Consider the following 115,343-nt stretch of genomic DNA (forward strand, 5'->3'; position numbering starts at 1 on the left):
CAAGCATGCCTCTCAATATGATAAACAGCCTGTTAGTGTGCTTGCTGAAGAGACTACTAGTCGCGGAACATGGGTTAAAATCCGTTTGAGCAATGGTGATACCTGGTGGATGGATAAGGCTGGTATTAAAACTTATGATTCAATTAGTGGCGAGAAGTCCCTGGGTAATGTCACAGTGCGCGTTACGCAAGATAAAAGAAATGATGGCTTATATGCTAGTGGCCTTATCACACTAGTGCACAAACAATCTTGCCAGCTGCTAAGACTTTAAAGAAGTACAACGGGCAAACTGCAACAGCCATTAGGGAAGAAAAGACACCATTAGCTACATGGGTTCAGATTAAGTTAGAAGATGGTTCAACTTGGTGGTTTGATGAGCGCGGTATTACCTTTTTTTGATTCAATTTTGTCTAAAAACGATAACACGTCAACTGTTATTGTTCGTCAAGATAATCGCAATGATGGGCTGTATGCTAGTGGGCCTTACATGACAAATAATTCTACCTTTGTGCCTGCCTGGAAGACTGCCAAGAAATACAACGGACAGCGTGCAACGGTTTTAGGTGAGGAAACCACGAAGCGTGCTACGTGGGTCCACATTAAGTTTGCCGACGGCTCCACTTGGTGGATGGATAAACGTGGCGTTGCACCATTTAGCTTCGACAAAGTATTATCCACCAGTAATGTAAGCTACAATGCACAGATTATTCAGAACTCGCGCAATGACGGTTTGTACCACGACGGACCGTACATGACTGGTGAAACCACCTACGCAACGGCGTCCAAGACCGCTAAGCCATACAATGGCCAGGCCGCCACTGTCCTTAAGGAAGAGACTACGGTTAAGGCCACATGGGTTCAGGTTAAATTGCAAAATGGTTCCACTTGGTGGATGGACAAACGCGGTATTTTGGCGTTTGATCCTATCTCTAACCGCGTGAACGTAAATTACAAGGTGCTGATTAATCAGTCGAGTCGGACTGATGGCCTGTACGCCACGGGACCATACTATACCAGTTTGGCAACTAAGCTGGCGGCGGTTAAGACTGCTAAACAGTTCAACGGTCAAGAAGCTACTGTCACTGTTGAAGCCACTACGCCTCGCGCAACTTGGTACTTGTCAAGTTTGCCAATGGGTCTAGTTGGTGGATGGATAAACGTGGTGTTACACCGCAACAGTAATAGTTACTTTAGTAAGGCAAGGTGGCCATATGCTTACCTTGCTTTTACTGTACATATAGATGTGGCAAACACTGAAATCAGTAAAGGAACTTTGGTATGGATAAAAGCAATAAACAATTAATCAGGTTTTATAAACATTCGCACTATTCGCAATCTGTTGTGGTGCTTGTTTCTGCGGTTGTTTTGGGTGTGATTGCTGGTGGCAACATTAGTACAACTCATGCCAGCACAGTCTCAACCACTGAACAAAGTCAGACGGGTAGTGCTGCCAGCCAGAATACGACCTCCGCAACTGGAGCAAGCTCAACCAGTGCGGCTAGTAATGCTCAGACTACAGCAACAAGTAGTGCGACCAGTAGTGACGCACAACGAAGGAGTGTTGATGCTAATACCCAGGAAGCAAGTAGTGCTGGTAATGCCGCAAGCACCCAAAAATTAAACGCAGTCAGTTCTGCTGCTACCACTGCAACTGTTGCACCAGCAAGCAGTACGGCTTCTTCTGCAGGCGTTGGTAGTAACATTTCCCAGCCTCTTCGGCTGCCATCCATGTTGTTACGGTGAATGGGGATGCAAGTAGTGTCTCCGCTGCTCAAAGCGCGGCGATGCAAGAATATATTGCAACAAAGACCCCACAAAAGATTGTGGCGGTATCAAGTACGATTCCACAACCAACGTTTAGTTCGTCTGCCAAACAACAAAACTACATTGTGAGTGTGGAAGAAGGGGCATTAGCAGGATGGTATGAACACAAAGTGCTGCCTTCCATTACTGTTGCCCAGTCAATTCTGGAAAGTGGTTGGGGTGGATCAACGCTTTCTGAGCGCGCCCATAACATGTTCGGTATTAAGGCCGACTCTAGTTGGCATGGGGCAACGTACGCCATTGCCACGAATGAAGTGATTAACGGGCGCACGGTTACCGTGAACGCCAAATTTCGAGCATATTCCTCAATCACTGCTAGCTTTGAAGACCACGGTGCGTTTATCAGCGGTAACTCTCGGTATGCTAACATTATTGGTAACAAGGATTACCGCTCCGTGGCCAATGATTTGCATAGCGACGGCTATGCTACGGATCCGACCTATGCTGGTAAGCTGATACAGTTAATTGATGAATATCACTTGACCATTTTGGACAACATTGCTTTCGGTGGTGACACAATTAGTGGTCACGCGGTGGCTTCAAACATTCACTACGATGCGGTCAAGTCTAACGTGGCGGTTAACTATGGCGGCCAAATTGTGGAGGGTAGTCGCAATGATGGCCTGTACAAATCCGGTCCCTACTATACCAGTTCCTCAACCCAAGCTACCGCTACGGTTTCAGCGCGTACGTTGAACGGGAAATATGTACGTGTCTTGCGTCGGGCCCAAACAGCACGCGCTTGGTGGGTGGAAATTCAGCTTAACTCGGGTGAGACCTGGTGGGTTGATCGAAGAGCCGTTCAGCAGGTTTCAGATACCAAAATGTTTGATGCCGTGACAAATAAACAGTCGGTCAATTACGGTGCTTATATTCACGAAGGTGGTAGGTATGATGGTTTGTACGCTAGTGGTCCGTACACGACTAGTACTTCAACTTTCTTGTACGCAACTAAGCACGCTGATAGTATTAATAACCAGGCTGTGACAGTCATTGCGGAAGCAACCACTAGTAAGGCCAACTGGGTACAGATACGTTTGGCGTCGGGCGCGACATGGTGGGTTGATAAACGGGCTATCGCTACGTATGACCAAATTACCAATGGACATGTTCTCAATGCAAATGTGTTTGTTGACCAAAATCATCGTAATGATGGGCTTTATGCTACCGGCCCCTACCACACGAGTGCCCAAACTATCATTCCGGCGACTAAAACGGCCAAACAGTATAATGATCAGGGAGCGACTGCCATTGCGGAGGCAACAACCGTTTTAGGTACTTGGGTGAAGGTACGCTTTAATGATGGTGCTACTTGGTGGATGGATTCCCGCGGAGTTGGTTTTCTTGATTCTATCATTTCTCAAAAATCAGATAGTGGTTTTGTCAAAATTGTCCAGGATGTGCGAAATGACGGATTATACGCCACGGGTCCTTATATGACGAGTACGGCTACCTATACGACGGCTTGGAAAACTGCCCGTTTGTATAACGGTCAAGGTGCACGGTTGCTGGGTGAAGCGGTCACTAAGCGAGCTACCTGGATTCACGTACGGATGAATGATGGCTCAACTTGGTGGATGGATCAGCGGGGTGCGGTGTCTTATCCATACGACCCAATATTGTCACTAAAATCAGTTAGTTATACCGCACAAATTGTACAAGACAGTCGCAACGATGGTTTATACCAAACAGGTCCGTATATGACCAGTGAGTCCACCTACCTGACCGCAGCTAAGACTGCTAAGCAATATAATGGCCAGCAAGTTCAAGTGATTGCCGAGGCAGTCACTAAGCGTGCTACCTGGGTGCAAATCAAGCTCAATAATGGGACAACTTGGTGGATGGATAAATGCGGTGTTCTGGCATTTGATACTGTTACTAATGAACAACCGCAAAGTTATCAGGTGACTGTTCAGCAACACGACCGTAACGATGGTTTATACCAAACGGCACCGTACTTTACCAGCGTTGCAACTAAAATTCCGGCCGTGAAGACAGCCAAACAGTATGACGAGCAAACTGCGACCGTCTTGAAGACGGCTGATACCATTCGTACAAAGTGGGTTTACGTGCAGTTTGTCGATGGTTCGCGCTGGTGGATAGATGCACGTGGTGTTGTCTAACATGGCGAAAATAGTGCTTGCTCCGCATTCAGTTATTCGTGTATACTAACAGTAAAGATAAGGGAGTAACCAGCCGACCACTTGTCGGCGGTAGTGCCACCAAGGATAAATCCTGGTGCTACCTTAAACCGGTGAGACTTATGGACTTGAGCCAATTTTGGCTTGAAGTGCATAAGCCTTTTTTTATTCCTAGGTCAAAATTTGAGGAGGCAGCAACATGGCAAACAAACCCAGTTATCAACGCGATACCGCAGATGTGTTAATGGACCAGCATACTACCCCCGATGGTTTATCCGCCCAGGAGGCGCAACGCCGGTTAGAGCAAATTGGCCCCAATGCACTAGCGGCAAAAAAAGAAGCAAACATTGGCTGGACGCTTTTTGAATCAGTTTAAGGATTTTATGATCATCGTGCTATTAGTGGCGGCACTGGTGGCCGGGGTCGTCGTGCATGAGTGGGCAGACGCCGGTATCATCCTGGCGGTGGTTTTGCTGAATGCCGTCTTTGGGGTATTTCAGGAAAGTAAAGCCGAGCAGGCCATTGAGTCGTTGCAGGCGATGACGAGTCCCAACGCCAACGTGCGGCGTGATGGCAAAGTGGTCGTTGTGCGCAGTGCAGAGGTGGTACCTGGCGATATTGTCCTGCTGGAAGCGGGGGATGTCGTCCCCGCCGATTTGCGCCTGATTGAGTCCGCTAACCTTCAAATTGAGGAATCCGCACTGACGGGTGAAAGTGTACCCGTCAACAAGCAAACTGCACTGATCACGGATAAAGTCGGTGTGGGTGACCAAACCAATATGGCGTTCATGAGTACCAACGTGACTTATGGGCGCGGTGTCGGTGTGGTTACTGGGACCGGTATGGCCACTGAAGTGGGGCACATTGCGTCCATGCTGGACAACCAGAAGGAAATGCAGACGCCGCTACAAGCTAATTTAGCCAAGCTGGGCCGCGCGTTGACGGTCCTGATTTTGGTGATTGCTGCCATTGTCTTCGTGGTCGGTCTGGCGAAAGGCTCTGAATCTCCGGCCAACATGTTTCTCACGGCGATTTCGCTCGCGGTGGCCGCAATTCCGGAAGGGCTGCCAGCCATTGTGACAATCATTCTGGCGTTAGGTACGCAAAAAAAATGGCCAAGCAGAACGCCTTGGTGCGCCGGCTACCTGCAGTTGAGACTTTGGGTAGCACGGAAATCATTGCCTCCGACAAGACGGGCACGTTGACCCAAAATAAAATGACCGTCGAACAGACCTATTATGATGGTGAATTACACCCGGCTAAAGCCGGAGTAGACTCCGACAGTCAGTTACTGCGAGTAATGAGCTTTGCTAATGATACTAACCGGCAGGATGACGGTACGTTGTTGGGTGACCCTACAGAAACCGCGTTGGTGGCTTTTGCTCAGCAGCACGACTTTGATTACCAAGATGAGTTAAGCAAGACGCCACGTGTTGCCGAAGTGCCGTTTGATTCCGAACGGAAATTGATGTCGACAATCCATGATTTAGGTAACGGCCAGTACTTGGTGGCCACCAAGGGCGCACCGGACGAACTGTTGCGGGTGTCGTCTGCGATTGACCGTGACGGGCGGGTACGCGACCTAACAGCGAGTGACCGCGACGACATTCTGGGTATCAACCACCAATTAGCGACGCAGGCCTTGCGGGTGCTGGGGATGGCGTACCGAATTATGGACCGAATTCCTGACGACGTGAACGCTACATTGATTGAGCATCAACTCATCTTTGCCGGGCTAGTAGCGATGATCGACCCCGAGCGGCCAGAGGTGCGCCAGTCCGTGGCGGAAGCCAAGCGCGCGGGTATCCGGCCACTGATGATTACGGGTGACCATCGCGACACCGCGCAAGCTATTTCGGAGCGACTGGGTATCATTACCCCGGGCGATGATCACGCCGTTATTACTGGCCGAGAGCTCGACCAGATTAGTGATGAAGACTTTGCTCACACCGTGCAGGACTACTCGGTTTACGCCCGGGTAGCCCCAGAGCATAAGGTTCGTATCGTGAATGCATGGCAAGGACAAGGCAAAGTGGTGGCGATGACCGGTGATGGTGTGAACGACGCACCGGCCCTCAAAGCGGCGGATATTGGGATCGCGATGGGGGTAACCGGGACGGAAGTTGCTAAGGGCGCATCTGATATGATTTTGGCAGACGACAACTTTAGCACCATCGTGGATGCAGTCCGGGCTGGTCGCAAAGTATTTGCCAACATTACTAAATCTATCCAGTACCTTCTGTCCGCCAATTTAGGGGAAGTCCTGACGTTGTTCATGATGACCATGATTGGTTGGGATATTCTGGCGCCGGTGCATATTTTGTGGATCAATCTGGTAACCGACACGTTACCAGCCATTGCGTTGGGCGTAGAACACACCGAACCTGGCATTATGCAGCAGCAACCACGAGGCCGCAATTCTAGTTTCTTGTCCGGTGGGGTGGGTTCAGCCATCATTTGGCAGGGACTTCTTGAAGGTGCATTGACCCTAGGAGTGTACTGGTTAGCCATCACCTTCCCGGTGCATACTGGTTACGCAGCAATGCATGCGGATGCGTTGACCATGGCATACGTGACGTTGGGGTTAATCCAATTGTTTCACGCCTTTAACGTGAAATCGCTCCACGGTTCCTTGTTTACTATGCACGTGTGGAACAACCGGGCGTTTAACTGGGCAATTGGCGTGGCTGCTTTGGCCTTGGCGGTAACGGTTGTGGTGCCTGGTTTTAACAGCTTGTTCCACGTGACGACGTTGAACGCTCTACAGTGGGGCATGGTCGCTGGTGCTGGTATTTTGATGATTTTGGTTGTGGAAATCGTGAAGTTCTTCCAACGGCGGGTGTTAAAGGTTAAAATATAATCTGTGAGACAACAAACGGCGCTCATGTGGGCGCCGTTTTGCTATGTTAATTTAACGCGGAGGAACTATCCATGAATAAGAACCAACAGAAGATGTACCAGTACGGCCGTTTAATTAACGACGTCATGGCGGACGTAGAAAAATTGCAGGACCGGATGAGCCCGCAGTTTCAGACGTTACGCACGGCAATCGATGATGATCGGCTAGCTGCAGTGGATGGTCAAGAGTTTACGGACATTCAAAGCAGCTTTGCCGACGGTACCGCTGAGTATCGTGAACTGGCAGCCAAGCTGGATGCCGCAGCCGCGCCGGCACGGTTGCTGGGTAACCACAAGCTACTGGTCGGTGCCTTCAACCGCTTTGTGCAGGGATGCCAGGATATGACCGACAGTCTGCAGGATGGGGGGACCATCGACGTAGCGAAGTTTAATGCCGCTGAACAGGCGCAAGACGCGGAAACCGACAAGATTACGAAGTACATTCAGAAGATTTCGCTATTGGTGTAATTTGCCATTGACACCACCCGCCGCCACACGGTACACTCATCATATATTAATCAATCGGGAAAGAAGGAAACCAACATGTTTAACCCCAGTACTAAACTCAATGGTTGGTGGCAAAGCTAACATGGGGTGGGTTGCGTAGACGCAATCTGCCAAGACGCAGGTTGTGTCTATGTTGGTTTGTTTCACCGTGACCGCATAGGCATCCATGAAGGATCAGTCCTATGCGGGAGCACACAATAGACTTCCGCAATTAACTTTGTGGGAGTCTTTTTCTTTGCCTGCGTTTGTAGTTGTCACGAGGGAGAAGGAGAAACGCTATGAAACGAATGATTGCATTTATTACCGCCTTGGTGCTCTTCGTTGCCGGTTGCTACATTGCTGACGTGATGCCGCAGCATACCGCCAGTACCAGCAAGCCGCGTCAACATCAAGTAGTGAAGAAGGTCGGGATCTTACAGTTGATGTCACATCCGGCGCTGAACGCAATTCACAAAGGAATTGTGGCCGGACTCAAAGATGAAGGTTATACCGCGGGGAAGAACCTCAAAATCGATTTTCAGAACGCGCAAAATGACCAGAGCAACCTGAAGTCGATGGCGACGCGGTTCGTAAACGAAAAGGAGGACGCCACGGTGGGCATTGCGACCCCATCGGCGCAGGCGCTGGCGAACGCGACCAGCAAGATTCCGGTGGTCATGGGAGCCATTACCGACCCGTGTCAGCCAAGCTGGTTGACAGTGTGAAGAAGCCCGGCGGCAACGTGACTGGTGTGTCCGACCAGGCGCCCATAGACGCACAACTCCAATTGATTCGCAAGATTTTACCACACGCTAAAACGTTAGGCGTAATCTACACCAGTTCAGACGATTCGTCGCAAGCACAAGTGAAGTTGGTCGAACAAAAGGCACCTAAGTACGGCTTTACCATCAAGACATTTTCTATCAACTCGACCAATGATCTCCAGCAGGTAGCCCAACAGATGGTGACGCAGGTTGACGCGATTTTTGTTCCAACTGATAACACCATTGCTAGTGCCATGCCAACGTTGGCGAGTGTGGCGAATGGCGCCAAAAAGGCAATTTTCCCAACTGTTGACACGATGGTTGAAGACGGTGGCTTGGCCACGGTGGGGTTGAACCAGTACGACTTGGGCGTAAAGACCGGCAAGATGGTGGCACGCATCCTCAAGGGTCAAGATCCTGCCACCACCCCCGTTGAGTTTATGACCAAGGGTGATTTGGTAATCAACCAAAAAGTTGCCAATCAGCTAGGTATCAAGATTCCCGCGCAGTTAATGCGGGAGGCAAAAGCTTCCGGAAAGGTTGTGAAATAAATGGGTGTATGGATTTCAGCAATTAGTCAAGGTTTACTGTTCGGTATCATGGGCATTGGTTTGTTCCTGACTTTCCGGATCCTCGATTTTCCCGATATGACCGTTGAAGGGACGTTCCCGTTTGGCGCGGCGGTAGCCGTCACGGCCATTGCACATGGGGTCAGCCCCATCATTGCGACGATTCTCGCTGCGTTGGCGGGCATGGTGGCCGGATTGATCACGGGTTTATTGGCCACCAAGGGCCACATGCCGCTACTACTAGCCGGCATTCTGGTGATGACGGCGCTGTACTCGGTGAACCTGCGGATTATGGGGCAGTCAAACTTGTCGTTACTGGGGATGAAAAACCTCTTTACCGGTAAGTGGATGAATAGCATGCCGCCCTATATCGGTAGCGTCATCTTTGGTTTCATTGTGGTCACCATCGTGGTGGCACTACTGATGGTGTTTCTCAACACGCGTTTGGGCCAAGGCTTCATTGCTGCCGGTGATAACCGCAACATGGCGCGCTCTCTAGGGATTAATCCTGACCACATGCAGGTGCTGGGCTTGGTAGTGGGTAACGGCCTGATCGGTTTATCTGGCGGGCTGGTTGCCCAAAGTGATGGTTATGCCGACGTCTCGATGGGGGTGGGGGTCATCGTCATTGGCCTCGCCGCCATTATCATTGGCGAAGTGCTCTTTGGTGAATTGACCCTGAGCCAGCGGTTGATTGCCGTAGTCTTAGGCAGCATCGTGTACCGGTTTGTCATTGTAATCGTGCTGGACTTGGGCTTCTCTGCGGACGACCTCAAGTTGGTCTCGGCCGTGGTCCTGGCGTTGTCCATCATTTTGCCGCAATTGAACGACCGGTTCCGTTTGAAGCGCACGCTACGGAAAGGGGTAAGTAGCGATGACTAACACACAGCTAGAACTCAAAGACGTTGCGGTCAACGTGGTGGCTGGTCATGAGGTCAAAACGTTACTGTCCAACATTAACCTCAAGCTTGACCAGGGCGACTTTGCCACGGTCATTGGTACCAACGGCGCGGGCAAGTCGACCATGTTTAACGCCATTGCTGGGGATCTCGAAATCACCCACGGTACGATTCATATTGCTGGCCAGCGGGTAGACCGCGAGTCACCGGAAAAACGCGCGCGTCTGATTGCGCGCGTCTTCCAGGATCCCAAGATGGGGACCGCACCACGGATGACGGTGGCCGAAAACCTCGCGCTGGCCTCGCACCGCGGCGAGCGGCTTGGTCTGAAATCGCGCGCACTGCGGGCACAGATGGCGCGGTTTAAGGCAATTACGGCGTTAGCGCCCAACGGCTTGGACGAGGCGCTGAATAAGCCAACCGAAGAATTATCTGGGGGCCAACGGCAGGCCTTGTCACTGCTAATGGCCACTATGCGCAATCCAGAATTGTTGATGCTGGACGAACACACCGCCGCCCTGGATCCGCATACGAGCCAAGCCGTCATGGAATTGACTCAGCGGATCGTCGCCGAGAATCACTTAACGTGCTTGATGGTGACCCACCAGATGGACGACGCCCTCAACTACGGTAACCGACTCATTGTGGTTGATGCGGGTCACATCGTGGCGGATTACAGTGGTGACGAGAAGCAGCAGCTTTCCCGGGCAGACTTACTGCAGTACTTTGCGTAGAGCTAAAATCGGCGGCGTACAGGCCCAGTTGGGAGTGTACGCCGCCTTTTTGTAGTACAATAGGTGCCAATCTAACTCGGGGAGGTGTCGGTATGAACGCGAAGGAGTTACAGGACTTAGTTGAACGTGTCAGCGCCCAAGACTTTGGTCGCCCATTCACTGACCAGGCAGTGTTCAATGGTCGGTTGCGCACCACGGGTGGGCGCTTCTTCCCGGGGGATATGCACCTGGAGTTCAATACCCGCATGTTTGCGGTAGTAGATCACGCCACCCAGGTGGGCATTATTCGTCATGAGCTGACCCACTACCACTTATACCGAGCCCATCGCGGCTACAAGCACCGTGACCGGGATTTTCGACGGTTATTACAGCAGGTGGATGGTTTACGCTACGCTCCCGCACTGACCAGCGGCCGCCCACAATCGACATTATTGTATCGTTGTACCCGCTGCGGCGCGGAGTATCCGCGGCGGCGACACATTAACACCAAGCGGTACGTTTGCAGTCGGTGCCATGGTCGCCTGGTCTTGGTCAACAAACCTGGTTAGTGGTTGAGTGGCAGTTGGAGCGTAGTATATTGTGGCGTGTACCCCAAATGCTGGTACAGGGCGCGGGCGGCCTCGTTAGTGGCCGCAACGTTAAGCTGGACAAAGTCGAGGTGCGCTGCGGTTGCCCAAGTTTGCACGGCCGCTAATAACGCGCTGGCAACGCCGTGACGGCGAGCGGTCGGGGCCACGTAGATGTCAACTAGGTACGCAAAGCGGTGGGGGATGATGCCGGGGCCTGCACCAGTCGTGGCGGTGGTGACGGTGGCAAAGGCGTCTACGGGCTGCACGTCATGGACAAAAGCGGTGGCACTATCGCCTACGATGTATTTGGCGACGGCTTGTAAGTCAGGCTCACCGAGTGGTTTGAACATGGTGGGATTCAGCTGGGCAAGCTCACTGATTAGTTGTTGGTGCAGACGCGCGATGGTCGGCGCGTCGGTTAGTTGAGCGGTACGAATGGCCATAAATCGGTTCTCCTTTGCTGTTAATGTGGTCCGTAATCATGCAAAACCGCCAGCGTAATTCTAAATTGGCGTTGACATCAACTACGGTTCACGGCATAATAGTTCTTGTGCTTATGAGCACAGCATAGCAGATATGCGGGCGTGGCGGAATTGGTAGACGCGCAAGATTAAGGATCTTGTGGCCCTTGGGCCATGGAAGTTCGAGTCTTCTCGCCCGCACTCATGAAGAGTATCGCGTTGTCGGTGCTCTTTTTTTTGTATCATCAAGTGGACCAGTTTGCCCCACAGCGAAGTAGCGTTTCCGGGTCGGCTACTATCACGGCACTGGGTACGTCACGACCTTGGGGACACTAGTAACGTTAGCACCATTGTCAGTAGCATATTACGCTGTCGGCAAAGTTTTCAGTGCTAGTTTAGTGTAAAATAGGCGTATCAATTTCTAAGGAGGACGTAACCATGCGTCGACGTCGTAGTTCGGCTTACCGTATCAGTATTATGTCCCTATTAGTAGCACTAATTATTCTGCAGTCAGCATTACCCATGGTGGGCTACATTTCCCTGGGGGGTATTTCCATCACCACACTGCACCTAACCGTTATCGTTGGGGCCGTTGTGCTGGGTACCAGTTACGGGACCGCACTTGGGGCCGTGTGGGGCCTGTCTAGTTGGATCATGGCCTTTGTGCGGCCGTCCGATGTGCTCACGATTTTGCTGTTCCGGAATCCCATCATTGCCTTCTTGCCGCGGATTTTGGCCGGTTTGGTGGCGGGGGTACTGTTTAACCAGTTACTGCCCCGTGTACGCACGGGTGTTGGTGGCAGTATTAAGATGGCCATAGCCGGTATTGGCGCGGCATTAACCAACACGCTATTGGTGGTGGCGTTGACGTGGGTATTTTACGCCAGCAAGGCCGCCGCGCTTATTGGACATGGGGCTAATACCAGTAACTTTGGCTGGGTGATGTTGGCCCTACTGGGAGTGAACGCAATTGCTGAGGTGATCATGGCTGGAGTGATCACGCCCATCCTGGGTCAGGCGTTAATACGGTTTCGCCGGCGTTAACGGCGTGCAGTATCCGTCTGAACATGGTGGTATGAATTTACTGGGAAAGGAGTACGATCATTCATGCGCATTGGGTTACGCACCGTGAAAACAGCTGTTGGTGCCGTGGTAGCGATGATGATTGTGGAAATGCTGGGCATTGCCAACTGGTGGGTAGCCGGTTTATTGACGGTGTTAGCCGTTCGCGGGACGACACGGGCAAGCGTACGGTTGGCGTTGCACCGTGGTATCGCCGCGGTGATTGCCGGCGCGCTGGGTGCCGTTTTCTTTTTACTAGTGGGCTTTAACGCGTGGGCATACGGACTAACCTTACTGTGTTTCTTTCCCGTCATGGTGGGTTTACGCATGACTGAGGGTATCGTTGAGGGCGCCATTATCGTCACCGTCATGTTGACCAACGGGGTGGTGAACCGCAATCAGCTATTGGGCCTGTTCGTTATTGTGGTGATCAGTTCGGCGGTGGGCATCTTTCTCAATTTATTCATGCCCAACGTCGATGACAAAATTCAGACGCACCAAACGGCGGTCACCAGCATGATGACGACGACGTTGCAAAGCATGGCTGAGGAGCTGACCGGTAATAACCAGGCTGATAACCAAGCAGCGGCTGACCGGGTGTGGTTGCAGTTGGCGCAGGTTAAAGAAGCCATTGATCACGGACGCCGCTGGACGTTTCAACATTACGACAACCAGATCTTGGCAGAGAACGACTACTACCGGGCCTACTTTGAGATGCGCAATCATCAATACGAACAGCTTCGCACCATGCAGAAATGTTTGGATGAGGGTGGCGGCCAGCTGGAGGAACGGGACGCGTTACGTGGAGTCGTGGCAGCTGCAGCCAAGTTGCTTGGTGAAGAGTCACCGTCAGCCACATTAATGACTGCGGTTAAAAAGATTAAGCGTAATTTGTTACAGAATTCGTTGACCAAAGATAAAAATGCGTTGCTGATTCGCAACGAGACGCTGTTGTTTACCCGGAGCTTGGGTGAATTACTGAATACAAAGCGGCAGTTCGCATTGGTCGTCAACGCCCAGAAATAAACCAAGAAAAGGATTTCAAAAGCTTGCAAGTGGGTCGAGGCCGTGTTACTATAACAATGTACTTTTTGAATGGTCAAGGGTTCGATTGTTCGTTAGAATATCTCCTTTTGCACCAAACAAGAAATGCACACATTATTTTAAAACGCACTAGTTAGGTGCAAGGAGGATTTTTCTAATGGAAAATGGTACTGTAAAGTGGTTCAACGCTGAAAAAGGTTACGGTTTTATTACTCGTCAGGACGGCAGTGACGTATTCGTTCACTTTTCCGCTATCCAGGGCGACGGCTACAAAACCCTTGAAGAAGGCCAAGCCGTAACTTTCGAAGTTGAAAACAGCGATCGTGGTCCTCAGGCGGTTAACGTCAACAAGGACTAGTTCATTGTTAAAAAAGTCGTCCGGTTCGCCGGGCGGCTTTTTTTTGTGCCCCAAATTCGCCGAATTAGTCAAACTAGTTTTTCACTAGGATACTAATTAGTAGTTGTGTTTGCCAAATAATCGATACAGCTGATTTTTCACGTATATATTATGAACTATTGTGTAATAGCATTTCAGGCGTGCATACTGTGGCTTCACTTGAACAGTTACCCGCCCAGAATATATACTTGTCCTTTGTATCGGTGAATCGTATGCAAATGGTAAATGTTGCGTGGAGGGAATATTCTTGAAGAGGACTTTTAAGAGTACATATTTTTGGTATAGCGTGATGTTTCTCATCGTCACGCTGGTTACCATGGGATTTCTGTTTGTGGGTGGTGTTAGCCTTGTTGAAAACAATGATGGAATAGGTCAACATTTTCCAGCGCTAATTTATTGGCACAATGAAGTTATAAATTTATTATTGCATCATTCTTACATTCCGAAATTTGATTGGCATTTTGGCCTGGGTCAGGACACAATCGGTGTTTTGTCTTATTACGTAATTGGTGATATTTTCTTTTATCCATCGTTGATTTTTCCAGCCTCATTACTGGGCTATTATTACACCGTAGCCGCGATATTTCGTGTTTATCTAATAGGTATATCGTTTATTTTTGCAGCCAAACGTATTTCAAAGCTTTCTCAAATAGGATTATTAATTGGGGCTTTAGTGTACACATTTTCTGGATATACCTCCAGGGTTTTGTATACTCATCCCTTTTTCAGTACGGCGCTAATTATATTGCCACTACTAGTTTTAAACGTTTATAAAGTCAGTACGTCTGCTAATAAACGTAATAGAATTGGTTTAACGTTAGTTGTGGCGTGGGCGTTAGTGAATAACTTTTATTTTGGTGAGCTTCTCGGTATAGGAACTTTTGTTTTTTTGGATTTCCCTATTGGCTACACACCGCGAATTAGTTCGCGTAAAATCAATATTATCCGTAATATTGTCAGTGATTACTGGAGCATGATCAGCGCAGTAATACTGCTGCCATCGCTAATACAAGTGATGGGTTCCGCTAGAACTGGCCATCAATTAGCCAACGGGCTAAGTGTGTATCCTTTAAGCTATTATGTTAGCTTGCCGGGAACACTCATTAGCAACTTTAATATGGAATTCTGGGTCGTTGGTGGAGTTATTGGTTTTGGTGTTATGGGATGTGTATGGTCGCTAAGACGGTGGAAGCAGTTTAAAACCACCAATGTAATATTTTTACTTGCAGTTTTAGCTGTGATGTTTCCGGTAGTAGCGGCATTTATTAATGGCGGTAGCTCACCCAGCAATCGTTGGGTGTTCATGCTCCTTTTTCCCATTGCCTTATCTGCTGCGAGGATGGTTACAAATTGTGTTTCCCTTTCCAATAAAGATATTCTGATCATGTTTGTGGTTGGTATTTTATCGGCTTTTAGTCTGTTTGCAATCTCAGGATTTAATGTTGGTTTTAGTGCTGCGTTTGTTGTGTTTACTTTTTTTTGCTGAATTGGTATTTTTGAGTGTACCTTTAAAAAAAAATGGGAAGTTATGGTAATACGCTGATTGTGCCACTGTTTATGATTTTCATGACCCTTATTAATGCAGCAGTCATTATGCGAGGAACACATACTAATCAATGGGATAGTGAAAAATCAGAACTTATTAGTTATAGCGCTCTGCGGAAAATTGTGAGTGAGCAGAATAATTATTATACGCATGGGCGTATCTTGGTTGGAAACGATGAATTGGGGGCATTCAAAGGCGTTGCTAGGTATGGGAATTTACCCTCTATTGGTGGAAAACATAATATTGAAAGTTATTGGTCGCTTCAAAATAATGACTTGTTTAAATTCAGCAAGGCTTTACAAAATAAAGCGGCTAATCCTAATATTGCAATTTCCAATTTGGATAACCGATCAATTCTACTAAAATATCTTGGCGTCAAGCATGTTTATGTTCGTCCTGGATCAGGTGCCCCACTGGGGTATAAAGCAACTGGACGATTAGTTAATGGACAAATTGATTATTCAACCAGCAATGTGCTTCCACTGGTATTTGCCCAGAAAGAACGGTGTTCAGCAAGAAAATTTTCTAGGCTGAGCCCATCTAGTAAGGAAGGAGCCATTATTGGCACTCAAGTGGTAAATGGTGCGATAAAAGTTAGGCAAGAAGCCAGTGCTGATTTTGCAAGCCAAATCGTGCCAATCAAGAGAGGAAGCGTTGTGCATCAAAGCATCACGGTTCATCGAGCACAAAATTTGAACAATGGTGCGAAAAGTATCAATTTATGTTTGGAAAAGTCAATGCAGGGCAGAGAGCTACATGTTTCATTACAAAACATAGTGTATGTTCCATATTCCTTCAGGCAACGTTATTCAAATGCTGTAAACCAATATAACGCCAATGGTGCCATGGGTAATCGTAGAAATACGCGACTATTCAAGATGAATTGGCTTAAAAATAATTTATTAAGTAATAGTAACGGAGGACTTTATAGCATCAATTTCAATTATGGTGGTTACAAAAACTACTTTAACCAGTCAGGGAGGTACGATTTATCGTTCTTTAACCCGGAATCTGCAACAACAATTAATCTTGGTGAAGTACAACGGAATAATTCAACCCTGACTTTAACACTGCCTCCTACTGGCTATATCAGTTTTAAGTTAACTGTGTGGGTAACACCCTCGATTAAACAGACTGATTTGGCAATTTCTCAGGATGATGCCGCAAAGAGTATGAAGATTTCCCCAGATAAAATTTCGTTTACTTCCCCAGACAGTGTCAAAAAAAACGGCCGTTTTGTCTAGTACTATTCCATATAGCACTGGTTGGCATTTAAAGGGTAGTGATAAGATATTGCCTCGAGTAAATTATGGCTTTATTGGTATCCCTAATAAGGAAGGCAAGATCATCCTTTATTACGATACTCCGGGATTAAGAACAGGTATGCTAGTCACACTTTTAGGATTGGTGGCTTTTGCTATTGAAGCATTTGGCTATAAGGGCAGACAGAAGAAAAAAAATAGTAGGTGTTTGTTGGTTAATGTGAAGTTGGGTGGGATAGAGTTGCAAATACCAACTATGTTGACGCTGGAAAATTTATACTCTGCTGCAGATTTTTACCTTGGTGGTTTAGTATTCGTTGGTTATGAGCATTTGACTATATAAATTTCAATTCAGCCTATTAATTACACTACACTGACTTACTGGGGGTGTCTGCATGGCGAGAAAACGTAAATCCAAACTGCGGCGCCGCTGGTCGCGCTGGTGGCGGCGCCACCCACTCCCGACAGGGCTGATCTCCACGTTGGCAATTATCGTAGTGGGAGTGACGGTGATTGGAGTACGGGCATTTCAACAAGCGGGTAATAATGCCGCGCGGGTAGCTACAACCAACCGCCAGCACCAGCAGTTTATCAATCACCTTGCAGGTTACGCCCAAACGCTACAAATCAACTATGGTGTCCGGGCCAGTATTACGTTAGGGCAGGCGGTGTTGGAAAGTGACTGGGGGACGAGTAAGCTCGCCAGCCAGTACCACAATCTTTTCGGGGTCAAAGCTGACGCGCAACAAGTTGGCAAGGAATTGTCGACGCAGGAATATCGTCACGGGCAGTGGGTCACGGTGACCGCGAAGTTTCGCACCTACAGTAGCGACTACGCGTCGATGCGGGAGCACGCTGAGCTACTGCAAAACGGCACGAGCTGGAATGCCCAGCAGTATCAGGGCGTGATTCACGCGGCTACGTACCAAGACGCTGCCCGGGCATTGCAGAGCAGTGGTTACGTGACGGATCCCACCTATGCCCGTAAATTAATCAAGATAATTCAACAGTACCGGCTCTACCGTTACGATCAGCAAAATACGTCTAGCAGCAGTCGGTAAGCGGCGGCCCGGTCAGGGCGGCCGCTTTGTTGTATCATGCTGATGCTAGTGCTGTGGCCTCGAGCTAAACGAGCTAAACCCGAATGATTTATTCATGTAGCATTATTTTATTCGGTTGTGTAGGAACTGCTTTTGTGTTAAAGTTATCATCATCTTGAAGCACTTTGTCATTAATGGGAGGAATTAAACGGTGAAATTACTTGAGGATCGTATCCGTCGCGATGGGACGGTGATTGGGACCGACGTGTTGAAGGTGGATAACTTTTTGAACCACCAGGTGGATCCCGATTTAATGCAAGCGATGGGTGCGGAGTTTTATCGTCAATTTCACGATGCCAATATTACTAAAATTTTGACGGTGGAAAGTTCGGGGATTGCGCCAGCCCTGGCGACCGCGATGGAATTTCACGTACCGATGGTCTTTGCCCGTAAGCACAAGTCGTTGACGTTGAAGGATGATCTGTATACCGCGAACGTTTTTTTTCGTTCACCAAGCAGACTAGTAATACCATCGCCATTGCCCACAAGTTTCTCAGTGCCGACGACCGGGTGTTGATCATTGATGACTTTCTCGCCAACGGGCAGGCGGTCAAGGGCCTGACTGAGATTATTGCGGATGCCGGAGCCACGTTGGTGGGTGCCGGCATTGTTATCGAAAAGACATTCCAAAAGGGACGGCAGATGCTTGATGAGCAAGGGGTACGCGTGGTTTCGCTTGCGCGGATTGCGGCGTTTGCGGACGGTCAAGTTGTCTTTGCGGACGAGCAGGACGCTGAATAGTCACGAGTAAATCGAGGAGGTTATCATGGCACAAAGCTCTACGCAACATTTGACGGAACCCGAAGCTGCTGTGCTGGGCATCCAGCACCTCTTGGCAATGTATTCCGGCTCGATTCTAGTGCCTATTTTGATTGGCGCGTCGCTGCACTTTTCCTCCGCACAGATGACTTATCTAGTTTCGATTGACATTTTTATGTGTGGGGTGGCGACAGCACTCCAAATTTTTGCCAACCGGTTCTTTGGGATTGGGCTACCCGTCATCCTCGGGTGTGCCGTGCAGGCGGTGGCGCCGTTAATTTTGATTGGTCAAAAGTTTGATTTTCAGACGATGTACGGGGCCATCATTGTTGCCGGGTTGTTTGTGTTCCTGATTGCGGGCTTCTTCGCCAAAATCAGGCGCCTGTTTCCACCGTTAGTCACGGGTACCGTAATCACGGTAATCGGGTTGTCGCTGATCCCCGTGGCCTTTCAAAACTTGGGTGGTGGGACGACTACGGCAAGAGTTATGGTGACTTGCAAAATCTACTGGTTGGAGGTTTCACCCTGGTGGTAATCCTCGTGATCAACGCGTGGGGCAAAGGTTTTATCCGCTCGATCGCCATTCTGATTGGTTTAGTAGCCGGCACCCTGTTGGCCGGCGCCTTGGGGATGGTCAGCCTGGCACCAGTAGCTGCGGCCAGCTGGTTTCACGTGCCCACACCGTTTTACTTTGGCGTGCCCCACTTTGAGTGGTCGTCCATCGTGACCATGATCCTGATTTCGATGGTATCAATGGTGGAAAGTACCGGTGTTTTCTTTGCCCTGGGGGACATTGTGGGACGTGAGATCAAAAGTGATGACTTAAAGCGCGGCTACCGCGCCGAGGGGTTGGCAGTCATGCTCGGGGGTGTGTTTAACACGTTCCCGTACACCACGTTTAGCCAAAACGTGGGGTTGGTGCAATTATCAGGTATTAAGAGTCGCAAACCGGTGATTTATTCGGCCTTTTTCCTCGTGCTGCTTGGCTTACTGCCAAAAGTGGGGGCGCTGGCTACAATCATTCCGTCAGCCGTTTTAGGCGGGGCCATGGTTGTGATGTTTGGTATGGTGGCCGTACAGGGCATCCGGATGCTCGGTACAGTCGACTTCCATGATGATCACAACTTACTCGTGGCCGCTATATCCATTGGCCTGGGGCTGGGCGTGACCGTGCAGCCAGGTATTGTGCAGTGGCTGCCCAAGACGGTGCAGATGTTTGCGTCATCCGGGATTTTGATGGCCAGCGTTTCTGCAGTTTTACTAAATTGGCTGTTCGGTCTGGGTCATCGCCACGCCTAGTCTGCTACAATAACAAGGGTAATCGGCGGTTAGTTGACGCCAGTGTGCGTTGGTAGCCGGTTGTAGACGGATAGGAGTGTTGGTCATGAGTAATTTTATCGAACCGGGCGCAACCGTTGGTATCATCGGCGGTGGTGCAGCGGCTTTGCAGTTGGTACGGGCAGCCCACGATTTGGGTATGCATGCAGCGGTCCTGGCGCGCACGAATGGTGACGTGGCGTTAACGGAGGCCGAATTCCCACTGGTAGGGCGTAGCACGGACGTCGACGCGTTGGAACAGTTACGTGACCTGTCGGCGGTGATTACATACATTGACGAGTCCGTGGCGGATGCGACCACGCTCGATGACTTGGTACCCGCTGAGAAAATTCCCGGCGGTACCGACTTTCTGGCCATGGCGCAGGATCGTTATCTGGAAAAAGTCTTTCTGGAGGACTTGAACATGAACGTGCTGCCGTACGCACAGGTGGTTACGGCGGATGACATCGACAAGGCCGTCAACGCGGTCGGGTTCCCGAGCATCCTGAAGCCGATTCAAAAAGGCATCGGGCAGGACCAGCAGCTCGCCCTGACTAACGATGCCGACATTTGGCGTGCTAAGGGTCTGCTGGAAAAGCGTCCGTACATTGTGGAAGCTTGGCTAGACCATCCGCGTGAATTTGCCATTACCGCAATTCGCACCGCCGATGGTATGCAGGTACTCCCCGCGGTTGAAAACAAGGTGGCCCACCATGAGCTGCAGTACACCATTTTGCCGGCCCAGGTAGACAGTGCTGTGGCCGAGGAGATGGAGCGCATTACGCGCAAAGTCGGGGAGCAAATTACACAGGTCGGGTTGTTCACGGTCGAATTTTTCTTGACCAGTGAAGGTACGCTGTACGTTAAACGTCTGTCCCGGCCCCATCAAAGTGCAGATGTATACACCTCCGCGACCACGTCGTCGCAGTACACGCTCCACATGCGTGCTGTTTGTGGTTGGCCCGTAGCGGAAGTGCGGGTGATGGACGGTGCGGTGATGAAGCCGTTGCGGCCGGAGCAATTGGGCGCAGTGAGCGTCCAGATTCAAATCAAGCCGGACTGGCACTGGCGCTTCTTTCCGGAGGGCAGTCCCGTATTTGGTGAACTGACCGTGTTGGGCGCACCCACCAAAGTCATTGAGCAACTCAACGCGACCGGGGATCTGGCACTGGACTTGAACGCGGATTAACGGTGGCCGTGGCGGCTGCTTTATCTGCACTATGGCGGTCAGGGTTAGTCCAAATATCAATTTGATGATTGGCACCAAGCATTAGTAGTTCGGTCGTTTACTTTGGGGTTAATACGAGGAGGTACGGAACGTATGATTGATCGCTACAGTCGCAACGCCATGGCACAGGTTTGGTCCGAGCAGAACAAGTACGCTGCCTGGCTGGAGGTCGAAATTCTGGCGGTAGAAGCCCACGCGCAGATTGGGGTGGTTCCCACAGCTGATGCAGCCGCGGTGCGCGCTCATGCCAGTGTGGACGCGGATGAGGTCGCGCGTCTGGAGGTTGAAACGCGGCACGACGTGGTGGCGTTCACGCGGGCGGTGTCCGAGACACTCGGTGACGAGAAAAAGTGGGTGCATTACGGCTTGACGAGTACGGATGTCGTCGACACGGCGCAGGGCTACTTATTCAAGCAGGCTGATGCTATTTTGCGCCAAGATCTTGCGGACCTGGTGGCAGTGGTCAAGCGTCGGGCCCTAGAGTTCAAGGACACGGTCATGATGGGCCGGACGCACGGTGTCCACGCAGAGCCGACAACGTTTGGCTTGGTGCTCGCTAACTGGTACGCGGAGTTGCGACGTGACCAGCAACGCTTTGAGGATGCGGCCCAAGACGTGGAGGCGGGTAAGATTAGCGGGGCCGTCGGTACCTTTGCCAACACGCCGCCGTCCGTGGAAAAGTACGTTACGGACCACCTGGGCATTCGGGCGCAGGATATCGCGACGCAGGTGTTGCCGCGTGACTTACACGCCCACTACATTCAGACGTTGGGGTTGATTGCGACGTCGATCGAGCGGTTTGCGACCGAGGTGCGGCACTTGCAGCGTAGCGAGGTGCACGAAGTGGAAGAACACTTCCGGCCCGGCCAAAAAGGTAGTTCGGCGATGCCGCACAAACGCAACCCGATTGGTTCCGAAAACGTGTCGGGATTGGCGCGCATTATTCGTGGATATGCCACGCCGGCACTGGAAGACGTCAACTTGTGGCATGAGCGGGATATCAGTCACAGTTCGGCGGAACGCATCATGTTGCCGGACGCCACGGGGCTGTTGGACTACATCCTGCACCGCTTTACGGGTATTATTGACCAACTGGACGTGTTCCCAGACCGGATGCTCAAGAACATGAACGCGACCCACGGGCTGATATACAGTCAGCGGTTGTTGCTACAACTAATTGATGTGGGTGGCTTGAGTCGTGAAGCAGCGTACGACCGCGTGCAGCCACTGACCGCCCAGGCGTGGGACGAGGGGCGTGATTTCCGCAGTTTGGTGGAAGCCGACCCCGTCATCAGTAAAACGTTGACCCCAGCGCAGATTGCGGATGCCTTTGATTACCACTATCACCTCAAGTACGTCGACACGATCTTTGAGCGGTTAGGTTTGCAATAAACAGCTCATTATCAGCACCAGCGATGCTCCGTTACGAGCATCGCTGGTGCTGTTTGTTTCCCGCCGAACAGCTGGAGGGTCGTCATCTTCTGAAGCCGCATCGCGAATGTAAATCGGGTCGAATCGCACCAAGTTGCTACCATCACTGACAGCGTCCAGCCCGCCTTTTGTCGGCACCGGTTTTTTTGGTAGAATTAGTAACTGATTGTAGACGCAAATAGAACACGGGGGCACTTCATTAATGGCAACACAGACGATTCTCAAAGGTATGAACGATAAACAAAGTGAGGCCGTACTGACCACTGAGGGCCCCGTGCTCATCATGGCCGGCGCCGGTTCCGGTAAGACGCGGGTATTGACGCACCGCATTGCCTACCTCATTGAGGAACAAAACGTTAACCCGTGGAACATTCTCGCCATTACCTTTACCAACAAAGCCGCGCGGGAAATGCGCGAACGGTCGGTAAGTTGCTGGATCCGGAGTTGGCCCGCGATGTGTGGGTCTCCACCTTTCACGCCCTGTGCGTGCGGATTTTACGGCGTGACATTGAAAAGTTGGGCTACAACCGCGCCTTTACAATTGCCGATTCATCCGAACAGTTGACACTGATCAAGCACGTGATGCGTGACCAGAACATCGATACCAAGCAGTTTGATCCCAAAGCGGTTCTTGGTGCGATCAGCAGTGCGAAGAACGAACTGTTGACGCCGAAGGATTATGCCGATCAGGCAGCCAGCCCGTTTGAGAAGATCACGGCCGACGTGTACAAGGAGTACCAACACCGGTTACGGGGTGATTCCGCCCTCGACTTTGATGACTTGATCATGCAGACCATTCTCCTCTTCCGGCAGGACGCCGACACGCTGGCCTTCTACCAACGCAAGTTTCACTACGTGCACGTGGACGAATATCAAGATACTAACGAAGCCCAGTACCAATTAGTGCGGCTACTGGCGGACGGTTATCACAACCTGTGCGTGGTTGGTGATGCTGACCAAAGTATCTATGGCTGGCGTGGGGCCAACATGCAGAACATTTTGGACTTCAAGAAGGATTACCCGACCGCCCAAGTGATTCTATTGGAACAAAATTACCGGAGCACGCAAAACATCCTGGACGCAGCCAACTCGGTGATTGCCAACAACGCGAACCGGCAAGTCAAGCACCTGTGGACTGAAAACGGGACCGGCGACAAAATCACCTATTACCGGGCTCAAAGTGAACGGGATGAGGCGTACTTCATCATCCGCCAGATTGAAAAGTTGGTGCGTGATGGTCACTACAAGTATGGCGACTTTGCCATTTTGTATCGGACTAACGCTCAGTCGCGTTCCGTCGAAGAGGCTTTCCTTAAAAGCTCCATTCCGTACAAAATTGTTGGCGGGCACAAGTTCTATGACCGTAAGGAAATTCGGGATGCGCTCGGCTACTTTAGTTTGGTGGTTAATGGTGACGACAACCTCAGCTTTGAACGGGTCGTAAACTCCCCGAAGCGGGGTATTGGTCCGGGTAGCATTGCTAAATTGACAGCCTTTGCCAATGAACACGGGTGGTCGTTGCTGGAAGCTGCACAAAACGTCGAGTTATCGCCCATTCCGACACGGCCGCGGAAGCAGTTTGCTGAGTTTGCCGACATGATTAGTAAGCTCAGCAAAAAGCGGGCGGATGGCACCATTAGTGATTTAATGGAAGCCGTTCTGGAAGACTCTGGCTACCTGGATGCCTTGCGTAATGAGCACAGCATCGAGGCGGATGCACGGATCGACAACTTGCAGGAACTGTTGACTGTGACCCAGAATTTTGATGCCCATTATGAGCCCGAGGATGAGGACAGTGATATCTTTGTCGACTTCCTAGCCGAATTAGCCTTGGTGTCAGATCAGGACGACGTTGAGGAAGAGGCGCAAGAGGTCACGCTGATGACCCTGCACGCCGCAAAGGGGTTGGAATTCCCCGTGGTCTTCCTCATCGGTATGGAAGAGGGGTTATTCCCGTTATCCCGGGCTGCAGCTGACGAAAGTGAGCTTGAAGAAGAGCGTCGTCTGGCGTACGTGGGGATTACCCGCGCCAAGAAGAAGCTGTTTTTGACCAACGCCTATTCGCGGATGTTCCACGGCCAGCACCAAAACAATCCAGCCAGTCGGTTCATTGACGAGATCGATGGTGATTTGTTGGACGTGGCCAATGCGGCGGCACCGACCAGCGACATTCCGTTTATCGATCGGCGGGATTATGGTCGTACCGGTAGCACTAGTAGCAACCAACCCTGGGCACGGGAACGTAACGCGCGGGCTCAAAGTACCGCCTATGGTTCTCACCAGCACAGTGATCACGCCAAAGTGGTCGCGGGGGCGCCTACTACCGGTGCTGGCACCGTCAGCTGGGCCGCCGGCGATAAGGTGACCCACCGTAAGTGGGGTGAGGGCACCGTGGTGAAGGTTGAAGGCACGGGTGAAGATCAGGAGCTCGACATCGCCTTTCCTGATCAGGGTGTGAAGCGACTCCTAGCCGCCTTTGCTCCCATTAAAAAGGTTGTGAAGTAACAATTAACTGGTGGTCGTAGGGCCATCACTACATAGTACGTAAGGAGGACCCCGATATGGCAACGAAACCTGAGGTCAGTTCGTTAACGTTAGCTGCAGCAACGACGGAGGCGGCGGCATTACGCACCCAACTCAACCAGTGGCGGCGAGAATACTACACGGAGGACGCGCCTAGTGTAACCGACGCCGAATACGACCAGCAGTACCAGCGTCTGTTGGCCATCGAGGGGCGTTTCCCTGCGTTGGTGGTGCCGGATTCGCCGACCCAGCAGGTGGGGGATGTGGTGTCACCAGATTTTACCAAGGTGCCACACCCAGTTCCCATGTTGTCAATGGGCGACGTCTTTTCGCTAGACGAGTTGGCCGACTTTGACGCGCGGTTGCGTAAAACCACAACCACTGATTTTGATTACAACGTGGAATTGAAGATCGACGGTCTGTCGCTCTCACTGGTGTATACTGATGGGCACCTCACCCAGGCATCGACGCGCGGAAATGGGCGCATTGGCGAGGACGTGACTGCCAACGCCCGGCAAATCGCGGATATTCCGCAGGAGTTGCCGCGGCCACTGAGCCTTGAGGTGCGTGGGGAGTGCTACATGCCCAAAGCAGCGTTTGCTCAACTCAATGCGGACCGGGAGGCGCAGGGCCTGGACGGCTTTGCTAATCCCCGGAACGCTGCGGCTGGTTCGTTGCGGCAGCTGGATCCGCGAGTTACTCAGCGGCGGCAACTCGCGACGTTTATGTACACGTTGATGGACGCCGACCAGTTCGGAGTCGCGCGGCAGAACGAGGCCATTCAGTTTATGGCGGACCTCGGCTTTGCGACCAACCCTAGTTCGGAAGTGCATCACGACGTTAGCACCCTGGCCGATTACATTGATCGGTACACGGCACAACGCGATAGCCTTAGTTATGGCATCGATGGAATTGTGCTCAAAGTTAACGACCTGGCACTGCAACAAGAGTTGGGGAACACCGTGAAGGTGCCGCGTTGGGAAATTGCGTATAAGTTTCCGCCTGAAGAAGCAGCCACCATTGTGCGGGATATTGAGTGGACCGTGGGCCGTACCGGAGTGGTGACCCCGACGGCGGTGATGGACACCGTGCCGCTGGCGGTACCCAGGTGGGACGCGCCACGTTGCACAACCCTGATTTTATTGCGGCCAAGGATATTCGCGTGGGCGACACGGTGTACCTGCATAAAGCCGGTGACATCATTCCCGAGGTGTCGCGCGTGGATCTACAGCGGCGGCCAGCTGACAGTCACCCGTACGTGGTACCCACCCAGTGCCCCTCTTGCGGAGCTGAACTGGTGCACATTGAGGATGAGGTCGCGTTGCGGTGTATCAACCCAGCGTGCCCGGCCCAGATGCAGGCCCGCTTGACTCACTTTGCCAGCCGGGGTGCGATGAATATCGACGGGTTGGGGCCCAAGATCATCGCGCAGTTACTCGAGCGTGGGTTGGTTCACGACGTGGCGGACTTGTACACGCTGACGGCTGATGACTTGGGCCAACTGGATAAGTTTAAGGAAAAATCAATTGCGAACCTCTTGCAGGCCATTGATAATAGCCGGCATAATTCAGTTGAGCGCTTACTGACCGGCTTGGGTATTCGGCATGTGGGCGGCAAAGCGGCGAGTTTGATTGCGGCGGCGTTTGGCGACGTTGATGCATCATGGCCGCTGATGCTGAGACCATTGCCGCCGTGCCGGGGGTCGGTCCCATCATTGCGGATGCGGTGGTGCAGTACTGTGCGCGGCCGGAATCGGCGGCGTTATTCGCTAAGCTAGCAGCTGCGGGTGTTAACTTGCAGTACACGACGGCGGCACCAGAACCGGCGGCGGATAGCTTTGTGAGCGGCCAGACGGTGGTAATCACCGGGAAGTTTGCGGCGTTTTCGCGTCCGGAGCTGACTAAGCGACTCCAGGGGCTAGGTGCCAAGGTGACTGGTTCGGTATCCGGCAAAACGGACCTGCTGGTCGCGGGTACTGATGCCGGTAGTAAGCTCACCAAGGCCCAGAACCTGGGCGTACGGGTGATGGATGAAGCAGAACTAATGCAGTCCCTAGATGAAAACTGAAATGAGAATTGAGGTAACGATGAAAAAGTTAGTAACGGTAGTCGGTGCCGCGGTGGCAGCGTTAATGCTCGCGGCTTGTGGTAACTTGAACTTTGATAGCAGCGGTAGTAGTTCGACGGGTTCCACCAAGACGGCGAGTTACACCACTACGGGTACTGCTAGCGATGACACGTACCAGAGTGTCATTGAGGGCGGAAAATACAAGGTATCCAAGTCCCGCGGCTTACAGTTGACCGAAAACACGCAGAATGACAACACCTACAATGTACGGAGCATGGAAAACGGGTTGGTGGACCTGTCCAAAAAGCAGTTTTCCACGACCAAGTACCTCTTTGAAGAGGGTCAGTTGCTCAGTACTAGTACGTTGGAAAACTGGCTGGGTCGTTACAGTAAAAAGAATAAGCTGGGTTTGAACCCGGTTGATAATGGTAAGACGGGTGAGAATGACCGGAATCCGATGTATCTGCAAACCATTCTGGAACAGGATTACATGTTGCAAAGTGGCAGTAAGCTGAAGCTGGGCGGGGTCTCAATTGCTTTGGGGATGAACTCGGTGGATTACTACACCAAGGAAAGTTATGGTTCACAGTATTCGACGACTATTTCGACACCAACTTTGACGGCTAAGGGTAAAGCGATGGCTTCTAAGGTAGTGGCCCGGTTGCGTGCGAAGAGTAAAGTGGGTAATGATACCCCCATCCTGATTGCCATTTATAAGGGCAACACCCAGGATGCGTTGGTCGGCGGCACCTTTGTGGCCTACGCGGTCAGCAAGTCGGGTAACTCCATTGCCAGTTGGAATTCGGTCAACGAGAAGAACGAGACGTTACCGGTGGTCAACAACAAGACGCCAATTAACTCGACGGTATCGAGCGACTTCAATACCTTTGAAAGCAAGATCAAGTCATTCTTCCGAAGCTCGCGGGGGTCACGGCTCAAGCACATTACGAAAATGGGCAGTTGCAAGGACTGAACATTGACGTAACGACCCAGTTCTATGGGCAGACAGAAATCAACAGCTTCACCCAGTACGTGGTTACGGCGGCCAGCAAGTACCTGCCGTCCGATGCGGAAATTCAAATCAACATCAAGTCGGTTCAGCAGATGGAAGCCTTCGCGGAACGCAAGTCGGGTTCCAAATCCTTCTATACCCACGTCTTCAGCAGCTACTAAGTGTGCAAATGTAGCCTCTAGTTGGTGGTCAATGTGCTGAATCACCACCACTTTGTAAACCGCGCCACGATGACCGTTGCCCGGGTGGACCTTCGCCCGGGTAGCGGTTATCGTTCCGGGTGTAGTTGACTGCGCAGGCAGCCCGGTACGGGCTGGAGCGTGAGGCTCGTAGTTTCGACCATGGGCCACGCCCCAGTTACCGGAGCCACACCAAGCCCACGCACCGTGGATGACGTCACTCGGCACACAAAGCTGAGCGGTCGGCAGCAACCCGTGCGCTGTGGTAGAATTAGCTAGTTAGTAATATGAAGTAAGTAACGATATTAATTGGGAAGTAGGTAATAGGTGCATGATTACTAAGGAATCTGTAGCCCACGTAGCCGAGCTGGCCAAATTACAGTTCACGGATGAGGAACTGCAACACTTTACCGGCCAACTGGACGAAATTTTGAACATGGTTGACCAGCTCAGCGAAGTTGATACTGAGGGTGTGCCGGTCACGACGCAAAACGTGGTACTGGAAAACGTGTTGCGGGCCGATGAAGCTACGATGGTGACCCCACGCGATGAATTAATGCGCAACGTACCAACGGAGAAGGACGGACTAATTCAAGTGCCCGCCATCATCGACAAGGAGGAGGACTAGTCCGTGGATTACTACAAAACCAATATCGACCAGTTACACGCTGACTTGGTCGCCGGCAAAATCACTAGTGCTGACCTGACCGCCGACACCTTCAAGGCCATTGCGGCCAAAGATGGTGAGGTACAGGCCTTCTTGGCGTTGAACCAAGAGGCAGCGACGGCTAGTGCCGCTAACCAGGATGACCAGGGGATCGACGCCGACGCTACGCTGGCAGGAATTCCGGTAGCCATTAAGGACAACATTGTAACTAAGGATCTCACCACTACCGCGGCGTCAAAAATGCTGGCTAACTTTGTGCCAATTTATGACGCAACTGTGATTGAGCGGCTCCAGCAAGCTGGCATGATCGTGGTGGGTAAGACCAACATGGACGAATTTGCCATGGGTTCTTCCACCGAAAACTCGGCCATGAAGATCACTAAGAACGCCTGGGATCACACCAAGGTGCCAGGTGGTTCATCTGGTGGTTCCGCGGCGGCTGTCGCGGCCGGCGAAGTGCTGGTGGCTTTGGGTTCCGATACCGGTGGCTCGATTCGGCAGCCAGCGGCCTTTAATGGGGTCGTGGGGTTTAAGCCGACATATGGTCGTGTTTCGCGTTGGGGTTTGATTGCCTTTGGGTCCAGTTTGGATGCCATTGGGACGTTGACCCGTAACGTCCGCGATTCTGCGCACGTGATGAACGCCATTATCGGCGCTGACGAGCACGACACGACGACGGTCCCACGGCCGCAAGAGGACTTGGGTGCCAAGATCGGCCAGTCCGTTCAGGGCATGAAGATTGCTTTGCCAAAGGAATACTTGGGCAAAGGGGTCGATGCTGGTGTGCGCGCGCAAATTGAGGCCGCTGCCGACCAGTTCCGCGCGATGGGTGCGACCGTGGAGACGGTCAGCCTGCCGCACACGCAGTACGCCGTACCGACGTACTACATCATCGCTAGTTCTGAAGCTAGTTCCAACTTGCAGCGCTTTGATGGCATCCGCTACGGTTTCCGGGCCAAAGACGTACAGTCCCTCGACTCCGTGTACGTACGTTCACGCTCTGAAGGGTTTGGCGACGAAGTTAAGCGGCGGATCATGCTGGGTACCTTCAGTTTGAGTGCCGGATTCTATGACGCATACTTCAAGAAGGCCGCGCAGGTACGGACGCTGATCAGTCGCGACTTTGAAAATGTCTTTAAGGAATACGATCTGGTCATGGGTCCAACGACGCCGACGACTGCCTTTGGTATTGGGGCCAAGGTCACGGATCCGTTGACGATGTACATGAACGACATTCTGACCATTCCCGTTAACTTGGCGGGGCTACCAGCTGCGTCCGTCAACGCCGGCTTTGTTGACGGTATGCCGGTGGGCTTGCAGTTGATTGGTAAGGCCTTTGATGAAGCGACGATTTACCAGGCTGCCGCTGCCTTTGAAGACGCGAATGATTACAAGGACCAGACACCAGGGGGGCAGAACTAATGAACTTTGAAACCACCATTGGGCTCGAGGTCCACATTGAACTGAAGACTAAGAGCAAGATGTACTCACCAGCACCGGTAACGTACGGTGCCGAACCAAACACGGCCACTAACGTGATCGACTGGGGCTACCCCGGGGTCTTGCCATCCGCGAACCGCGGGGCATACTCACTGGGCATCATGGTGGCGTTAGCGCTCCATGCTGACATTACCCGCTTTACCCACTTTGACCGGAAGAACTACTTCTACGCCGATAACCCCAAAGCATACCAAATCACTCAATCCGAAACACCACTGGCGACCAACGGTTACGTTGAGATTGAAGTCGATGGTCACACCAAGAAAATTGGGATTGAAGAGTTGCACGTCGAAGAAGACGCGGGGAAAAACACCCACGCCGGCGACGGTTATTCCTACGTCGATTTGAACCGGCAGGGGACACCACTGATTGAAATTGTGTCCAAGCCAGACATCAAGTCGCCGGAAGAGGCCTACCAGTACCTGGAAACGTTACGCCAAATTGTGCAGTTTACCGGGGCTTCGGACGTGAAAATGGAAGAAGGGTCTATGCGGGCGGACTCCAACTTGTCCGTACGGCCGATTGGACAAAAGGAATACGGGACCAAGACCGAAATTAAGAACGTTAACAGTTTCAATTACGTACGCAGTGCCCTGGCCTTTGAGCAAAAGCGGCAGATTGGCCTGCTGATGGCTGGTAAAACGATTCGGCCGGAAACCCGCCGCTGGGATGAACCAACCAAGTCGACCATCCTGATGCGGGTCAAAGAAGGAGCGGATGATTACCGCTACTTCCCTGAACCCGACCTACCACCAGTCGTTGTGTCACAGGAATGGGTCGACGAAGTGGCTGCTAAATTACCCGAAGCACCTACTGCACGCCGGCAACGGTACGTGCATGAACTGGGCTTGCCTGAGTACGATGCGGGCGTCCTGACTAACACAAAGGAAATGTCCGACTACTTTGACCAGGTCGTGGCTTTGGGTGCTGACCCGAAGCAGGCGTCCAACTACCTGATGGGCGATGTGTCGGCTTACCTGAATGACCAGCAGGTGGAACTGCAGGACATTGCATTGACACCAGAACACCTTGCGGCCATGATCAAGTTGATCAGCGATGGGACCATCTCGAGCAAGATTGCCAAGAAGGTCATTGCGGAGATCATCAAGAACGACACTGATCCCGAGGCCTGGGTCAAGGCCAAAGGTATGGTGCAAGAATCCGACCCCGCAGTCCTCACGCCAATCATTACGGATATTCTGGACGCTAATGAACAGAGTATTGAGGACTTCAAGAACGGGAAGGACCGGGCCATTGGCTACCTGATCGGTCAGATCATGAAGCAGACTCGTGGTAAGGCCAACCCGAAAGTGGTCAACCAGATTTTGATGCAAGAAATTAAGCAACGTTAATGTATGGTGCGCGTCATTAATGTGGTGCAGTACTAAGAGTGTTTGTTGAGGAGGAGTGGTCATGCAGCCGCGTGCACGATTAATTTATAACCCCACCAGTGGCAGTGAGGGCATGGGCAAGTACGTTGCCGATATTTTGAACGTACTGGAAGGCGCGGGGTACGAAGCGTCCGCGTTTCGCACCACGCCCGCACCAATGTCAGCCCGTGATGAAGCCGCACGTGTCAGCAAGGCACACTTTGACCTCATTGTCGCGGCTGGTGGCGATGGCACCATTAACGAAGTGGTTAACGGGATCGCCCCATGCAAGCACCGCCCGCGGATGGGCATCATTCCCGCCGGCACCACCAACGACTATGCCCGTGCACTGCACATCCCGCGTGAAGACCCGGTCGCGGCGGCCAAAGTCATTGCCGCCGGTCAGACACTGCGCATGGATATTGGTAAGGCCAACGATAAGTACTTCATGAACATCGCTGGTGGGGGTTCGCTGACCGAGCTGACCTACGGCGTGCCGAGTGAGTTCAAGTCCATCTTTGGCTACCTCGCGTACCTCATCAAGGGGGCCAAGATGTTGCCGGCGATGAAGAACGTGCCCATGCACATTAAGTACGACGATGGTGAGTATGATGGGCAGGCTTCCATGTTTTTAATTGGTCTGACCAACTCCATTGGCGGGTTTGAGCAGATCGTGCCGGACGCTGAACTGGGTGATGGCTTGTTCACCATGATCGTGGTGAAGACGGCCAACCTGGGCGAAATCCTCAAGCTGATTGCCATGGTCTTTAACGGGGGTAAGCACGTTGATGATGACAACATCATTTACGCGAAGACTTCCCGGATTGAGGCCACGCGTACGGATGGGGAGCCGCTCAAGATCAACCTGGACGGTGAGTACGGTGGTGATACACCGATGACGTTTGTCAATCTGAGTCGCACATTGAAATGTTCGCCAACGTGGATGATATCCCGGATGCCAACATTGCTCCGCAGAACCAGCTGTCTCAGGAAGACTTGATGAACGAAGTTGAAAGGATTTCCGAACAGGACCTGAATGGTGACGGTCAGATCGGTGATCATGATCACAAAGATGCAGATTAGCGTTTTGGCGGCCAGTCAGTTAGACTTGTACTGGCAATCAGCGTAAACTGGTGGCAAGTTGCTACCAACTAAAGGGTCGTGACGTTGTGTCGCGGCCCTTTAGTCATTGTGGTTTGCTCCCAAGTGGGGAGTAGACGTAAGTACCCGTAGAAAGAGGTAAAAGAATGCAAACGCCCGTTAAGAAGAATCAAGAAGTCCGGGTCACCGTGAGTGATTTGTCTTATGAAGCATGGGGGTCGCCAAAGTTGACGGCTACCCATTGTTCGTGGACAACGCGTTACCGGGGGAGGAAGTCCTCATCCACGTTACCAAGGCCAATAAGAACTATGGCTTTGCCTTTGTGAAGCAGTTTTTCCAGGAATCGCCTGACCGTGTGGCGGTGTCCAACCGCGTGTATGCGCAGACGGGCATCGCTCCGCTACAGCACCTGGCCTACCCGGCGCAGTTGAAGTTTAAGCACAACCAAATTGAGCAATTATTCAAAAAGTCGCACTTAGACATCAAGGTGTTGCCCACTTTGGCCGCACCGTTACAGACCGGCTACCGCAATAAGGCCCAGATTCCTGTGCGTGAAATCAATGGTCAGCTAGAAACCGGTTTTTATCGGCGGCGCAGTCACACGTTGATTCCCATCGAAGATTATTATATTCAAGATCCCGCCATCGATCATACGGTGTTGGTGGTGCGGGACTTGTTGCGGCAGTATCACGTGCCGGCCTACGATGAAGCGCATAATACCGGTGTGATCCGCCACGTCATGGTTCGGCGGGGTTACTACACCCACCAGACAATGGTCGTTTTGATTACGCGGACGCGGGACTTGCCCCACGCTGATGAGATTGTGGCGGGTATTCGTGCGGCATTGCCCGAAGTGTCCAGCATCGTGCTGAACGTCAACCCGGACGCGACCAACGTGATTTTGGGGCGGCGCTCCCGGACACTGTACGGCAACGATTATCTGGAAGATGAGTTGCTGGGAAGTACGTTCCGGATTTCCGCGACGAGTTTTTACCAGGTCAACCCGCGGCAGACGGAAAACCTGTACCGGTTGGCGGTCGATGCAGCCGGCCTGACGGGCAAAGAAACCGTTATTGACGCATATTCCGGAATCGGGACGATCAGTTTGACGATGGCGCGTCACGCCAAGCACGTGTACGGTGTCGAAGTGGTTCCGGCCGCGGTTGCGGATGCCCGTGTCAACGCGCAAATTAACGGTATTGATAACGTCACCTTTGAGCTAGGCAAAGCCGAAGACGTGATGCAGACCTGGCGTGAGCACGGCCTGGACGCCGACGTATTGATGGTCGATCCACCGCGCAAAGGCCTAGCCAGCGAATTCATTGACGCCGTGGGGGTAATGTTGCCGGCGAAGGTCGTGTACGTGTCCTGTAACCCAGCAACGTTGGCGCGTGACATTGCTCGCCTTCAGGACTTTGGCTACCACGCTGAGGAAACGCAGCCGGTGGACATGTTCCCGCAGACGACGCATGTGGAAAGCGTGACGGTGCTGACGCGCAACTAGTATGTTGTCTTTTGCACAAGCCCGCGGTATTATGACGGTGTTGAAAGCGTTGTAGTGGTTACGTTCTGGGGGTGCCATGATGAAGCGGTTAGCGTGGATTTTGCGGGGCATTGATGCTTTGCTAGTTGTGGTGGCAGTGATATTGATGATTATTGCCACCGGTCCAGTGGTCACGCATTGGAATGGTTTGGGCAACGTCGATGCGACGGGGTCCAAGTGGATGCTGCTATTGATTCCCATGGTGTTGATCGTCTACAACGAAATTAGTTTGTGGTACGCGCGGCGTGTTCGCCGGCATGACGGCACTGACCAGATTCCGCTGGTGCTGGTCAATGAGTGGCGGTATGTCGTCGGCGCCCTCGTGCTTCTGGTACTGGGGTTAGTGTTCATGCCGATGCAGGCAGGGTTACACTTTTTCTAACCGTGGTGACAACGAATATGTATTAGGTCCTTCCAATCGTGGGAGGGCCTTTTGCTTGGTGGTGCCACACCAGCCCCGCGCACCGTCGACACACACGTACCGTGCCGGCGTATGTTAGAATTATCAAGGAATAAGTTGGCCAGCCCCCGCGACCTCGGCGGACTAGTGGCGGACACACAAACGGAAGGATAATGATCCCATATGACTTCGACTTTGATTTTTGGCACCGCGTTGGTAGACGCACTCATGGATATTCCACGGGTACCCGTTAGCGGGGGCAACGTGTTGGGTAATTTTACCGAGTACCAAGTGGGTGGCTGTGCCATCAACGCTTTCTGTGCATTGCGGTACGCGGGTGCGCAAGCCGACCTGTTCGTCCCGGTTGGCCACGGCCCCAATGCCGACCATATTAGTGCCCACATTCGCCAAATTGGGGAGGCGCCCCGCGTAATTCCTGGTACCGGTGATAACGGCTGGACGGTCGCTATGATCGAACCCAACGGGGAGCGGACCTTTATCGTCTTACCGGGTATGGAGCAACTGATGCGGGTTGACTGGCTTAAACAACTAGATATGCCGCGGTACGACTATTTGTACCTGAGCGGCTTTCAGCTGACTAACCCGCAGGTTGCCCAGGATGTAGCGGCTGTGTACAGTCAGCGGCGTTCAGACGCAACGGTGCTCTTTGATGTGGCGGCGCGCATTCAAAGTGTGGATCACGACTTGCTGATGAACCTGCTACGTTCCGGTGGGGTCATCGTCCACTGTAACGAGGTGGAACTGCCGCAAGTAGCAGTTGGCGATACGTTTGATGAACAAGTTGCATACCTGCACGCGTTGACGCAGCAGCCCGTAATCGTGACGTTGGGTGCCCGGGGCACGTATTACTACGTCAGCGACACGGATAAGGGCGTGGTGCCCGGCGAACACGTGAACGTGGTCAACACGGTCGGTGCTGGTGACAGCCATTGCGGCGGCATGCTGGCTGGCTTGGCCCAGGGGTTGTCCGTACGTGACGCGGTGAGTCTGGGTAACCGCTTGGCCGCCAAGGTTTGCGGTATGCAGACTAATATGCTGCCAGTAGTGGGTTAAGCTAACGGTCAAAGTTGCCCTTATACCTGCAGCGGAATATTTAGTGGCAACTTTGGTATGAATAGTATTGGGCGGCTACGTGTCGCCATCATTTGATGTAGATAAGGAAGTTAATAATGACGTTAACACAAGAGTATCAACAGGATGTCCAGGCTTTATTGGCCTGATGACGCCGGATAACCAGCCGGTCGTGATGAAGGCCATTGAGTTGGTTAGTAAGTATGCCGGGATGCGCACGTCTGCGCAGCCAGCACAGGCGGCCCCGGCCCAGGATGTGCCCTCAGGCGTGACGCGGGCCGTGGCGCCTAGTACCACGGGGACCAGCTACGACTTTGTTAATGACAAAGATGATGAAGAAGTGCCCGCCGCACCTACCGATATTTTCCGGGTCGAGCGCCGCTTGATTGGTGCCGAAGTGGGTGACCAGTACGTGTCCGAGAAGCAGATTCGGGAACTTGGTCTCGAAGATGGTGATACCGTGCAGTTAGTACGCGCTGATGCCGTACCAGGACAGGCGCCAACTATTCGCTTGGTCGCTAAAAATAAGTCCACGGCGACCCCGCAGATCAATGGCGTGCAGTACGCAGTCTTGGTTCGGGACAAGAGTTTACCCGCTGACTACACGCTTAGTGCCACCAACAACGTCAGCCAGCACCCGTTGTTGACGACGGACGATGACGTACCGTTCAAGTTTTTGATTCGGCCCGCTGATGTGGAGCGGCTCCAATTACGGCCTGGTGACATTGTCGACTTGGCCTGGTACAACAGCGAAGGCCCCCAGCGGGCCGTCGTGTCTTGGGTGCACGGTGATGATGACCAGAAGCTGGCGGAGGTGGCGCAAAAACGCGGAGCCAAGCAATCCGGTGCTGGTGATGACTCGACGCCCAAGGGCTACACGGTTAAGATTCCCTTTGATTTGGCCGGTAAGCGGGTCCTGTTCGTGGGCAACGCCGCGCACAGTAACGAAATGGCGCTGGTCGTGGCGGCCCATAATGGTGGTCAAGTGACGGCGACCGACGCCACGAAGGGAAGCCAGTTGAAGACCAAAGTGACCCACAGTGACGTGATGGTGCTGATTACCGACGAGGTGCACCACGTTACCACTAATACCAGCGTGAAGATCGCCAAGAGCCAAAAGGTTCCGTACGCCGTGTCCAGTAGCGACGCGCCCTTTAGTATTGAGCGGGCACTGTACCGTGCGGTCACGGGCATGCCGGCGTATGAACCCACTGCGGGCGCGTTTGATTACCCGACGGTGGCCGAATAACGGGGGAGGTTCGCCATGACGGCAATAGTCCAAGTAGCCGGGGTTACTCCGGGTGATCCGGTTGTCGAGAAAATCGCGGCACTCTACCACGCGGCGTTTCCACCGGCAGAGCGGGTGCCGTTTCCACGTTTACTGCAGCACCCACTACCGGGGTACACTGATGGCCTGTGGGCGTTTACGCACAACGGCCAATTTTGCGGTTTTATGACGACTATTACGCGGGGGATATTACCCTGATTGGTTACTTTGCCATGGTGGCCGCATTGCGGGGCCATGGTTTTGGCAGTGTGGCGCTTCAACTTATGCGGCAACGCTTACCCCAGCAGCGGTTGGCACTCGAAATCGAAGTGTTGGATCTAGCTGCTGCAAACTACGCCCAACGGTTACGCCGGCGCAATTTTTACCAGCGTAATGGTTACCGGCTGACAGACATTGAGTACCGTGCGTACGGCGTACCATTCGTGGTGATGCTGAGTGGTGCGGACATTGGGGCGCGGGAGTACCATGCATTTTATGATCCGCTGATTCAATCATGACGAGGTGAGGGTATGCGACGACGACCAATTTATGCGGATACGTTTGCTAAACGGCGGCGTTGGGCGGTCACAGGTACCATCGTGGCGGTTGTCATTGCTGTAGTGGCGATATTCAGCTATTTTGCTCTACGTAACCCGCGGCCGAGTACGCGGCGTTATCCCGTGCTAGGCGTGCAACTGACCCAGAGTGATGGCGTGCAAAATTTTGGGCACCTGCATCAGTTGGGGGTGACCTTTGCCTACCTGAAGGCCACGCAGGGGAGCAGTTACTTTGATGATGACTTCAACACCAACTATGATGCGGCAAGTGCGTCGAGTGTTGACGTAGGTGTGTACCACTACTTTAGCTTTGACAGCACCCCCGACGCCCAAGCGGCGGCCTTTATTAAGCATGTTGGTAGTAATACCGGGACGTTGCCCATTGGTGTCTACGTAACGGCCTACACCCAACTACCCGCACGTGCTACGTTGGTTCGCCACGTGCAACGCTTTGTGACGTTATTGACAACGCATTACGCGGGGCGGCAGGTAGTCTTGATAGGGACGCCGACCGTGTTGCGGGAGTTGGCCAAGGTGACGCCGACCGCGCCGCGGATGGTGATCAGCACCCGACATCGTGATGTGGGTAGCCGGGCATTCTGGGAGTACACCACTGGTGCACCTTTGCCCGGGGGTAGCGCGACCAAGTACGTGGCCATCGTCTACAACGGGTCCCGGGCTCAGTACCAGAAGCTACTACAATAAGCGTAAAATCAGTGCAAATTAAAACGGCCGGTTGCCCGCAAACTTGGGCAACGCGTTATTGTATTCTTAATGATGAATCACTGGGTTACGCGGTCTGGTCGTGAGACTGGTCGTCATCGGGTGTCTGTTCATCCGGGAAGGTAATGTGGAAGGTAGTCCCGGCTCCCAACTCTGACTGCACGTCGATGGTACCACCGTGCTGGGCCACGAGCTGATGGACAATGGCTAGACCCAGGCCGGATTCGCCATATTTAGTGTTTTTCCGGGATGGATCGGCCTTGTAATAACGTTCCCAGATATTTTGTACCTGGTCAGGACTCATACCGATACCATCGTCGCTGATGCTAAATTCAGCTTGTTGGTAACCATGTTGTCCCGTTACCCGGATGTGTCCGTTCTGGGTAAACTGAATGGCGTTTTGCATGATGTTAAAGATAATCTGGACAAACCGGTCGTGGTCCGCGTAGACCATGAGGTCATCGGGTACGTCGACGCTGATTTCATCGCCAGCGTCCACCGCCTTTTGGTGAAGTTGCAGGGCAACGTTATCAATATCGTGCTTAGCATTGAACGTTTGCCGTTGCAGGATGATCTGGTTAGTGCGGATCTTCTCGTAGTCGAGGTTCTCGTTGACGATGCGAATGAGGCGTTTGGTCTCGTTCTGCATTAACTCGATACTCTTGGCTTTGGATTCTTCCGGAATGGCGTCGTACGCCAAGCCTTCGAGCAGCCCGTTGATGGTGGTCAGCGGCGTCCGCATCTCGTGCGCGGCGTCAGCCATGAACTGACGGCGCCGATCTTCCTGACGCTGGATCTCCTTTTCACTGGCCTTGAGTGAGTCGGTCATGTTACTAAAGTCGCTGGCCAGTTCGCTGATTTCATCGCGTCCCGTCGTTTCTAGTTTGACGTCGTAGTTCCCCTGGGCGACTTCGTGGGTCGCAGTCCGTAGCCGGTCAATGCGGCGGTTGGTGTAGCGCGCAATGATGTAACTAAGGATGAGGGCGACGGCGGCGGAAATGATAAAGCCAATGAGGACACTACGTTTGGTTTTACTGATGGTCGACTGAATGGCTTCCACCGGCTCGTACGCCGCAATGACGTACAGTAATTTGCCGGAGTAGAAAACCGGACGGTAAAAGATGGTGATGCTTTGGGTGCGTCCGTTCCGGGGGTTGGTGGTGGCGGCTTTGACGGCCACGCTGTCACCGCGCTTAAGTTGGCGCCAGTATTTACTTTGAATGCGGCCGCCGGCAACTGCGGGGTAACGCATCTGGTTGTTAGCGTTATAAATGACAAAGTTGACGTGTTGTCCGCTCAGCACGCGCTCACTGGTTTGGATAAAATCGCCGTTGATGGTGGATTTATTGAGCAGCGCGTTTTGCTCCAGGTTACTGGTATAGTTCGACAACTGACGAAAGTTGTTTTCCCAGGCGGCCGCCGTGGTCGCGTGGATAAACAGGGCGGCCACTACCAGTAAGGAAACGATGATGGTCGTCAACATGCCAATCATTTGTTGGTAGATTAATTTCATTGATTATCCAGACCCGAGTCATCAAACTTATAGCCCACTCCCCAAACAGTTTGGATGACCTGGGGGCCGACCTTTTCAATTTTTTTTGCCGTAACTTCTTGATGTGGGCGTCGACGGTCCGTTCGTCCCCAAAGTATTCGTACTCCCACACGAGCTGTAGCAACTGGTCACGGGAGAAGACCTGTTTAGGGTTGCTGGCCAGGGTGCGCAGGAGGTCAAACTCTTTGGGTGTGAGGCCCTCGATGGCAACGTTGTCCAGGTAGGCTTCACGGGTTTTGGTGCTGAGCTTAAAGTGATTGGTGGTGACGTCGAAATCACCATTATCGTTATTGGTATCGGTCTCGCCGCCCATTTCGGCACGCCGGTGCAGGGCCTTAATGCGGGCAATCAACGTGATGGGGGAAAATGGTTTGGTAACGTAGTCGTCAGCGCCAATGTCTAAGCCCAAGACCTGGTCGCTTTCGGTGTCACGGGCGGTGAGCATAATTAACGGTACAGTGGTACTGATTTTGCGAATCTCTTTGGCCACAGCCATGCCGTCCAGTTTGGGTAGGTTGAGGTCCAGAGTAATGAGGTCAAAGTCGTCAGGAGCGTTCTTAAACTGGTCGAGGCCGTCCTCACCATCGTAAGCGTTAACGTACTCCCAGCCCTCCTTCTGGAAAAACATGTCCATCATTTCGGACACTGACTGGTTATCTTCAATCATCAAAATTTTCATGAGCGGTAAACCTTTCTCAATTAGGCACAAACATCATTTTACGATTGTAATGGCATAACTATCTCATAGTATACACTTGTTAAGGAACCGTAGTCAGACGCGCAGTTGTGTGTAGTGGGGCTGAATACGTTTGCGGGCCAGTGGACGTGACTTTGATTTTGACCCCCGGAGATGCTAGAATAATAGGGCATTAACGGGGGTGTAATGGTCTCGACATTGGCATTCGCGCATGTGGTGCACTCCGGAGGGCTCGGCTCCGTCATCAACGGCACAGTTAATATAACTGCTAAAAACGAAAATTCTTACGCTCTCGCTGCCTAAAGTAGCTTAAGCGTGATCCGCCCAGTCTCACCCAAGGGCTAGATACGGGTCTCAAAATCATTGGGTTACGGCGACCGGTGCGACTCGAGCTTGTCGCAAGAGATAGTGAGCATGCGTTCGTGGGTTAGCCAGGTTGGCCGGCGCGCCACGTGCGCGAGATTTAAATAGGTCGACTATGAGTGTAGAGCCATGTGTTGGCGGGGTTGATGGACAGGAGTTCGATTCTCCTCACCTCCATAGCGTGTTAGGAGCTGGCAACGTCGTCGGCTCCTTTTTTTATTTTTTTACGTGATTGCTGTTATGTTGATGATGACAGTAAATTGTGAATAATTTTTTTTCTTTTCAGTGACAGTTATTTTGCATGTGTTAGTTTGAATTACGGTATTATACAATTGTCCGCGTAGCAGTACGCGTTGACTATTTTTGGGGAGGGTACTTGTTGGATGAAGAGAAGGTTTAAATTACCAATCATCTTGATTTATTATCTTGCACTCGCCGTGGCAATTGTTTATCCGTTGTACAGGACGGGATTGCTATTTGATGGCTATGACCAAGTTTTCCATTTGTCCAGAGCCCATGAGCTTGCGTCCGCGTTGAAGTAGGGACACTTGACGTATGGATACGCCATTAACGGATTTAACAAAGTTGGTCAAGCAATTGGTGTGTTTTATCCTAGTCTAAGCGTCGCCGTTTTGGCATTTTTTTCAGTTGTTTAATGGTCATTTAGTCGTAAGTACATATCTGGCGACAGCATTAACTGTGTTTTTAGGCTTGTTGATCAGCCACTATTCAATTAGACGGCTTCATCGGAGCAATTTAAATGCGTTATTGTTTGGGAGCCTGTACATTGGCTCGACAATGTTTATGCAAGTTTGCTTCGTTTGGTTTGATATGGGATGGCTGTGGGCATTTATACTAATTCCACTCGTCTATTCTGGGTTTATCCAGATTTTTTTTATTACGATCATTCCTCAGGAGTAGATTTTACCCTCGGAATAGTTGCCTTGCTGTTGAGTCACATAATCAGCTTTTTGCTTGTTATGTTGTCGTTTGTGTTTGCTGTACTAATCATTAGTATGTTTCAAAGGACTTTTTGGCCCCATTTTCGTAAATTATTAATTAGTGGCATTTTAGGTATGGGGTGCACGGCTTTCTTTTGGGTTAAGTTCGTGCAAGTTTATTTCAGTAATAATATCAATGGTGTGGTCAAACTGGATTCTTCTCTTTATGCCTTAAAGCCAAGCAATGTGGTCATAGATTCGCTCAATAATACCTCCATTACTAGTAATGTTGGTTTGATTATACTCATTGTTGGTTTATGCCTATTGGCTAGCAAAGGGGGACTGGCAAAATTAGATAATTATGTTCTCTATGGTGCCTTGATTTGCGCCTTTTTGTCTAGTAGCCTCTTTCCTTGGATACACGTTCAAAAATACTTGGGTGGAGTGATTCAGTATCCAGTTCGTCTATTAAGCTTAGCAATGGTTGGTTTTGCCTTTGTGGCTGCGGACTATATTAATTCTTATTTAGTTAAGGTTGGTGGTATCCACCGTGCAATTATCATTGTAGGATTTGGTTTTGTTGTGTTGATGATGGTAACATCATCGTCGACCGAACTTGCTAATTATCTAAACACAAAGAATCAGTTAAGGACCCCATCTCAGAACGTACTAGCTACTTCGTGGAATAAGTTTGATGCGCATGCGGCAAAATATATTTTTAACGAAAAGTTTGCAATGGCTGGTGAATATGACTATTGGCCAAAGCAAAGCATGAAGTTTAGCAATGACATTGTTGACCATATTGGAAAAATTAATGGTCATAAACAAAGAATGGAGCCGAGATCCATTACCGATGGGATTCGGTATAAAGTTGCACTACGCAAGGGTGACGTTATTGACCTACCATTTTTAAATTACGGAGATGGTTTTAAAATTTCTGATGGTTTCAAGATTACGAAGAGTGACAGGGGAACAGTTCAGACGCGAGCCACCAAGTCGGTCAGATCAATTATAGTGCGACGTCGAAACGGGATTTTAGACTACTGCACATTGCTTGTTTCAATAGCAAGTTGGGTGTTACTAGCAATAATTTTAGCTTTTTCTAGACGCTTTCGATTGGTTCGAATGAACGGTACTTTTCATTTATAGAATCCTATTTTAAGAGATGATATCAAAAAGTCGACGCACAATTTTCAAGTGTGTCGGCTTTTTCGTTGAGTGCTTGTCCTAATTCAATACCGTTACGTCTTGCTTCCGTGCGACCGGGAACGTAGTAACGGCGTCTTTGTTAAGCAACGCCTCGGTCAAGCGTACCGCACTCAGGTTGCTATTTTGGTACGGCTGGAAGTAGTACGTACCGTTGCTCATCTGCATGTAACCACGGTATTGCGTGTAGTCAAACTCACCGTTGGCCTGGCCCTTGATGTTGCGCGGAATATCGAAGGGCTCGAGCAAGTGGTTAACGGTGTTGGCCGCGTCGGCGTCGGGCACCCGGGGTGCGTTTGCACGCATGAAGGCGGCACGGACAAAACGCGACGTGGAGGTGTAGTCACCGGGGAGGCCGAGGGCACCGGAACCGGGGCCAATTTCGCGGGCGGTGTAGTCGCTGAACTGCCGGTCGGGGGCACTACCATTGCTAAGTTGTACGTAGTTGCCCAGGTTTTGGCGGTGCCAGGCAAAGTCAGGGCTGTTAGTCATCACCCCCACTTGGTCGTCGTACCAGTGCACGCCGTCCGCCTGGATTTCGAGGACTTTGCAGTGGCCGTCCCGGTCCGCGATGATCCAGTGCAGTGGAATGTTACCGTCCATTTGGGGCAGGGCAAAGTTGACGATCTGCACCTGATCCAGGTGCGCCTGCACTTCTGCAGTGGTCCGGTTTGTGCCCAAAATCCAGTTTACCAACTCAAAGGAGGCCAAATTGAGGCGGTCGTCACTTGGTGTATCGGCGTAGTGCGCTTCATCACTAAAATAGAGGGTGGCGGCGCTCAGGCCAGCTTCATTGACCCCGTCAACGAGAATGTAGTCGTTCATTTTGGCGCCCGCACCGACAAAACCAAGCCGCGTGGTAAAGGTGGCACCGGTCACGCTGTGGAAGGGGTAATCCCGGGGAACGACGACGGGGTTACCACCCAGTTCAAAGCCAAAGTCCATGGTGCGTGCCAGCCAGTATTGTCCGTCACTGGTTGGGTAAGTCATACTAGTACACATGTTGGGTTCCTCCTTTGGTTGATGGCGCTAACAAAGGCGTCATTGACCACATTCTAACACGTTATGCTTGGCCGTTGGGTACCAGCTAGGCCGTAAATGCGTGCGTGTCATGCGGTTAGGAACATAAGGTTTAGTGGTGGTGTTCGTGATACAGCATTTCAGTGAACGTTGCCCATTTTTGATGATGAATAGCGTCGACTAATGGCATAGCACGAAGTTTGGGCAGTAACGTTACCGCTGTTAGTGGCAGGTACGGCCAATATAATTCTGAGGACACCCGGGATTGGTAATTGTGACCCGAGTAGCCTGATCCTCCAAAGGAAAATGTGTCGGGCCTGAAGGGTTGTGAACCATCTTTGTATGTGGCCAACGCTAAACGGGCGTAAAAACTGCAGTGTTTAGTCTGACATCGTTCATATTTTGGTCAACTTTGTTCAGTATCTTCTTAGCTATGGCACAAGGGCGTGCAGCCGTTGTCCAAATGTAGAGCAAGGAGATGCAATAATGAACTTCGTTAAACGAGCGTGGCTCAACCTCATTGCGAGGAAGGGCCGAACATTATTATTAATTCTCGTGACTACAGCCATTATGTTGTTCGTCATGGCGGGGTTACTGATTCGCAACGCCGCCAACGCCGCCACAGAGAACGCCAAGGATAGCGTCGGGGCGACGGTGACACTGACCGCTAACCGGTCGGCGGCCTTTAAAAAGATGCGGCGGAGTATGAGTAGTAACAGTGGCAAGCCTTCAGGCAGACCGACCATTACAACGACGCCAGTGTCACTAAAGGTGGCCAAAAAAAATTGCTCGGCTGAACAACGTCGAGAGCTATGCTGTTAGCGTGTCCACAACCGCGAAGGCTTCTGGATTTGATACCATCCAGACCGCTAGCGGTTCCGGTGGTCCGGGGATGAATAGCTCCAACAGTCAGAATAGCGTCACCGTGAGTGGGGTTTCGAGTACCAGCAGTAACAGTAGCTTTAGCGACGGCACGTATAAGATTAAGTCTGGCCGTGGCCTGACGAGCAAAGACGTGGGTTCAAACAACGTCGTGATTGAAAGCGAGCTGGCTAGTGAGAATAACCTCAAAGTTGGTTCGACAATCAAGGTGAAGGCGACAACTGGTGCCAAGCAGACATACACACTGAAGGTCGTCGGTATTTACAGGGCCAAGAGCAGTTCGACAGCCAGCGCTAGTCCTGGACAATCTGATCCGGCGAATACCATCTTTACGAGCTACCAGCTTGCCAACAAGATTAAGGGGACTAAGTATGCAGGTACCGCTGATTCTGTAGTCTTCACGGTCGGCAAACCGGCCAAAGTGAGTGCGGTGAAGTCGGCGGGCAAGAAGCTGATTAATACCAGCAAGTTTAGCTTGAGCATCGATGACAGTAGTTACCAGCAGGTGAAGGCGTCAATGAGTAGCGTCACCAGCTTTGCCAACAAGATTGTCTGGTTGGTTGCCATCGCCGGTACCCTCATCCTCGCGTTGATTGTGATCTTGATGATTCGGGAGCGGCGGTACGAAATTGGTGTGCTGCTATCACTCGGTGAACGCCGCTGGAAGGTTATTGCTCAGTTCTTCACTGAAATGGTCGCCGTGCTGATTGTGGCGGTCGGGCTTGCTGCCGTTGGTGGTAAATTTGTCGGTGATAAACTTGGCCAGCAACTGATTAGCCAGGAGTCGCAAAGTACGAGCACCATGGCAATCACTGCCCAGTCTGGTGGTCAAGGCGGCCAAATGGGTAGCGGTGGCCCGAGTCACAGCGGCGGGCAGATGCCGGGGCGTTCAGGCAACATGATGTCAACAGCCAAGCGGCAACAGGCCAAAATTTCGACGCAGGTTTCCGTTTGGAGCTTGTTACAGCTTTTCGGTATGGGGTTGATGATTATCCTGGTGGCCATTCTGCTAGCGGCCGGTGGTATCTTACGACTACAGCCGAAGAAGGTTTTGATTGAGTAGGAAGGTGATGGAATGCTAGAAACCAAGAAGTTAGGTTATTGGTATGGTCATGAGGACGACGCACTCTTTAAGAATGTCACCCTCAGCTTTGATGCTGGCATGTCATATGCGATTGTTGGCCAGTCGGGTTCGGGGAAGACGACGTTCCTGGCGCTGATTTCTGGATTGGATATACCCAAGGCTGGCGTGGTTGAATTCAATGGCCAGGACATTAGCACAGTGGGGCTAACAAAATACCGGCGGCATGACGTTGCAATTGTCTTCCAGTCATACAACTTATTTAACTACATGTCCGCATTGGAAAACCTGATGGTAGCGATGGCCATCACGGGGGCCCAGCACAAGGGTGATAAGGAATTTGCGCGGCAGGTGTTGGCAAAGTTAGGACTGACAGACGAGCAGATGGTGAAGAACGTGCAAAAGCTATCCGGGGGGCAGCAACAGCGTGTGGCGATAGCGCGAACCATGTGTTGTGATGCCCCGTTGGTAGTGGCGGATGAACCAACCGGTAACTTGGACGAACGAAATACGGTTGAGGTGATTGACCTCTTGCAACAGATCGCTCACGAACAGCATAAATGCGTCATTATCGTCACGCACGAAGTGGAGGTAGCAGCGCGGTGTGATGTCACCATTCGGTTAGCGGAGCGGACATTCCGGGTTGAACAGCCAGCATAATGTATACGCAATGGGGCGGCATCAATGTGATGTCGTCCTTTTTATGTTGCTTCATTCTGGAAGTACTGGTGTGATAATTATTACTGGTAGCGATCAACATAGCGGTTAAATTTGGGGAATTTTCACAAACCGGTGTTGATCTTACTAACTGATCCAGCAAGGCAACCAGTTTTGCTGCTGTTCATTCTCGGCATAGTTCTGCAACAGCTGCATGATGGTTGGGGATTGAAGCCGCCGTCTCCAGAGCCATAGTTGTCACAGACACCGGCGACCTGCAACGACGCCCCCTATTTAAATGTAGCCGATAGTTTTGTATACTAGACGGAGTGAAATTTGATGGGAGGCCACAAGATGGCACAGCTTTTCTTCCGCTATGGCTCCATGAACAGCGGTAAAAGTATTGAGATTTTGAAGGTGGCCCACAACTACGAGGAACAGGGTAAGCGGGTCATCCTTATGAATAGCAGTATTGATACACGTTCAGGGGTTGGCCATATTGCCAGTCGTATTGGGCTGGAGCGTGACGCCCACGCGGTTTACCCGGATAGCGACGTGTTTCAAATGGTCAAGGACATCGACGCGGACGCCAGTTGCGTGCTGATTGACGAAGCGCAATTTATGACCAAACAGCAGGTGTATGACTGTGCGCGCGTGGTGGATGAGTTGCACATTCCCGTAATGGCTTTTGGGTTGAAGAACGACTTTCAAAACCACCTGTTTGAGGGTAGTGAAGCCTTGCTGATCTATGCGGATAAAATTGAAGAAATGAAGACCATTTGCTGGTTCTGTGCCAAGAAGGCCACGATGAACTTGCGGGTCAACGATGGGCACCCCGTATATGAGGGGGAGCAGATCATGATGGGTGGTAACGAATCGTACTACCCTGTTTGCCGGAAGCATTATTTTCACCCGCCGTTGAGCGCGCGGGGAGAGGAATAGTTATGGATAAGATTTTTGAACAACTTGACGGGGTGTTAGCCCGTTACGAAGAAATTGAAGAGATGATGGCCGATCCAGAAGTCATCGCTGACACCAAGCGCTTTATGGAAATCTCCAAGGAGGAGGGTTCCATGCGTGACGTGGTCGCCGCCTACAAGAAGTACAAAAAGGTACTCAAGGACATCGACGAAAACGATGAGATCATGCGTGACAGTGATGATCCGGAGCTAGCGGATATGGCCAAGGAAGAACTGGCAGCTGACCGCGAGCAGAAGGCCAAGCTGGAAGACCAGATCAAGGTCATGATGTTGCCGAAGGACCCTAACGATGATAAGAACATCATTATGGAAATCCGTGGCGCTGCTGGTGGGGATGAGGCCAGCCTCTTTGCTGGTGACCTGTTAAATATGTACACGCGTTACGCCGAAAACCAGGGGTGGAATACCGAAGTAATCGATTCTACCCCAACTGAAGTGGGCGGGTACAAAGAAGTGGTCATTATGATCACCGGGAACAACGTGTACTCCAAGTTGAAGTACGAAAACGGAGCGCACCGTGTTCAGCGGGTGCCAGTCACTGAAAGTGCCGGGCGTGTGCACACCAGTACGGCTACGGTGGCGGTAATGCCGGAGTACGAAGAGGTCGATTTCAAACTTGATCCCAAGGATATCCGGACGGATGTTTACCGTTCTAGTGGTGCTGGTGGGCAGCACATTAACAAAACCAGTTCTGCGGTGCGGATGACCCACATTCCTACCGGGATCGTGGTGGCCATGCAAGACCAGCGTTCGCAGCAGCAAAACCGCGTCAAAGCCATGCAGATTTTGACGAGTCGGGTGTACGATTATTACGAAAGCCAGAACGAAGAGGAGTACGCGGCGAAGCGGCGGACGGCCATTGGTTCTGGGGACCGGTCGGAACGGATTCGGACGTATAATTACCCGCAAAACCGGGTGACGGACCACCGTATCGGTTTAACGCTGAATAAGTTGGATAAGATCATGAACGGTGATCTCGACGAAATCATTGCGGCGTTGGTCGTTCAAGATCAGGCTAAGAAGTTGGAGCAGTTGGATGTCTAGAAGTTACGGAGAGGCGTTGCGCGCAGCGGAGCGCCTTTTATCGAGTCATCAAGTGGAACCAGACGGTGCAACGTACGTCTTGACAACGCGACTTAACTGGACGCGGAGTCGGTTGATTTTACATGCACGCGACGTGATCCCACAAGCAGTGGATGACCAGTTACAACGCGACCTGGCGCAGTTGCTAGATAATGTGCCGCCACAGTACGTTGTGGGTCGGGCCCCGTTCTTTGATCACTGGTTTCACGTCACCCCGGCGGTGTTGATTCCGCGCTTTGAAACCGAGGAACTGGTCTCGTGGGTCCTCAGTGACCAGCGGGATGCGCAAAGTGGGTTGGATCTGGGTACGGGCAGTGGGGCCATCGGTATCACGTTAGCGAAGCGGTTGCCGCGGGTGCGGATGACCCTCAGTGACGTGTCGGTGGATGCTTTAGCAGTTTCCCGGGAAAATGCCCGGACGCTGGGAGCAGATGTGCAGCTGGTGCAAAGCGATATGTTTACGGATATTCCGGCACGGTTCGACTTTGTGGTGGCCAACTTGCCGTATATCAGTCACGATGAGGAAAAGGTGATGGACGCCAGCACGCTGGCGTATGAACCGCACCTAGCATTATTTGCGGACAACCACGGGTTGGCGCTGTTTCAGCACTTTTTTTTGGCGCCATCACCGACCATGTACGGCGGGGTGGGGCGGCTTACCTAGAATTCGGGTACCACCAGCAGCCCGCACTAGCCGCATGGTCAGTGTGATGCTACCCAGTGCGACGGCCGAATTTCGGCACGACATGGCGGGTTTGCCGCGCATGCTTAAATTGCAGTTTTAAAGCTGTACTTTATGGAGGTAATTGGCAATGAAGACGACGATGTTTACGCGCGCAACGGTGGCTGATGCCGCCCAGTTATTACGTAACGGTGAGTTAGTGGCGTTTCCGACCGAGACGGTTTACGGACTAGGCGCGGACGCGACGAACGTGACGGCCGTCAAGAAGGTTTACGCCGCTAAGGGTCGCCCCAGTGACAACCCGTTGATCGTGACCGTGGCGGATATTGATACGGTGCGCCGCTTTGCTGACGTCACGCCGGTGGCCGAGCGACTCATGCGTAAGTACTGGCCGGGACCACTGACCATCATTTTGAATATTATCCCGGGGGCACTGGATGCTGCCGTAACGGGTGGCTTGCCGACCGCGGCATTTCGTTGTCCGGATAATGCGGCGACGCGGGAACTGATCAAGTTGTCTGGCAACCCGATCGTAGGGCCGTCTGCCAACCTATCCGGTAAGCCAAGTCCGACGACTGCTCAGCATGTCCTGCACGATATGGATGGACGGATTGCCGGAATTCTGGATGACGGTCCAGCGCGGGTCGGGGTGGAATCGACCATCCTGGATCTGAGTGGTGACACGCCGGCCATTTTACGGCCGGGCTACGTTGATGAGAGCATGTTGGCGGCGGACCTGCAGACGGTCAACACCGACCAGCACCACGTGGGCGCCAACGAAACACCCAAGGCACCGGGGATGAAGTACAAGCATTACGCCCCGGATGCCCAAGTGGTGATTGTGGATCACCAGGTGGACTTCCCGGCAGCCATTAAGTGGGCGCAAGCCGATCCCCGCGCATTTGGGGTGCTGGCGACAGACCAGGTGTTGGCGACGGTGCCCGCGGGGGTGGAAACCTATTCGTTGGGCACCGACCTGGCCAGCGCTACCCGCGACCTGTTTGCCGGCCTGCGTTACTTTGATTTACACCCAGACATCTCGCTGGTTCTGGCGCAGGGTTTTGATCCTGAGGGTCTGGGTGCGGCGTACATGAACCGCATCAACAAGTCCGCCGGTGGGGAACACTTCCCGGTTACCGCACCATAACTTTTTCGGGAGAAGCGGTTTGTATGCTATACTGGTGAGCGGAATAATGGCCTGAGTGGGGCCACGACAAGCAAAGGAGAAAACATAACCATGGCCAAGTTTACGGTTTTAAATCATCCACTAATTCAACACAAATTAACGTTGATTCGCGACAAGCACGTTGGCACCAAGGAATTTCGTGAGGTTGCTAACGAGATTGCCGAGTTGATGGTTTACGAAATCACGCGGGACCTCCCGCTTGAGGACGTTGAGGTCGAGACCCCGATGGGCAAGACGACCCAGAAGCAATTGGCCGGCAAGAAGTTGGCTGTGGTGCCGATTTTACGGGCCGGCCTGGGGATGGTCGACGGGGTGCTGGAACTGATTCCGGCGGCCAAAGTCGGTCACATCGGGATGTACCGTGACGAACAGACCCTGAAGCCACACGAATACTTCGTGAAGATGCCGACCGACATTGATCAGCGAGAGCTCTTGATCGTGGACCCAATGCTCGCTACTGGTGGTTCGGCCATCATGGCCATTGATGCGTTGAAGAAACGCGGCGCGAAGGCAATGAAGTTGGTCGTACTGGTGGCCGCACCTGAAGGGGTCAAAGCCGTTCAGGAAAAGCATCCTGACGTTGAGATCTACGCAGCTGCGTTGGATGACCACCTAACTGATACTGGCTACATCTTCCCTGGTTTGGGCGACGCTGGTGACCGGTTGTTTGGTACCAAATAATTTACATGCAGAGCAAGGTGAGCTGACCTACAGTGAGCTCACCTTGCTTTTTGCCTTTAGGTGGGCATCGCCAGGGAACGTAAAGCCCCCGCATATGAGGGTGACGTAACGTTGCGTAAACAACTTTTTAATACCCACTTGCCCCGCAATTGTTGATTTTCACGGTCTGCAAACTTTATGAAAGCCGTCATTATGCGGCCGGTGACGCTTTCATTCCAAATTGGAGTGAAAGCCGACATGATAAGGAATTCCTTTTGTCTTTTCCATCTGAAGGTGATAGAGTAAGCATTGTATTTTGAGTGCTTGTGCGCTGTCAAATACAATGTAGATACATACGCTGTACCCCTGTGACAACGTGTGCCAGTTAATTAAATAAAGAAGGAGGAGGTGAATTCTGTGAACGATAAGTATCCGTACCTATCGATTGGCGGTTTGCGCTTCAACCTCGCGAACGACATTCCGGTGCTCATTGCTGCCATTGTGGTTTTTGCGTTGGTGTTCTACCTGTCGCGTAAACCGACTCTGCGTCCAAAGGGTCGGCAGAACGTGCTGGAATGGCTCATCGACTTCACGAACGGGATTGTGCGTAGCGCGATGCCTGGTGAAGAGGGTTCAACGTTCCAATTGTTTATCTTTGTCATGTTCTTATTTGTATTCATGGCTAACCAGTTGGGACTCTTCATTGATGTGAACGTCCATGACGTGACCTGGTTCCATTCCCCAACTGCCAGTCCACTGATCACCATGACGCTGGCCATGATGGTGTTGGTACTGGCCCACTACTTTGGGGTTGCTCGCCACGGCTTTAAGGGTTACCTGAAGGGCTATGTTAGCCCGATGCCGATGCTTGCTCCCATCAACTTACTAGAAGAGTTCACGAACTTCATGACTCTGGCCTTACGTCTGTATGGGAATATCTTTGCCGGCGAAGTGCTGATCATGCTGATTCGGAACATGGCGCTATCTGGTAAGTTTGCAATCTTGTCATTCCCACTTGGCTTCTTGGCCGAAATGGCTTGGCAAGGGTTCTCAGTATTCATTGGTAGTATCCAAGCATATATTTTTGTTACGCTCGGATCCGTATACATTTCCAACAAGGTTTTGTCTGAAGAATAGGATTTTAGGAGGAATTTTCACATGAACTACATCGCTGCATCAATCGCCGCCGGCCTCGCCGCTTTGGCCGCATCTTATGGTAACGGCCACGTTATTAGCAAGACTATTGAAAGTATGGCACGTCAGCCTGAATTGTCCGGTCAGTTCCGTAGTACGATGTTTATCGGTGTTGGTCTGATCGAAGCCGTGCCGATCATCGCTATCGCTATTTCTTTCCTGCTGCTGTTCCAATAGGATTTTTAAGCACGCAGACGAAAGGAAGTGGCACAGATGTTGCATGGAATGATTTTTGCCGCCGCTGGACTTGAAGTGGGCGACATGCTGTTCGACCTGGCCACGTTCATTGTGCTGATGATTCTCGTGGGTAAGTTTGCCTGGGGCCCGTCACTAAGATGATGGCTAAGCGTCAGGACAAGATTACCGGCGATTTGGATTACGCGGATAAGGCGAAGAGTGATGCAGATAAACTGCTCGCTCAACGTCAATCTGAACTGCAAAACACGCAGGCAGAAGCCGTTAGCATCGTGAACACCGCTAAGGCCAATGGTCAGAAGCAAAGCAAGGCCATTGTCGAAGCAGCACACAAGGACGCTGCCGACCTGAAGACGAAGGCTGCTGCAGAGATTGCGCAGTCCAAGCAGGACGCCCTTAACGGTGCCCGTGATCAGGTGGCGGACCTCTCCATCACTATCGCCAGCAAGATTATCGGCAAGGAGCTGAAGGCTGAAGATCAGCAGACGCTTATTGACGATTACATCAAAGGGCTGGGTGATTAGATGGCACTGACAAATGCGATTGTGGCACCCCGTTATGGGGCAGCATTGTTTGAACTGACGGCTGCTGACGGCACGACTCAGGAGGTGCAGACTGAGCTGCACGCCTTAGACCAGGTCTTTAACGAGAACCCCGGCCTGATGGATGCCCTGATTGGGCCCGAGTTGAAGTTGAACGTCAAGCAGGACATCGTGGGGGAACTCACCACTGGTGCATTACCGGTGGTTGCGCGCCTCGTACAAATGGCCTTTAACTATGGTCGCATTGCCGCATTGCCGGCCATCGTGGCTGACTTTGACGAACGCATTAGTGCGGACGCCGGTCAGATTACGGGGACGGCGACTACGGCTGTGCCGTTGTCAGCTGCACAAACTGAACGCTTGGCCGCCGCGGTGGCTCACCGTTTAGGGGTTGCGCACGCCGAATTGAACAATGTTGTGGACGCTAACGTAATTGGTGGTGTCCGGGTGCAGGCAGCAAACTACGTGATTGACGGAACGGTACAACACCGGATCGATCAGATTCGCGCAACGTTGCTCACCCATTAGAAATAGTGAAGAGGTGAAGTCATGGCTATCAAAGCAGAAGAAATTAGCACGCTGATCAAACAGCAGCTAGCAAACTACAAAGACGACCTCGATGTTGCTGAGGTCGGGACTGTCACCTACGTTGGTGATGGTATCGCCCGTGCACACGGGCTCGATAACGCCATGGCCAGTGAACTGTTGGAATTTGAGAATGGTTCATATGGTATGGCGCAGAACCTTGAAACAAATGATGTCGGGATTATCATCCTGGGTGATTTTGACGGTATTCGTGAAGGCGACACGGTCAAGCGGACTGGTCGCATCATGGAAGTATCCGTGGGTGAACAACTCATTGGGCGTGTCGTGAACACTCTGGGTCAGCCAGTCGATGGCCAAGGCGACATCAAGACCGACAAGACCCGGCCGGTGGAAGTCAAAGCTCCCGGGGTTATGCAGCGGCAGTCCGTTACGGAACCACTGCAAACTGGCTCAAGGCCGTTGACGCCTTGGTCCCAATTGGTCGTGGCCAACGTGAATTGATTATCGGTGACCGTAAAACTGGTAAAACCAGTATCGCCATCGATACCATCATCAACCAAAAGGGCCAGGATATGATTTGTATCTACGTTGCGATCGGGCAAAAGGACTCCACCGTCCGTGCCCAGGTTGAAACGCTGCGCAAGTACGGTGCGATGGATTACACCATCGTGCTAACAGCTGGTCCTTCTGAACCTGCACCGATGCTGTACTTGGCACCATATGCCGGTACTGCTATGGGTGAAGAGTTCATGTACAACGGGAAGCAAGTATTGATCGTGTACGATGACCTGACTAAGCAGGCCGCCGCCTACCGTGAAATTTCCTTGCTGCTCCGTCGGCCACCAGCACGTGAAGCCTACCCTGGTGACATTTTCTACACGCACTCCCGTCTGTTGGAGCGTAGTGCCAAGCTGAGTGACGAATTGGGTGGTGGTTCAATGACTGCTTTGCCAATTATCGAAACCCAGGCTGGTGACGTTTCGGCGTACATTCCTACTAACGTTATCAGTATCACCGACGGACAAATCTTCTTACAGAGTGATTTGTTCTACGCTGGTACGCGTCCAGCCATTGATGCCGGGACTTCAGTTTCCCGTGTTGGTGGTGACGCCCAGTTGAAAGCGATGAAGAAGGTTTCCGGTACGTTACGTCTGGACTTGGCTAGTTTCCGTGAACTGGAAGCCTTTAGTCAGTTCGGGTCTGACCTGGATGCGGCGACGCAGGCCAAGTTGAATCGTGGTCGCCGGACGGTTGAAGTCTTGAAGCAGCCTGTTCACGCGCCATTGTCCGTAGAAAAGCAGGTCTTGGTACTGTATGCCTTGACTCACGGCTTCATGGACGACGTACCGGTCGATGATATTAGTCGGTTCCAGAGTGAACTGTTCGATTACTTCGACACGAATGCGGCCGATTTGGAACAGTCCATCAAGGAAACCGGCAAGTTACCGGATACTGACAAGATGGATGCGGTGATGAAGGCTTTTGCTGCCGGCTTTACCGCATCGCAGGCTGAAACTGCAACTTCCACTAACTAGGGGGTGAGCAGATGGCTGAATCTTTAATTGATATTAAGCGGCGCATTTCCTCAACGAAGAAAACTCGGCAAATCACCGTGGCCATGCAAATGGTCAGTGGGGCCAAGTTATCCAAAATTGAGAAAAAGGCGGTTGCTTACCAGGTCTACGCGAACAAGATTCGCGCAACCGTGACCCATTTGGCGCAAGCTCAATTACTGAGCATGGAGGCCAATCAGGACGCGGGCAAGGGTGACGGGCAAAAAGTGCGCGTCGCTGACCTGTTACAACGGCGTGAAGTGAAGAAGACTGGTTACTTGGTTATCACCAGTGACCGTGGCCTGGTGGGTGGCTACAACAGTAACGCCCTCAAGGCCATGATGCAGGTGATCGAACAGGACCACAAGGACAAGGACCACTACGCCATTATGGCGATTGGTGGTGTGGGCGCCGACTTCTTTAAGGCACGTGGCATGAATGTCGCCTACGAATATCGGGGCGTTTCTGATATTCCCACCTTCAATGAGGTGCGCGAAATCGTCAAGACTGCGGTAACAATGTTTGATAACGAGGTCTTTGATGAGTTGTACGTTTGCTACAACCACCATGTGAACTCTTTGACTTCGGCCTTCCGGGTGGAAAAAAATGTTACCAATCAGCGATCTTGATCCGTCTGAAGTGGCGGACAGCCCGATTCAGTATGACGCTGAGCCGAGTGTGGACGCCGTCCTTGATGTCGTGTTGCCACAGTATGCGGAAAGCTTAATTTTTGGTGCCATTATTGACGCCAAGACGGCGGAACATGCTGCGTCGACGACGGCGATGAAGAGTGCTTCAGATAATGCTAAAGATTTGATTGATGGTTTGTCGCTGCAGTATAACCGTGCACGACAAGCAGCCATCACCACGGAGTTGACCGAAATTACCGGTGCAACTGCCGCGATTGAGTAACAACCACAAATAATTGCGGGGAGGACAGCATAATTGAGTAATACTACAGGTAAAATCGTGCAAGTGATCGGACCTGTCGTCGACGTGGCCTTTCCCATCGATGGCGACTTGCCAAAGATCAACAACGCACTCGAAGTCACTAACAACCAGGGGCAGACGGTCGTCGTCGAAGTTGCCGTTGAGTTAGGTGACGGCGTGATGCGGGCCATTGCGATGGCCAGCACGGACGGTTTGCAGCGAGGCATGGAGGTTCGCGACACCGGGGCATCGATTTCCGTACCCGTTGGTGATGATACTTTGGGCCGCGTGTTCAACGTGCTCGGCGAACCAATTGATGATGGACCGAAGTTCGGCCCTGACCACGAACGCAACAGTATCCACCGGGATGCGCCAGCCTTTGAGGACTTGAGTACGAGTTCTGAAATTCTGGAAACGGGGATCAAAGTTATTGACCTGCTCGAACCATACTTGCGGGGTGGTAAAGTTGGTCTGTTCGGTGGTGCCGGTGTTGGGAAGACCGTTCTGATTCAGGAACTGATTCACAACATTGCCGAAGAGCACGGTGGTTTGTCCGTGTTCACTGGTGTCGGTGAACGGACGCGTGAAGGTAACGACCTTTACTTTGAAATGAAGGAATCTGGTGTCTTGAAGAACACCGCCATGGTCTTCGGGCAGATGAACGAGTCCCCTGGTGCACGTATGCGTGTGGCTTTAACGGGTTTGACCATCGCCGAATACTTCCGTGACGTGAAGGGCCAGGACGTGTTGCTATTTATCGACAACATCTTCCGCTTTACCCAAGCCGGGTCCGAAGTTTCTGCGCTGCTCGGGCGGTTGCCTAGTGCCGTTGGTTATCAGCCAACGCTGGCTACCGAAATGGGTCAGTTGCAGGAACGGATTACATCCACTAAGAAGGGCTCCGTTACCTCCATCCAGGCCGTTTACGTGCCTGCCGATGACTACACCGACCCTGCACCTGCCACGATTTTTGCTCACTTGGACGCTACCACCAACCTGGAACGGCGCCTGACGCAAATGGGTATCTACCCAGCCGTGGACCCACTGGCTTCCACTTCTAGTGCCTTGACCCCTGAAATTGTCGGTCAGGAGCACTACGATGTGGCCATGCAGGTACAGCAGGTACTGCAACGGTACAACGAATTGCAGGACATCATCTCAATTCTGGGTATGGACGAACTGTCCGACGAAGAAAAGACGATCGTTGCCCGTGCACGTCGGATCCAGTTCTTCTTGAGCCAAAGCTTCTCCGTGGCCGAACGTTTCACTGGCTTGCCAGGGAAGTACGTGCCGGTTAAGGAAACCGTCGAGGGCTTCAAGGAAATCCTTGAAGGCCGTTACGACGATTACCCAGAAGATGCATTCCGTCTGGTGGGTAACATTGACGACATGAAGGCGAAGGCCAAGGAAATGGGCTACGACCCAGATAGCAAGGATTAGGGGGGATTCGTATGGCTGACGAGCAACAGGATGTGTTGACCGTTAACATCGTGACCCCAGATGGCGTTGTGTATGATCACCGGGCCAAACTGGTGGTTGTGCGTGCTGTTGATGGTGATTTAGGGATCATGGCGAACCACGAACCAATCGTGGCGCCACTACAGATTGGGGAGGTCCGCGTGCAGCGGGTCGATGAACCTAATCATGAAAACCGAATCGCCGTTAACGGTGGTTTCATGGAAGTAGCTGATAACGTTGCGTCCATCGTCGCTGACTCCGCGGAACGTGCGCGGGACATTGACCTCAGTCGTGCTGAGGCTGCCCGTGAACGTGCGGAGCACAAGATTGAAACCGCCAAGCAGGCGCACAATACGGATGACCTGGCGCGGGCTCAAGTGGCTTTGCGGCGGGCAATCAACCGGATCAACGTTAAGCGTGATGCTCAGCACTAGCACAACGTCAACGACGGTTAGCTGAGGCTGCGCCTGCATGGTGTGGTCCCGGACCGTATTGACAGTATAAGCACTAATCGACCCGGACCAGTAGTCATCTTTGACCACTGATCCGGGTTTATTTTGTGCTACGGGGAGTTTTGCTGCCACCGGCACCTAACTTAAGGGAATATTTATGCAAACGCGCCCGCCAGCGCTTTAGTGTTGGGTGCGTTTTTGGTATTATGGTACGCGGAGGATTTTATAATGGATACTTCTTTAGGTCTCAACGCCGCTTTCACCTTTATGTCACACTTGGTATTTATCATTATGTCTTGGCGACTGCTGATCGTGTTGCGTTTTGATAAAATCCTCAAACCCAACCGTGTAAATGAGTCGCGGTTATTGTTGTTTTTTTATCGCTGTTGCCTTGGGTTACCTCGTGTCATCATGCTTTTTGTCACTGGTCCAGGCAGCGCGTAACCTGTTTTACTTACTATAAAAGTCGCCACGCAACGTATGTTATAATGTGACGAGTAAACATCTGAGGGGAGAACATTTTTCATGGCTAGAGACATTGGGATTGATTTAGGGACGGCGAACGTCCTGATCAACGTCAAAGGAAAGGGCATCGTCCTGAATGAACCGTCCGTGGTTGCCGTCGACACGCAATCAGGGAAGGTAGTTGCGGTGGGAACGGAAGCCTATAAAATGGTCGGCCGGACACCCGGTAACATTCGGTCCATTCGGCCGTTGAAGGACGGTGTCATTGCCGACTTTGATATTACTGAGGCAATGCTGGAGTACTTCATCAACAAACTGAACGTCAAGGGCTTTATGAGCAAGCCGAATATTTTGATTTGTGCACCAACCAACATCACGTCCATCGAGCAGAAGGCCATTATCGAAGCGGCTGAAAAGTCCGGCGGCGGTAAGGTGTACCTGGAATTTGAACCCAAAGTTGCGGCCGTGGGTGCTGGCCTGGATATTTTCCAGCCTCAAGGCAACATGATTATTGATATCGGTGGTGGGACCTCAGATGTCGCCGTTCTCTCCATGGGCGAAATTGTCACCAGCCGGTCTCTACGCTTGGCGGGGGACAAGATGGATGCTTCCATCGTCAGCTACGTGAAGAATAAGCACAAGTTGTTGATTGGTGAACACACTGCCGAACAGTTGAAGATCAACATCGGTGCCGTATACCAGGCGGACGAGAAGCAGACGATGCAGGTGCGTGGGCGTGATATCGCCACCGGGTTACCCCGTGAGGTCGAAGTGACGTCTGTGGAGCTCCAAGAAGCCCTCAGTGACGTGATGGCTTCGATCATTGCCGCCGCTAAGGAAGTTCTCGAAATGACGCCCCCAGAGCTGTCCGCGGACATTATTGACCGTGGTGTGATGTTGACCGGTGGTGGAGCGCTCCTGAACGGTATTTCGCAACTGTTCGCGTCCGAATTACACGTGCCCGTTTTGACTGCCGAGGACCCTTTGGATGCGGTGGCCTTGGGCACGGGGGTGCTGTTAGACAACATTCAGCACCACAAGCAGTATTAAACTAGGTGATAAACTTTGTTGAAAACAGATGCTATTAAGCGGTTCGGTGCCCGGTTGCTCATTGGGGCCGGTATTTGCATTATTTTGCTGATAGTAGGATCCATGATTGGTTACGCAATTGGCGGCGGTAACCCGTTCGCCGTGTTTGTGCCGAGCACCTGGACGCATATTGGTAAGTTTTTGGAGTGAGGTGTTGGTTTTGCGGTGGTTACTAACCAAGTTAATTCGGGGCTACCAGCGGTTTATTTCGCCCCTGTTGCCGGCGTCGTGCCGGTATTACCCGACCTGTAGCCACTATGCCATCACCGCAATCGGCCGCTTTGGGGCGCTACGGGGTTCGTTAATGGCTGCAGCGCGAATCTTGCGCTGTAACCCGCTGGTGCCGGGGGGGATTGATTATGTCCCAGCGCACTTTAGCTTGCGGCGTAACCGGGCGACGATGGACAATCAGGCAAGTGGGGTTAAGTAATGAGTAAAGAAACAAAGGTGAAACTGACCATGACTGATGAGCAACGTGATGGTCAGTCCGTGTCGGTCCTGAGTATGGGCCAACAGGAATTGGGGTACGTCCGTCCTGATGGTGACCGCTTCGTTGCGGTAGTGAGTGCAGGGGCGGAGACCGACCGTTTTCGGAATGAAGATGACGCTGTTAACTTTTTGATTGCAACGTTTCACCTCCACCAACACTAGTATTTAGTTAAAGGGGGTCAGTGCGTGGCCACTGATAACGACAAAGAGCAACAACAGCAGGGTGATCGCATTGACTACGGTATCATCCTCACAATTATGCTACTAGCATTGATTGGGTGCGTAGCCATCTTCATGGCGACCGCCAATGCCAGCAGTACTAGTGCCGCCATTAAGGCGGTAGTTATGCAGGTAGTCTGGTACGGCATCGGTTCAGCCGGGGTGGCCATCGTTATGCGGTTCGATACCGAGCAATTGTGGCGTATCGCTCCGGTACTGTACTGGATCGGGATATTTTTACTGATTGCGGTACTGTTTCTGTATGACCGTCAGACTGCGTTGGCTAACGGGGCCAAGTCATGGTTCAAGTTTGGTCCCATTACCTTTCAGCCCAGCGAGGTGATGAAGCCCGCCTATATTCTGATGTTGGCCCGCGTAGTGACGCTACACAACGCGGAAATGAGCCACACCATACGTAATGACTTTCGGCTGCTGGGGCAGATGTTGATTTGGACCCTGCCCGTCGTCGCCTTGATGATTTTGCAACACGACTTTGGGAGTACCTTAGTCTTCCTGGCCATTTTCGCGGGGTGGTGCTGATCTCGGGCATTAGTTGGAAGATCATTCTGCCGGTCGCCATCGTGGCGGTGGTTGTCGGCGGCGGTACCATTTTACTGGTTACCCAGTCCTGGGGCCGGGCCATTCTTGAAAAAGTGGGTTTTGAAGCCTACCAGTTTGCTCGAATCGATTCTTGGTTAGATCCGTCTGGTGCGACCTCAGGGAATAGTTACCAGTTGTGGCAGGCAATGAAAGCCATTGGTTCAGGGCAACTGTCCGGTAGTGGCCTGGGCAACCTGCAGGTAACGGTGCCAGTGCAGACGTCTGACATGATTTTCTCGGTGATTGGGGAGACTACTGGCTTTATTGGTTCCGGTGTACTCATTCTGCTATACTTCCTGCTCGTTTACCAAATGATTCGCGTTACCTTTGACACGAAGAATGAATTTTATGCCTACATTTCGACTGGCGTGATTATGATGATCATTTTCCACGTCTTTGAAAATATTGGGATGAACATTGGGCTACTGCCACTGACAGGGATTCCGCTACCGTTCATTAGTTCCGGGGGCTCGTTCTTGCTGGCCAACATGTTGTCCGTCGGGATGGTGCTGTCAATGCGGTATCACTACCAAAGCTATATGTTTAGCCGGGACCGTGAAGACTTTAGCCAGGTGCAGTTGACGCCTAAACGTAATGAATAAGCACTTCCGCGCCACGCCGAGTTAGCGTGGCGCGTTTGTGTCATGAGGCCTGTAATGCCTTCACACCAAAAATTCACAATGAACTCATTTTTGGGGTTGACATCGGCAAGCTGACCGGGTACCCTAGGTTTAAATCATCAAACGTAAACGAGTGACGTGAGAGAGATGGTGCATACGACCTAACAGAGACCCCGGATGGTGCGAGCGGGGAGGTACGGTGCCCTGAGAATGGCTCACTGATCGGTGCGCCGAGCTTCCCCGGGGAGTTAGGTGGCAATGGCCGGCATCCATTATCTTGCACACGGGTTGTTTGACCCGTTAGTGAGGTTCACGACTGCAGCGTGGGCGAATTAGAATGGCACCGCGGAATTCCGCTTCTAACGTAAGTTAGGGGCGGTTTTTTTTACGTTTGGTGGTCCGCACCATTATTCAAGCATTTATAAATATGCCATTATTGAATTTTTGGAGGAAACATTCATGAAGAAGAAATTTGTTGCGTTAACCGCATTAGTTGCTGCGTTGCCCGTATTTCTGGCTGCCTGTGGGAGCAGTAGCTCAAGCACAAAGACCACGACCGTCAAGTTGGGGGTCATTGGTTCAGATGCTGACGTGTGGAAGCCCGTTGCTAAGCGTTTGAAGAAGCAGCACATCAACCTCAAGCTGGTTGAGTTCACCGACTACAACAAGCCTAACCAGGCACTGCAAGATGGCGACATTGATTTGAACGCCTTCCAGACGGTCCAGTTCCTGAACAACTGGAACAAGGCCCACAAGACTAACATCGTCAGCGTGGGGAAGACCTACATCGGCCCGGTACGCCTGTACTCGCAGAAGGTGAAGAAGCTTAGTCAGCTGAAGAAGGGGGCTAAGGTTGCGATTGCCAACGACCAAACCAACGAGGCGCGTGCGCTGGAACTCTTGCAGCAGGCGGGTTTGATCAAGCTCAAGGGTAACGTCACCTTCCCCACGGTGCGTGACATCACCAGCAACAAGTTAGGCCTCAAGATTACGCCAGTGGATGCTGCCCAGACCGCCCGTTCACTGACTTCCGTGGATGCCGCCGTGGTCAACAACGATATTGCTTTGAACGCTAAGCTCAAGCCAAGCAGCGCCATCTACGTGGAAAAGATTACTAAGCCAGCAAGCCGTTCGTGAATGTGGTTGCGTCCACGAAGAAGAATCGCAACAACAAGGTATACAAGAAGGTTGTGAAGGCCTACCAGACTCAGGCAACCAAGAAGGTCATCAAGAAGGTGTACAATGGTTCTACCGAGGCTGCATGGGACTTGTCCTTTAAGTAACCAGCAGTCGTAACGATTGGGGATGGTCCTAGCCGCCGTGTTAGGACCATCTTTGTTCAGCAGGATGCTAGGAGGAACACAGATGAGTGAAGCACCAGTCATCACGTTGCAGGATGTCGACGTGTTATTTAAAGAAAAGAAGCAGGAGGTCCATGCGGTGGACCACGTCGACCTGAAAGTTAACCGCGGCGATATTTACGGTATCGTGGGTTATTCCGGTGCCGGTAAGTCCACGCTGGTGCGGTTGATCAACCGCCTGCAGCGGCCTACCAGTGGAACCGTCACCGTGTTGGGCGATGATATGGCGCAACTGTCTGCTAAGGAATTGCGGGCGAAGCGGCACAAAATCGGCATGATCTTCCAGCACTTTAACCTGATGGCCAGTCGCACCATTGCCGACAACGTGGCGTTCCCGCTACGGGGGACGATGCCGAAAAGTCAGATCAAGGCCAAGGTGGACCAATTGCTCAAGCTGGTTGGTTTGGCCGAACGGTCGAGCGCGTATCCGGCTGAGTTGTCCGGGGGGCAAAAGCAGCGCGTGGGGATTGCCCGGGCGCTGGCCTCGGATCCAGAAATTTTGATTTCTGACGAAGCCACGAGTGCGTTGGACCCCAAGACGACGTCCTCTATTTTGTCCCTGCTGAAGAGCTTGAACCAAAAGCTGGGCTTGACCATCGTTCTGATAACCCATCAAATGGAGGCCGTGAAGCAAGTATGTACGCGGGTGGCCGTCATGGATGCTGGAAAAATTATCGAGCGGGGGTCCCTGGTGGACATCTTTGCCCACCCGCAACAACAACTGACCAAGGACTTTATCAATACGACTATCCAGCTGGACGCTACACTGGAGGCCCTCAAGCTGCAGCCAGCGGTTCAGGATCTGGGTCCAGGTAACCGGTTGGTGCGGTTAACCTACGTGGGTGACACGACCGACCAGCCGTTGGTGGCGACACTCTATGCGGAGTACGGGGTGAGTGCCAACATCCTCTTTGGCGATATTCAAAGTTTGCAGAACACGCCGTTTGGTAACCTGATCGTGGTCCTCACCGGCGCACCGGACCAGGTAGATGCCGCGTTGACTTACCTCAAACAGAACGACGTCACCGTCACCGATGTTGATTTGAGTCAAGTAGGGGGTGCTGACTAATGATGCAGTTTTTTTGAAAAGTTTTTTTCCGAACGTAGTGCCGTTGTGGCACGGCGATGACGGGGTGCTCGACGCCATTAATCAGACCCTGTACATGACGTTTTGGACCAGTTTGGTGGCTGGGATCATCGGGTTGTTGCTGGGCATTTTGCTACTAGTGACTGATGAGCACGGCATTTTGGAAAACCGGCCGTTTTATTCGGTACTGGACAAAGTAGTCAACGTGTTCCGGTCCATTCCGTTCGTGATCCTGCTGGCAATCTTGAACGGCGTGACCCGTTTGATCGTTGGCACTGGAATCGGCTCCACGGCAGCGCTCGTGCCATTAATTGTTGGTTCAGCACCGTTCTATGCGCGACAGGTACAAAATGCGCTGCTGACCGTCGATGCGGGGGTGGTAGAAGCGGCCCAGGCCATGGGCATTTCCCCTCTAGGCATTATCTTCCGCGTGTACTTGCGCGAGGGGCTGTCGGAGCTTATTCGCGTATCGGTCCTGACCATTATCAGTATCATTGGTCTGACCGCCATGGCTGGTGCCATTGGTGGTGGTGGCTTGGGTAACTTGGCCATCAACACTGGGTACCTACGTTACGAAAACGACGTCATTTGGGTCAGCCTAATCTTCATCCTGATTCTGGTGTTCATCGTGCAGTTCATCGGCGACTTGCTGGCCCGCAAGACTCACCACTAAGCTAGCTGGTGTTGGCGACGGTAAATCAGATTAACCGTTACTTTGTGTAATGGTTGAGCAAGGTCACCACTTATTAAACGTGTAATTTAATGCTACTATTAGCCCCCGCACTAAAAAAACTTTTAGTGCAGGGGCTTTCCTTTTCTGGATATAATTAACCTACAGTTGTTTGTTGCTTGGTATGGCAGTATTTGTACCGAATTAACTGGTGGGCTGTTATCGCCACCAAAGGGGTGTAAGTATATGGTGAAGAACGATCATGAAGTACGGATTTTAGGGGACCGCGTGCGTTATTTTCGGAAGCTACGGGGGCTGTCGCAAAGCAAGCTCGCCGACGGTATTTGTACCCAGGCTACGATCAGCCTAGTCGAAAAACGCAATAAAGTCCCCAGCATGAAAATTTTGGTGCAAATCGTGCGCCGTCTGGGCGTCCAAATGACGGACGTGGTGGTGGAGCCCCAGGACCAGATTCAGATTACGCTGGATCAGGCGGTGGCAGCCATGCGCCACCGGCAACCGGACACGGCTGCTGCCGCGCTAGCCACCCTGGACGAAGAGCACGATTTACACACCGTGGATGATCAGAAGCGCTTTTACTACGTGCAGGGGATGATCCAATTGACGGGGGAACGTAAACCGGAAGAGGCGGTGTACTACTTTAACCGGGTACTGCAGCTATTCACGGGTGAGGATGCCGACGTGTATGCCGTGATGGCCATTTTGGGGCTCGCCCTCGCGTACGCCGACATGGACAACTTGGGCCGTACGCGACTCTACGTCAATGAGGCGTTGACCTTACTGCAGGATGTGCACCGGCAGGGGGAAGCCTTTCTGGATAGCGACCTGTTGATTCGCTGGTACATTTGCAGCGCCCTGTACCGGTTGGGGGACTACCAGGAAGTATTGCACCGGGCGGATGCGGCCATCGAACTAGCCGTCCACAATGAACGTTTGTTCCTGCTGGACGAGTTTTACGCGTTGCGGGCGCGGTGTTTAGTCCAACTCCGGGCTGAGGGTACTAATGAGGCGTTTACGGTTGCTATTTCCCTGGCGGGGGTCAATCAGAATCATGCTCTGGCCGCGACCCTGCAAGCAGAAATGGCCAGCTAAAGCAAAAGTTGCTATGTTATTTTTCACAAAATGCTACTGAATAAAAAAAAGCACCAACCGGAGACAACAATAATTGTTTCCTGGTTGGTGTTATTTTTTTTGTTAGCGATAAGCTAATTAACAATCATGTTTGCAATGCTTGTTCACTATTGCTCATTATCTGGTGACGGTTTCTTGGTGGTAGCCAGAACCGGCTTGTTTTCCAAATCAGTCCGGACGACGAGCACGTCGCATGGAGCTTCACGGGTGACGTACGCGGTCACTGACCCAATCAGCAGGCGCTCAACCGCATTCAGACCGGTAGCACCGATCATGATCAGGTCGATGTTACGCTCCTTCGGGATATCGCGGGCAATCACCGTCTTGGGTGCGCCGTACTCAATGGTGTAGCTCACGTTCTTCAGACCAGCATCTTCGGCGGTCTGTACGTAGTCGGCCATGGTCTTCTTAGCAGCCGCGGTGACCTGCTCCACCATCGCGGAGTCAAAGCTAGAAACGTTCTGGAACGCCCGTGTGTCAACAATGTGTACCAATAACAGTTCGGCATCGTTCCGCTGGGCGACGGCGATGGCCTTTTTGAACGCAATCTCCGCCTCGTATGACCCGTCGACGGCAACCAAAATGTGTTTGTATTGTTGTAACATAAGCCCACCTCCTTCATTAGGTTACCTTTAGCATACAATGTTGTGAAAGCTTTTTCAATCCCAATGAGAATGCGATTACAATTACAAGAAGCGGGTGCAGGACAGACCAAACAGTCCCATGACGGCAGCGCCTAATACGAGTGCTACGAGGGCGAGGTTCACAATATTCACAAAGGCAGCGACCAGGGACAAAACGGCGGCAACTAGGAGACCGTAGCCCGCCAGCCCCATTGTTTGAGCCAACTGCGTACTGGGTTCGGTGAATACCAAGAAGGGCTTGTGGCGGTGGCTCAATAAGTACCACGCAATGAGGACGAGAATAACGGCATAAAGTAACATCAATATTAGTAACACGATACGCTCCTTCGGGATGTGGTGGGGGTCTGGGCCGAGCCAGAATAGTTCTGGCCACAAAAAAAACTGGCGCGAGGCCAGCCAAAAGTTGTCTTTTGATTTGAAGGACTAGTGGTGCCGTTGTGGCTTCCCAATTCTTGTGAACCCGCGATAAAGCAGGTGGGAATATATGCAGCGCGCTCTTGTGGGCTAAGTGATATAGCCCAATTGTCGTGCTAGTCCCATATTCCCAATGTAATGAGAATGTTCGGTCAACTGATTAGAGGGAAGAGCGAACACCTTAGTGGCTTCATCAATAATATAGCATTAACACGTACTAGATACAACAGTTTCAGCAAGGTAAAATTTGTTTAAAGCGCGTCATGTTGGCATTGACAACGGTTACAGCAATGCTGGTAGTTTCAAGCCAACGGCCACTAATAACGTGGTTACTCCGTTAGGCTGGCTCCAGCACTCGCCTCGTGGCGGGCAGCCGTGGTATTGTAGTTACTGGAATGGGAGGTTGCGAGTGATGCAAGTAACTGAAGATATGCAGCGGGTGCTCCAGCAGGGGATGGCCCTGTTGCGCACTGCAATGCCGGTACGTATTTTGCAGCTGGGACGGTGGCAGCGTCGGGTGCAACTGGATCGGCACGCTAGTCCGTACCTTTACCCAGTGAGCGCGACCACGGCGATCGTTATGGGTACCCAAACGGCGGATACGGATCAAGCATGGTCCACTTGGCAGGCCGTCGCGGCGACGGCCCCTGCCATTGCGCATGTTGATGGGTTGACGGCGGTTAATGACGGTGTCCGGGTTCAGTTGGCGTTGCCGGAGACATTACTGAGCGATGCGTTTGCGGCTGCTGGCAAAGCTGTGCAGGCGGCCGGGTACGTGGCTTACCGGAACGGTTGGTATTTGCGGTGGGCGCAACGGTTACAACAGCGGTTGCCCGCCATGATTCAGTTATTGTCACCCGCGGCGCCGCCCGTGACGGCCGGGCAGGTCGATTTTGCTAGCCTCAAACGGTACCAGCGGACCGCTCCAGAGCCTGCAATTGGTGCGACGGCGGGTACGGTGACCTTGGCGGGGGTGCAGTTGGCGCAGCGGGGCATCCTGACGGTGGATGTGGATCTACCAGCCAGTTGCTTACCTGACGCTGCGCACCTGGCAGCGCTACGGGACCTCGGTTGGTTGACGTTAGGGTTGCCAGATGGTGCTGATGCCGATTTGAATGCCTCCGCGACGACTTTCTTCACTGGTGAAGACGCGCAGCCAGCCGTGCTGGCGCGGTTGCAGGGTCTTGGACGCGTTGCCCCACCAGCAAGCAAAACTATCCTGCGGGGGTTCAGTGGTGCTGCACCGCAGCAACAACTTTTCCTGCGCGCCGCTTTCGTGGCGGGGATGAGTATTGAGCCGTTAGGTGATGGTTTATGGTCGTTGGGCCGCGAACCACACCACGTACTTTTGACTGGGAATCAGTTGGGGTTGAACCCGGATGCGGCCGTAACGTTGACCAGTAACCGCGATGCGTTGTTACACTACCTGGGTGTGCACGGACTGGTAGTACCGCGGGGCAACACTTACCGTAGTGCGGCGGCGGCTGAGTCCGACTTTGCTCGCAGCTTTGGGCACAAGAGCATCTTCGTGGGCAGTACTCAGACGGGCCGGGGAACCGCGATGCCCGTACCACCGACCCCGGAGCGGTTTGCCGAGGTCGTGCGCTCGCTCGGTCACGAAATCATGGTGCAACTCCTCGCACCGGGAACCATCGAGCGGTGCCTCGTGCTGGATGGGCAAGTGCTGGCCGTTCAGGCCCATGATTATGCGTACGTTGTGGGGGATGGTCGGCATGATGTGCAAACATTATTAGCGGTTAAACGTGCACGCCGTACGGCCGCGGGACAGGCAACGTTGAACTAGATGCGGATGTGCAGGCTGCTTTGGCCCGCCAAAACGTCACCCCGGAAACCGTTGTGGCACGGGGTAGCCAGGTGTATCTGGGACGTAACCCAGCAGCATTTGCTGCCGGTGAGTATTGGGACGACCGCGATAGCTTGGATAGCAGTTATGACGCGGTGGCCATCCGCGCGGCCCAAGCGGTCGGGCTCCGGTACTGCAGCGTGGATTTAGCGGTAATCAACGGCTTCATGCCGTATACTGACGACCAACCAGAACTGGCGCAGGTGGTCGCTGTCGACCCCGCACCGAATTTGGTCAGCTGGCTGCGACCAACTATTGGGACGGGCGTTGACTTGAGTAGCAAGTCCTGCAGGCGGCGGCCCAGTAAAGGGTAATCAAGCAAAGATGCGGATCAGGCACCCATACCATATGGGTGCCTGATCCGCGTCTTTATTTTGCTCCTTTTTAGTGGAAAAAGCCGAATAGCCCCTTCTTTTTGGGTGCTTCTGGGTGTGCTGCATTGACATGCAACGTGATGTCTTCCTGGTTAACGGCCTGGTTGCTGACCACCAGTAGGCCGGTTGCGGAGTCGGCAGTTTGCGCGCTGGCATCATTCACCATGGTGAGGGACATGTTCAGCTGACCCAGCAGCTTCATCACTGGCCCGGTCACGCTGGCGTCTAGTTTGCCGTTGATCAAAGCGTGGTGGTCACCCCCAACTAATGCGGGCAGTTGTTCGCGCAATGCGGGCAACGTTGCCGCTTGACGCATGGTGGCATTGTCCACGCGTAGCAGTACGCGTTCACGCAGGGAGCCTAAGTATTGCCGGCGCTCATCCGGATTGGTTTGGCGGGGGCCGTACATAGCGTTATTGAGGTGATCTTGCATTTGGTCGTCAGCCATTTTGGAAACCTCCTTGAGGATAATTACAGGGTGTAAGGGGTAGCGCGTAGGATCAACCACCTTAGACCCACCAGCATGGCCCCCTCAAAGTCGTGGACGTACTGGGTTTTGAATTGGTTCGGGTGGTAGTGCAACGCCGCATTTTCCTTGATTGCGGCCTCGAAGGTAGCCTGCGGTACACCGTTTGAAGCCAGGACAAAGTAATCTGGGGCTAAAGCAATGTTGTAACTCACCATCAAGTCGGTGAGCACCGTGGCGGTTTCGGCGTCAGTTTTGGGAGCCCATGTTCTTGCAGGGCGGGGGTGTACTTGGCCTCCCCAGCGAGGGCGTGGTGTCCTTCAATGAGTTGGTTGTTAGTGAAAATGCTGATACCCGGCATGATTCGTTGCGGGAAGTAAATACCCACGGTGAGCGCAGTGTCTGGAATTCCGTTTTGGCGCGTGTACCCAACCGTCATCAGGTGAACATCATTTTCCATGTAGAACGGCAACGTGGTGACGTTACGGACAACATCATTTAAGTCCCAGCCGTCGAATTTTTCGTTCTAACTGGATTGGACCACACCATGGTCAATTTTGCCGGGAAATGCGAGGCCGACCGCAACTACCGTGGGGTCCAGTTGCAACGCCTGGCGCAGGGCGTCAGCCGGTGTTGACCGGGTATAATCGCTAAAGTCGGTGGTGACACCAGTGCTCAAAATTGTCCCCGCCATGTTGACCACGTGTGGTTTGATTACCAGGTCGTTGTGCCCCAGTTGGGGATTGAGTTCTTCCTGGATGGTGCATAGTAGGTAACGTTCGGCATCATAGTTGAAGAAATATTTAGTTGCCGGGCGCCCAACTTCCCGTTGCACCATGTTTTTAGCAGTCACGAGATTTTGATTAATTAACGGCTTGATCAGTGAATTGACGGTGACCACGCTCAAGTGTAGTGAGTTGCCCAAATCAGAGGCAAAGGCACTGCCCGCGCTAAAGATAGCACCAGCAATTGAAATTGAGGTTTTGTTGTCGTTGGGGGTTCTTCTTTGGTGTCATGGAGCGACCTTTCTTTCGCGAATCGAATAATGAAGTGCATCTGCGACTTGGTTGAACCAGTCATTATTAAATTACTAAATAATTGTAGTTGATAAAGTAACTTAGGTAAACCGGCGTTATGAGGGGTAATTTTGTCGTCACACTTTTGTCACCCTGAACATGTCTGCAAACACCACTTTAATCAGCAATTCTTGAAATTTACTTGTGCGACTGGTAGTCATTGCTGAAAACGGTTTATAAAACCCATTGGCAAAATGTCCGTTAAGGCCTTTAATTATAGCCGTTTAGTAAAGGTCTTTATTAAAATACTTAATTTTAGTGATTTGAAAGGGAGGTAATGTCGATGGTCGGTATTATTCTTACCAGTCACGGCGCTACAACAAGTTGCGGCTGTGCGTGCATAGATTACAAACAAAGAACTCCGGTTCATCGTGGGCACTAAGCAACCCCTTGTATGCGTGCTTAGGCGACGATGAACCGGAGTTTTGATGTATAGACAGTTTGGCTGACTAGAGCCAAGCCGCGGTGCCCTTACCGCGTGACTTTGATATGAACGTCCCACTGCCAGCGGTCCTGGATGGCCAAGGCGCGCAGCCGGCTGAATAGTAGTAGTAACCAGCCAAACGCCACGGTGAAGGCTTGAATTTCAAAGGAGGTCAGGGATGGGTAGCCAAACAGGCGGAAACCAAAGTTGAGTGTGAGGAGAATGATGGCGACTAGGTACGAAACCCACAGAAATTCGCGGCTGACCTGGGGTAGCAGCCAGCGAATGCCGACGATAAGCACCGCCAGCAAAATGATCAGCATACCGGCCGCCTGGTCATGCAGTAGGTGTGAGGCGGCGTTGTTGGGGAAAATACCAATGCACGCTACGTCGAGCGCGACCAGCGTCAGCAGCGCGCGCATGATGTTGATACGACGATTACCCGGGTAGCGCTGGCTGATGGCGACGAAGAGCGTGTCAATCAATGCCACCATCAGGAGGGCTGCCAGCATGAGCGTCGCGTTGAACTGCCAGGCGTTATTAGCCATGTCGGTCCCTAAAAAGCTGAGGTTATGCTGCCACCAGCGCCGTTGATTGTTGGAAGCCATGGCGATAATCACCCCGGTGATAATCACCACCCCCAGGAGTGCGCTCAGCGTGTTCGCGTCCACGTGGCGCGCAGCTCGGACCATCAGGGTGTTGCTGCTTACGGTCAAAATGAAGAAAATAATGGCTGCCGTGACTAGGTCAAAGCTGGCGCCAGGAAACAACTGGCCCAGCAACCAAAAGCCACCAACCAGCGCGAGCGCCAGCATAATGCAAATGAGCCAATGATGACGGGGAGGTTGCGCCAGTAAATACGGGGTACTTCATGGTGGCGCCGGGCCACAATTAGGTTGCAGGTGAATAGGACCATCCCCGCGACCAACGCGCAACCAATGACCATACTGGCGAGCGAGAAGTCTCCGGAGAGCGGGATTGCCGTCGTGTGCTGCGTGAGCCAGTAGATGTAGACCCCAATGGTGAGTATGGCGGTAACGAGTAGCGGCCAGTGCAAGTTAAGCCGTTCCACACGATCACGTGGTTGTGGCCGGATGATCAGGCGGTCATTTTTGACGGCGACCCGCACCGGGGTGTCATCCGTGACCCCGAGTTGTTGTGCAACCGCAGCGGGTAAGGTGACGGTCAACTTGGTTTTGTGATTGGACATGATATCCTTCCTCTTCGTAACAATCACCCACATGATATCAGAGAATGGCCGGAGGTGGTATGTGGCAATTGTCCCGTCCAGGGTGATTGTACGCGCGAAAAGTGTGCCCAAACAGCACGACGGGCCACCGCGTTCGTCAACACGGCAGCCCGTTGAATTGATTAGTTTATTGATTCTTTAGTAGAAGGACGGCTTGCTGCCGTCAGTGTGCGGCTGGTTGACGCCAACCGAATGCCGAACTTCCTGGGTCGGATCGTTGATCAACTTGACGACGTAAGCGGCGATACTCTTCCGCGAAACTTCGGTCCCTTTAAACGGTTCACCCTTTTCTGTGGTCTCGTAGTTCACGACGTCACGGTTCGATAACCATGCGGGCCGGATGATGGTGTAATCCAGGTCCGAGGCTTCAATGATTTTCGCTGCCGCGGCGTAGTGCTCCAGGTAGCCCCCATCCAACATCTGGTGGTTCCACTTGCCAAAGGCGCCCGGAACTTCGTCGTAAATACCCAAGGTGGAAATCCAGATTAGGCGCTTTATGCCGGCCTGATTCATCGCGGTGACCACGGCTTGGGCCTGGTCCTCAATGTGCGCGTTGCCTAAGTTAGCATACACAACATCAATGTCCTGCATGGCGGCAGTGAGTTGGGCAACATTGGTTGCATCCCCATCGACGACCTGCTCCCGCTGCGGATTGGCATCCTGGATTCGCTTGGCGTTGCGTAGAAACAGGGTCAAGTGGTGGTCAGTCTCCTGTAATAGCTGCGTCCGGGCTAGGCGGGCGATTTGCCCGTGCGCCCCCAAAATTAACACGTTACTCATAGTGTCTTGTTATCCCCTTTCCGTTGCTTACGCTTCATCCTAACACTGGTTAATTATCCGCGTAACGGACACGGGCTCCCGTGTGTCCGGGTGTTAAGATAGGGAAGAGAAGGTAGGTGGAACCATGAACCGCACACAACAAAAAAATTTGTACTGCCACCAAGCTCGTAGTAGTGGCGCACCCGTTTAACCAAGTGAACGTGTCAGCGATTATGGCCGCTGCAGGGCTGCGTCGGCAAACCTTTTACGACTATTTTCGGGATAAGTACGATGTGTTGGGCTTCATCTACCGGGAGGAGGTGGCAGCCGCGGCGACGTATTGTCGGCACTATGCATACTGGCCCCAGACGTTGCGCAGCATGTTGCGCTACTTTGACGCTAACCGGGCCTTCTATCAACGGGTGCTGACGCTGGACATGCAAAACGCCCCAGCCAACGTCATTCAGGCGCACCTGCGCACCACCATTGGTGATGTATTGGCAGACATGCAAAGTACGGAGCACATCCACTTAGCTCCTGCGTACGTGCAGTTCATCCAATCGGTGCAAAGCGTGGCGCTACTGGCTGCCCTGCAGGAGTGGATCGGCGCGGCTGAGCCGGTGACGTTGGCCGTGGAAAACGCGCGTTTATACCGTTACTTACAAGACGGGCTGAACGGTTTGGCGCACAGCGCACGGGCAACACGTGTAACGTTAATTAAATAGGCAAAAGCGGCTGGCCCCCGTCATTCGAGGTCCAGCCGCTTTTTTTTGTTTATTCAATGGTGGTGGCAAAATGGTCCGCAAATTCAGTAATAATGCGGTCCATCTCGTCGGTGTGGATCAGTTGGTCTGACCACTCACCGGGTACTTGGGCGTCGGGGTGGCCAGCAGAGTACAGGCAGGTGGCGATTTGCGCCACGGTGTCGGTATCCTCGCCCAGGTTGGCAGCTCGTAAAATCAGCTCCTGGAGGCTAGTGGCGGTAAGGTTTAACCACGTAGCTGCTTCCAGGGTGTCCACCACGTAGCCCGTTGAGCGAATCATGGTGACCGGTGTTTGCACAAAGTGCGGATCCCAGATGCGGTCAAAGTAATCGTACTCGTCGCGGTCAAAGTCGCACTGGGCCATTAACCGGTGAACCGTGTCGAGGGCGGCGGATAAGGTGACACCCCGTAATAAGCATCGCAATAGCTCTACGTAGATGGTACTGGCAATCACGCTCCGTTGATGGCCATGGGTGGTAGTAGTGTAATCCCGCTCTTGGCGTAACCGCGCCGTTAACGTCGGTTCGTTGACCAGCGCGAATGCTAGTGGGGCCAAACGCATGAGGCGCCGTTGCCGTTGTCGTACTCACTGCGATCGCCACTTTGCTCCGCTGGTTTACCCTTGATAAAGTTCATAATCGCGCGGCTGGTACTGGAGCCGACGTCAAAGGTGGTGCCGAGGGGAGTGTAGTCGCCCTCCTGGAGGTAAGCCACAAAGCGTTGCATGAGCGTGGTGGGATTACCATGGTGGACCAGATTTTCCGCGAGCACCAAGGTGAGTGAACTGTCGTCTGACCAGCACCCCACGGGCTGATCATAGGTGCCATGTCCGGTCATACCGTGCACGTGGTAGGTATCCCGGACGTTGAACTCGACCGGGACCCCCAACGCGTCGGCGACCATGGCATTAATGAAGAAACGATGAATTTGTTGGCTGGTAATTGTCCGCACAGTTGCCCTCCTTAATTGGTCGCTCCGTCGTGACCACGAATGTTATATCATCGTGGCAACGGATAACAAGAAAACGTATCTTTGCGCTTCCATTATCGCGCGTAGCGGTGACGGGAACAAGACACGTGCCGTTATTCCTTCTCGGCCGGAGCATTGGTGTTGACCCAAAAAAACAGATAATTTTATAAAAACAGTTGTAATGTTTGAGTCGCATTCAAATTTAGTGTACTCTTATGCCTAACAGTGTAATTGGCGTTAACGACAAGTGTGGGGACTTGAAAAATGGCATTGATTGGGACAGTGGGTTTTTGTTTAGTTTTTTTATATGGCGGGGCTAATTGGCATCCTGGACGCGTTGGAAGATGTCTTTCCCAGGTTTTATGCGCACATCACCACCCGTGAGCTACGACCAGAGATTCCGGAAGCGGTGTTTACCATCCTGGTTTTGCTGTGTCTGCGGTGGTTAGCACCGCTGGATGCAATTGACGCGTGGATCGCTGATGCGGCTTTGTTTGGCACGTTGCTATACTTGAGCACCCGTTTGCATGAACGGGCGCTTTATATTGCCTTGCTGACGTTGACCGGAATCATTAACTGGACGCTGTGGGGCACGCATCCGGGGAGTTTGGTACCGTTGGTCATTTTGATGGTGGTCAACTCGTTCGCCGACTGGTTTAACGACCATACGTGGGACTTTATCCTGATGACCTTGGTGGTTAGTGCTGTTACTTGGGGCACCGCGACTTGGGTGAATGCTTGGGACCTGGTTGAAGCGACCATTGTCGGTGTGATCGTCACGGTGACTATGATTGCCTCGCACTGGTACGGGCGTTTGGTTGTTTCCCGGCAGCAGCAGGGCAAGCGGTTACGCTACAGTAGCAACCACGATGAGCTCACGGGCATTCGCAGTCTGCACTTGTTTCGGCGGGATTACCGTACTTATCAGCGCTTGATGCGCAGTAACCCTGATGCGCACCTGACCTTAGTGATGATTGATCTGGACCACTTCAAGCAGATCAACGATACGTACGGACACCTGACCGGCAATGAGGTATTGATCACCTTTGCGCGGGATATCGAAGCTTACCTGGTGGCCATGCCGTACTTTTGCGGCGTGTACCGAACGGGTGGCGAGGAGTTCAGCGTGTTCCTGTATGAGCTAACGGACGCGGAGGCCAAAGAAGCCATTGATGCTTACATTAAGCGGCTCCGTGACCTGGTAGTCATGCGTTCATACCCCGAAAAGCGCATCACGTTATCAGTGGGGATGTCCCGTGTGCACGGTTATGACGAACCGTTAAAGCAAGCCATCGCGCGTACGGACGCCAAGCTGTACGAAGCTAAACATGGTGGCCGTAATCGCGTGGCCCAGCAAACCGGTGGGCAGACGGCTATGGCTGATTAATAGGTGTTTTATAGATAAGAAGGTCAAGGCCAGTGGGGCAACCCATTGGCCTTTATTTGTATGTCGAGCGGGGTTCTTAGGCATAAAACTCGCAATTAACCCGTTATCATTTAAATTTAATTATTGATATGGTTGGTGCGGCCACATAGTTACCGGTCGGCGATGCCTACACAGTGGGGGATAATTGGCGTCCAACAATCGTTTGTTATGTTTACCTGCACCCTTTGCCTCACCCCAAAATTAGTATAGACTGAAATCATATTAAAAATCGGGGTGTGCACATGAAAATTACACAGGTTGAGAGTTTTAAGCAGTCGGTGACGCTCCGCCATCCGTTCAAAATCTCCTTTGCGACTATTTATGAATTACAGACGATTATCGTCAAGGTGACGACTGACACGGGCGTGGTGGGTTTCGGCGAGGCCAGTCCGTTCGAACCGGTCACGGGTGAAAGCATTGCGACCGAGCTGGTGGCCCTCGACGCGCTGGGGGCGGCGCTGGTGGGGGTAGACCCGCGCGCACTGGAACGCGTACATAACGTAATGGATGCTACGATGTTAGGGCACACTGCCGCCAAGGCGGGCATCGACATTGCGTGCTACGATATCCTGGGCAAGGATAGTGGCTTGCCTTTGTACCAGTTGCTTGGCGGCGATAGTAACCAGGTCGTCAGTGACTACACGCTTGGTATTGATACTCCTGAGGCGATGGCAAGTGCCGCTCAGGAACAGGTGGCTGCTGGGTTTACGGTGTTGAAGGTCAAAGTCGGTGATGATGACCAGCAGGATATTGCGGCGATTCGCGCTATTCGCGCCGCTGTGGGTCCGGATGTGGAATTGCGTATTGACGCCAACCAAGCGTGGACACCGAAGCAAGCCAAGCGGGTGATGCGCGCCATGGGTGACGATGTTGCCGCCGTGGAGCAGCCGCTACCCGCCAGTCAAACCCAGGACCTGCCGCTGGTGCGGGCGTTGGTCGACCAGCCCGTTATGGTGGACGAAAGTGTACACAGTGCCACTGATGCTTTTAAGGTTCTGGCTGCCGGTGGTGCTGACATTGTCAATATTAAGTTGCAAAAAGCCGGGGGCTTGTGGGGTGCCACCCAGATTAATGCGGTGGCGGCTGCGGCTGGTATTCCGGTGATGTTGGGCTGCATGGTTGAAACGAAGGTGGGTATCGCCGCAGCGGTACACTTTGTCGCCGCTCACCAGAACGCGCGGTACGCAGATTTGGACGCCTTTTTGGATTTTGCGTCGCCGTCCTGGTTGCATGGCGGCTTCACACACGTCGGCGGCATCTACACGCTCAGCGATGCCCCCGGCTTGGGCATTGAGTGTGATCTGTAAATTCGGCCAACAATCTACGGGCCAGCTATTGCGCTTACTTGGTAGCGTGCTAAACTAATAAGGTAAGCCATGGGCCATAGCTCAGTTGGGAGAGCGCCTGCTTCGCATGTAGGAGGTCGACGGTTCAAGTCCGTTTGGGTCCATTAATGTCACTTGTGTGCACTTCAGTTGAGCTGGAGTGCTTTTTTTTGTGGCAATAGATGAGTGGGAGTAGTGTCATGGCAACAAGCGCGGGACAACAGGGGATCACCGTTGTCCCGCTTTTTTTGTACGGTCGCTACCGCTGAGTAGGGTAAGCGGGTAGGCCACCCTGTTGTAGTGCCGTTATTTTTACGCTACTAAGTGTCCGCAACGCTGAATGACGGTTGTAACGTCAAATGTGTATTGACACCCCCACGATGATGGTATTAAAGAAACACAACACCAGATAATATAATAACAAATTAATCTGCAGTAAGCTGTCCGTGGAAAGCGTCAATAAAGGCATACGACTCCTACATTGCTCCCGGAGTCTTAACGATAATTTCTCCAAATGAATAACAAAAATATACATAAATATCAGGCTACCAAACGGTATGTGACCACTTTTATGCTGAAGATGTTTCAACTGTTACCTATAAGTGAAAACGTACGCTGACTGATTGACTTCACCTGCACCGCAATTTATATTATTTGCATTCAACAACGGCTGGTTCCTGAAACCAACCGCGAGTTGAACCACGTCAACGTAGCGCATGCGTGTACGGCCCGCTTGTCCGTACCGCTAACCCACACCAAGGAGGAAAAGTATTTGGCAGTCATGGACACAACAACCATTATGCAACTCATTCCGAACCGGTATCCGATCTTGTTCATGGATTACGTGGATGAAATCAACCCGGGGGCATCAATTGTAGCGACGAAAAACGTCACCATCAATGAGCAGTTTTTCCAGGGGCACTTCCCGGGTAATCCGGTCATGCCGGGGGTGCTGATTATTGAGTCGCTGGCCCAGGCCGCATCGATCCTGATTCTAAAGTCGCCAGAGTTTGTGGGGCAAACGGCGTACTTAGGTGCCATCAATGGTGCTAAGTTTCACCAGATTGTGCGCCCAGGCGACGTGCTCAAGCTCCACGTTGAATTCACGAAGCGGCGACAGAACATGGGGGTGGTGCACACGTTTGCGGCGGTCGGTGACGTGACGGTGGCCCAGGCTGACCTGACGTTTATCGTATCCCCCCAAACCACGCAGGCATAAGCAGGTACTGACACATGGGATTAACAATTATCGGCTCCGCGTCCGCGGTGCCGGCACAAGTAGTGACGAACGATGAGCTAACCCGACTGATGACTACCAGTGATGAGTGGATTCAACAACGTACCGGTATCGCGCGCCGACACGTGGCACGGACGGAAACCACCGATAGTTTGGCCATTGATGTTGCCCGGCAGCTGTTAGAGCAGACCGGCGTGATGGCTGCGCAGGTCGGCTTGATCCTGGTGGCGACCATGTCGCCAACGTACACGATGCCAAGTGTGGCGGCCATGGTGGCCGGGGCCGTTGGTGCCCACGCCGCCATGACGGCCGATATCAGCACTGCCTGTACAGGGTTTGTGGCGGCGTTATCGACGGCCCACGCGTTAGCCCTAGCCCGTCAAACCCGCTATGTATTGGTCATCGGCGCAGAAGTGTTAACCAAGATTGTGGATTGGCACGACCGGTCAACGGCCATTCTGTTTGGGGATGGTGCTGGTGGGGTCATGCTGGATATGGCAGGTACAGCGGGAGCGTACCTGGGTGATGAATTTAGTACTCAGGGTGAACACGGCCTGGATCTGACTGCCGATTACTCCGGCAACCACAGCCCGTTTGCAGAGCCGCAGGATGGAGATCCTTACTTCCGCATGAACGGGCACGCTGTCTACAACTTTGTGGTTAATGATGCGCCCGCGGTCATTGAGCGGTTACTTGCTCGGACCCAGACGGCGCTGGCGGACGTGGATGTGGTGGTGTTTCACCAGGCCAACGCCCGGATGTTGGAGCATTTAGCCAGGAAGCTAGGGCTAACAGCGGCGCAATACCCACTTAATTTACAGGAGTACGGCAACACGGCGGCTGCGAGCGAACCCATCTTATTAGCAGAGCTCATTGCGACCGGCCGTATTCAGCGCGGCAATAAGGTACTACTGTGTGCGTTTGGCGGTGGGTTAACCGTTGGCGCCGCACTGATTGAATATTAGGAATACTAAGTAGTTATGTGAAGCAATTGCAGATAAAGGAGCATACAAAATGACCAAAGATGCGATTATTACCAAAATTATGGACATGGTGCAAGCTGACGGGGTGGCTGCGGATAAGCAGGTGACGCCGACGATGTCGTTTAAAAATGACCTCAATTTAGATAGTTTAGATATCTTTGAACTGGTGAACGAAATTGAGGATGAGTTTGATATTGAGATTGAAGCCGACGAATCCATTGATACCATTGATGCCCTGGCGGCCTACGTGCAAACTAAGCTACCTGACCAGGCGGAGGCATAGGTGAGGCAATGGCGATAGGTTATTTGTTTGCAGGGCAGGGACAGTCAGTTGCGGGTTTGGGGCATGACCTTTACCAGCAGGAAGCAACGTACCGGGAAGTCGTTGATGAGGCTGCGGCGGCGTGCGGTTGTGACCTGGCGGATCCGGAGGTCTGGGGCCAACCAGTGCAAGCCCGGTGTCTCTTTACACCATGAGTGTCGGTATTGCCGCCCTTCTAGGGGCAGAATTACCGGCACCGGTGGCAGTGATGGGGCTGAGTCTGGGTGAGTACGCAGCTTTGACGGCGGCCGGCAGTCTATCGCTGCCCGATGGGGTGCGGGTCGTAGCTGACCGTGCCCGCTGGATGCAGACGGCGGGAGACCAAGTGCCTGGCAAAATGGCGGCGGTGATGACGGACCAGGTGTCCACGGTACAGACGTTGGTGCAAGCACTCCCGGGCGTCTACGTGGCGAACAAAAATGCCCCTCGCCAAATTGTGGTGGGTGGTCAGGTGGCTGCGGTTGATCGACTGCTGGCAGAGTTAGCGGCACGGGGCATCAAACGTGTGCGGTCACTGAACGTAGTGGCTTCGCACACACCATTGATGCAGACCGCTGCGGACCGGTTAGCGGCCCGCTTGCAAGCCGTCCATCTTGCCCCACCGCGGATACCGGTAATTAGCAACACTACGGGCAAGCCGTTTACCACGGCGACCGTCAAGGCCACACTGGTGAACCAGCTAACGCACACCACCAACTTTGCTGGGGGCTTACTGGCCCTCGCGGATTTAGGGGTGGATCAGTTTGTGGAAATTGGTCCCGGGCGGACACTTAGCGGTTTTGTCCGGCAAACTTTACCACGGGCCGCACGCTATCAGGTACACGACGTGGCGACCTTCAACCAAGTGCGCACGGAATTGGGCGTAATTAGCGACTGGCAGTAAAGCGAGGGGAAAACATGCAAACAGGTGCAGTACTGGTAACCGGTGGTGGACGCGGTATCGGCCGGGCGGTGGCCGAGCGTCTCGCCCGTGACGGGTATACGGTGGTGGTCACTATTCGGCGGCCCTTGACAGCTGAGGTCCAGGCTGACTTTGATCAGTTGGGCGTGCGCACGGTGCAGGGCGACGTGACGGTGGCCGCTGATGCTGAGCGTATGGTAGCTGATTGCTGTGGCCCAGACGAAACACTAGTGGGCCTAATTAACAACGCTGGGATTACCCGGGACATGTTGATTACGCGCATGACGGTGGCGGAATTTCAGGCGGTGTTAACGACTAACCTGGTGGGGGCCTTTAACATGACCAAGCCTGCGTTGCGCGTGATGCAGCGCCAGCGGCGTGGTTGCATCATTGACATCAGTAGCATTGTGGGGTTGGTGGGCAATATTGGTCAGGCAAACTATGCGGCTAGTAAGGCGGGCCTCATCGGGCTGATGAAGACGACGGCCAAAGAGGGCGCGTTGCGGGGTATCCGTTGTAACGCGGTCGCTCCGGGCATGGTAGCGACAGCGATGACCGCAGCGTTAAGTGCCAAGACGACTCAACGGTTGCAGGAGAGTATCCCGCTCAAACGGTTTGCGGAACCCGCTGAGGTGGCTGATGTGGTGGCGTTTTTGCTGGGCAATCAGTATATTACTGGTCAAGTTGTGACCGTGGACGGGGGACTTACGCTGTAGGAGGGCGAACAAATGAAACGAGTGGTAATTACGGGGATGGGTGCAGTGACCCCACTCGGGAACACGTTGGGGGACTATGTTGCTGGTTTACGGTCCGGCCGGGTAGGCATTGGTCCCATCACCAAGTTTGCGGCGGATGCGGGTGTGAGCGTGGCGGGGGAAGTGCGCGACTTTGACCCCACGGTGCACCTGAAGGCCAAAGCGGCAAAGCGTATGGACCTGTTTTCCCAGTACGCACTCTACAGTGCCACTGAGGCCATGACCATGGCTGGTTTGGTTGGTGGTGGGGTGGATTCGGAGCAATTCGGGGTCATTTACGGATCGGGTATTGGTGGGCTGGGTACCATTGAGCAACAGGTCATTAAGATGCACGACAAGGGGCCACGGCGGGTCTCACCACTGTTCGTGCCTAATGCAATTATCAACATGGCGGCTGGTAACCTATCAATTGCGTTTCATGCCCAGAATATTAGCCAAGCAGTGGTGACTGCGTGTGCGTCCGCCACTAACGCGATTGGCAACGCCTTTGATACCATCCGCTTGGGTCGAGCGCAGGTGATGCTGACCGGCGGGAGCGAAGCATCGGTCAATGAAATCGGCATTGCTGGGTTCGCGGCTTTGACCGCGTTGTCACGTAGTACCGACCCACTACGCGCATCGTTACCTTTTGATGCCTACCGTAGCGGATTTGTCATGGGTGAAGGTGCGGGTACTTTGGTGCTTGAAGAATTGACCCACGCCCAGGCGCGGGACGCACATATCTATGCCGAGGTCGTAGGCTACGGCAGTACCGCCGATGCGTATCACGCCACGGCGCCCGATCCGACCGGTACCGGTGCCATCCGTGCGATGACTCAGGCTGTGACTGATGCCGGTATCACTCCTGATGCGGTTGGTTATATCAATGCTCATGGTACGGCCACCAAGGCTAATGATGAAGCCGAAAGTCGCGCTATCCAGACCTTGTTTGGGAAGCATGACGTTCTGGTCAGCAGCACCAAGGGCATGACCGGGCACCTACTAGGGGCTGCTGGGGCCTTGGAGGCCATTGCCACGGTTGCAGCCTTACGGGGGCCGTTGCCCGTTAACGTGGGTTGCGCGGATCAGGATCCCGCGTGTCCCGTCCACCTGGTAACTCCAGCTAACGCAGACCGGCCGGTGGATTACGCTTTGAGCAATTCCTTTGGCTTTGGTGGGCACAACGCCGTGCTCGCCTTCAAACGATGGGGGGCTTAGTGATGGAAGAACGCGAAATTGAACGGTTAGTGGATCGCTTTGAGCGTTCCTCGTTAGACCACCTGCAGATTACCGACGATAGTTTTGAACTGGTGCTGAGCAAGCCAGGGTCAACACTGGCCGTCGCGACCACCACGACGCCGATGCTACAGGCACAGCCGGCGTCTGTAGAGCCGGCGGCTGCGGCCACCACGAATGTGGGGACGCCGGTAACGGCACCATTGGTCGGGGTGGTCTACTTTGCGCCACAGCCCGATGCACCGGTGTTTAAGCAAGTGGGGGATCACGTGGACGCTGGTGAGGTAGTTTGCTTGATTGAGGCGATGAAGATGGTCAATGAGGTCAAGGCCCCAGTTGCTGGGGTGCTGGCATCAATTGCGGTTGAAGACGGCACGTTGGTCGAATTCGAGCAACCGTTGATGCACATTGATGCGGAGGGGTAGCAATGGATGCGACCAACTGGATTCCACAACGCCCACCATTTTTGTTCATTGACCGGGTCCGGACAGTCACACCTGGGGTCGCAGCAACCACGAGTAAGTTGGTGACCATTGATGAGTGGTATTTCGCCGGTGGCAATGGTGGTGAACCCCTGATGGTACCGACATTTGTGTTGACGGAAATGACTGCCCAGACTGGTGCGGTGGCCATCCTGGCGGGGCAGCATTCTGGTAAAAATGTGTTGTTTGGCGGGATTCGGCAAGCGGAGGTGCTTGCACCAGTCCGACCCGGGGATGAAATCACGTGCGCCGTGCAGCTACGCAAGATGCGCGGACCTATGGGTATTGGTACCGGGACCTTGTCCGTGGGCACCAGAACGGTTTATCGCGCCACGTTGGTCTTTGCCGTGGTGGATGCGGAGGAGTAGCTCATGTTTAACAAAGTGTTAGTGGCCAATCGCGGGGAAGTGGCCGTGCAAATCATCCGGACACTACGTGAAGTCGGAATCCGTTCGGTTGCCGTGCATTCAACGGCGGACCGCGAAGCGTACTTTACCCAGTTAGCCGACGAAGCGGTTTGCATTGGCGGCCCCTTGCCCGGGGATTCATACCTTAATATGAAGGAAATTATTAGTACGGCGTGTTTGACCGGCTGTGATGCCATTCATCCCGGGTATGGGTTCTTGTCCGAAAACGCGCAGTTTGCACAGATGTGCGCGGAGTGTGACCTCACCTTTATTGGGCCGAGCAGTCAGGTGATTGCGCAAATGGGTGACAAGGCCCGTGCGCGTGCCGTAATGGCAGCGGCGGGGGTACCGGTTATTCCCGGCAGCACGGCCACCATTGACGATATTAACGGAGCAACCCGTACTGCCAACCAGTTGGGTTATCCGGTGGTGCTCAAAGCCACTGCGGGTGGTGGTGGCAAGGGAATGCGCCTCGTAGCTAACGATGTGGAATTGCGCCAATGCTTTTCTGACGTTCAACGGGAGGCCCACCTGTCCTTTGGTGCTGGTGATGTGTATATGGAAAAAGTGATCACCCACGCTAAACACATTGAAGTACAGGTGTTCGCGGATGACTTTGACCACGTAGTGTACTTTCCGGAGCGCGACTGTTCCTTGCAACGCCACCACCAGAAATTGGTGGAGGAAAGCCCTAGCCAGGTAGTAACGCCCGAGCAACGGGCGGAGTTAGGCGCGTTGGTGGTCAAAGCTTGCCGGGCTATTCAGTACCGGAACACGGGCACCTTTGAATTCTTAATGGATGCCAATCACCACTTTTACTTTATGGAAATGAACACACGTCTGCAGGTTGAACACGCCGTGACGGAGGAAGTCACGGGAGTCAACCTCATCGCCGCCCAGATTTTGGTGGCAGCGGGAGAGCCATTACCATGGGGCCAAAGTGACATTCATATTCGGCAGTACGCGGTGGAATGTCGCATCAACGCGGAGGATCCTGAGGCAGGCTTTCTACCGGCAGCCGGGCGTATCACCGGGTTAGTGCTGCCGACTGGGACCCTGGGGGTGCGCATCGACAGCAGTATGGTCGGGCCCACCACCATTGCGCCATATTATGACTCAATGATCAGCAAAGTCGTAGTGGGGGCAACCGACCGCCATCACGCATTACGGCGGATGCGCCGGGTCTTGGCGGAGCTACGCGTCGAAGGGGTAGCGACCAACCGGAACTTTCTCCGTGACTTAGTGGCCGCACCGGCCTTTGCTAACGATAAAGGCACCATTAATTATGTTGAGCAGGAATTCTTACCGAGGTGGTTACAAAGCCATGAGTAAATTTAACCCCAGTGACCGCGCCCAACTCAGCGCGCGGATGGACAAAATTCCCGACCATTTATACATGCAGTGTCCCTATTGTCATGCCGTGTACTACCACGCTGAACTCACTAGATTTGGTGAATGCCCGCATTGTGGGTACGGGATGCGTTTGCGGGCGCAGGAGCGGCTGGCTATGGTTGCCGACGACTTTGAACAGCGGGATGGTGACTTGACCTTGACGCCAGCGGTCACCGACGGCGCTTACCAGCAAAAGCTGAATCGGGCCGTTGCTTCCGCAGGCCTGCACGAGAGCGTGTGGACCGGGCTCGCCCATATTGGCGGGTATGCAGTTGCGCTCGGCGTGATGGATACTCACTTTATGATGGGGAGTCTTGGTCGGGTAGCGGGCGAGAAACTGAGCCGCTTGTTCGCGCTGGCTACCGACCGGCGGTTACCCGTGGTTTTGTATACAGCCTCGGGTGGGGCCCGGATGCAGGAGGGCTTGTTCTCGCTCATGCAGATGGCCAAAGTTGCGCAGGCAGTGGCTGACCACGCGCGCGCGGGCTTGCTCTACGTGGTGGTTTTGACCGATCCCACCACGGGTGGTGTGACCGCGAGTTTTGCAATGGAAGCCGACATTACGTTGGCGGAGCCACACGCGTTGGTGGGATTTACGGGCCGTCGTGTGATTGAGCAGACACTGCACGTGGATCCGCCCCAGGATTTTCAACGCGCCGAGACGCTCTTGCGTAACGGCTTCGTGGACGCAATTGTGGCGCGTAGTGACCAGAAGACCTACCTCGTTGACCTGTTGCGTATCCATCGAGAACCGGAGGTGGCCCATGAATAGTGCATACGACGTAGTGCGTCAGGCACGTAGTCAAGATAAGGTCAGTACCCCGTGGTTGATTGCGCAGCTACTGACCCATTTTCACGAATTGCATGGTGATCAGGCCCAGGGTGATGACCCTGCTATTATCGGTGGGGTGGGGCTCCTGGTGGGACAACCAGTGACGGTAATTGCGACCAACAAGGGACAAACCTTAGCGGAATCGCAGGCGTGCCACTTTGGTTGTGCCACACCCGCAGGCTACCGTAAGGCCATCCGGCTGATGCAGCAGGCTGCTAAGTTTGGGCGACCCGTCCTCAACCTGATCAACACCCCGGGGGCATTTCTGGGGGTGGACGCTGAGTATCAGGGTCAAGGGCAGGCTATTGCGCAGTGCATCATGACCGGCGTCAGTTTGCCGGTCCCCATGGTGAGCGTAATTGTTGGGGAAGCTGGTAGTGGTGGTGCCTTGGCGTTAGCTTGCGGGGACCGTACCTGGATGTTTGCGCAAAGTACGTATTCCGTCCTGTCGCCCGAGGGCTACGCGTCTATTTTGTGGCGTGACGGGCAGCGGGCAGCCGAAGCGGCGGAACATATGCGGTTGACCCCACCGGAAATATTGGCGGATGGAATCGTTGACCGTGTGATCCCAGAAGTAACGGACGTGCCCGGCGCGCAGCAATTAGGCGCTGAGTTGGCGGCTACTTTCACCACCCTGGGCGAGTTACCTACGCAGCAACTATTGGCCGCACGACATGAGCGCTACCGCAATTTTGGGGTGGACGGCTTACAAGAATAAGGGACCACGAGAGGATTGAAAAAAAATATGGATATATTAGCTGGACGGACCGTCATCGTGATGGGAGTTGCCAACAAGAATAGTATTGCGTGGGGGTGCGCGCGTGCCATTATGGCGTGTGGCGGTCAAGTAGTGCTGACTTATCAAAATGAACGGTTACGGCAAAGCTTGTTACGCTTTGTTGCTCCCGACCAACCCATGGTGCAGTGTGATGTGGCTGATGAAGAAAATATTGACGCGGCCTTCACCACCATTCGGGAGCGCTACGGTGCCGTGCACGGACTGGTACACGCTATTGCATACGCCGACAAGGAAAGCCTGGAGGGTGATGTTCTGCAGGTAAGTAAGGCGGGTTACAACCTGGCGCAAGATATTAGTGCTTACTCGTTATTGGCGGTGACTCGCAGTGCTGTGCGTCTCTTTCCCGCGCTCCGCAGTGTGCTGACAATGACCTACTTTGGGTCGACCCACGTGATTCCCAACTACAACATTATGGGCGTAGCAAAGCGGCGTTGGAGGCCAATGTGCGCTATGTGGCGAAGGAGTTGGGTCCGCAGCACGTACGGGTTAACGCCATTTCGGCGGGGGCCGTGAAAACGTTGGCGGTCACGGGAGTAAAGAATCACGCGTCGTTACTGCAAATGTCGCGGGCCGCAACCGTTGATGGCGAGTCGGTGACGCAGTCAGAAATTGGCAATACCGCCGCCTTTTTGCTCAGTGACATGGCCAATGGGATCACCGGCGATATTATTTTTGTTGATAAGGGTGTGCACCTGATGTAAGTGTGGCGGTCAATAAAAACGCCCCGGTCATCATGACTGGGGCAGGCGATATTATTGGCATTACGCTTTATGCGTGGCAATGGTTGATCGTGCAGGTGACGAGATGGTCATCTAAAATACCGATTGCCTGTAAGAATGATTGAATGATGGTGGGACCGACAAACCGGAACCCCGCCTTTTTCATGTCATGACTAATTTGGGCGGATAGCGGCGTCTGCGCGGGCAGGTCGGCTGCTGTGGCGTAATGGTGAATTACGGGGTGGCCGTCGACATAGTGCCACAACCAGGCGTTGAGGGTTTGTCCTTGTTGGTGCCATGTTTGGAGTATGCGCGCGTTGTTAATGGTGGCCGCAATCTTGATGCGGTTACGGACAATACCCGTATCGTTACGCAAGCGCATGACGTCGGTTTGGGTGTACGCAGCTACTTTGTCCACATCGAAGTGATTGAAGGCTACTTGAAAGTTGGCCCGTTTATTCAGAATTGTTTGCCAACTCAAACCGGCCTGCATTAATTCTAGTGTCAGCATCTCAAAGGTGTATTGTTCGTCCTTGCTTGGTACGCCCCATTCGTAGTCATGGTAGCGCGTCATTAGTGGGGTGGCGTCAGTGGCCCAGTCGCAACGTGGCATGTGATGACTTCCTTCCTTACTATTTACGAATATATCATACAGTCAAACTGAACCAGATGAGTAGTGTGGTAATACATATAGCAGGTATTGATTGGCTGACGGGTAAGGCTGAATTAATCCCTCGACAAAAATTGGTGACAGGACACCCGTAAACCGGATTATATTGGGGATTTGTGCCTTTAAGCACTAGTAAAAAAAGCACTATACTTAAGCTAATGATAAAGCAAAATTTCATTGGATTAGCGGGGTGCTGATTATGAGGCAAATGGAGAAGCAAGCAGCAAAATTGCAGCGGGCGTTGTGGCAACGTGCGGAGCGTTTCAAGCTATATAAGAGTGGAAAATTATGGCTTGTGAGTGGCATTGTCTCGCTATTTGTAGGTGCTGGAGTCATGCTCTCACCACAGGTGCAGAATGTTGCCGCGTCAACAGCAACGGCTGGTAGTACAACTGAGGAAACAAGTGGCATCACTAATACGAGCGTGGCTCACTCAAGTGCTGACGTTAAGGCTTCAGTAGCCTCAACTAGTAGTGCAACCGTGGTAAACACTGGCAACGACAGTAGCACAGCAACCAGTGCTACGAGTACCGCTAGCGCTTCCACTAGTGTGAGTGCTGTTGCGTCGGCAACCAACGGTAGTGCTGAGAGTTTGGCTGCTACCAGTGCTGCTACCGCTGCTACGACTTCAGTTGCTGTGGACGACAGTAGTGCAGCATTGCCAGCCTCCTCTGCCGCTACGGCAGGGGCGGAGACATCCAGCGCGACCAGTGGTAGTAGTGCAGCCAGCGCTCAAACAGTTACTAGTGTTGCCCACCAAGCGTTACGCACCCGCAGTCTGGCAAGCAGTGCTGCGCCGGCGGATTCTGAGGTTACAACTGCCATTAACAGTGGCGCTGCGAATGCACCAGCTACAGTGAGTTATCACAACGGCTCAACACAACCGACAATTTCGGTGATGGTCTCCGGAAATTTTCAGGCTGGTGACGTTGTGACCGTTTATCTGGATACAACCGCCATGTCAGTTACTGCGGCGACAACCGTCAAAGGTGCCACCGAGTCGAATGTTGATGTATCCACGAATGATGGCAGAACGGTTAAGGGTGCACAGTATCAATTTAGTTCGGACTATAACGGGGCGTTTCCGGTGGTCTTTGTGCTCAACGGTACAGCCGATGACCAAATCAATAATGGTACCAGTACGGCGACAATTGCCGTCGATGTAGACAAAAATGGGACGATTGTGGCTACTAACAGCGTTGTGCTGGATAAATCGTATACCATGACGCAGCCTAATGACACCATTCGTCGAAATATATTAAACGGAACAAACGGTGTGACTGCGGGGGTTATTGCTCAAGGGGCGGTTACCAGTGAATTAACATTGCGGGCACAATTGCAAGGCCTGCAGTATTTTGGTGACTACAGTACGTTGGTTAACAGTTCTCCCTATGAGAAGCTGACAGCTGCCAGTACCGTGACGTTTGATTTTAGTGATCAGTTAAAAGTTGATTCTGCAGTCCTGTCAGACGATGCCGTGGCCACGGGGGTTACGCTCACACGCAGTGGCAACAGTGTCACCCTCACGCTTCCGAGTGGCCTGACGCTGGCGGCAATTAGTAAGCTGGCGGGGTACTTGCAGGTCGGGTTATTGCCTGTTACTGTGCCTACGACGTCAACTAGGTATGTATTACCAACGTTGACAGCTACGTGGACTATCGATGGCCAAACCAATACCGTTACGGAGCCTGGCAACAGTGGTAGTAGCCATGCAAACGAATTTGCTTACAATATTCAAACTTATACCGCAGTGGGGACGGTCACTGTTTCCTCATCGTCCTCATACTTGGGGTTATTGCAACAAGGAACGGATAATGATTACGGCCTTCAGTGGGTGGTTGCTAACGAAAGCAACTTTGCTTCTGGTACAACCACCACGGGGTCGCTGAGTATTACCTCCAGTCCTGACAACTCGGTGGGAATTACCAGCGTGAATGGTTTGGACGGCAATTATCTTACATCTGCTGGTCTGAGTAAAAACCTTACAATTACCTTTACGACTGCAGATGGTCAGAGCCAGTCCTTTGAATATGTGGATGGCACTACCAGCTATGTGGCCACTGTCGGCTCGGCAACTGATCCCGTGACGCAGGTACAAATTGTTGATCACGCAGCGCAAACAGCGCCTTACGTGACTGGTAGCATTTCACACCTGCAAGTTGGATTAATTGCGTACGGTGATGAGAAGACGACCGTAACGGCGACGGCAGATACATCGCTGTACGACGGTGATGGCAAATTAGTGCTAGACACGGCTTCCAGTACGGATAGTGACGTGGTCAGGGAAAGGACAGTTACTAAGACCTACTACCCACAACCAAGTATTGTTCTATCCGCCGGTAGTAATGGTGTCGACAATCAGCAAGGTAATACTGCGCAACAGATTTATAATCCCGGTGATGAATTAACCGAAAGCGTCAACTTATTGGACGGTGGTACGAATTCCGGTTCAGCAAGTGATCAGGTGGGACGGATTGGCAACGGCGATGGCAAACAACCGGCCGTTGAAGCGGTGGCAGCCCAAAATCCGATGACTATCGTTGTGGTGGCACCAACCAACACTGACTTTGCTGATGATGCTACTTTATTGAGCACGCTCAATAAGTCTGATATTAGCAGTAGTGGTGATCTTGAGATTACCCATCTTGATGATGTTGATGGTCGTCCTGTCATTGCGATTACTGGGGTTGACCACTATACCGCTAGTAGTCGATTACCAATTGTGCTGCAAGTGAATGCCGATGCAATTGGTGGTAGCACGATTTCTGCTTTGAACACAATTTACGTCATGCCCAGCGCGGTTTTATCCCAGTACAACAACGGCACGATTTTAACAAGTGATGGTTCACTGGCCACTGATTGGGCGACGGGCAATATGTATAACTTGAGCACTGGTGGGAGTCAGCTGGGCACGATTATTACCGCCTCAAGCTTTACGGCTAACGCGTCCATCACGGGTTCCGCAGATTCGTCCGCGCAAGTCCAAACAGGGACGATTAACGTTGACGACGACCAGGCGACTGGTAAAACCACACTCTACAACGGGACGACCAACCCCGTTACGGACACGTTGACCACGGTCAATTTGGTGGATGCTGATGGTAATCAGTACATCACTTTGACTGGGCCGGTGCAGGTAGTGGATGATGCAGGTAATACTGTGGCCGCAGCCGTGACCTACTATCAAAATGGCGCGGTAGTGACGGATCCGACGCAGGCGGATAGCTTTACTGTTAGCGGTGTTTCACTGGCCAAAAAGGGAAGTTATGCCGTCATTAGTTATGGGCTAACGGTCGTACCGTCCCAGCTCGCGGGTGCTTTGACAAACAAGACGTGGGCTTACCAGACCTCTACCCAAGGTTATACCGCCGGCACGGTGGCGACTGGCAACTTGGTACCATTAGGTGCAGCCATCAGCAACACGTTGGTGCTGCAGGCCATTCGCGACCTGACGGATACGTGGTATGTGGCGCAGCGTAAAGCTGACGGTACCTATGTGGTTGATTCGGCGGTGGCTGCAGTAACTACTACTGGTGTGGTCGGGCGTATCTATAATGGTTACACCTTGATGGGTACGAGTGCCGCTGACGTTGGTCAAGCATACGGGGACGACGGGGCGGTACTCGTGGGAGTCTACGATGCCACAACCGGGCAAATGGTTGCCGATGGTTCGATGATTACCTATGCGGAGCAGGTTAATAGTGATGGCACCATCACGGGCCACACCTATTACCTGGTTACTGAGCAGGATGTAGCCACGAAGTTGAACGACGTTACGGTCACCTATAACGGTCAAACTGCTGCTAGTGAGGTAGCCGGTTTACAGGCTACTGCTAATAAGGTTAATGTTGGTCTTACTAGTGATGATATCACGGTGGTTAAAGACGGTATCAACGCAGGCACGTATACCTACCAGTTGAACGCTCAGGGGCTCGCTAAATTGCAGGCGGCCGTTGGTAATGACGCAATAGTGACCGACGTTGGTGTGACGGGCACAATTACCATTCAGCCCGCCGTGACCACGGTCACGTTGAATCCTGGCGCGTTGACTTACGATGGTCGCACGCCAGCCAGTGGCGCCAGTCTCACGGCGACGGTTGCTGGCCAAACGCTCAAACTGAATAGTGGTGATGTTACGGTTGCTGACGATGGCATCGATGTTGGCACGTATACCTATCAGCTGACGGCGGCGGGATTGAGTAGCTACAAAGTCAGGTTGGTAGTAACTACGTAGTCACCACGGGCACACCGGGATGATTGTAATCAGTCCTGAGCAAATGCCGGTTACTTTGTCGTCCGGGTCGTTGGTTTATGACGGTAAGACCAAGGCTAGTGGTGCGGCAGTAATTGCTACGGTTAATGGCGAACCATTGACGCTAAATGACGATGACATTACCGTCACTAATGATGGCATTAATGTGGGTACGTACAATTACCAGTTAAACCAGACCGGTCTGGAAAAATTACAAACGCTTGTTGGCGACGACTTCACAGTGGTAGTGGGCGACCCAGGGACGATCACGATTACACCTGCTGTCGTCGACGTCGTTCTGAATGACGGCTCGTTCACGTATGATGGCAACACTGCTGCTAGTGCGGCGAAGGGGTTGGTCGCTACGGTGAATGGTACACCGGTCGATCTCGACAATAGCGACATTGAAGTGACAGATGACGGCGTTGACGCGGGTAATTATGCTTACCAGCTAAATGATGCCGGGCTGGCTAAGGTGCAACTTGTAGTTGGTTCTAACTACCAAGTCAGCGTGGCGGTCACGGGTACTATTACCATCACACCTGCATCAATCACGGCTGCATTAAGTGACGGTGGCTTCACGTATGACGGCGCCACGAAGGCCAGTGAGGCTACAGGCTTGACTGCGACGGCCAATAGCCAGGCGTTGATTTGAGTGGTGAGGACATTGAAGTAACAAATGACGGCACTGGTGCGGGTAATTATGCTTATCAACTTAGTGACGCCGGGCTGGCTAAGGTGCAGTCCGTAGTTGGTACTAACTACACGGTTGTTCTCGGTGGGTCGGGTACAGTCACCATTGCCCAAGTCGTGGCAACAACCGTTCTGAGTGATGGTGGCTTCACTTTTGATGGCACTACCAAAGCCAGCGAAGTTACTAACTTAACGGCATCGGTTGTCGGCAAGACAGTTGGGCTCGATAGCAGTGACATCGATGTGACGGATGACGGCTCTGCCGCTGGCGATTACGTTTACCAGTTGAACGCCACTGGGTTGGCCAAAGTGCAAAGCGCTGCTGGTGCCAATTACACTGTGCGTGTCGGTGACACGGGTACGATTACTATTGCCAAAGCGCAAGCGACGACTGCTTGAGTGATGGTGGCTTCACGTATGATGGTACGACCAAGGCTAGTGGTGCTCCGAAATTGATTGCTACTGTTGTCGGCCAGACAGTTGAGCTCGATAGCAGTGACGTTGATGTGACGGATGACGCTCTGCCGCTGGCGATTACGTTTACCAGTTGAACGCCACTGGGTTGGCCAAAGTGCAAAGCACTGCCGGTGCCAATTACATTGTGGGTGTCGGTGACACGGGTATGATTACTATTGCCAAGGCCGCCGTGACGACTGCCTTGAGCGATGGTGGCTTCACGTATGACGGTACGACCGAGGCTAGTGGTGCTCCGAAACTGACTGCTACTGTTGTCGGCCAGACGGTTGATCTCGACAGCAGCGACATCGATGTTACGAATGACGATGTAGCGGCGGGCGATTACGTTTACCAGTTGAACTCAACAGGCTTGGCCAAAGTGCAGTCCGCTGCTGGTGGTAACTATACGGTTGCTGTCGGCGATGCGGGTACGATTACTATTGCCAAGTCCGCTGTGACGACTATCTTGAGTGATGGTGGTTTCACGTATGACGGCACGACTAAGGCCAGCGGTGTTCCGAAACTAACTGCCAGTGTTGTCGGCCAGACGGTTGACCTCGATAGCAGCGACATCGATGTTACGAATGACGATGTAGCGGCGGGCGATTACGTTTACCAGTTGAACTCAACAGGCTTGGCCAAAGTACAGTCCGCTGTTGGGCCTAACTATACGGTTGGCGTTGGTGATACGGGCACGATTACTATCACACCTGCATCGATTACGACTACCTTGAGCGATGGTGGCTTCACGTATGACGGTACGACCAAGGCTAGTGGTGCTCCAAAATTGACTGCTACTGTTGTCGGCCAGACAGTTGAGCTCGATAGCAGTGACGTTGATGTGACGGATAACGGCTCTGCCGCTGGCGATTATGTTTACCAGTTGAACGCAAATGGGTTGGAGAAAGTACAAAGCGCTGCTGGTGCCAATTACATTGTTCGTGTCGGTGACACGGGTACGATTACTATTGCCAAAGCGCCAGCGACGACTACCTTGAGCGATGGTGGCTTTACGTATGATGGTACGACCAAGGCTAGTGGTGCTCCAAAACTGACCGCCACAGTTGTCGGCCAGACAGTTGAGCTCGATAGCAGTGACATTGATGTTATTAATGATGCTATTGCTGTGGGTAGTTATGATTATCAGCTCAATGCAACTGGCTTAGCCAAGGTGCAGTCCGCTGCTGGTGGTAACTATACGGTTGGCTTTGGTGATGCGGGCACGATTACCATCACACCTGCATCGATTACGACTACCTTGAGCGATGGTGGTTTTACGTATGATGGTACGACTAAGGCCAGTGGTGCTCCGAAACTGACTGCTACTGTTATCGGCCAGACGGTTGATCTAGACAGCAGCGACATTGATATTACGAATGATGCTACTACTGCGGGTAATTATGATTATCAGCTCAATGCAACTGGCTTAGCCAAAGTGCAGTCCGTGGTTGGTCCTAACTACACGGTTGTTCTTGGTGGGTCGGGTACAGTCAGCATTTCCCAAGTCGTGGCAACAACCGTTCTGAGTGATGGTGGCTTCACTTTTGATGGCACTACCAAAGCCAGCGAAGTTACTAACTTAACGGCATCGGTTGTCGGTCAGACGGTTGAGCTGGATAGTGATGATATCATTGTGACGGATGACGGCTCTGCCGCTGGCGATTACGTTTACCAGTTGAACTCAACAGGCTTGGCCAAAGTGCAGTCCGCTGCTGGGCCTAATTATACGGTTGCTATCGGCGATGTGGGTACGATTACTATTGCCAAGCGCCGTGACGACTGCCTTGAGCGATGGTGGTTTCACGTATAACGGCACAACTAAGGCCAGTGGTGCTCCGAAACTGACTGCTACTGTTGTCGTCCAGACGGTTGACCTCGATAGTAGTGACATTGACGTCACGAACGACGGCACCGCTGCTGGCGATTACAGTTATCAGCTGAATGCAACTGGTTTGTCCAAAGTCAAGGATGTGGCTGGTCCTAACTACACTGTCAGTGTTGGTGATCCGGGCAAAATCGAGATTGTCCCAGCTAAGGATACGACGAGTCTGAGTAATGGCGGGTTCACCTTTGATGGTCAAACCAAAGCCAGCGGTGCGGCCGGATTAACCGCCACCGTAGCGGGTAAGACGATTCATTTGACCAGTACTGATATTGAGGTTGTTGATGACGGCGTTAATGCTGGTCATTACACGTACCAGCTGAGTACTGTCGGGTTGAACAAAGTTGCGGCCGCGGTTGGTTCTGATTACACGGTTGGCGTTGGTAACACGGGCACCATTGAAATCATCCCGGCGGCCGTGACAATGACGTTGAGTAACGGTGGTTTCACCTTTGATGGTGCTACGAAGGCCAGTGGCACGGCTGGCTTAACGGCGACTGGCGCAATGCAGACTATTGATTTGGATGGTCGTGACATCGAGGTCATTAATGATGACGTTGCCGCTGGCAGTTACAAGTACCAGTTGTCTGCCGCCGGCATCAGCAAAGCCCAGGCGCAACTGGGCAACAATTACCGTATTACTGCTGGTGGTACTGGTACGATCACCATTACGCCCGCTGGCGCAACGGCAACATTAAGTACTGGTGGTTTCATCTTTGATGGGAGTACTCCGGCCAGTGCAACTAGTGGTTTGACGGCCAGTGCCGCCGGACACACAGTTAGCCTTGCGACAAATGATATTACGGTAACGTCCGATGGCGTCAACGCTGGTAGTTACAGCTATCAACTCAACGTCAATGGCTTAGCACAACTGCAGGCCACCATTGGTACTAATTACACTGTTAGCGCTGGTGATAGTGGCATAATTACCATCGCGCCGCTGGCCGTCACAACTGCTTTGACTAATGGTGGTTTCATCTTTGACGGGACCACAACGGCCAGTGGGGCGACCGGTCTGACTGCTACTGTGGCCGGTCAGCGTGTTGAACTGGACAGTAACGATATTGTGGTTACCAATGATGGTGTTCATGCTGGTCAGTACCGTTATCAGTTAAGTGTGGCCGGACTCGCTCAGGTGCAGGCCGCAATGGGTCACAATTACGCCGTGAGTGTTGGTGCAGACGGCACAATTACTATTACACCGTTGGCCATTACGACGACATTGAACACTAGTGGTTTCACTTATGATGGCACGACTACAGCTAGCGCTGCCACCGGTTTGACGGCTACTGCTGATGGTCAGACGGTGGCTTTGAACAGCAATGATATTGAGGTCGTTAACGATGGCGTTGCGGCAGGTAGTTATACGTACCAGTTAAACGCCGCGGGTATTGCTAAGGTGCAGGCCCAAGTGGGTAATGATTACACTGTTGGTACTGGTGGTACCGGTATGGTTGCCATTGCTCCCGCGACGGCTACGACAAAGTTAAGCGATGGTGGTTTCACCTTTGATGGCCACACTAAGGCCAGTGACGCTAGTGGCTTGACAGCTATGGTTGCTGGAAAAACGGTTGCGCTGGATCAGACCGATATTGAGGTGACCGGCGATGATGTTGCGGCTGGCGCTTATGATTACCGGTTGAATGCAGCCGGTTTGACCAAAGTGCAGAATGCAGTTGGTCATAATTACACCGCGACGGCTGGTGGCACGGGCAAAATTACCATCACCCCGGCTGTAGTAACGACCACACTAAGTAACGGCGGCTTCACCTTTGACGGGACGACGACCGCTAGTGAAGCTGGCGGGTTAACCGCCACCGTCGCTGGCCAGGTGGTTGAACTGGATAGCGATGATATTGCGGTTGACGCTGATGGCACTACCGCTGGCGGTTACGTTTACCAGCTGAGTGCCGCTGGTTTAGCCAAGGTTCAGCGGACAGTGGGTGTTAACTACACGGTCAGTGTTGGTGGTGAGGGTATGATTACGATCACCCCAGCAGAGGTTGCAACTATCCTGAGTGACGACAGTTTCACGTATGACGGAAGGACCACAGCCAGTGCCGCTGGTGGCTTGACGGCCACCGTAGCGGGCCAGACCATCAATCTCGGTAGCGACGACATCGACGTCACGGGTGATGACGTTGTGGCCGGCAACTACGATTATCAGCTGAGTGCCACTGGGTTGGCCAAAGTACAGGCTGCCGTTGGCTCTGATTACACCGTTCACGTCGGTGAGGGGGGCACCATCGCCATCACTCCGGCCGCAACAACGACTAAGCTTAGTGATGGTAGCTTCACCTTTGATGGAACCACTACGGCCAGCAGTGCCCGCGGGTTGACCGCGACTGTCGCAGGGCGGACCGTTGCCCTGGATAGTGGTGATATCGTAGTAGCTCATGACAACATTGCGGCTGGTAGTTACGCTTACCAGTTGAGTCACACGGGCTTAGCAACGGTGCAGGCCACAGTTGGTGCCAACTACAGTGTTGGCGTTGGTGATACGGGCACAATTACGATTATGCCCGCAACGGTCACGACCGCGTTGAGTGATGGTGGCTTCGGCTTTGATGGGCACACTTTGGCCAGTGGCGCGACCGGATTAACCGTTACGATTGCTGGCCGGTCGCTCGACCTTGACGGTGCGGATATCAAAGTCGTGGGTGACAGCACGAATGTTGGGACTTACGCATACCAGGTGAACGCTGCCGGTATGCACAGAGTACAGACGGTACTTGGCAGTAATTACACCGTTACTGCTGGCAGCGCTGGTACCATCACCATTACGCCCGTTGCGGTCACGACCATGTTGAGCGATGGTGGTTTCACCTACGACGGGCGGACTAGCGCCAGCGAGGTTGCTGGGTTGACAGCTACTGTTGCCGGTCAAACCGTTGAGTTGCACAGTGACGATATTGACCTGACTGGTAACGGCGTCGATGTTGGTAAGTATGCTTACCAGCTAAGTCAGGCGGGCCTGACGCGAGTCCAAGCAACTGTTGGTGCAAATTACGTTGTTAGCGTTGGTGAGCCAGGGATGATTAACATCACGCCGGTCACAACGGTACCGCGTTTGAATGATGTGGTCTTTACCTATGATGGCACCACTCAGGCAAGTGGGGCACCAGGACTGACTGCTACTGCGGCTGGTCGGGTCGTGCCACTGGATGACGGTGACATCACGGTTACTAGTGATGCGGTGCGTGCTGACACGTACCATTACCAGTTAAACGCCGCCGGTTTGGCTAAGGTGCAGGCCGCGGTTGGTGCTGATTATATTGTTGAGCGCAATGGTGCTACGGAAGGAACTATCACCATTCAGCCGGCTGTGACAACCGCGACGGTTCCAGTTACCCGGACAATTGTGTATCATGGTGCCGGGATGGCCACACCGGCAGCCGTGACCCAGGAGGTTGCTTACACAGCGGTCACTACCAGTGATGGGCGTAGCCGGACAACCATCTACACACCTAACGGTAGCTTTGGGGCCGTGATTTCACCGGTTATCGCTGGGTACACGGTCAGTGGTGACGTACCCGCACAGATGTTAACGTTGACGACTATGTTGCCAGTTGACACAACGGTGGTCATTACGTATAGCCCGGTTGCACCACAACCAGGTGCCACGGGTGGCGACCACAATGACCACGGTGCCGCCAGTGGCAACCGTCTCCCCGCAACGGGGGCGACTGGCCACGCAACTAGTACTTCAACAGTAGCGGGCCGGGTTAGTGCCGGAACGACTACGAATAACGGCGCCCAGCGTACACCGGTAATGACCACGACGGCCAAGGCAATCAATGTACACCTGGCTCGGGTCACGAATGCTGTTGGCGCTACCCAAGTGGGGCACCCAGCGGCTACACATCAGTTACCACAAACTGGAGGGCAAGTACGTAATGGCAGTCGCTTGCCACAGACCGGGGATGAACAAACTGGCGTCCTACGTGCGCTAGGAGTTGGTTTGCTAACCCTAATTAGCCTAGCTGGATTGTGGGACCGGAAACGCAAGCGTGATTAATCTGACGGTCATGCGTTTAGTGGCAGTGTTCTGCTGATTTGAGCGCATGGCAATGTTAGTCAATATGCATTTAGGGACACCTAGTCTGTGGACTAGGTGTCCTTTGCGTTGGAGTCGTGGTGTTTGCATCAACCCAATACAAAAAGCACCTGCTCCCCCAGTAGGGAACAGGTGCTTCTTGGTACAACCAGTACAATGATTCCGGAGAATTACAGCATCTGGTTGTAGTATTCAACGACAAGCGCTTCGTCGATTTCTGGTTCGAGTTCTTCACGCTGTGGCAGGCGAGTCAGCTTGCCTGACTTCTTGTCTTCGTCGAATTCTACGTAAGCCGGGCGGCTAACAGTAGCTTCGATAGCGGCGTTAACAACGACCAGGTTCTGAGAACGTTCGCGCAGACTAATTTCTTGGCCAGGCTGAACTTCGTAGGAAGGAATATCAACGCGCTTACCATCAACCAGGATGTGGCCGTGGTTAACGAGCTGACGAGCCTGAGCACGGGTAGTTGCCATGCCCAAACGGTAAACAATGTTGTCCAACCGCTGTTCAAGCAGGATCATGAGGTTATCACCATGGGTACCCTCAGTGATCTTACCGGCACGAACGAACAAGTTACGGAATTGGCGCTCATTCAGACCGTACATCAAACGTAGCTTCTGCTTTTCACGCAATTGCGTACCGTATTCAGAAATCTTCCGACGACTGTTGGGACCATGGTCACCAGGTGCATAAGGGCGACGAGCGAGTTCCTTACCAGTACCGGAAAGGGATAGACCCAGACGGCGAGAAACCTTCCAGGTTGGGCCAGTATAACGAGACATATTAGTAGTCCTCCAAAAAATTTTATTGGAGTAAAATAAACGTTCGTGGGTTTAACACACGGGTAGTTGGCCCTCGGGGTTCGCCATTGCAGCGCGGTTACTACCCAATAGTTCCTTAGCCAACTGGAGCCGACCATGCCGCCCACAGCTGCATTATTTTACACGCATGCTAGCATACCGCAGCGAGCGCCTCTGTGTCAAGGTGCGCGGCCAGTTGCGTGGCAAACTGGGTGAGTGTTTTCTGGTCGTCAGCGGAGAACCGGTCGAGGCTTGGGGAGTCGATATCCAGGATGGCAATAGTTTGGCCGTCGACGGTCACGGGCACGACGATCTCAGAGTTGCTGGCAGCGTCACAAGCGATGTGGCCCGCGAAGGCGTGAACATCGGGGACAATCAAACTTGCACCTTTAACAAAAGCGGTGCCAACCACGCCACTGCCGGGAGCAATGTGCATGCAAGCAACTTTACCTTGGAAGGGGCCAAGGTCTAATTGTTTTGTGGTCTGATTGTATAGGTAGAAACCAACCCAGTTAACATCGGTCAGTGAATCGTTGAGTAGGGCCGCTGCGTTAGCCAAGTTAGTGATAGGGTTGTGCTCATCAGTGAGCAGTGCGTCGACCTGGGCGACGACAATGGGGTCTAGTTGGGACATAAATTTGCCTGCTTTCAGTAGTAATTTGCAATTAGGGGTTCTCAGTCGTCCCAGTTTTTGGGATACTGGACAATAGGAATCAGTACATACAAATACCTAACTATTAATAAGGGTATTGTAGCCGCCAACGGTGTAAAATGCAATCGTAGCGGTAGTCGATTAAGAGGGTGACACGTAATGTTGTGGATAGTGTTGACGATTGTGGTCCTGTTGGTAATCACATTAATCGTGGGGTTGGTGATCAAGGGCCGGTACGCCAAAGCAATCAGTGAACTGGACGCGCAATCTGCGGGTCTGGCCAACGCGGATATCGAACAGACGATTCACGTCCTCAAGGGGGCACATTTGGGTGGCGAAAGTCTCAAGACCCTGACGCGCCTGGAACGGGAATACCAGCAGGCTAGTGAGGGCCCGGGAGCTGACGTGGAGGCCATTTTACTAGAGCTGGAAACGGCGAACGCCCAGTTTCGGTTTGCCGTGGTCCGCGAACAGTTGCAGGAGGCCCGGGAAAAACTCGCTACGTTATCCAAAAAGTACGCGCAGGTGGATGCAGAGTTACAGCAACTACAAGCAGCGCAGGCCACTAACCAACGCTTGCTGGATGAGTTGCAGGCTACGTACCAGTCAGCACGGAAAGACTTGTTGGCCAAAAACTTCGCGTATGGCAGTGCCATGCCGGCTTTTGAGCAGGAACTATCAGAACTGGCTGAGCAGTTTGCCAACGTTGCAAAGATCACCGCGGCTGGCGACCACCAGGCAGCGGCCAGTGCATTGAAGGACTTGAAGCAAAGCGTGGGAACGCTGGCTGACAACGTTGCGGCCGTGCCGCCGTTGGTGACGGACCTGGTCAAAGTTTTCCCGGAGCAGTTGGAGGAAATTCAGTCGTCGTATGATTCACTGACGAAACATAACTTCCATTTTCCCGAAGTGGATATCCCGGCGGTCATCAAGCAGGTGCACACCCAGATGGACGCTAGTGATAAGGCTTTGGCGGCCATGGACCTTAAGCAGGCCCAGTCGGATAACCAAGCGGCGGCGGATGCGATTGACAGTATGTACGCCGCTATGGAGAAGGAAATGACGGCGCGGCGCACAGTCGAGCGTGACAGCGACATGGTCACCGAATTTATTGCACACGCGCAGCGGCAGAACCACGCGTTGATGCTGGAACTGGATCACTTGAACCAAAGCTACACCCTCAATAATGGTGAAATAAAGGAGGCTAAGGGCCTACGTGAGGAACTGGTCACCTTTGACCGGCAACATCAGGCCGACTTAGCGGCCATTGATGATCACACCGCGGTCTTCTCCGTGATTGCCGAGCACATGGATAGTGCTACAACGCGGTTGAAGGCCATTGAAGAGCGGCAGGTGGCCATCAATGCGGCGGTTTCCAAACTGAAGGAGGGCGAGAAGTCCGCCAACACCGCACTTAAGACTCAAGTCACCACGATGCGTACCGTACAGCGGTCGCTGGATCAACTACAACTGCCTGGCCTGCCGGAAAGTTATACGGACCGGCTGCACCACGTCCAGTCCGAGGTGGACACGATTGCGACGGCCCTGGATCAGGTCAAAATTGATTTGGATGACATCAACCAACAGCTGGTGGGCTTAGCTAGTGACGTAAGCGATTTGGAGGACGAAGGTCGGGCCATCGTGGATGCGGTAGGCATGACCGCCCAACTGCTACAAGCGGCTAACCGCTACCGGGATGAACATCCAGAGGTAGCAGAAGCAGCGCGCAAGAGTCGCGCACTGTACAACGAATACCGGTATAAAGAAGCGGCGGACAATCTGGCGACCGCGTTGGAAGAAGCCGTTCCCGGGAGCTACAAGCGGGTGGAAGATGCCTACTTGGCTAGTCAAGACAACGTCTAACGTTGGCGGACATACAGGATGAGGCAGGCGGAGCGTAAGGCTCCGCCTTTTCGCTAGTTACAGTACTGCCAGGTGCATGGGTGGCGCGATGGACCACACCAGGGCTTTGCCTGTTCCCGAAAACCTGTTATAATGCGGTACGACATTACTTATTTTTTTGGAAGGACATACACGATGATATATTTCGATAATAGTGCAACGACCAAGCCACTGGACAGTGTGTTGGACACCTACCGGACGGTGGCCACAGACTTTTTTTGGCAATCCTAGTTCACTGCACAATTTAGGGGATCAGGCCCGCGCGGTGGTCGAACAATCACGCGCGCAGATTGCGCAACTCATTCACGCCCAGCCAGAGGAAATCTACTTTACCAGCGGTGGGACCGAGGGTGATAACTGGATCATCAAGGGAACGGCGATGGCCAAGCGTCAATTTGGTAAACACCTGATTACGACCCAAATCGAGCACCCGGCTGTGCGCAACAGCATGGCCCAATTGGAAAAGCTGGGTTTTGACGTGACCTACTTACCAGTGGATAGTCGCGGCTTTGTCAGCGTGGACGACGTGCGGGCGGCCATTCGTCCCGATACCATCATGGTGTCCGTCATGGCCGTGAACAACGAGGTCGGCAGCATCCAGCCCATTGACCAGATTGGTGACTTGCTGCAGGATTACCCGACGATCCACTACCACGTCGACGCAGTGCAGTCCGTGGGCAAAGGCGTGTTGGCTAAGATTCGCCACCCGCGGATCGACTTCCTGACGTTCTCGGGCCACAAGTTCCATGCTCCTCGCGGTACGGGCTTTATCTTTGCGAAAGCCGGCCGGATGATTGACCACTGATGGCGGGCGGCGGTCAGGAGCGTGATTGGCGTAGCGGAACCGAAAATACACCGGGAATCGCCGCGATGGCCAAAGCCTTGCGCGTGTGCCTCGCGGATGAGGACGCTAACGTTGCGCGGGAACAGGCCATCCGGACGGAAATCGCCAACTACGTGAACCAGCAGGATGACGTCACGTTGTTTAGCCAACTAGATGCCGGCTACGCGCCCCACATTTTGACGCTTGCGATTGCGGGCGTCCGGGGTGAGACCATTGTGCATGCGTTTGAGCACGAGGGTATCTTCATGTCCACGACCAGTGCTTGCTCCAGCCGCTCGGGGGATGAAAGTAGCACGCTCAAGGCCATGCACGTACCGGATAATTTGGCCACCAGTGCGATTCGAATCAGCCTGGACGAGCAGAACACAATGGCCGAAGCCAAGGCGTTCGAGCGGGCCTTTGATAAGGTCCACGCCGAGTTCCAGAAGCTGACGGCGACGAGCAGCCACTAACGATAAAGAGGACAGAGTAATATGGAATATAGTGAAATTATGGTGCGTTACGGCGAGCTATCCACGAAGGGTAAGAACCGGCGGGCCTTTATCGGTCGACTCCAGGGCAACATCGTCAAGGCGTTACACCAGTACACTGATCAATTGACGATTCGGCCCAAGCGTGACCGGTTGCACATTGAACTGAACGGCACGGCAGCACAGCCCATCATGGACGTGTTGAGCCATGTCTTTGGTATCCAGACCTTCTCACCATCCATCAAGGTAGGCAAAGATGATTTGGACCAGGTCAAGCAAGTGGCTTTGGACCTGATCAACGAGACGGTGCCGGCTGGTAGCACGTTTAAGGTGCAAACCAAGCGGGCCGACAAACAGTACCCGTTGGATACTTACGGGATGGACCGGGCTATGGGTGATTACCTCACCGATGCGCGGCCTGACCTGCAAGTCAAGATGAAGCATCCTGACGCTACGCTCCGTGTGGAGGTGCGCATTGACGGCATCTACCTGTCAACGGAGACCATCCAGGGTGCGGGCGGTTTGCCGGTCGGCACGGCCGGCCACGCTACCATGATGTTGAGTGGGGGGATCGATTCCCCGGTGGCGGCTTACCTGGCGCTGAAGCGTGGGGTCGATATTGAAATGGTGCATTTTTTTTAGCCCGCCATACACCAGCGAAAACGCGTTGAACAAAGCCAAGCAGTTAACGGCTAAGCTCACGCCTTACGTGGGCCGCATCAACTTCATTCAGGTACCGTTTACGCACATTCAGGAAGAGATTAAGGCCAAAGTACCTGAGGGCTACTTGATGACGATTCAGCGGCGGCTCATGTTGCGGTTGACGGAGGCAATTTCGAAGCAGCGGGGCGACCTAGCTATCTTTAACGGCGAATCGGTTGGTCAGGTGGCCAGTCAGACGTTGGCGTCCATGGCGGCGATTAACGACGTGACCACGATGCCGATCGTGCGTCCCGTTGCGACGATGGACAAGACCGAAATTATCGCGCAGGCCGAGGATATTGATACCTACGAGTTGTCCATCATGCCGTTTGAGGATTGCTGCACCATCTTTGCACCGCCGTCACCAAAGACGCAACCCAAGCTGGACAAGTCACGCTATTACGAAACCTTCATTGACGTAGATGGGTTAATGCAGGAGGCGCTGGATGGTATCAAGGTCACCGAGATCAAGGTCGGTGACGAGTACATGAACCAGCAGCAGGACATCATTGCCGAGTTGCTGTAAAGCACCGGTAATGGTGCGCGTTGCGGCCGTAATTTACGGGCAACCACCCGTTGACCGCATGCGGGCTATCAGCTATACTGAAGCCAACACGTTGAGCAAGAGGGTTATTAGGTTCGGTTACACAGAGACGCAACGGCGAGTGGAAGTTGCGACCGGCTTAGTAATTGTAGCTTGTGAGTGCCACCCTGAACGTTTGAGTAGGGGTGGTCGGCTACGGCCGTTATCCGTACTGAGGGGGTTGCCAGCTGGCAACCAATTTAGGTGGCACCGCGAGTTAACTCGTCCTAATTGATGATTAGGACGAGTTTTTTTTGTTCTCCGGGTGTGCAGGTTGACGGTATTTTTGCGTGACGATAAGTAAAATTTAACGGGGTGAAGTGATATGACTAAACATGAATTAGCGCCAAAGTACGACCCACAATCCGTCGAAGCGGGACGTTATCAGGAGTGGGTCGACGCGGGCGTCTTTAAGCCTAGTGGTAACAAGCAAGCCAAACCGTACACAATCGTAATTCCGCCGCCAAACGTCACGGGTAAACTGCACATGGGGCACGCTTGGGACACGACGTTGCAGGACATGATCATTCGGCAAAAGCGGATGCAGGGCTACGACACCCTGTACCTCCCGGGGATGGACCATGCTGGGATCGCCACGCAGGCTAAGGTTGAAGCCAAGCTGCGTGAACAGGGTATTACCCGCTACGACCTGGGTCGCGAAAAGTTCGTGGACAAGGTGTGGGAATGGAAGGATGAGTTCAGCAAAATCATCCGGAACCAATGGGGCAAAATGGGCCTATCATTGGACTACGACCGTGAACGGTTCACGCTGGATGCGGGCTTGTCCAAAGCCGTGCGCAAGGTGTTTGTGGACTTGTACAACCAGGGCTTGATTTACCGTGGTGAGTACATTGTTAACTGGGATCCGCAAGCGCGGACTGCCTTATCTGACATTGAAGTCATTCACCAAGATGACAAGGGTGCCTTCTACCACATGATCTACAAATTTGCGGATGGTACGCCGGGTGGCATTGAAATTGCTACGACGCGTCCGGAAACCATGTTTGGTGATACCGCGGTCGCGGTTAATCGCCACGACCCCCGCTATGAAAAGATGATCGGCAAGAAGGTAATCGTGCCCGGCGTCGGCCGCGAAATTCCGATTATTGCCGATGAGCACGCCGATATGGACTTTGGGACCGGGGCCGTTAAGATTACGCCAGCCCACGACCCGAACGACTTCCAGGTTGGTCTGCGCCACGACTTGGAGCGAATCAACTGTATGAATGACGACGGGACCATGAACGATGAAGCCGGTAAGTACGCCGGGATGGACCGCTTTGATTGTCGTGAAGCCCTGGTTAAGGATCTGCAGGCATCTGGCGACTTAATTAAGATCGAGCCAATCGTCCACTCCGTTGGTCACTCCGAACGGACGGGTGTGCAGGTGGAAGCCCGTCTGTCGACCCAGTGGTTCGTCAAGATGAAGCCGTTAGCCGAGAAGCTCTTGGCCAACCAAAAGACGGACAACAAGGTCGACTTTGTACCAGGCCGGTTTGAACACACCCTGACTAACTGGATGGAGAATATTCACGACTGGGTTATTTCCCGGCAGCTATGGTGGGGCCACCGCATTCCTGCCTGGTTTAACAAGGAAACTGGTGAAATGTATGTCGGGATGGAAGCGCCCAAGGACGCTGAGAACTGGGAACAGGATCCTGACGTGCTGGACACCTGGTTTAGTTCTGCACTGTGGCCATTCTCCACTTTGGGGTGGCCGGATACTGACGCTGCGGATTACAAGCGCTACTACCCAACCAACACGCTGGTGACTGGCTATGACATTATCCCGTTCTGGGTAGCGCGGATGATGTTCCAGGGTCTGCACTTTACCGGTCAGCGGCCGTTTGAACACGTATTGATTCACGGTTGATGCGCGATGAGCAGGGTCGCAAGATGAGTAAGTCCCTGGGGAACGGGATCGACCCGATCGACGTGATCAACAAGTACGGGACTGACGCCTTGCGGTGGTTCCTGCTAATGGGACGACGCCAGGTCAGGATGCGCGGTTCAGTTACACCCAGATGGACTCCGCGTGGAACTTCATCAACAAAATTTGGAATGTATCGCGCTACATCATGATGAACCTGGACGATGACCAGGCACCAGCCCACATGCCGGATACCAGCAAATTTGACTTGGCGGACAAGTGGATCTTTGCCGAACTGAACCGGACTGTGGCGAGTGTCACCGCTAAGTTTGATAAGTTTGAGTTTGGTGAAGCTGGACGTGACCTGTACAACTTTATCTGGAGCGAATTTGCTGATTGGTACATTGAAATCAGCAAGGCCACGTTGACCGGTGACGATGAGGCCGCCAAGGCCGAGAAGCGTAACAACCTAGTTTACGTATTGGACCAGATTCTACGGCTGTTGCATCCAATCATGCCGTTCGTCACCGAAAAGCTGTGGCTGACCATGCCGCATAAGGGCGATTCGATCGTTACTGCGGCCTACCCAGTGGTGCACGCAGAATTTGCGGACGATGAAGCCGTGGCGGAGATGACTAACGTGCTGGACCTGATTCGGGCCGTACGGAAGATTCGGAACGACGTGAACGCACCGTTGAGTACACCAATCGACGTGATTATATCCTTGAATGATAACCACCTAGAGGATGCCTTCACCTCGAACCGGGAGGTCTTGGACCGCTTCCTGCACACCAAGACCCTGGAAATCCTGCCTGAAGGCGCTGAGGTTAAGGAAGCGCAGAAGTCCGCTTCAGCCGTGATGGCTGGCGCCACGGTCTACGTACCGTTAGCGAACTGGTCGACTTTGACAAGGAAACTGCCCGGTTGCAGAAAACCCTCAAGAAGTTGGATGGTGAGATTACCCGCATTGACAAGAAGTTGGGTAACCCTGGGTTCATTAAGAACGCGCCAGACGCCGTGATTGAGGAGCAGAAGCAGAAGCGGGCCGGCTTTGTGGCTGAGCAAAACGCCGCTAACGAGCGTCTCGCGCAACTTGATGCCGCTCAAAAGTAAACGTAGTCACTAACCGCCGTGAACGGGAGCCACATAAACCCGTTGCGGCGGTTTTGTTATGGCTGCAATTGGGTTTGAACGATAAATACCCACGTTGAGCATGGTAAAATAAGGCTAACGAGCAAGCGGCTTGGGGGTTGATCAGCCACCGTTATGCGTGTGCACGGGTAACGTTCAGAGCGATAGGAGGACGAACGATGTTTACTGATTATGACGGCGCGTTGGCGTTTATTCACAATTTACCCCGCTTAACCAAAACGGCAGACCACACGAACCTGCTGAAGGTGTTGGCGGCACTGGACCATCCTGAGCGCCACGGCCACTTTATTCACGTGACCGGGACGAATGGTAAGGGTTCCACCACCAACATGATTGCGAGCATCTTGCAACGGAGCGGGTTGACCGTGGGAATGTTTACATCACCATTTATTAACCGGTTTAACGAGCGCATTCAGATTGACCGTACCCCTATTAGTGATGCGGAGTTGCTTAATTTGGCGCAACAGGTGGCCGGCATTTATACGGAATTGCGGGCCCAGGATTCGGACTTTGTCCTCAAGGAGTTTGAATTTGTGACCGCGATGGGCTTTGCGGCGTTCGCGCAACATAACGTGGACGTAGCGGTGATCGAGGTGGGTATCGGTGGTGCCCATGACGCCACCACGGTGATTCAGCCCGACGTGGCCGTCATTACGAACGTGGCGTTGGACCATACCCGCATCTTGGGACACACCATTGCGGCCATTGCGACTGAAAAATCGGGTATCATCAAGTCCGGTTGCGATACGGTGACGGCGGATTTAGTGGCCGACGCGATGGGACCCGTGCGCGAACGTACCACTGCCGTGGGCAGTAAGTTGGCCAGCCTGGGTGATGCGTTTGCAATTAGTGGTGTGCACTATAAGAATGGTGGTACGGCCTTCAAGTACCAGGATGGTGAGGGTAGTTTGTCGGGGCTGTGGGTTCCTTTGGCTGGGGATTACCAGGCCCACAATGCTGCGGTGGCGGTACGGGCAGCTAAAACCTATGCCCGGCGGCAGCAGTGGCCGCTCAAGCCGATGGAAATAAAGCGCGGCTTGCAGGCAGCCACCGTGCCGGCCCGCATGGAGGTCATCAGTACCGAACCGACCATCGTCCTGGATGGTGCGCACAATCCGGACGGGATGCGCCATGCACTTGGGGCCGTCAGCCTCTTTGGCGGTGCTGGTGACGTGGTCATTATCGCGGGCATTTTGCACGATAAGGATCTGGACACAATGATGGGCCAGCTGGCCCGCACCGAGTGGCCGGTGATTTACGTGCCAGTACCGGATAATCCCCGGGCGGCCACGGCAACTGAGTATACCGCGGTGGATTCCGACGCGGACGTATCGCCTAGCTGGCAGGACGCATTGGCGTTGATCCTCGCTGGTGACGCGAGCCGGACCGTGGTAATCATGGGCTCGCTCTACCTCGTGAGTGATGTCCGGCAAACTTTGTTGGGCACCAAGTAGTTGTTAAACGCCTGCTTGCGAAATATCTTTGCAAGGAGGTGGTAGTCTTGACCCAAAATGAATCGGCCACTGTGACCCCAACGGCCGCCAACTTGTTGGCCGACCACGAATTATTGACCGCCGCGGTACGTACTGCGGGGGCGGCGGACGTGAGCCAGGCGGTCCAATCACTGCAACAGCGGTATCCAGATATGGAACGTTTAGCGGCGGCAACCGCGGCGGACCTCGCTATGTTAGCGGGCGTTAGTGACGTGGTGGCGCGCAAGGTGAGGCTTATGCTGGAGTTAGGGCTCGCGCTCAAGCTCGCCTCGCTGTTCGCCATGGTAAGGTGGTGAGTGCGGGGGAGTTGGGTGCAACCATGATGCGGCGTTTTGCCGGGTACGCTCATGAAGAGATGTTAGTGCTGTACTTGGACGTGAAAAACCAGGTGATCAAGCAGGAGACCGTGTCGATTGGTGGCATCGAAAGTAGCCTCATTGACCAGCGAGTCTTGTTGCGACAGGCGTTGGTGTACGGGGCCGCGCAGATATTGATGGTGCACAACCACCCCAGCGGTGACCCAGAACCTAGTCCGGCCGACATCGAGGTGACGGCCAGTGTGCTGGAAGCCAGTAACATGGTCGGGATCGCCTTGGTGGACCACCTTGTCATTGGTAGTACGGATTACGTCTCGTTTCGTGAACACGGCTATATTTAGAAAACTTGTTTGTTGGTGGTGCGGTGGTGATGCCGCACTGCCTTTTTGTGTTGCACCGCCCAGATTTTCCAAGTGGGTCCTGAAAATATTATTCTGGGATTATAAAGAAAGAATAAGACTATGTAATTTTCATCAGCGAGCATTGGTATCAACGGTAACTGTGATATACTGCTTTTGTTAGAATTTTCATGATGCCCAAAGGAGAGAACGGCTTGTTTGGATTAGGGACTAAAAATATCGGAATTGATTTAGGTACGGCGAACACCTTGGTTTACGTTGAGGGTAAGGGCATTGTCTTGCGCGAGCCTTCCGTTGTGGCTAAGGAAACCCACACGGGTGAAATCACCGCGGTCGGCACCGAAGCACGAGACATGATTGGACGGACGCCAGTTAATTTGACGGCCATCCGGCCAATGAAAGACGGGGTGATTGCCGACTACGACACCACCGCGGCCATGCTGAAGTACTTTATCCAAAAGGCGTTGGGCGGCAATTCCCACCCGTACGTAATGGTTTGTGTGCCCAGCGGCGTTACCGAGGTTGAAAAGCGTGCCGTGATTGATGCCGCTAAGGTGGCTGGTGCCAAGGAAGCATACGTGATTGAAGAACCGTACGCTGCTGCTATCGGTGCTGGGTTGCCCGTAATGGACCCTACTGGCAGTATGGTCGTTGATATCGGTGGTGGGACCACTGATGTGGCCACCATCTCTTTGGGCGGGATTGTTTCCAGCCGGTCCATCCGGATGGCTGGTGACAAGATCGACGAAGCTATTATTACTTACGTACGTCAGAAGTTCAGTCTGCTCATTGGTGAGCGGACGGCGGAAGACATTAAGATTGCCATTGGTTCCGCATCGGTTGAAGAAGCTAAGGATATTGAAGGCACCTCAATTCGTGGGCGGAACCTCCTGACCGGTTTGCCCGAAACGGTGGACATTGAGGCGGTGGACGTCGCTAAAGCCATCAACGAAATCGTCCAGGAAATCATTACGGCCATCAAGGAGACGTTGGAAGAAACTTCTCCTGAAATTGCCGCTGACGTGATTGACCACGGCATTGTTCTGACTGGCGGTGGTGCTCTCTTGAAGGGTATTGACGGTGTCATTAGTGACGCAACGAAAGTGCCAGTCTTTATTGCGCAGGACCCACTGGATTGTGTTGCCACCGGTACCGGTGAATCCCTGAAGAACATCGAAGCGATGAAGAAGAAGTAGAGTAGCAGGGAGGGCCGGGACAAGTTTTTTTTGCCCCGGCCTTTTTTGATGAGGCGGGTCCGGACCTGACTGCGGGGTCACGCAGATCCGCGTGCTGAACGCCAGGAGAAGCAGGGCGATGAATGTCGCCCTGGAGGGGAAGCATGCAAAAGTTTTTTTTCAAACAAACGGTTAATTATACTCATGGTGTCGCTACTAGTCTGCGTGGGCTTAATTGCGGCATCTGTAAGTGTACGCAACGATAAAAATACGCCACCAGTTGTTCAGCAGGTGGGTAATGACGTAGTGGGCATCACCAGTTGGGTGGTCGCGTTACCCGCCAACGGCATCAGTCACGGGTTGGATGACGTGGCGAACCTGTTCAATACTTACTCCGAAAACGAGCGGTTGAAGTCGAGCCTAGATGATTTAGCCCAGACCAAGGTACAAAATCAGTCGTTACGGCAAGAGAACAAGCAGCTAAAAAAAAGAACTGAAGTTGAAGGCCACACTGACGGATTACAGCACCATGTCAGCAGCGGTAATCTCGCGTTCTCCATCCGACTGGACAAACACGGTGGTCATTAATAAGGGTTCCGTGGCAGGAATTCGTAAAAATATGCCCGTGATGTCTGGCTCGGGCCTGGTCGGCCGAATCGTTGAGGTGAACAAGACTAATTCCAAAGTTGAAATGATCAGTACTAATAGCTCGACTGCCAATCGGTTTGCGGCGGAAGTGGTGCGCACTAGCGGTAAGGCGGTCAACGGGGTCATCACCGGTTATAACAAGGCCCGCGGTGAGCTCGTTTTGGGGCAAATTGCGACAAACCAGACCATCAAAAAAAGGTAGTAAGGTCATGACTTCGGGCCTGGGTGGGTTAACGCCGAAGGGCTTGCTCATCGGGACGGTGGCCGCAGTCAAAACTGACAACTACGGCTTGGCTGATAAGGTGTACATCAAGCCTGCTGGTAACCTGGACGATATGGACGTTGTGACCGTCATTAAGCGGACAATTGGGGGGTAACGTCGTGGACGAAAAGAGATTTACCCGTCACTGGGTCGCCATTGTGACCGTCTACCTGGCCGTATTGCTTGATGGCGCCCTATCGCACGTCTTGGGCCAGTGGATCATGCGGCCAACTTACACGGGGGTACCACAACTAACGCTGTTAAGTCTGGTGTTGGTGGTCATCTTTGTGCCCCAGGAAACGTGGACGATGGCAATTGCCATTGGTGCTGGTCTGATCACTGATTGTTTTTACACGGGCATTCTGGGCGTGAATACGTTCATTATTCCGTTGATTGTGTTCGTGGTCATGCAGGTGCGGCCCATTATTCCGCGTAAGTGGCTGTTTGTCTGGGCAGTGTGCGTGATTGCCGAGACCCTGCAGGAAGTGGCGAACTACGTGGTGGCATTGATGTTGGGTAGTACCACTGCATCGGTGGGGGCACTGATTTCGGAACATATCGCGCCCGGGTTGACCGTGAATATTATTCTTTTTGCGATTATCTACTACGCTTTGTCACGATTACTGGTAAAATTAACGCAAGACTAATAACTGGATGGAGGGGTGCGTTGTGGACGCTGTTGTGTTGAAGGCCAGCTCGGAGGGATTCACCCTGCGGCTGGACGAAAACGCCAGCTTTGACGCTATTGTGGCGCAGCTGCATGATCTAATCGCGCATTTGTACGCGGAGACACCCGAAGGTAACGTTAGTTTTACGGTCACGACGGGCAACCGGTTGTTGACGGAAGATCAACGGCAGCAGCTGGACCATGTGTTTGACGATTATCCGCGTTTCGCGGTCAGTGCTTTGACCGCGGACGTGATCGATGCCCAGGTTGCAGCGGCCAAAGTCGCGGCGGCCCGGACCCACTTTGCTGGTGGGGTGGTCCGCTCCGGTCAGGACCTACACTATGAGGGCGACGTCGTTTTTACGGGTGTACTCCATCCGGGCGCGAGCATCAAGGCCACTGGTTCGGTATACTTATTGGGTCAGGCCGAGGGTGTGGTTCACGCTGGTTTTCCCGACAATGCCCGTGCCGTGGTGGTGGGCGATATGTCCCATTTAGCCCAGGTACGGTTGGCTGATGCAGTCGCAATTATTGACGAGGAGCACCCCGCAACGGCGGATTGCTGCTACATGGACGACGCACACATGTTGAACTTCGTACCCAGTGTGCAGTTGCAGCAACTGCGGCCGTGGATCTTTGATCAAGTGGAGGATAAATGATGGGAACAAGTTACGTTGTGACCTCAGGCAAGGGTGGGGTCGGTAAAACTACCACCAGTGCTAATATTGGGACGGCTTTGGCATTACGCGGCAAGCGTGTGGTGCTGCTGGATCTGGACATTGGTCTACGCAATTTGGATGCCGTGTTAGGTTTGTCTAATCGCATTATCTACGACATTGTGGATGTTGCCACGGGCCGAGCCAAGTTGCGTCAAGCGCTCATTAAGGATAAGCGGTTCGACGACAATTTATACTTATTGCCGGCTCCCCAGAATGCGGACAAAGACGCGCTGGAGCCCGAACAAGTGGCGGCCATCGTGGCCGAATTGAAGCCCGACTTTGACTTCATCATTCTCGACTCACCAGCCGGGATCGAGCAAGGGTTCCGCAACGCCATTGCCGGCGCTGACGGGGCCATCGTGGTTACTACACCGGAAGTATCGGCCGTCAGTGATGCCGACCGGGTCGTGGGGCTAATCGAACAGTCCAACATGTCGTTACCCCCGAAGTTGATCATCAATCGCGTACGGCCCCACATGGTCCAAAACGGCACCGCGATGGACGTGGATGAGGTAACGCAACATCTAGGAATTGATCTGCTCGGTTTGATCACCGATGATGACGATGTGATCGTGCAGTCCAACAAGGGTGAAACGGTTGTCATGGATCCTGACGATGACGCCAGCAAGCGGTACCGCAACGTGGCGCGCCGCTTGTTGGGTGAGACGGTGGCTTTGCTACCAGTCACGGAACAAAAGACTGGTTTTTGGCACCGCCTATTCCACCGGTAGAGGGTTAAACAAAAAAATGAAATTTTGTCGCCGTTGGTAGTTGACATTAGATTTAAGTGAGTGTAGATTAAGAGTCAATCAATTG

92 protein-coding genes, 2 tRNA genes, 1 other RNA gene, 23 pseudogenes and 1 other annotated feature (1 of these 119 only partly in view) are annotated in these 115,343 nt (G+C 52.9%); of the genes and pseudogenes, 101 read left to right on the forward strand and 17 right to left on the reverse strand.

Features of this window, described 5'->3' with window-relative positions:
- From JCM13996_RS00605 to JCM13996_RS00645, 11 genes and pseudogenes are all read left to right on the forward strand, one after another.
- Positions 1 to 271, forward strand: partial view of a GW dipeptide domain-containing protein gene (locus JCM13996_RS00605; RefSeq protein WP_054749203.1) — the final stretch only. The gene continues 1,097 nt to the left of window position 1, outside the view; the window shows 271 of its 1,368 coding nt (coding positions 1,098-1,368); its start codon lies off the left edge, out of view; the stop codon is at positions 269 to 271.
- A complete protein-coding gene (locus JCM13996_RS12685) occupies positions 250 to 399 on the forward strand; it encodes an SH3-like domain-containing protein (RefSeq protein ID WP_162205147.1) in 150 nt (49 codons plus the stop codon). The genes JCM13996_RS00605 and JCM13996_RS12685 overlap by 22 nt, the downstream gene beginning before the upstream one ends.
- Positions 374 to 1,303, forward strand: coding sequence for an SH3-like domain-containing protein (locus JCM13996_RS00610; RefSeq protein ID WP_054749204.1), 930 nt, complete (start codon positions 374 to 376; stop codon positions 1,301 to 1,303). The genes JCM13996_RS12685 and JCM13996_RS00610 overlap by 26 nt, the downstream gene beginning before the upstream one ends.
- A 41-nt stretch (positions 1,304 to 1,344) precedes the next feature.
- A complete protein-coding gene (locus JCM13996_RS10685) occupies positions 1,345 to 1,743 on the forward strand; it encodes a hypothetical protein (RefSeq protein WP_156321786.1) in 399 nt (132 codons plus the stop codon).
- Between the two features lie 41 nt (positions 1,744 to 1,784).
- On the forward strand, positions 1,785 to 3,947 hold the full coding sequence (locus JCM13996_RS00615; RefSeq protein ID WP_054749205.1) for a GW dipeptide domain-containing protein: 2,163 nt from the start codon (positions 1,785 to 1,787) through the stop codon (positions 3,945 to 3,947).
- A gap of 217 nt (positions 3,948 to 4,164) precedes the next feature.
- Positions 4,165 to 6,825 (forward strand): annotated as a pseudogene (locus JCM13996_RS00620) (cation-translocating P-type ATPase).
- Between the two features lie 71 nt (positions 6,826 to 6,896).
- A complete protein-coding gene (locus JCM13996_RS00625) occupies positions 6,897 to 7,331 on the forward strand; it encodes a hypothetical protein (protein ID WP_054749206.1) in 435 nt (144 codons plus the stop codon).
- A gap of 317 nt (positions 7,332 to 7,648) precedes the next feature.
- Positions 7,649 to 8,664, forward strand: a pseudogene (trpX, locus tag JCM13996_RS00630) (tryptophan ABC transporter substrate-binding protein).
- Positions 8,665 to 9,564, forward strand: coding sequence for an ABC transporter permease (locus tag JCM13996_RS00635; protein WP_054749207.1), 900 nt, complete (start codon positions 8,665 to 8,667; stop codon positions 9,562 to 9,564). It abuts the pseudogene before it with no gap.
- A complete protein-coding gene (locus JCM13996_RS00640) occupies positions 9,557 to 10,315 on the forward strand; it encodes an ABC transporter ATP-binding protein (protein ID WP_054749208.1) in 759 nt (252 codons plus the stop codon). The genes JCM13996_RS00635 and JCM13996_RS00640 overlap by 8 nt, the downstream gene beginning before the upstream one ends.
- A 92-nt stretch (positions 10,316 to 10,407) precedes the next feature.
- Positions 10,408 to 10,863: a SprT family protein gene (locus JCM13996_RS00645; protein ID WP_054749209.1), complete on the forward strand. Its 456-nt coding sequence runs from the start codon at positions 10,408 to 10,410 to the stop codon at positions 10,861 to 10,863.
- Here the strand turns inward: JCM13996_RS00645 and JCM13996_RS00650 are convergent.
- Positions 10,860 to 11,327, reverse strand: a complete 468-nt coding sequence (locus JCM13996_RS00650) for a GNAT family N-acetyltransferase (protein WP_054749210.1) — start codon at positions 11,325 to 11,327, stop codon at positions 10,860 to 10,862. The genes JCM13996_RS00645 and JCM13996_RS00650 overlap by 4 nt on opposite strands.
- 135 nt (positions 11,328 to 11,462) lie before the next feature.
- Between JCM13996_RS00650 and JCM13996_RS00655 the strand changes: the two genes are divergently transcribed.
- The 26 genes and pseudogenes from JCM13996_RS00655 to JCM13996_RS00775 all read left to right on the forward strand — a co-directional run bounded on the left by JCM13996_RS00655 (position 11,463) and on the right by JCM13996_RS00775 (position 38,474).
- A tRNA-Leu gene (locus JCM13996_RS00655) sits at positions 11,463 to 11,546 on the forward strand.
- Positions 11,547 to 11,783: 237 nt separating this feature from the next.
- Positions 11,784 to 12,389, forward strand: coding sequence for an ECF transporter S component (locus JCM13996_RS00660; protein ID WP_054749211.1), 606 nt, complete (start codon positions 11,784 to 11,786; stop codon positions 12,387 to 12,389).
- 63 nt (positions 12,390 to 12,452) lie between these two features.
- The gene (locus JCM13996_RS00665) at positions 12,453 to 13,433 is read left to right on the forward strand and encodes an aromatic acid exporter family protein (RefSeq protein WP_054749212.1); all 981 of its coding nucleotides are present in this window, start codon (positions 12,453 to 12,455) and stop codon (positions 13,431 to 13,433) included.
- Positions 13,434 to 13,608: 175 nt separating this feature from the next.
- Complete coding sequence (locus tag JCM13996_RS00670) at positions 13,609 to 13,809, forward strand: cold-shock protein (protein WP_054749213.1); 201 nt, start codon at positions 13,609 to 13,611, stop codon at positions 13,807 to 13,809.
- 286 nt (positions 13,810 to 14,095) lie between these two features.
- Positions 14,096 to 15,334: a YfhO family protein gene (locus JCM13996_RS00675; RefSeq protein ID WP_054749214.1), complete on the forward strand. Its 1,239-nt coding sequence runs from the start codon at positions 14,096 to 14,098 to the stop codon at positions 15,332 to 15,334.
- Between the two features lie 71 nt (positions 15,335 to 15,405).
- Positions 15,406 to 16,638 carry a hypothetical protein gene (locus JCM13996_RS00680; protein ID WP_156321787.1) on the forward strand — a complete coding sequence of 411 codons (1,233 nt, stop codon included), beginning with the start codon at positions 15,406 to 15,408 and terminating at the stop codon, positions 16,636 to 16,638.
- On the forward strand, positions 16,631 to 16,999 hold the full coding sequence (locus tag JCM13996_RS00685) for a YfhO family protein (RefSeq protein ID WP_162205148.1): 369 nt from the start codon (positions 16,631 to 16,633) through the stop codon (positions 16,997 to 16,999). Before JCM13996_RS00680 ends, JCM13996_RS00685 begins: the two co-directional genes overlap by 8 nt.
- Positions 17,000 to 17,051: 52 nt before the next feature.
- The gene (locus JCM13996_RS00690; protein WP_054749217.1) at positions 17,052 to 17,717 is read left to right on the forward strand and encodes a glycoside hydrolase family 73 protein; all 666 of its coding nucleotides are present in this window, start codon (positions 17,052 to 17,054) and stop codon (positions 17,715 to 17,717) included.
- A 190-nt stretch (positions 17,718 to 17,907) separates the two neighbouring features.
- Positions 17,908 to 18,497 (forward strand): annotated as a pseudogene (locus JCM13996_RS00695) (xanthine phosphoribosyltransferase).
- 25 nt (positions 18,498 to 18,522) lie between these two features.
- Positions 18,523 to 19,814 (forward strand): annotated as a pseudogene (locus JCM13996_RS00700) (nucleobase:cation symporter-2 family protein).
- Between the two features lie 85 nt (positions 19,815 to 19,899).
- Entirely contained in the window at positions 19,900 to 21,021 is a 1,122-nt protein-coding gene (locus JCM13996_RS00705) for an ATP-grasp domain-containing protein (protein WP_054749218.1), read from the forward strand.
- A 132-nt stretch (positions 21,022 to 21,153) separates the two neighbouring features.
- Positions 21,154 to 22,452, forward strand: coding sequence for an adenylosuccinate lyase (purB, locus tag JCM13996_RS00710; RefSeq protein ID WP_054749219.1), 1,299 nt, complete (start codon positions 21,154 to 21,156; stop codon positions 22,450 to 22,452).
- 241 nt (positions 22,453 to 22,693) lie between these two features.
- Positions 22,694 to 24,996, forward strand: a pseudogene (gene pcrA, locus JCM13996_RS00715) (DNA helicase PcrA).
- A 56-nt stretch (positions 24,997 to 25,052) separates the two neighbouring features.
- Positions 25,053 to 27,081, forward strand: a pseudogene (gene ligA / locus JCM13996_RS00720) (NAD-dependent DNA ligase LigA).
- Positions 27,082 to 27,100: 19 nt separating this feature from the next.
- Positions 27,101 to 28,254 (forward strand): annotated as a pseudogene (locus JCM13996_RS00725) (CamS family sex pheromone protein).
- 349 nt (positions 28,255 to 28,603) lie between these two features.
- Positions 28,604 to 28,900: an Asp-tRNA(Asn)/Glu-tRNA(Gln) amidotransferase subunit GatC gene (gatC, locus tag JCM13996_RS00730; protein ID WP_054749220.1), complete on the forward strand. Its 297-nt coding sequence runs from the start codon at positions 28,604 to 28,606 to the stop codon at positions 28,898 to 28,900.
- 3 nt (positions 28,901 to 28,903) lie between these two features.
- Positions 28,904 to 30,361 (forward strand): Asp-tRNA(Asn)/Glu-tRNA(Gln) amidotransferase subunit GatA, encoded by a 1,458-nt coding sequence (gatA, locus tag JCM13996_RS00735; protein WP_054749221.1) that lies wholly within the window; start codon positions 28,904 to 28,906, stop codon positions 30,359 to 30,361.
- Positions 30,361 to 31,791 (forward strand): Asp-tRNA(Asn)/Glu-tRNA(Gln) amidotransferase subunit GatB, encoded by a 1,431-nt coding sequence (gene gatB / locus JCM13996_RS00740; RefSeq protein WP_054749222.1) that lies wholly within the window; start codon positions 30,361 to 30,363, stop codon positions 31,789 to 31,791. The genes gatA and gatB overlap by 1 nt, the downstream gene beginning before the upstream one ends.
- Positions 31,792 to 31,852: 61 nt before the next feature.
- Positions 31,853 to 32,892 (forward strand): annotated as a pseudogene (locus tag JCM13996_RS00745) (diacylglycerol kinase).
- Positions 32,893 to 33,056: 164 nt separating this feature from the next.
- Positions 33,057 to 34,414 (forward strand): annotated as a pseudogene (rlmD, locus tag JCM13996_RS00750) (23S rRNA (uracil(1939)-C(5))-methyltransferase RlmD).
- 76 nt (positions 34,415 to 34,490) lie between these two features.
- Positions 34,491 to 34,835 carry a DUF1648 domain-containing protein gene (locus tag JCM13996_RS00755; RefSeq protein WP_156321789.1) on the forward strand — a complete coding sequence of 115 codons (345 nt, stop codon included), beginning with the start codon at positions 34,491 to 34,493 and terminating at the stop codon, positions 34,833 to 34,835.
- A 201-nt stretch (positions 34,836 to 35,036) separates the two neighbouring features.
- A complete protein-coding gene (locus tag JCM13996_RS00760; protein ID WP_054749224.1) occupies positions 35,037 to 35,927 on the forward strand; it encodes a PfkB family carbohydrate kinase in 891 nt (296 codons plus the stop codon).
- A gap of 79 nt (positions 35,928 to 36,006) precedes the next feature.
- Positions 36,007 to 37,194: a hypothetical protein gene (locus JCM13996_RS00765; protein WP_156321790.1), complete on the forward strand. Its 1,188-nt coding sequence runs from the start codon at positions 36,007 to 36,009 to the stop codon at positions 37,192 to 37,194.
- Positions 37,195 to 37,209: 15 nt separating this feature from the next.
- Positions 37,210 to 37,431 carry a hypothetical protein gene (locus JCM13996_RS10690; RefSeq protein ID WP_156321791.1) on the forward strand — a complete coding sequence of 74 codons (222 nt, stop codon included), beginning with the start codon at positions 37,210 to 37,212 and terminating at the stop codon, positions 37,429 to 37,431.
- Positions 37,389 to 37,730, forward strand: coding sequence for a hypothetical protein (locus JCM13996_RS00770; protein WP_156321792.1), 342 nt, complete (start codon positions 37,389 to 37,391; stop codon positions 37,728 to 37,730). Before JCM13996_RS10690 ends, JCM13996_RS00770 begins: the two co-directional genes overlap by 43 nt.
- A gap of 12 nt (positions 37,731 to 37,742) precedes the next feature.
- A complete protein-coding gene (locus JCM13996_RS00775; protein WP_082383735.1) occupies positions 37,743 to 38,474 on the forward strand; it encodes a GH25 family lysozyme in 732 nt (243 codons plus the stop codon).
- An 85-nt stretch (positions 38,475 to 38,559) separates the two neighbouring features.
- On the opposite strand, the gene JCM13996_RS00780 is transcribed toward JCM13996_RS00775, so the two are convergent.
- Together JCM13996_RS00780 and JCM13996_RS00785 are read right to left on the reverse strand one after the other, a co-directional pair.
- A complete protein-coding gene (locus tag JCM13996_RS00780) occupies positions 38,560 to 40,005 on the reverse strand; it encodes a sensor histidine kinase (protein WP_054749227.1) in 1,446 nt (481 codons plus the stop codon).
- Positions 40,002 to 40,723: pseudogene (locus JCM13996_RS00785) on the reverse strand (response regulator transcription factor). The gene JCM13996_RS00780 and the pseudogene JCM13996_RS00785 overlap by 4 nt, the downstream one beginning before the upstream one ends.
- A 195-nt stretch (positions 40,724 to 40,918) precedes the next feature.
- Between JCM13996_RS00785 and ssrA the strand changes: the two are divergent.
- Positions 40,919 to 41,284, forward strand: a transfer-messenger RNA (tmRNA) gene (gene ssrA / locus JCM13996_RS10260).
- Positions 41,285 to 41,940: 656 nt separating this feature from the next.
- Positions 41,941 to 43,194: a putative glycosyltransferase family protein gene (locus JCM13996_RS00790; RefSeq protein ID WP_156321793.1), complete on the forward strand. Its 1,254-nt coding sequence runs from the start codon at positions 41,941 to 41,943 to the stop codon at positions 43,192 to 43,194.
- Positions 43,195 to 43,272: 78 nt separating this feature from the next.
- On the opposite strand, the gene JCM13996_RS00795 is transcribed toward JCM13996_RS00790, so the two are convergent.
- Complete coding sequence (locus JCM13996_RS00795) at positions 43,273 to 44,253, reverse strand: choloylglycine hydrolase family protein (protein ID WP_054749229.1); 981 nt, start codon at positions 44,251 to 44,253, stop codon at positions 43,273 to 43,275.
- A gap of 504 nt (positions 44,254 to 44,757) precedes the next feature.
- On the opposite strand from JCM13996_RS00795, the pseudogene JCM13996_RS00800 reads away from it, so the two are divergent.
- The 25 genes and pseudogenes from JCM13996_RS00800 (at position 44,758) to JCM13996_RS00915 (ending at position 66,065) form a co-directional block, all read left to right on the forward strand.
- A pseudogene (locus JCM13996_RS00800) lies at positions 44,758 to 46,216 on the forward strand (ABC transporter permease).
- A gap of 12 nt (positions 46,217 to 46,228) precedes the next feature.
- The gene (locus JCM13996_RS00805; RefSeq protein WP_054749230.1) at positions 46,229 to 46,894 is read left to right on the forward strand and encodes an ABC transporter ATP-binding protein; all 666 of its coding nucleotides are present in this window, start codon (positions 46,229 to 46,231) and stop codon (positions 46,892 to 46,894) included.
- A gap of 351 nt (positions 46,895 to 47,245) precedes the next feature.
- Complete coding sequence (locus tag JCM13996_RS00810) at positions 47,246 to 47,833, forward strand: thymidine kinase (protein WP_054749231.1); 588 nt, start codon at positions 47,246 to 47,248, stop codon at positions 47,831 to 47,833.
- Between the two features lie 2 nt (positions 47,834 to 47,835).
- Positions 47,836 to 48,915, forward strand: a complete 1,080-nt coding sequence (gene prfA, locus JCM13996_RS00815) for a peptide chain release factor 1 (RefSeq protein ID WP_054749232.1) — start codon at positions 47,836 to 47,838, stop codon at positions 48,913 to 48,915.
- Positions 48,908 to 49,739, forward strand: a pseudogene (prmC, locus tag JCM13996_RS00820) (peptide chain release factor N(5)-glutamine methyltransferase). The gene prfA and the pseudogene prmC overlap by 8 nt, the downstream one beginning before the upstream one ends.
- Before the next feature lie 27 nt (positions 49,740 to 49,766).
- Positions 49,767 to 50,783 carry an L-threonylcarbamoyladenylate synthase gene (locus tag JCM13996_RS00825; protein ID WP_054749233.1) on the forward strand — a complete coding sequence of 339 codons (1,017 nt, stop codon included), beginning with the start codon at positions 49,767 to 49,769 and terminating at the stop codon, positions 50,781 to 50,783.
- Positions 50,784 to 50,873: 90 nt separating this feature from the next.
- Positions 50,874 to 51,503 (forward strand): uracil phosphoribosyltransferase, encoded by a 630-nt coding sequence (gene upp, locus JCM13996_RS00830; protein ID WP_054749234.1) that lies wholly within the window; start codon positions 50,874 to 50,876, stop codon positions 51,501 to 51,503.
- Positions 51,504 to 51,899: 396 nt separating this feature from the next.
- Positions 51,900 to 52,619 carry a F0F1 ATP synthase subunit A gene (gene atpB / locus JCM13996_RS00835; protein WP_054749235.1) on the forward strand — a complete coding sequence of 240 codons (720 nt, stop codon included), beginning with the start codon at positions 51,900 to 51,902 and terminating at the stop codon, positions 52,617 to 52,619.
- 21 nt (positions 52,620 to 52,640) lie between these two features.
- On the forward strand, positions 52,641 to 52,853 hold the full coding sequence (gene atpE, locus JCM13996_RS00840) for a F0F1 ATP synthase subunit C (protein WP_054648787.1): 213 nt from the start codon (positions 52,641 to 52,643) through the stop codon (positions 52,851 to 52,853).
- Between the two features lie 36 nt (positions 52,854 to 52,889).
- A pseudogene (atpF, locus tag JCM13996_RS00845) lies at positions 52,890 to 53,395 on the forward strand (F0F1 ATP synthase subunit B).
- Positions 53,396 to 53,941 carry an ATP synthase F1 subunit delta gene (gene atpH / locus JCM13996_RS00850; protein WP_054749236.1) on the forward strand — a complete coding sequence of 182 codons (546 nt, stop codon included), beginning with the start codon at positions 53,396 to 53,398 and terminating at the stop codon, positions 53,939 to 53,941.
- A gap of 21 nt (positions 53,942 to 53,962) precedes the next feature.
- A pseudogene (gene atpA / locus JCM13996_RS00855) lies at positions 53,963 to 55,494 on the forward strand (F0F1 ATP synthase subunit alpha).
- 11 nt (positions 55,495 to 55,505) lie between these two features.
- Positions 55,506 to 56,424: pseudogene (locus tag JCM13996_RS00860) on the forward strand (F0F1 ATP synthase subunit gamma).
- A 33-nt stretch (positions 56,425 to 56,457) separates the two neighbouring features.
- A complete protein-coding gene (gene atpD, locus JCM13996_RS00865) occupies positions 56,458 to 57,882 on the forward strand; it encodes a F0F1 ATP synthase subunit beta (RefSeq protein ID WP_054749237.1) in 1,425 nt (474 codons plus the stop codon).
- Positions 57,883 to 57,893: 11 nt separating this feature from the next.
- Positions 57,894 to 58,334 carry a F0F1 ATP synthase subunit epsilon gene (locus JCM13996_RS00870; protein WP_054749238.1) on the forward strand — a complete coding sequence of 147 codons (441 nt, stop codon included), beginning with the start codon at positions 57,894 to 57,896 and terminating at the stop codon, positions 58,332 to 58,334.
- A gap of 246 nt (positions 58,335 to 58,580) precedes the next feature.
- Complete coding sequence (locus JCM13996_RS00875; protein ID WP_225353393.1) at positions 58,581 to 58,796, forward strand: DUF1146 family protein; 216 nt, start codon at positions 58,581 to 58,583, stop codon at positions 58,794 to 58,796.
- Between the two features lie 81 nt (positions 58,797 to 58,877).
- Positions 58,878 to 59,867, forward strand: coding sequence for a rod shape-determining protein (locus JCM13996_RS00880; protein ID WP_054749239.1), 990 nt, complete (start codon positions 58,878 to 58,880; stop codon positions 59,865 to 59,867).
- Between the two features lie 54 nt (positions 59,868 to 59,921).
- Entirely contained in the window at positions 59,922 to 60,056 is a 135-nt protein-coding gene (locus tag JCM13996_RS10265; RefSeq protein WP_420836018.1) for a DNA-directed RNA polymerase subunit beta, read from the forward strand.
- A gap of 10 nt (positions 60,057 to 60,066) precedes the next feature.
- Positions 60,067 to 60,336, forward strand: a complete 270-nt coding sequence (gene yidD / locus JCM13996_RS00885) for a membrane protein insertion efficiency factor YidD (protein WP_054749654.1) — start codon at positions 60,067 to 60,069, stop codon at positions 60,334 to 60,336.
- On the forward strand, positions 60,336 to 60,557 hold the full coding sequence (locus JCM13996_RS00890; RefSeq protein WP_054749240.1) for a DUF2969 family protein: 222 nt from the start codon (positions 60,336 to 60,338) through the stop codon (positions 60,555 to 60,557). The genes yidD and JCM13996_RS00890 overlap by 1 nt, the downstream gene beginning before the upstream one ends.
- Positions 60,558 to 60,653: 96 nt before the next feature.
- A pseudogene (locus JCM13996_RS00895) lies at positions 60,654 to 61,816 on the forward strand (FtsW/RodA/SpoVE family cell cycle protein).
- A 477-nt stretch (positions 61,817 to 62,293) separates the two neighbouring features.
- Positions 62,294 to 63,117 (forward strand): annotated as a pseudogene (locus JCM13996_RS00900) (MetQ/NlpA family ABC transporter substrate-binding protein).
- 82 nt (positions 63,118 to 63,199) lie between these two features.
- Positions 63,200 to 64,264: a methionine ABC transporter ATP-binding protein gene (locus JCM13996_RS00905; protein WP_054749241.1), complete on the forward strand. Its 1,065-nt coding sequence runs from the start codon at positions 63,200 to 63,202 to the stop codon at positions 64,262 to 64,264.
- Complete coding sequence (locus JCM13996_RS00910; protein ID WP_054749656.1) at positions 64,257 to 64,955, forward strand: methionine ABC transporter permease; 699 nt, start codon at positions 64,257 to 64,259, stop codon at positions 64,953 to 64,955. Before JCM13996_RS00905 ends, JCM13996_RS00910 begins: the two co-directional genes overlap by 8 nt.
- 243 nt (positions 64,956 to 65,198) lie before the next feature.
- Positions 65,199 to 66,065 (forward strand): helix-turn-helix domain-containing protein, encoded by an 867-nt coding sequence (locus JCM13996_RS00915; RefSeq protein ID WP_054749242.1) that lies wholly within the window; start codon positions 65,199 to 65,201, stop codon positions 66,063 to 66,065.
- 146 nt (positions 66,066 to 66,211) lie between these two features.
- On the opposite strand, the gene JCM13996_RS00920 is transcribed toward JCM13996_RS00915, so the two are convergent.
- Both JCM13996_RS00920 and JCM13996_RS00925 read right to left on the reverse strand, forming a co-directional pair.
- The gene (locus tag JCM13996_RS00920) at positions 66,212 to 66,709 is read right to left on the reverse strand and encodes a universal stress protein (RefSeq protein WP_054749243.1); all 498 of its coding nucleotides are present in this window, start codon (positions 66,707 to 66,709) and stop codon (positions 66,212 to 66,214) included.
- Between the two features lie 81 nt (positions 66,710 to 66,790).
- Complete coding sequence (locus JCM13996_RS00925; RefSeq protein WP_156321794.1) at positions 66,791 to 67,063, reverse strand: hypothetical protein; 273 nt, start codon at positions 67,061 to 67,063, stop codon at positions 66,791 to 66,793.
- A 511-nt stretch (positions 67,064 to 67,574) separates the two neighbouring features.
- Here JCM13996_RS00925 and JCM13996_RS00930 point away from each other — a divergent pair.
- Complete coding sequence (locus JCM13996_RS00930; protein ID WP_054749245.1) at positions 67,575 to 68,966, forward strand: hypothetical protein; 1,392 nt, start codon at positions 67,575 to 67,577, stop codon at positions 68,964 to 68,966.
- A gap of 20 nt (positions 68,967 to 68,986) precedes the next feature.
- On the forward strand, positions 68,987 to 69,340 hold the full coding sequence (locus JCM13996_RS00935) for a hypothetical protein (RefSeq protein ID WP_054749246.1): 354 nt from the start codon (positions 68,987 to 68,989) through the stop codon (positions 69,338 to 69,340).
- A gap of 70 nt (positions 69,341 to 69,410) precedes the next feature.
- Here the strand turns inward: JCM13996_RS00935 and JCM13996_RS00940 are convergent, their stop codons facing one another.
- The 7 genes from JCM13996_RS00940 to JCM13996_RS00970 all read right to left on the reverse strand — a co-directional run bounded on the left by JCM13996_RS00940 (position 69,411) and on the right by JCM13996_RS00970 (position 73,395).
- A complete protein-coding gene (locus JCM13996_RS00940) occupies positions 69,411 to 69,848 on the reverse strand; it encodes a YueI family protein (RefSeq protein ID WP_054749247.1) in 438 nt (145 codons plus the stop codon).
- 23 nt (positions 69,849 to 69,871) lie between these two features.
- Positions 69,872 to 70,087, reverse strand: coding sequence for a hypothetical protein (locus tag JCM13996_RS00945; RefSeq protein ID WP_054749248.1), 216 nt, complete (start codon positions 70,085 to 70,087; stop codon positions 69,872 to 69,874).
- Positions 70,084 to 70,326 (reverse strand): ROK family protein, encoded by a 243-nt coding sequence (locus JCM13996_RS00950; protein ID WP_054749249.1) that lies wholly within the window; start codon positions 70,324 to 70,326, stop codon positions 70,084 to 70,086. Before JCM13996_RS00950 ends, JCM13996_RS00945 begins: the two co-directional genes overlap by 4 nt.
- Positions 70,327 to 70,392: 66 nt before the next feature.
- Positions 70,393 to 70,767 (reverse strand): hypothetical protein, encoded by a 375-nt coding sequence (locus JCM13996_RS00955; protein WP_156321795.1) that lies wholly within the window; start codon positions 70,765 to 70,767, stop codon positions 70,393 to 70,395.
- 646 nt (positions 70,768 to 71,413) lie between these two features.
- A complete protein-coding gene (locus tag JCM13996_RS00960; protein WP_054749251.1) occupies positions 71,414 to 72,148 on the reverse strand; it encodes a DUF998 domain-containing protein in 735 nt (244 codons plus the stop codon).
- The gene (locus tag JCM13996_RS00965; RefSeq protein WP_054749252.1) at positions 72,109 to 72,576 is read right to left on the reverse strand and encodes an AbrB/MazE/SpoVT family DNA-binding domain-containing protein; all 468 of its coding nucleotides are present in this window, start codon (positions 72,574 to 72,576) and stop codon (positions 72,109 to 72,111) included. Before JCM13996_RS00965 ends, JCM13996_RS00960 begins: the two co-directional genes overlap by 40 nt.
- A gap of 177 nt (positions 72,577 to 72,753) precedes the next feature.
- On the reverse strand, positions 72,754 to 73,395 hold the full coding sequence (locus JCM13996_RS00970) for an SDR family oxidoreductase (RefSeq protein ID WP_054749253.1): 642 nt from the start codon (positions 73,393 to 73,395) through the stop codon (positions 72,754 to 72,756).
- 173 nt (positions 73,396 to 73,568) lie between these two features.
- Here JCM13996_RS00970 and JCM13996_RS00975 point away from each other — a divergent pair, with 173 nt between their 5' ends.
- A complete protein-coding gene (locus tag JCM13996_RS00975) occupies positions 73,569 to 74,099 on the forward strand; it encodes a TetR/AcrR family transcriptional regulator C-terminal domain-containing protein (RefSeq protein ID WP_054749254.1) in 531 nt (176 codons plus the stop codon).
- Positions 74,100 to 74,148: 49 nt separating this feature from the next.
- On the opposite strand, the pseudogene JCM13996_RS11355 reads toward JCM13996_RS00975, so the two are convergent.
- A pseudogene (locus JCM13996_RS11355) lies at positions 74,149 to 75,041 on the reverse strand (ADP-ribosylglycohydrolase family protein).
- Positions 75,042 to 75,414: 373 nt separating this feature from the next.
- On the opposite strand from JCM13996_RS11355, the gene JCM13996_RS00990 reads away from it, so the two are divergent.
- The 16 genes and pseudogenes from JCM13996_RS00990 (at position 75,415) to JCM13996_RS01065 (ending at position 87,884) form a co-directional block, all read left to right on the forward strand.
- Positions 75,415 to 76,494, forward strand: coding sequence for a GGDEF domain-containing protein (locus tag JCM13996_RS00990; RefSeq protein WP_054749257.1), 1,080 nt, complete (start codon positions 75,415 to 75,417; stop codon positions 76,492 to 76,494).
- 281 nt (positions 76,495 to 76,775) lie between these two features.
- A complete protein-coding gene (locus JCM13996_RS00995; protein ID WP_054749258.1) occupies positions 76,776 to 77,840 on the forward strand; it encodes a mandelate racemase/muconate lactonizing enzyme family protein in 1,065 nt (354 codons plus the stop codon).
- A gap of 71 nt (positions 77,841 to 77,911) precedes the next feature.
- Positions 77,912 to 77,983, forward strand: a tRNA-Ala gene (locus JCM13996_RS01000).
- A gap of 656 nt (positions 77,984 to 78,639) precedes the next feature.
- The gene (fabZ, locus tag JCM13996_RS01005; protein ID WP_420836019.1) at positions 78,640 to 79,077 is read left to right on the forward strand and encodes a 3-hydroxyacyl-ACP dehydratase FabZ; all 438 of its coding nucleotides are present in this window, start codon (positions 78,640 to 78,642) and stop codon (positions 79,075 to 79,077) included.
- 14 nt (positions 79,078 to 79,091) lie between these two features.
- Positions 79,092 to 80,060: a beta-ketoacyl-ACP synthase 3 gene (locus JCM13996_RS01010; protein ID WP_054749260.1), complete on the forward strand. Its 969-nt coding sequence runs from the start codon at positions 79,092 to 79,094 to the stop codon at positions 80,058 to 80,060.
- A 49-nt stretch (positions 80,061 to 80,109) separates the two neighbouring features.
- On the forward strand, positions 80,110 to 80,361 hold the full coding sequence (locus JCM13996_RS01015; protein WP_054749261.1) for an acyl carrier protein: 252 nt from the start codon (positions 80,110 to 80,112) through the stop codon (positions 80,359 to 80,361).
- An 8-nt stretch (positions 80,362 to 80,369) separates the two neighbouring features.
- Positions 80,370 to 80,555 carry a hypothetical protein gene (locus JCM13996_RS01020; protein WP_054749262.1) on the forward strand — a complete coding sequence of 62 codons (186 nt, stop codon included), beginning with the start codon at positions 80,370 to 80,372 and terminating at the stop codon, positions 80,553 to 80,555.
- Positions 80,552 to 81,283: an ACP S-malonyltransferase gene (locus JCM13996_RS01025; RefSeq protein WP_054749263.1), complete on the forward strand. Its 732-nt coding sequence runs from the start codon at positions 80,552 to 80,554 to the stop codon at positions 81,281 to 81,283. The genes JCM13996_RS01020 and JCM13996_RS01025 overlap by 4 nt, the downstream gene beginning before the upstream one ends.
- A gap of 14 nt (positions 81,284 to 81,297) precedes the next feature.
- Positions 81,298 to 82,017, forward strand: coding sequence for an SDR family oxidoreductase (locus JCM13996_RS01030; RefSeq protein ID WP_054749264.1), 720 nt, complete (start codon positions 81,298 to 81,300; stop codon positions 82,015 to 82,017).
- Positions 82,018 to 82,029: 12 nt separating this feature from the next.
- Positions 82,030 to 83,253 carry a beta-ketoacyl-ACP synthase II gene (gene fabF / locus JCM13996_RS01035; RefSeq protein WP_054749265.1) on the forward strand — a complete coding sequence of 408 codons (1,224 nt, stop codon included), beginning with the start codon at positions 82,030 to 82,032 and terminating at the stop codon, positions 83,251 to 83,253.
- A 2-nt stretch (positions 83,254 to 83,255) separates the two neighbouring features.
- Positions 83,256 to 83,696, forward strand: coding sequence for an acetyl-CoA carboxylase biotin carboxyl carrier protein (locus JCM13996_RS01040; RefSeq protein WP_054749266.1), 441 nt, complete (start codon positions 83,256 to 83,258; stop codon positions 83,694 to 83,696).
- Positions 83,697 to 83,698: 2 nt separating this feature from the next.
- A complete protein-coding gene (locus JCM13996_RS01045; protein WP_054749267.1) occupies positions 83,699 to 84,121 on the forward strand; it encodes a 3-hydroxyacyl-ACP dehydratase FabZ family protein in 423 nt (140 codons plus the stop codon).
- A 3-nt stretch (positions 84,122 to 84,124) separates the two neighbouring features.
- Positions 84,125 to 85,492, forward strand: coding sequence for an acetyl-CoA carboxylase biotin carboxylase subunit (locus tag JCM13996_RS01050; RefSeq protein ID WP_054749268.1), 1,368 nt, complete (start codon positions 84,125 to 84,127; stop codon positions 85,490 to 85,492).
- On the forward strand, positions 85,485 to 86,324 hold the full coding sequence (locus JCM13996_RS01055) for an acetyl-CoA carboxylase carboxyltransferase subunit beta (RefSeq protein WP_054749269.1): 840 nt from the start codon (positions 85,485 to 85,487) through the stop codon (positions 86,322 to 86,324). Before JCM13996_RS01050 ends, JCM13996_RS01055 begins: the two co-directional genes overlap by 8 nt.
- Positions 86,317 to 87,102, forward strand: coding sequence for an acetyl-CoA carboxylase carboxyltransferase subunit alpha (locus JCM13996_RS01060; RefSeq protein ID WP_054749270.1), 786 nt, complete (start codon positions 86,317 to 86,319; stop codon positions 87,100 to 87,102). The genes JCM13996_RS01055 and JCM13996_RS01060 overlap by 8 nt, the downstream gene beginning before the upstream one ends.
- A gap of 111 nt (positions 87,103 to 87,213) precedes the next feature.
- Positions 87,214 to 87,884: pseudogene (locus JCM13996_RS01065) on the forward strand (SDR family oxidoreductase).
- A gap of 67 nt (positions 87,885 to 87,951) precedes the next feature.
- Here the strand turns inward: JCM13996_RS01065 and JCM13996_RS01070 are convergent.
- Positions 87,952 to 88,515 (reverse strand): DNA-3-methyladenine glycosylase I, encoded by a 564-nt coding sequence (locus JCM13996_RS01070; protein ID WP_054749271.1) that lies wholly within the window; start codon positions 88,513 to 88,515, stop codon positions 87,952 to 87,954.
- Positions 88,516 to 88,780: 265 nt separating this feature from the next.
- Between JCM13996_RS01070 and JCM13996_RS01075 the strand changes: the two genes are divergently transcribed.
- From JCM13996_RS01075 to JCM13996_RS01095, 6 genes are read left to right on the forward strand one after another with little or no spacing between them, the layout of a single operon-like run.
- Entirely contained in the window at positions 88,781 to 92,806 is a 4,026-nt protein-coding gene (locus tag JCM13996_RS01075) for an MBG domain-containing protein (protein WP_054749272.1), read from the forward strand.
- Between the two features lie 19 nt (positions 92,807 to 92,825).
- Positions 92,826 to 93,479, forward strand: coding sequence for an MBG domain-containing protein (locus JCM13996_RS01080; protein ID WP_054749273.1), 654 nt, complete (start codon positions 92,826 to 92,828; stop codon positions 93,477 to 93,479).
- A complete protein-coding gene (locus tag JCM13996_RS01085) occupies positions 93,476 to 93,916 on the forward strand; it encodes an MBG domain-containing protein (protein WP_054749274.1) in 441 nt (146 codons plus the stop codon). The genes JCM13996_RS01080 and JCM13996_RS01085 overlap by 4 nt, the downstream gene beginning before the upstream one ends.
- Positions 93,913 to 94,068, forward strand: coding sequence for a hypothetical protein (locus JCM13996_RS10695; RefSeq protein ID WP_156321797.1), 156 nt, complete (start codon positions 93,913 to 93,915; stop codon positions 94,066 to 94,068). The genes JCM13996_RS01085 and JCM13996_RS10695 overlap by 4 nt, the downstream gene beginning before the upstream one ends.
- 20 nt (positions 94,069 to 94,088) lie before the next feature.
- Positions 94,089 to 95,783 carry a beta strand repeat-containing protein gene (locus JCM13996_RS01090; RefSeq protein WP_225353436.1) on the forward strand — a complete coding sequence of 565 codons (1,695 nt, stop codon included), beginning with the start codon at positions 94,089 to 94,091 and terminating at the stop codon, positions 95,781 to 95,783.
- The gene (locus JCM13996_RS01095) at positions 95,716 to 99,873 is read left to right on the forward strand and encodes an MBG domain-containing protein (RefSeq protein WP_082383739.1); all 4,158 of its coding nucleotides are present in this window, start codon (positions 95,716 to 95,718) and stop codon (positions 99,871 to 99,873) included. The genes JCM13996_RS01090 and JCM13996_RS01095 overlap by 68 nt, the downstream gene beginning before the upstream one ends.
- Before the next feature lie 209 nt (positions 99,874 to 100,082).
- Here the strand turns inward: JCM13996_RS01095 and rpsD are convergent, their stop codons facing one another.
- Both rpsD and JCM13996_RS01105 read right to left on the reverse strand, forming a co-directional pair.
- A complete protein-coding gene (gene rpsD / locus JCM13996_RS01100) occupies positions 100,083 to 100,694 on the reverse strand; it encodes a 30S ribosomal protein S4 (RefSeq protein WP_054749277.1) in 612 nt (203 codons plus the stop codon).
- A 169-nt stretch (positions 100,695 to 100,863) separates the two neighbouring features.
- Complete coding sequence (locus JCM13996_RS01105) at positions 100,864 to 101,346, reverse strand: free L-methionine (R)-S-oxide reductase MsrC (RefSeq protein ID WP_054749278.1); 483 nt, start codon at positions 101,344 to 101,346, stop codon at positions 100,864 to 100,866.
- A gap of 177 nt (positions 101,347 to 101,523) precedes the next feature.
- Here JCM13996_RS01105 and JCM13996_RS01110 point away from each other — a divergent pair, with 177 nt between their 5' ends.
- The 12 genes and pseudogenes from JCM13996_RS01110 to minD all read left to right on the forward strand — a co-directional run bounded on the left by JCM13996_RS01110 (position 101,524) and on the right by minD (position 115,258).
- On the forward strand, positions 101,524 to 103,227 hold the full coding sequence (locus JCM13996_RS01110; RefSeq protein WP_054749279.1) for a septation ring formation regulator EzrA: 1,704 nt from the start codon (positions 101,524 to 101,526) through the stop codon (positions 103,225 to 103,227).
- A gap of 174 nt (positions 103,228 to 103,401) precedes the next feature.
- A pseudogene (locus tag JCM13996_RS01115) lies at positions 103,402 to 104,562 on the forward strand (cysteine desulfurase family protein).
- Positions 104,563 to 104,583: 21 nt separating this feature from the next.
- A pseudogene (gene thiI / locus JCM13996_RS01120) lies at positions 104,584 to 105,808 on the forward strand (tRNA uracil 4-sulfurtransferase ThiI).
- Between the two features lie 82 nt (positions 105,809 to 105,890).
- Positions 105,891 to 106,098, forward strand: a binding site (T-box leader).
- Between the two features lie 92 nt (positions 106,099 to 106,190).
- Positions 106,191 to 108,848, forward strand: a pseudogene (locus tag JCM13996_RS01125) (valine--tRNA ligase).
- 197 nt (positions 108,849 to 109,045) lie between these two features.
- Positions 109,046 to 110,341 (forward strand): bifunctional folylpolyglutamate synthase/dihydrofolate synthase, encoded by a 1,296-nt coding sequence (locus tag JCM13996_RS01130; protein WP_054749280.1) that lies wholly within the window; start codon positions 109,046 to 109,048, stop codon positions 110,339 to 110,341.
- Positions 110,342 to 110,388: 47 nt separating this feature from the next.
- Positions 110,389 to 110,676: a hypothetical protein gene (locus JCM13996_RS01135; protein WP_054749281.1), complete on the forward strand. Its 288-nt coding sequence runs from the start codon at positions 110,389 to 110,391 to the stop codon at positions 110,674 to 110,676.
- Positions 110,673 to 111,038, forward strand: a complete 366-nt coding sequence (locus JCM13996_RS01140) for a JAB domain-containing protein (protein ID WP_263848829.1) — start codon at positions 110,673 to 110,675, stop codon at positions 111,036 to 111,038. Before JCM13996_RS01135 ends, JCM13996_RS01140 begins: the two co-directional genes overlap by 4 nt.
- Before the next feature lie 212 nt (positions 111,039 to 111,250).
- On the forward strand, positions 111,251 to 112,252 hold the full coding sequence (locus JCM13996_RS01145) for a rod shape-determining protein (RefSeq protein ID WP_054749283.1): 1,002 nt from the start codon (positions 111,251 to 111,253) through the stop codon (positions 112,250 to 112,252).
- Between the two features lie 183 nt (positions 112,253 to 112,435).
- Positions 112,436 to 113,256: pseudogene (gene mreC / locus JCM13996_RS01150) on the forward strand (rod shape-determining protein MreC).
- 4 nt (positions 113,257 to 113,260) lie between these two features.
- On the forward strand, positions 113,261 to 113,788 hold the full coding sequence (mreD, locus tag JCM13996_RS01155) for a rod shape-determining protein MreD (protein ID WP_054749284.1): 528 nt from the start codon (positions 113,261 to 113,263) through the stop codon (positions 113,786 to 113,788).
- A gap of 22 nt (positions 113,789 to 113,810) precedes the next feature.
- The gene (locus tag JCM13996_RS01160) at positions 113,811 to 114,467 is read left to right on the forward strand and encodes a septum site-determining protein MinC (RefSeq protein ID WP_054749285.1); all 657 of its coding nucleotides are present in this window, start codon (positions 113,811 to 113,813) and stop codon (positions 114,465 to 114,467) included.
- On the forward strand, positions 114,467 to 115,258 hold the full coding sequence (minD, locus tag JCM13996_RS01165) for a septum site-determining protein MinD (RefSeq protein WP_054749286.1): 792 nt from the start codon (positions 114,467 to 114,469) through the stop codon (positions 115,256 to 115,258). The genes JCM13996_RS01160 and minD overlap by 1 nt, the downstream gene beginning before the upstream one ends.
- Positions 115,259 to 115,343: the final 85 nt, after the last annotated feature.

Origin of the sequence: Lacticaseibacillus thailandensis DSM 22698 = JCM 13996 (assembly GCF_001312865.1) — a bacterium.
GTDB lineage: Bacteria > Bacillota > Bacilli > Lactobacillales > Lactobacillaceae > Lacticaseibacillus > Lacticaseibacillus thailandensis.

Bases quoted from the DNA above. Each gene is read 5' to 3' on its own strand.
- atpH (WP_054749236.1), top strand. From the start codon at position 53,396: ATGGCACTGACAAATGCGATTGTGGCACCCCGTTATGGGGCAGCATTG.
- JCM13996_RS00660 (WP_054749211.1), top strand. From the start codon at position 11,784: ATGCGTCGACGTCGTAGTTCGGCTTACCGTATCAGTATTATGTCCCTA.
- gatB (WP_054749222.1), top strand. From the start codon at position 30,361: ATGAACTTTGAAACCACCATTGGGCTCGAGGTCCACATTGAACTGAAG.
- JCM13996_RS00670 (WP_054749213.1), top strand. From the start codon at position 13,609: ATGGAAAATGGTACTGTAAAGTGGTTCAACGCTGAAAAAGGTTACGGT.
- JCM13996_RS00690 (WP_054749217.1), top strand. From the start codon at position 17,052: ATGGCGAGAAAACGTAAATCCAAACTGCGGCGCCGCTGGTCGCGCTGG.
- JCM13996_RS00775 (WP_082383735.1), top strand. From the start codon at position 37,743: ATGCGACGACGACCAATTTATGCGGATACGTTTGCTAAACGGCGGCGT.
- rpsD (WP_054749277.1), bottom strand. From the start codon at position 100,694: ATGTCTCGTTATACTGGCCCAACCTGGAAGGTTTCTCGCCGTCTGGGT.
- JCM13996_RS00780 (WP_054749227.1), bottom strand. From the start codon at position 40,005: ATGAAATTAATCTACCAACAAATGATTGGCATGTTGACGACCATCATC.
- JCM13996_RS00705 (WP_054749218.1), top strand. From the start codon at position 19,900: ATGAGTAATTTTATCGAACCGGGCGCAACCGTTGGTATCATCGGCGGT.
- JCM13996_RS01075 (WP_054749272.1), top strand. From the start codon at position 88,781: ATGGAGAAGCAAGCAGCAAAATTGCAGCGGGCGTTGTGGCAACGTGCG.
- JCM13996_RS00795 (WP_054749229.1), bottom strand. From the start codon at position 44,253: ATGTGTACTAGTATGACTTACCCAACCAGTGACGGACAATACTGGCTG.
- JCM13996_RS00640 (WP_054749208.1), top strand. From the start codon at position 9,557: ATGACTAACACACAGCTAGAACTCAAAGACGTTGCGGTCAACGTGGTG.
- JCM13996_RS00965 (WP_054749252.1), bottom strand. From the start codon at position 72,576: ATGTCCAATCACAAAACCAAGTTGACCGTCACCTTACCCGCTGCGGTT.
- JCM13996_RS00890 (WP_054749240.1), top strand. From the start codon at position 60,336: ATGAGTAAAGAAACAAAGGTGAAACTGACCATGACTGATGAGCAACGT.
- JCM13996_RS00805 (WP_054749230.1), top strand. From the start codon at position 46,229: ATGCTAGAAACCAAGAAGTTAGGTTATTGGTATGGTCATGAGGACGAC.
- JCM13996_RS01050 (WP_054749268.1), top strand. From the start codon at position 84,125: ATGTTTAACAAAGTGTTAGTGGCCAATCGCGGGGAAGTGGCCGTGCAA.
- JCM13996_RS00790 (WP_156321793.1), top strand. From the start codon at position 41,941: ATGGCTGTGGGCATTTATACTAATTCCACTCGTCTATTCTGGGTTTAT.
- JCM13996_RS00930 (WP_054749245.1), top strand. From the start codon at position 67,575: ATGCAAGTAACTGAAGATATGCAGCGGGTGCTCCAGCAGGGGATGGCC.
- JCM13996_RS01130 (WP_054749280.1), top strand. From the start codon at position 109,046: ATGTTTACTGATTATGACGGCGCGTTGGCGTTTATTCACAATTTACCC.
- JCM13996_RS00635 (WP_054749207.1), top strand. From the start codon at position 8,665: ATGGGTGTATGGATTTCAGCAATTAGTCAAGGTTTACTGTTCGGTATC.
- JCM13996_RS01095 (WP_082383739.1), top strand. From the start codon at position 95,716: ATGTGGGTACGATTACTATTGCCAAGCGCCGTGACGACTGCCTTGAGC.
- JCM13996_RS00680 (WP_156321787.1), top strand. From the start codon at position 15,406: ATGATTTTCATGACCCTTATTAATGCAGCAGTCATTATGCGAGGAACA.
- JCM13996_RS01015 (WP_054749261.1), top strand. From the start codon at position 80,110: ATGACCAAAGATGCGATTATTACCAAAATTATGGACATGGTGCAAGCT.
- JCM13996_RS00970 (WP_054749253.1), bottom strand. From the start codon at position 73,395: ATGAGTAACGTGTTAATTTTGGGGGCGCACGGGCAAATCGCCCGCCTA.
- fabF (WP_054749265.1), top strand. From the start codon at position 82,030: ATGAAACGAGTGGTAATTACGGGGATGGGTGCAGTGACCCCACTCGGG.
- JCM13996_RS01040 (WP_054749266.1), top strand. From the start codon at position 83,256: ATGGAAGAACGCGAAATTGAACGGTTAGTGGATCGCTTTGAGCGTTCC.
- JCM13996_RS00650 (WP_054749210.1), bottom strand. From the start codon at position 11,327: ATGGCCATTCGTACCGCTCAACTAACCGACGCGCCGACCATCGCGCGT.
- JCM13996_RS00810 (WP_054749231.1), top strand. From the start codon at position 47,246: ATGGCACAGCTTTTCTTCCGCTATGGCTCCATGAACAGCGGTAAAAGT.
- JCM13996_RS01070 (WP_054749271.1), bottom strand. From the start codon at position 88,515: ATGCCACGTTGCGACTGGGCCACTGACGCCACCCCACTAATGACGCGC.
- JCM13996_RS00610 (WP_054749204.1), top strand. From the start codon at position 374: ATGAGCGCGGTATTACCTTTTTTTGATTCAATTTTGTCTAAAAACGAT.
- JCM13996_RS00950 (WP_054749249.1), bottom strand. From the start codon at position 70,326: ATGGAAAATGATGTTCACCTGATGACGGTTGGGTACACGCGCCAAAAC.
- JCM13996_RS00665 (WP_054749212.1), top strand. From the start codon at position 12,453: ATGCGCATTGGGTTACGCACCGTGAAAACAGCTGTTGGTGCCGTGGTA.
- minD (WP_054749286.1), top strand. From the start codon at position 114,467: ATGGGAACAAGTTACGTTGTGACCTCAGGCAAGGGTGGGGTCGGTAAA.
- prfA (WP_054749232.1), top strand. From the start codon at position 47,836: ATGGATAAGATTTTTGAACAACTTGACGGGGTGTTAGCCCGTTACGAA.
- fabZ (WP_420836019.1), top strand. From the start codon at position 78,640: ATGGACACAACAACCATTATGCAACTCATTCCGAACCGGTATCCGATC.
- JCM13996_RS01110 (WP_054749279.1), top strand. From the start codon at position 101,524: ATGTTGTGGATAGTGTTGACGATTGTGGTCCTGTTGGTAATCACATTA.
- JCM13996_RS01080 (WP_054749273.1), top strand. From the start codon at position 92,826: ATGATTGTAATCAGTCCTGAGCAAATGCCGGTTACTTTGTCGTCCGGG.
- upp (WP_054749234.1), top strand. From the start codon at position 50,874: ATGGCCAAGTTTACGGTTTTAAATCATCCACTAATTCAACACAAATTA.
- JCM13996_RS00990 (WP_054749257.1), top strand. From the start codon at position 75,415: ATGGCGGGGCTAATTGGCATCCTGGACGCGTTGGAAGATGTCTTTCCC.
- atpE (WP_054648787.1), top strand. From the start codon at position 52,641: ATGAACTACATCGCTGCATCAATCGCCGCCGGCCTCGCCGCTTTGGCC.
- gatC (WP_054749220.1), top strand. From the start codon at position 28,604: ATGATTACTAAGGAATCTGTAGCCCACGTAGCCGAGCTGGCCAAATTA.
- JCM13996_RS00940 (WP_054749247.1), bottom strand. From the start codon at position 69,848: ATGGCTGACGACCAAATGCAAGATCACCTCAATAACGCTATGTACGGC.
- JCM13996_RS00995 (WP_054749258.1), top strand. From the start codon at position 76,776: ATGAAAATTACACAGGTTGAGAGTTTTAAGCAGTCGGTGACGCTCCGC.
- JCM13996_RS00905 (WP_054749241.1), top strand. From the start codon at position 63,200: ATGAGTGAAGCACCAGTCATCACGTTGCAGGATGTCGACGTGTTATTT.
- JCM13996_RS00755 (WP_156321789.1), top strand. From the start codon at position 34,491: ATGATGAAGCGGTTAGCGTGGATTTTGCGGGGCATTGATGCTTTGCTA.
- JCM13996_RS00915 (WP_054749242.1), top strand. From the start codon at position 65,199: ATGGTGAAGAACGATCATGAAGTACGGATTTTAGGGGACCGCGTGCGT.
- JCM13996_RS00875 (WP_225353393.1), top strand. From the start codon at position 58,581: ATGGATACTTCTTTAGGTCTCAACGCCGCTTTCACCTTTATGTCACAC.
- JCM13996_RS01060 (WP_054749270.1), top strand. From the start codon at position 86,317: ATGAATAGTGCATACGACGTAGTGCGTCAGGCACGTAGTCAAGATAAG.
- JCM13996_RS01030 (WP_054749264.1), top strand. From the start codon at position 81,298: ATGCAAACAGGTGCAGTACTGGTAACCGGTGGTGGACGCGGTATCGGC.
- JCM13996_RS00920 (WP_054749243.1), bottom strand. From the start codon at position 66,709: ATGTTACAACAATACAAACACATTTTGGTTGCCGTCGACGGGTCATAC.
- purB (WP_054749219.1), top strand. From the start codon at position 21,154: ATGATTGATCGCTACAGTCGCAACGCCATGGCACAGGTTTGGTCCGAG.
- JCM13996_RS00825 (WP_054749233.1), top strand. From the start codon at position 49,767: ATGAAGACGACGATGTTTACGCGCGCAACGGTGGCTGATGCCGCCCAG.
- JCM13996_RS01010 (WP_054749260.1), top strand. From the start codon at position 79,092: ATGGGATTAACAATTATCGGCTCCGCGTCCGCGGTGCCGGCACAAGTA.
- JCM13996_RS01020 (WP_054749262.1), top strand. From the start codon at position 80,370: ATGGCGATAGGTTATTTGTTTGCAGGGCAGGGACAGTCAGTTGCGGGT.
- JCM13996_RS01025 (WP_054749263.1), top strand. From the start codon at position 80,552: ATGAGTGTCGGTATTGCCGCCCTTCTAGGGGCAGAATTACCGGCACCG.
- JCM13996_RS00645 (WP_054749209.1), top strand. From the start codon at position 10,408: ATGAACGCGAAGGAGTTACAGGACTTAGTTGAACGTGTCAGCGCCCAA.
- JCM13996_RS00880 (WP_054749239.1), top strand. From the start codon at position 58,878: ATGGCTAGAGACATTGGGATTGATTTAGGGACGGCGAACGTCCTGATC.
- JCM13996_RS01105 (WP_054749278.1), bottom strand. From the start codon at position 101,346: ATGTCCCAACTAGACCCCATTGTCGTCGCCCAGGTCGACGCACTGCTC.
- JCM13996_RS00615 (WP_054749205.1), top strand. From the start codon at position 1,785: ATGCAAGAATATATTGCAACAAAGACCCCACAAAAGATTGTGGCGGTA.
- JCM13996_RS01045 (WP_054749267.1), top strand. From the start codon at position 83,699: ATGGATGCGACCAACTGGATTCCACAACGCCCACCATTTTTGTTCATT.
- JCM13996_RS00760 (WP_054749224.1), top strand. From the start codon at position 35,037: ATGACTTCGACTTTGATTTTTGGCACCGCGTTGGTAGACGCACTCATG.
- JCM13996_RS10690 (WP_156321791.1), top strand. From the start codon at position 37,210: ATGACGGCAATAGTCCAAGTAGCCGGGGTTACTCCGGGTGATCCGGTT.
- JCM13996_RS00625 (WP_054749206.1), top strand. From the start codon at position 6,897: ATGAATAAGAACCAACAGAAGATGTACCAGTACGGCCGTTTAATTAAC.
- JCM13996_RS01055 (WP_054749269.1), top strand. From the start codon at position 85,485: ATGAGTAAATTTAACCCCAGTGACCGCGCCCAACTCAGCGCGCGGATG.
- JCM13996_RS00870 (WP_054749238.1), top strand. From the start codon at position 57,894: ATGGCTGACGAGCAACAGGATGTGTTGACCGTTAACATCGTGACCCCA.